Raw genomic sequence first — 115,343 nt, forward strand, 5'->3', positions numbered from 1 at the left:
GCGCTGGAAGTTGCGCTGCAGCAGGTACAAAGCGGCGCGCAGATTATCGATATCAATATGGACGAAGGGATGCTGGATGCGGAAGCGGCGATGGTGCGCTTCCTCAATCTGATCGCCGGCGAGCCGGATATTGCCCGCGTGCCGATCATGATCGACTCCTCAAAATGGGAGGTGATTGAAAAAGGCCTGCAGTGCATCCAGGGCAAGGGCATCGTTAACTCGATCTCGATGAAAGAGGGCGTCGACGCCTTTAAGCATCACGCCAGGCTGGTACGCCGTTACGGTGCCGCGATGGTGGTGATGGCCTTTGATGAAATCGGTCAGGCAGACACCCGTGAACGTAAAATCGAGATCTGCCGTCGGGCCTACAAAATCCTGACCGAAGAGGTCGGATTCCCGCCAGAAGACATCATTTTCGACCCAAATATCTTCGCGGTAGCGACCGGGATTGAAGAGCATAACAACTACGCGATGGACTTTATTGGCGCCTGTGAAGACATCAAACGCGAACTGCCGCACGCGATGATTTCCGGCGGCGTCTCGAACGTTTCCTTCTCCTTCCGCGGCAACGAACCGGTGCGTGAAGCCATCCACGCGGTGTTCCTGTATTACGCCATCCGTAACGGTATGGATATGGGCATCGTTAACGCCGGTCAGCTAGCGATATACGACGACCTGGACGAAGACCTGCGTCATGCGGTGGAAGATGTGGTGCTGAACCGCACCGATCAGGGAACCGAGCGTCTGCTGGAGATTGCCGAAAAATACCGTGGCACCAAATCCGACGAAGGCAGCACCAAACCGCAGGCCGAATGGCGCAACTGGGAGGTTGAAAAACGCCTTGAGTACTCGCTGGTTAAGGGCATCACCGAATTTATCGAAGAAGATACCGAAGCCGCCCGCCAGAATGCCAGCCGCCCGATCGAAGTGATTGAAGGGCCGTTAATGGCCGGGATGAACGTGGTCGGCGATCTGTTTGGCGAAGGCAAAATGTTCCTGCCGCAGGTGGTGAAATCGGCCCGCGTGATGAAGCAGGCGGTGGCCTATCTCGAACCCTATATTGAAGCCAGCAAAGAGAAGGGCAGCACCAACGGCAAGATCGTGCTGGCGACGGTGAAGGGCGATGTGCATGACATCGGCAAAAACATTGTCGGCGTGGTTTTGCAGTGTAATAACTATGAAATCATCGACCTGGGCGTAATGGTACCGAGCGATAAAATCCTTAAAACTGCCCGCGAACATAACGCCGACATCATTGGCCTGTCCGGTCTGATCACGCCATCGCTGGATGAAATGGTCAACGTGGCGAAAGAGATGGAGCGCCAGGGCTTTACGCTGCCGCTGCTGATCGGTGGGGCGACCACCTCGAAAGCGCATACCGCGGTGAAGATTGAACAGAATTACAGTGGTCCGGTTGTCTATGTACAAAATGCCTCGCGTACCGTTGGCGTGGTGTCGGCCCTGCTTTCCGCCGCCCAGCGCGATGACTTTGTTGCGCGCACGCGCAAAGAGTACGACACGGTGCGGATCCAGCATGGCCGTAAGAAGCCGCGCACGCCGCCGGTCAGCCTGCAGGTTGCCAGGGACAACGATCTGCCATTTGACTGGGCAACCTACACGCCACCCGTAGCCCACAGGCTGGGTGTAAGCGAAGTAAGTGCTAACATCGAAACCCTGCGACATTACATCGACTGGACGCCATTCTTTATGACCTGGTCGCTGGCGGGTAAATATCCGCGCATTCTGGAAGATGAAGTGGTCGGTGAAGAGGCCAGACGCCTGTTAGCGGATGCCAACGCGATGCTGGATGACCTGAGCGCCAATAAATCCTTAAATCCGCGTGGCGTGGTGGGGATTTTCCCGGCTAACCGCGTGGATGACGATATTGAAATCTATGAGGACGAGTCGCGCAGCCATGTTTTGCAAGTGAGTCATCACTTACGTCAGCAGACAGAAAAGACGGGCTTCCCGAACTATTGCCTCGCCGATTTTGTCGCGCCGAAGTCCAGCGGTAAGGCCGATTACCTGGGGGCCTTTGCCGTCACCGGCGGGTTGGAGGAAGATGCGCTGGCCGACGCGTTTGACGCGCAACATGATGACTACAACAAAATCATGGTGAAGGCGTTGTCAGACCGTCTGGCCGAAGGGTTTGCTGAATACCTGCATGAGCGGGTGCGTAAGGTGATTTGGGGCTTTGCCGCCACGGAAAACCTGAGTAATGAAGAGCTGATCCGCGAGAACTATCAGGGCATCCGTCCGGCGCCGGGTTATCCGGCCTGCCCGGAACACACCGAGAAAGAGACTATCTGGAAGCTACTGGACGTGGAGAAGCATACCGGAATGAAGCTGACCGAATCCTTCGCCATGTGGCCAGGCGCGGCGGTATCAGGCTGGTACTTCAGCCATCCGGACAGTAAGTACTTCGCGGTAGCACAGCTGCAGCGCGATCAGATTGAAGACTACGCCCGCCGCAAAGGCATGGCGGTCAGCGAGGTTGAACGCTGGCTGGCACCGAATTTGGGCTACGACGCAGACTAACCTTCCTCTTCAGGGCAAGCCGGCTGGCGGCTGGTTTGCTCTGCTTCTCTCACCTGCACATCAATATACAGCGCGTCATAGCGCCAGTATTCGTAGTCACAGTCGATGATGCGATCGTGCTGATCGCGGTTTACGCGGGTAATAAACAGCGCGGGACTGCCTGATGCCACTTTCAGCGCCGGTGCGGCAAAGGTTGGCAATGGTGCGGGTAACATGGTGAAACCCACGCGGCCGTAATTGATGCCGTACTCTTCCTGATACAGGTGGGTCAAGGAACGGGTGAGATCAAAGCTCAGCAGGTCCGGGAAATACTGGGGATTCAGGTAGTGCTCTACATACAGCACCGCGCGGCCATCAATCCGCCGCAGCCGCTGGATGCGATAGACGTCCTCGCCTTCGTTCATGCCCAGCTGTCGGGCCAGTCCGGCACTGGCCTGAACGCGTTGCGCATCCAGCACCTCCGTTTGGGCTTTTCGGCCCTGTTGCTCAGCCATCGCATGGAAGTGGCTGCGCAGCAGCGGATCGTAAGCTAACCGGGGAGGCGCGATAAACCAGCCGCGACGCAGTTCACGGTAAATCATCCCCTGAAACTCTAACTGGCCCAGCGCCTCGCGCAGGGTGATGCGTGTGGTGGAGAACTGCTCGCTCAGACTACGCTCCGACGGCAGGCGTCCGCTGGCCGCAAAATCACCGCTGGCGATCCGCGCGGCCAGCGTCTGGCAAATGACATCTACAGTTAACGCTTTCATCACATCAAAGCCTCAATTTGGTGCGAAGCTGCACATAAACAGAACAATCTTCGCGCAGATCCCACATTCCAATGCTATCAGAGATGTTGGACTAGTCCACAGCCCACAAGGCCCTGACATAAAACTGTCATATCGCCAGGCTAGATTGGCTCGGATCTTGCTGGACTAGTCCAGAAGGCCACTCAACTTATCATCTGGAGCAGCAGTTATGAAATCTTTGTTCGCATCTGTGTTAGCCAGCGCCATCTTCCTTGCCCTTCCGGCCGCCCACGCCGCCGAATCCGACCTTGCTGCACTGGAGAAAGCCGCGAAAGCGGAAGGTCAGGTCAACAGTGTCGGTATGCCTGACAGCTGGGCTAACTGGAAAGGCACCTGGGCCGATATCAGCAGCAAATACGGTATCAAGCACAGCGATACCGACATGTCCTCTGCTCAGGAACTGGCGAAATTTGCCGCTGAAAAGAGCAATGCCACCGCCGATATCGGTGACGTCGGCGCCGCGTTCGGCCCGGTTGCCGTGCAGAAAGGCCTGGCGCAACCCTACAAACCCAGCACCTGGGATCAGGTTCCTGCCTGGGCAAAAGACAAAGAGGGTAACTGGGCGCTGGCCTATACCGGCACCATCGCCTTTATCGTCAACAAAGATCAGGTTAAAGACATCCCGCACAGCTGGGCTGACCTGAAAAAAGGCAAATACGTTGTGACCATTGGTGACGTTGGCGTGGCGGCGCAGGCAGCGAACGGCGTGCTGGCAGCTGCCTATGCAATGGGCGGTAGCGAGAAAGATCTGAAGCCGGCGTTGAGCTTCTTCAGTGACCTGGCGAAAGAAGGCCGTCTGGGCGTAACCGATCCGGTGATTGCCAACATTGAGAAGGGTGAAATCCAGGTTGCCGTGGTCTGGGACTTTAATGGCCTGAACTACCGCGATCAGATTGATAAGAGCAAGTTCGAAGTGGTTATCCCGTCTGACGGCTCAATCACTTCTGGCTACACCACCATCATCAACAAATACGCCAAGCACCCGAACGCCGCCAAACTGACGCGCGAATATATCTTCTCCGATGCCGGTCAGATCAACCTGGCGCGTGGCTATGCCCGTCCAATCCGTGCAGAGCATCTGACGCTGCCAGCGGACGTGCAGGCGAAATTGCTGCCTAACGCGGAATACAAAAATGCGCACCCGATTGCCGATCCTGAAGCCTGGGATAAAGCATCAAAAATGCTGCCGCGTCTGTGGCAGGAAAACGTCATTGTTAACATGAAGCAATAAGGATTCGGGATGAAAACGATTCTGGTAGTGCTGGACGGCCTGAGTTATGAAGTGGCGCAACATGCCATGGGGTATCTGTTTGCGGAATGCGCGCAGGGGAACGGGCAGTTCTACCAGATGACCTGCGAGCTTCCGTCGCTTTCCCGTCCTTTGTACGAATGCATCCTCACCGGCGTGCCGCCGGTGAAAAGCGGCATTATTCACAACGGTGTCAGCCGTTTGAGCAAAGAGCGCAGTATTTTCCATTATGCGCGCGATGCCGGGCTGACCACGGCGGCCGCGGCCTATCACTGGGTAAGCGAACTCTACAATCGCTCCCCGTGGCAGGCCGCCCGCGATCGCCACACTGAAGAGGCCTCGTTGCCGATTCAGTACGGCCACTTTTACTCTGACGACGGCTATCCGGACTCGCACCTGTTCGAGGATGCGGAAAGCCTGCGCCTGCGCTTCAACCCTGACTTCCTGCTGATCCACCCGATGAACATCGACGATGCCGGACATAAGTTTGGCCTCTCCACGCCGCAATACCGCAACCGCGCCCGCATGGCCGATGGCTATCTGTCGCACTGGATGCCGGGCTGGCTGGAGGAAGGCTATCAGGTGGTGGTCACCGCCGATCACGGCATGAATGATGACCGCAGCCACGGCGGGATCCTGCCGGAAGAAACGCAGGTGCCGCTGTTTGTTTTCGGCAGCGCCTTCTCGTTACAGAAAGACGCCGCGCCGTTGCAGACCGAACTGTGCGGCACGCTGTGCGACATCCTGGGCATCGATCACGATAAGCCGGTATGCCCGGAGCTGCTGAACACCCAGGAGAACGCATGATGAAAGGCAAAGGAATAGCGCTGCTGTGCCTGCTGCCCTTCGCGCTGTTCTATATCGCTTTTCAGATCGCGCCTTTAGTGTGGATTGCGATTAACAGCTTCTACAGCGAGATGAATGAAGCCTGGGGCTGGGGAAATTACCGCGATATTTTCACCTCGACCTTTTATCAGCAGGCAATCCGCTTCTCGCTGGATATTTCGATCTGGTCGAGCGTGTATGGCTTGCTGATCGCGCTGGTGGGCGGCTATTCCCTGCATCAGTTGGGCAGCGGCAAGCTGCACCGCTTCTTTATGTCGTTTACCAATATGACCAGTAACTTTGCCGGGGTGCCGCTGGCGTTTGCCTTTGTGATCCTGCTGGGTCTGAACGGTTGTCTGACGCTGCTGATGCGCAAATATGGCCTGCTGGAGGGATTCAAACTCTACTCCACCGACGGCCTGATCGTGGTCTACACCTGGTTCCAGATCCCGCTTGGGCTGTTGCTGCTGTATCCCGCCTTTGACGGGCTGAAGAAGGACTGGGAAGAGTCCGCCGCGTTGCTCGGTGCCAGCCGCATGCGTTACTGGCTGCATATCGGATTGCCGATCCTGACGCCGGCGCTGCTCGGCACCTTTGTGATCCTGCTGGCGAATGCTCTCGGCGCTTACGCCACCATTTATGCCCTGACCACCGGAAACTTTAACGTGATCCCGGTGCGCATTGCAGCACTGGTTTCGGGCGATATCTCGCTCGATCCGAATATGGGCAGTGCGCTGGCGATGGTGCTGGTGGCGCTGATGTCGGTGATCACCGTGGTTCATCAGTGGCTGGTGCGTCGCAGCTACCAGAACGCGCGTTAACGGAGGCGATTCATGTCGAAAATGGAATATGTCTGGCACCGGATCGTTGTCTGGCTGGTGTTTCTGATCCTGGCGTTGCCGCTGGTGGCGACGCTGTTATATGCGCTGGCGACCAGCTGGGGCGCAACCATCCTGCCGGATGGCTTTACCTTCAAATGGATGATCCAGCTGTGGAGCGATCCGCGCTTCCTGGTGGCGCTGGGGCATTCGCTGCTGATCTGCTTCGGCGCGCTGATCTTCTCGCTGGTGCTGGTACTGCCGACGATGTTTGTGATCGCCTACTACTTCCCGAAACTCGATGCGGTGATGAACATTCTGATCCTGATGCCGTTTGCGGTGCCGCCGGTGGTCTCGTCGGTCGGTTTGCTGCAGCTCTATTCCGAACCGCCGCTGATGCTGACCGGCACGCCGTGGATCCTGATCGGCTGTTATTTCACTATCGCGCTGCCGTTTATCTACCGGGCGATTTCCAACAACATGCAGGCGATCAATATGCGCGAGCTGATTGATGCCGCCAATCTGCTGGGTGCCAGCACCTGGCAAGCGGCACTGCTGGTGGTTCTGCCGAACCTGCGTAAGGGCGCGCTGATTGCCGTGCTGCTCTCTTTTTCATTCTTAATCGGCGAATTCGTCTTTGCCAACATGCTGGTCGGCACTAGCTATGAAACGTTGCAGGTCTACCTCTACAACGTGCGCAATGCCAGCGGTCACTTCAGCAGTGCGCTGGTGATCTCCTATTTCTTTGTTGTGCTGCTGGTGACCTGGCTGGCGAATGCCCTGAACCGCGAGAGAGGCTGAAGATGTCTTATTTACACGTCACGCAACTGAACAAGAGCTACGGACCGACGACAATTTTTCAGGACATTGATTTCACCGCCAGCGAAGGGGAGTTCGTTACGCTGCTGGGCCCAAGCGGCTGCGGTAAATCGACGCTGCTGCGTTGTCTGGCCGGCCTGACCTCGGTCGACAGCGGGCAAATTCTGCTTCAGGGCCAGGACATCGTGCCGCTGACCCCACAAAAGCGCTCGATTGGCATGGTGTTCCAGAGCTATGCGTTGTTCCCGAATATGACCGTCGAACGCAACGTCGCCTTTGGCCTGAAAATGCAGAAATGCACCCCCGCCGATATTCAGCGCCGGGTCGGTGAAGTGCTGGAGCTGGTGGAGCTGAATGACTACGCTAAACGCTATCCGCATCAGCTTTCCGGTGGGCAGTGTCAGCGTGTCGCGCTGGCCCGTTCGTTAGTGACCCGGCCGCGCCTGTTGCTGCTGGATGAACCGCTGTCCGCGCTGGATGCGCGCATTCGTCGCCATCTGCGCGACCAGATCCGCCGCATCCAGAAAGAGCTCAATCTCACCACCCTGTTTGTCACCCACGATCAGGAAGAGGCGCTGACGCTTTCTGACCGCATCGTGCTGATGAACAAAGGCAAAATTGTGCAGAATGGCAACGCCGAATCGCTCTACACCCAGCCGGTAAATCTGTTTGCCGCCGGTTTTATTGGTAACTATAACCTGCTGAGTGCCGAACAGGCTTCGCGCCTGACCGGCGAGACCTACACCAGTCAGGTCGCGTTGCGCCCGGAATCGGTGGCCTTCTGCGCACCGGAGCAGGGGATCCCGGCTGAAATCCTCAGCCACAGCCTGCTGGGTAACGTCATCCGTTACCGCGTAAAAGCGCGTGAGGTTGAGCTTTTTGTCGATGTGCTCAACCGTTCGGTGGCGGATCTGCATGCGGCGGGCCATCAGGTTGGCCTGCATCTGGATAAGCTTACGCTGCGGGAAGTGGCCTGATTTTGCGGATATATCACGCTGATTAAACAGATTTTTTCAGTAACTCGACTAAACTTACTGCGGTAAGCTGGGCGGAGAAATCCGCTCTCAGTCCGTTTAGTTTGAGAAGTTGTGAGGTCGATATCGGTGTTAACCCTGCTTAATTTGCTTTCTGCTGTCGCGTTGCTGATCTGGGGAACGCACATTGTCCGTACCGGCATTATGCGTGTCTATGGCGCGGATTTACGCCGCGTGCTCAGCCGCAGCGTGTCAAAAAAACCAATGGCCTTTGTCGCCGGGATTGGCGTGACCGCGCTGGTCCAGAGCAGCAATGCCACCACGTTATTGGTCACGTCGTTTGTGGCACAGGAACTGGTCGGGCTGACGCCTGCGCTGGTGATAATCCTCGGTGCCGACGTCGGCACTGCGCTGATGGCGCGGATCCTGACCTTTGATCTCTCCTGGCTGTCGCCGCTGTTTATCTTCTTTGGCGTGGTCTTTTTCCTCGGACGCAAACAAACGCGCGCCGGGCAGCTTGGCCGCGCCAGTATTGGCCTTGGGCTGATCCTGCTGGCGCTGCAGCTGATTGTGGCCGCGGCGACGCCGATCACCCAGGCCTCTGGCGTTAAGGTGCTGTTCTCCTCGCTGACCGGCGACGTAATGCTGGATGCGCTGATTGGTGCCGTCTTCGCCATTATCAGTTACTCCAGCCTTGCGGCGGTGCTGATCACCGCCACGCTGACGGCGACCGGCGTTATCTCGTTCAAGGTGGCGCTGTGCCTGGTGATTGGTGCCAATCTGGGTAGCGGATTGCTGGCGATGCTCAATAACAGCGGCTCGAATGCCGCTGGAAAACGCGTGGCCCTCGGCAGTCTGATCTTCAAGTTTATCGGTTCGCTGCTGGTGCTGCCGTTTATCGATCTGCTGGCTGAGTGGCTGCAAAAATTGCCGGTGAACGACGAAGAACTGGTGATCTTCTTCCATGTTTTCTACAACCTGATCCGCTGCCTGATTATGGTGCCGTTTGCCGATGCCATGGCCCGGCTGTGTACCGCGTTGATCCGCGATGAGCCGGAAACCGATCTGCGCCTGAAACCGCGTCATCTGGACGCCAGCGCGCTGGATACGCCGGCGCTGGCACTGGCCAATGCCTCGCGCGAGACGCTGCGCATGGGCGATGTGCTGGAGCAGATGCTGGCCACCTTCAGCAAAGTGGTGCATGGCGAACTACGGGAAGAGCGTGAAATCCGCAAGCTGGATGATGATGTGGATGTGCTGTACACCGCGATCAAACTCTATCTGGCGCAGATGCCGAAAGAGGATCTGCCCGAGGAAGATTCGCGCCGCTGGGCTGAAATCATCGAGATGGCGTTAAATCTGGAGATGGCCGGCGACATTCTGGAAAGGATGAGTGGCGATGTGGCTGACAAATCGCTGACCGCGCGCCGCGCCTTCTCCGAAGAGGGGATGAAAGAGCTGGATGCGCTGATAGAACAGCTTTCCGGCAATCTGCGGCTGGGCCTGTCGGTGTTTTTATCGCAGGACGTGGCCAGCGCCAAGCGCCTGCGCCGCTCAAAGCACCGTTTCCGCATTACTAACCGCCGTTACTCCCATAAGCATGTGAATCGCCTGCATCAGCATAACGTGCAGAGCATCGAAACCAGCTCGCTGCATCTGGGATTGTTGGGGGATATGAAGCGGTTGAATTCGCTGTTCTGTGCCGTGGCGTATAACGTGCTTGAACAACCAGATGATGACAGGGACGACGACTGAGGAAACGTCCCCCGCCTGGCGGCGGGGGAAACAGGCTTATTTCTTTTTGATCGGCTTGCCGGACCAGTAACCGGCCAGCAGAGAACCAGACAGGTTGTGCCAGACCGAGAACAGCGCGCCCGGCAGTGCCGCCAGTGGCGAGAAGTACAGCTTGCCTAACGTGGCCGCCAGGCCCGAGTTCTGCATACCCACTTCCAGCGCCAGCGTACGGCAGGTGGATTCATCAAAGCCAAACAGCTTCCCGCCCCAGTAACCGCCTAACAAACCAATAGCGTTATGCAGGATCACCGCAGCAATCACCACCAGGCCCACCGAGCCGATAAAGCCCTGACTGCCGGCAACCACGGCACTGATAATCAGCAAAATACAGACCATCGAGAAGGCCGGCAGGTACGGCTCAACGCGCTTCACCAGACCGTTCATGGTGTGGTGAACAATCAGGCCAATGCCGATCGGCACCACCACAATCTTCACGATGCTCAGCAGCATGCCGATCACATCCACCTGAATATGGGTATCGACATACAGCTTGGTCAGCAGTGGCGTGGCGAACACGCCAACCAGCGCCGACACGGACGAGATGGTAACGGAAAGGGCCACATCGCCTTTCGCCAGATAAATCATCACGTTGGATGCCGTGCCGCTGGCCACGCTGCCCACCAGGATCATCCCGGCCGACAGGTCAGGCGGCATATGGAACAATTTTGCCAGGCCCCATGCCGCGAGCGGCATCACCAGATAATGCAGGAAGGTCCCGGCAATCACCGGTGCAGGGCGGGTCAGTACACGTTTAAAATCACCGATATTGAGCGTCACGCCCATGCCGAACATGATCAGCATCAGCAGATACGTCACCCACGGACCAATCGCGAGAAAGGTGGTCGGGGTGTAATAGGCGGCAACAGAGAGCAGGACTGCCCATAACGGGAACAGTCGGGTAACAAAGGCGAGCATAGCCAGACTTCCTTTTTTCCAATGGCGAAAAAAACCGGGCCAGGCCCGGTTTAGTAAAACTATTCAAACAAATTGTGATGAAGCGTCTGCACCACCTGCTCGGCGTCGCTGCCGGGCACCAGGAAGCACAGGTTATAGCTGCTGGCGCCATAACAGATCAGGCGAAGGTTGAACGGCTCAAGCACGCCAAACACTTCTTTGCCCACGCCACAGGCCTGCGACAGTTTGTTGCCGATGATCGCCACCAGTGCCAGATCCTCTTCGACTTCCACCCGGCAAAGGGAAGAGAGTTCGGTCAGCAACGCCTGGGTTAACAGGCTGTCCCCGGTCGAGGTTGAGCCGGTGGTGTCCAGCGTCAGCGCGATGCTCACTTCGGAGGTGGTGATCAGATCCACCGAAATATTGTGGCGCGCCAGGATGGTGAATACTTCCACCAGGAAGCCGCGTGAGTGCAGCATGTTCAGGCTATGCAGGGTCAGCAACGTCTGTTTACGCCGCAGCGCCAGCGCGCGGAACAGCGGTGGGTTCTGGGTTTCATTGCAGACGCGCGTGCCGCCGGCAGCAGGATCCTTGCTCGAGCCTACAAACACCGGGATATCGCTGCGGACTGCAGGCAGCAAGGTGGCCGGGTGCAGAACCTTGGCGCCGAAGGTGGCCATTTCGGCCGCTTCTTCGAAGGTGATCTCATCAATGCGTTTGGCGGTCGGCACCACGCGCGGATCGGTGGTGTAAATCCCCGGTACATCGGTCCAGATATCGATGCGGCTGGCATGCAGCGCCTCGCCTAACAGCGCCGCGGTGTAATCACTGCCGCCACGCCCTAAGGTCGTGGTGCGGCCTTTGGCTTCGCTGCCGATAAAACCTTGCGTCACGATCAGCGCTTCCGCCAGTTTCGGGGCGAGTTGCGTTTGCGTCAGCTCGGCCAGCAGGGCGACATCGGGCTCGGCACGGCCAAAGCGATCGTCAGTGCGCATCACCTTACGCACGTCAAACCACTGCGAGGCGACGTTACGCTGGCGCAGCACTTCAACGAATAACAGCGAGGAGAGCAGTTCACCGTGGCTGACCAGTTCATCGGTCAGCGCAGTTGAGGTCGCCAGGGAGGCAGCCTCAGACAGCATGGTGATGTTTTCCAGCACGCGGTCCACTTCGTCGCGGATCACTTCAGGCTGCGATAACTGGTCGACGATGGCGTACTGGATACGGCGGATCTCATCGAGCTGGTAAGCCCGCTGCTCCTGCTCCTGGCCTTCAGCCAGAGAAACCAGCAGGTTAGTCACACCCGCAGAGGCGGAAAGGACCACCAGGCGCGTGTTGGGATCGGCCAGCACCACATCGGCGCTGCGGTTCATGGCAGTAAAATCGGCAACGCTGGTGCCGCCAAATTTGGCCACGATCAGGGATTGGGACATAGTTGTTGACATACCTCGTGTCAGGATAAGTTTCCATCAGCTTGGTACAAGGGAGGAGCAGAAACGGGGCAGACGTAGAAAAGGGATGAACTACGAATCACCCAGAAGCGCCCCACCTTGTATACCTACCGGGTCTGACGTCGCCTGTAACTGCGCCAAAACGGTAAATATTGATCGCCCGGTTTACGAACGATGCTGGTGACAACCCAGAGGATTCAGCCCCTGCGGTCGATACGCTCCCTTCCGCGGGGAGAGTACCTCGGCGTCGCACCCCATGATGTGTTTTCTGCGGATTCGGTTCCTCCAACACACTGCCTGGGCGACGCGCCTCTTCTGGCTTGCGCATCAGATGCGCAACAAGCGGACTAGAAATATCGGTTTATGGCGCTGCTGTCAATCTCTGCCGTCTGAGGAATTTTCATTTTGCACCAGCGCAATCAGGGTACAGGGCAGCGCCGGCGTCTCTTCACCCTGCACTGGACTCAGAATGCCGGCCTCATTTTGCACAAACAACGGGATCACGCCCTGGTTTTTCTCAAGGTATTCCAGCCAGCCGAAATTCTCGTTCAGTCGGGTTGCTTTGATGATCGCGCCCTGTGACAGCAGGCTGCTCAGGCGGGCATAGGTCTGCTCATGACCGAACAGCACTTCATGACGGCGGAAGCGCGGGCTTTCACTGTCACGCTTCGCACGCAGCGCTGCACCGGAGCGGATCGCGGCGACCTTTTTCTCGCCAAACAGATGGCTGAAGTGGTACACCGCCAGCGCATTCTGGTGGCGGTTGGGCGACAGCGCCAGAACCTGCGAGGTTTCACTCAGATCGAGGAAGTTCTCCGCATGTTCCGACCAGGCATTACCATAGTAGGCCGGGATCCCCTCCATGCGGGCGAGGCGATAGTATTCCCAGCTGCTGTCGGTTACCAGCACCGGGATATCCAGTTTCTTCAGCGCCGCCGCCAGAGTTCTGGCCACGCTGTTGGCGCCGATAATAAGCACGCCGCGCGGTTCACGCTGCTGCACCTTAAGCATTCTCGCCAGCAGGGAGCTGGTCAGGCTTTGCAGCACCACGGTGCCGATAATCACCGCGAACACCACGGTGACCAGCTTGTCTGCGCCAGCGAAGCCGGTTTTTTCCAGCGTCAGTGCAAACAGCGAGCTGACCGCCGCCGCCACAATCCCGCGTGGCGAAATCCAGCTCAGCATCAGCCTGTCCCGCATCGGCAGTGACGATCCCCAGGTCGAGACGGCAATACAGAGCGGACGGGCAACAAACTGCACAATCAGCAGCACCGCCACTAACGGCCAGCCCATCGACAGCAGCGCCATCAAATCCAGTCGCGCCGCCAGAATGATAAACAGCCCGGAAATCAGCAGCGCGGATAACTCTTCCTTGAAGGCGATGATCTCGGTCAGATCGACGTCGCGCATATTGGCCAGCCAAATCCCCATCACCGTGACCGTCAGCAGCCCCGATTCATCCGCCAGCGCGTTCGACAGGCCAAACGCGGTCAGCATCACCGCCAGCACCGCGAAGTTCTGCAGATAGCCCGGCAGCCAGACCCGCTTCAGGGCCACGCCCAGCAGCCAGCCAAATACCACGCCGGCAATCAGGCCCACCGCAGCGGTCTGGCCTAAGGTCCAGAACAAGTGCGTTAACGATTCAGCTTTCTGACGCAGCACAATGAATTCAAACACCAGAAGCGTGAAGATAGCGCCGACCGGATCGATGACGATGCCTTCCCAGCGTAAAACCTGGTTAATGGCTTTATTTGGCCGAACTACGCGCATCAACGGCGCGATCACCGTTGGGCCGGTCACCACGGTGACGGAACCGACTAACGCCGCCAGCTCGGGCGGGAAATCCAGCAACGCCCAGCAGGCGACGCTGATCACCAGGAAGGTGATTAACATGCCGACGGTAACCAGATTGCGGACCACGTTGCCCAACCCGCGAATTTCATCGAAGCGAAGCGTTAACGCACCTTCGAACAAAATGATGGCGACAGAAAGTGAGACAAAGGGGAACAGCAGGGTGCCAAACAGCGCATCCGGCTGCAAAACATGGCACAACGGCCCCAGGACAATGCCGAAAACGAGCAGTGGCAAAATGGCGGGCAGCCGTAGCAACCAGGCCAGCCACTGGGCTACCAGCGAACTTAATCCAATGATAACCAACAGCAGTGGGGCGGATAACTCCATAAAATTTTTCCTTTCGACAGCAAGAATAGTCATACTGAAACGCTGAGCGGACAAGCTGACCGCCGACTGAATTATAAATAGCCCCGGACAAAAAGGTGGGAAAATCCTGCCTTTATGATAGTTGCAACCTGTTGCAGGAAGAGGGAAGCCGAAACGGCACCTCGGGTAACATGGCGTCCGGTCTGATTTACGGTTCTTAAATAAAAAGAGTGTGTTGTTATGAAAAATATCAATCCGACACAAACTGCTGCCTGGCAGGCGCTGCAGCAGCATTTTGAAGAGATGAAAGACGTTCAGATCTCAGAGTTGTTTGCGAAAGACAGCAATCGCTTTGCGACCTTCTCTGCCACCTTCGACGATCTGATGCTGGTGGACTACTCCAAAAACCGCATCACCAGTGACACCCTCGCAAAACTGCAGGCTCTTGCTAAAGAGACCGATCTGCAGGGCGCAATTAAGTCGATGTTCTCCGGCGAAAAAATCAACCGCACTGAAGATCGTGCCGTGCTGCATGTTGCGCTGCGCAACCGCAGCAACACGCCGATCGTGGTCGACGGTAAAGACGTGATGCCGGAAGTGAACGCGGTGCTGGAGAAGATGAAATCCTTCTCTGAACGCATCATCAGCGGCGACTGGAAAGGCTACACCGGCAAGCCCATCACCGACGTGGTGAACATCGGTATCGGCGGGTCTGACCTGGGGCCATTTATGGTCACCGAGGCGCTGCGCCCGTACAAGAATCACCTGAATATGCACTTTGTGTCCAACGTTGATGGCACGCATATCGCGGAAACCGTGAAGGATCTGGATCCTGAAACCACCCTGTTCCTGGTGGCGTCAAAAACCTTCACCACCCAGGAAACCATGACCAACGCCCACAGCGCGCGTGACTGGTTCCTGAAAACCGCTGGCGATGAGCAGCACGTTGCGAAGCACTTTGCTGCGCTCTCAACCAACGGTAAAGCGGTCGGTGAGTTCGGGATTGATACCGCCAACATGTTCGAATTCTGGGACTGGGTTGGCGGACGTTATTCACTGTGGTCGGCGATTGGCCTGTCGATCATTCTGTCGGTCGGTTTCGACAACTTTGAGAAGCTGCTCAGTGGCGCACACGCCATGGACAAACACTTCTCTACCACACCCGCAGAGCAGAACCTGCCGGTGATCCTGGCGCTGATCGGCATCTGGTATAACAACTTCTTCGGTGCTGAAACCGAAGCGATCCTGCCGTATGACCAGTATATGCACCGTTTCTCTGCCTATTTCCAGCAGGGCAACATGGAGTCGAACGGTAAGAACGTTGACCGTAACGGCGCACCGGTCTCTTATGAAACCGGCCCAATCATCTGGGGCGAACCGGGCACCAACGGTCAGCACGCGTTCTATCAGCTGATCCACCAGGGCACCAAGCTGGTTCCTTGCGACTTTATCGCCCCTGCCATCACCCACAACAAGCTGGGCGATCACCATGCCAAGCTGCTGTCGAACTTCTTTGCACAGACTGAAGCGCTGGCGTTTGGTAAGTCACGCGATGTGGTCGAGAAAGAGTTCACCGACGCAGGTAAAGATGCGCAGTCGGTCGAGCACATCGTGCCGTTCAAAGTGTTTGAAGGTAACCGCCCAACCAACTCCATCCTGCTGCGTGATATCACGCCGTTCAGCCTGGGTGCATTGATTGCGCTGTACGAACACAAAATCTTCACTCAGGGCGCGATCCTCAACATCTTCACCTTCGATCAGTGGGGCGTTGAGCTTGGCAAACAACTGGCGAACCGTATCCTGCCAGAACTGTCGGGTAGCGAGCAGGTCAGCAGCCACGACAGTTCAACTAACGGACTGATTAACCGTTATAAAAACTGGCGCGGCTAAGCGGCGTGTAGCCGTTAATCGTCCTGCATAAAGGGGCTGGTGCGAATGCGCCAGCCCTTTGTTTTTTCAGCTATCCCGTCCGGCATCAGGGCCGCCTTTAGCTACTTTTGGACCTGGTTGACATCACCCTGTTTTCTGCGCGATCCCAGCATGCCACCGCTTAGCGCGGAAATCAGGCGGCTGCTAGTGCTGAAATACCCCCAAAGATGAATAAAGTCAGCGTTATGAGGCTGAGGATATTCTTAAAATTACCCTTTATTGTCCGAATCCCGCCAAGATAAATCCTAAAGCCATAGCGCCCATTACGCTACTTAACTGCCCTTAACGCCTGTTAACTTATTGAAAATAAATCCTTTAGTTCATTAAAAGCTCCGTGACGCGCTTTTCCCAGTGAATTCGCCATGCTAAAGGCTATTGTCAGCGAATGGCACTAACAAGCAGGGTTAAATCAGTCATAAATTCCAATATATTGAATTAATTAGTCAAATGTTGCCTTGAGAAGCCGAAACGTGCTTATTTTAGACATCAGAAATCGCCCGCTGAATCGAAGGCGACCCCCCTCAATTCTGGTCATTTATTGCCTTATACTGAACGCGCCTGAAACCCTTCAGGTGAAGTATCCATTCATTTAATGAAGGGAAATGTTATGAAAAAAGTCTTATGTGCTGCTGCAGCCATAGTGTACTTAGCAAGTGCTTCAGCCGCGTTCGCTGCGCCTGAAGAAGCTGGCGCCGCGGCGGGTGCCTCAGCGGGAACCCTTTCCGCAGGAACCACCACTGCGGTGGGTATTGGTGCGCTTGGCGCACTGGTTGGTGTTGCTCTGGCAGCATCGAGTGGCGGAAACGGTTCTAATACCGGCACCACCACCACGACCACGACCAGTACCACGCGTTAAGTGCGGTAAATTACTCATAACCACACGCTCGTGTGGTTATTTTTTGACATTGTCAGACTTTGTTCAGGGACACACACAGGTGCGCTACCTACCACTGCTGCTTTTATGCCTGCTTCTCCAGGCCTGTACACAAACACAAAAAGGGCTGGGAGAGACGGTAAAACTCGCTCTGCTCGGGCCGGACGATGTTCAGGTCTCTGATGAGCAAATAGAAAGTCTGCCTTATGCCAGCATGTACCTGCGCGTGAATAACGGGCAGCAGATCTTCGTGGTGCTGGGCTTCGATGAAAACGGTCAACAAAAATGGATCACCCGCGACCAGTCGATGGTGGTGACTCAGCATGGCCGCGTGGTGAAAACCCTCGGGTTAAGCGACAACCTGCTGGAGGTGAACAACCTGCAACAGGATCCGCTGACCGCCCCGCTGTCGTTGACCGAAGGCGCAAGCTGGACCCGCACGCTGAGCTGGACGGAAGCCGGTAAATTCCGCTCGGCAACGGCGACCTCACGCTTCAGCCGCCTGAAAGATCAGGTGCTGACGCTTGGCGGTAACACCGTCGCCTGCCGCGTCTGGCAGGAAGAGGTTGAGCTGCCTGCCGAGGGAAAATCCTGGACTAACACCTTCTGGATTGATACCACTTCCGGCCAGGTTCGCCAGTCACAGCAAACGCTGGGGGGCGACTATTTCCCTCTCGAAACCACCATCCTGAAGCCTGCGAAATCATGAAAAAAATAACCCTCCTTCTCGCAGGAATTTCAGCCTGCGTTTCGCTCAACGTGTCTGCAGAAAGCCAGGTGACGGTCTATTCCCCTGGCCAGACGCAGACCTCGATTGTCAGCCATGCACAGAACCTGGCGCAGTTGGTCAGCAGCCCGGCATTGATGGATAAAACCTGGTGGCCGGGAACGGTGATTGCCGAAAAACTGGCCACCGCGGCGGCGATTCAGCAGCAGCAGCAGGTGCTGGCGCGGCTGAAAGCCTGGAGCAATCAACTTCACGCCGATGGCGATAGCGAACAGGCTGCAGTGGTCGATAACGTCTGGCAGCAGGTGTCGGCAGTGAAAGTCACTGGCCGTCAACTGGCCAATCTCGATCCGGACTGGGTGCGGATGCGTCCGGCACAGAATCGCCGTCTGGAAGGGGATTACAGCGTTTATACGCTGCTAAAACCGACCAGCATTACGCTGGCTGGCGTGCTGGCCAACAGCGGTAAAACCCCGTGGGCACCGGGCCGCAGCGTGGTGGATTATTTGCAGGATCATGACCGTTTGTCCGGGGGCGAACGTAACTTCGTGGTGCTGATTGCGCCGAATGGCGAAGTGAGTGACGTTCCTGTCGCCTACTGGAATCGCCGCCACGTGGAGCCCGAAGTGGGCAGCATTGTGTACCGTGGCTTTTCCTCATGGACGTTGCCTGGCGACGATGAAGACCTTAACCAGCAGATTGTTTCTGTTCTGACGCACCGGATCCCTGACTGATGAAAAAAGCCTATCTTCTCAGCCTGATAGCTGTTTCCGTTGCCTGTGCCTGCCAGGTTCAGGCGGCGACGTATCCCGATCCGGTAGGGCCTTCGCAGTCAGATTTTGGCGGCGTCGGTCTGTTACAGGTTCCCACTGCGCGTATGGCGAAAGACGGCGAATTCAGCCTGAACTACCGCTATAACGATCAGTACCGTTTCTATTCGTCCTCGGTGCAGCTGTTCCCGTGGCTGGAAGCGACCATCCGCTATACCGACGTGAAAACGCGCGAGTACAGTGCGGTTGAGAGCTTCAGTGGCACCCAGACCTACAAAGACAAAGCCTTCGATTTGAAAGCCCGTCTCTGGCAGGAAGGCTACTGGCTGCCCGAAGTCTCGGTCGGGGCGCGTGACCTTGGCGGTACCGGCCTGTTCGACAGTGAATACCTGGTCGGCACCAAGGCCTGGGGACCGTTTGATTTCACCCTCGGACTGGGCTTCGGCTACCTCGGCAACAGCGGCACGGTGAAGAACCCGTTCTGTGAAGCCGACAGCAGCTATTGCTATCGCTCTGGCAGCAACGGCACCGCCGGTTCAGTTAACGGCAAAGACATGTTCAAAGGCCCGGCCGCGTTCTTTGGTGGGGTGGAATACCAGACGCCATGGCAGCCGCTGCGCCTGAAAGCAGAATACGAAGGGAATGATTACCAGGACGACTTTGCCGGCAAGATTGAGCAGAAAAGCAAAGTTAACGTCGGCGCCATTTATCGTATTACCGACTGGGCGGATGTGAACGTCAGCTATGAGCGCGGCAATACCTTTATGGCCGGCTTTACGCTGCGTACTAACTTCAACGATCTGCATACCGCCTCGATCGATTCGGCGAAACCGGCCTATCAGCCGCGTCCGCAGGGCGAATTCCTTGAGCAGACCACCGTTGCTGGCCAGCTGACCGACCTGAAATACAATGCCGGTCTGGATGCGCCAAACATTCAGGTACAGGGCAATACCATGTATGCCACTGGCCAGCAGAGCAAGTACCGCAATACCCAGGAAGGCGTCGATCGTGCCAACGTGATCCTGATGAACAACCTGCCAGCCAACATTGATACGCTGAAAGTGACCGAAAACCGCAGCCGTATGCCGCAGGTGACCACGGAAACTAACGTCGCCAGCCTGCGTCAGCAGCTTGAAGGCTATCCGCTGGGCAAAGAGCAGCCGCTGGATCAGAAACGCGTGGAGCCGGTCGATCCGGGTCATACCGAGCAGGGTTATTACATCGATGCCGATGACTTTAACTACAGCCTGGCACCGGTACTGAATCAGTCTGTGGGTGGACCGGAAAGCTTCTACCTGTATCAGGTTGGCGTGATGGCGAACGCTAACTACTGGCTGACGAAGCACCTGTTGATTGATGGCAGCGTGTTTGGCAACCTGGCGAATAACTACGACAAGTTCAACTATAACGGTGCGCCGAGCGATTCCTCATTGCCGCGCGTGCGTACCCATATTCGCGACTATGTTGAAAACAACGTCTACGTTAACAACCTGCAAGCGAACTACATGCATGCGCTGGGCAATGGTTTCTACGGCCAGGTTTACGGCGGTTATCTGGAAACCATGTACGGCGGTGTGGGTGGCGAAGTGCTGTACCGTCCGCTGGATTCTGACTGGGCGTTTGGTGTTGATGCCAACTACGTGAAGCAGCGTGACTGGGACAACATGATGCAGTTTACCGACTACAACGCGAAGGTCGGTAACCTGACGGCTTACTGGCGTCCGTCGTTCTTCAACAACCAGGTGTTGGTGAAGGCGAGCGTAGGTCAGTATCTGGCAGAAGATAAAGGGGCGACGATTGATGTCTCCCGCCAGTTCGACAGCGGCGTGATCGTTGGCGCTTATGCCACCAAAACTAACGTGTCGGCCGAAGAGTATGGCGAAGGCGACTTCACCAAAGGCTTCTATATCTCAATTCCGATGGATCTGTTCACCGCCTCACCAACCCGTGGCCGTGCACAGGTTAACTGGACGCCGCTGACGCGTGATGGCGGTCAGATGCTGGGCCGTAAGTACCAGCTGTATGATATGACCACCGACCGCGATATCGATTTCCGCTAAAAATAGCCGCGACACCGCCTCCGCCTGTGGGCGGCGGTGTCGCCCGCTTATCTCTCCGGCATCAAGCAAAACTTGTGAACCCGCTCACACTAAAGCATATTGTCACTGTCAGGATTATCCTGACGGATAACAGTGACTTTTGAGGGTTTTTGCATGATTACCGCGACGCGTATTGCCTGGTTGTTACAGATGGTGCTGAATATAGGGCTGATCGTCCTGGCCGCTATTCTGGCGATCTTTCTTGGCAAGGAGACCTTCCATCTGGCCAACGTGTTGCTGAACACCGGCGAACAGACGTCTTCTTATCTGTTGATCGATGGCATAGTGATCTACTTCCTTTACTTCGAGTTTATTGCCTTAATAGTCAAATACTTCCAGTCGGGTTATCACTTCCCGCTGCGCTATTTTGTCTATATCGGTATCACGGCGATCATCCGGTTGATCATTGTCGATCACAAAAACCCGGTGGATACGCTGGCCTACTCCATTGCCATTCTGATCCTGGTGGTCACGCTGTGGCTGGCAAACAGTAACAGGCTGAAACGCGAATAACATGTCGGCGCGCCGCCCCAGGCGCGCCAACCTCTTACTTTACCGACCTGAAATCCGCACTATTTCCTCCAGCAATCTGTGTTCTCTCCCAGCCTCTGCGTTACACTGTGGCACCAAAATTTTTGCCCGGAGAAGCCGAATGGCTGATAACGCGCTGGTGCAATTGCGCGCCCTCGACTGGCTGCCAGCCTCATCACCCTTGCTTTCAGCCCCGCTGCTGGACTGGTTGATGGAAGAAGACTCCATGACCCAACGTTTTGAGCGCCACTGCCAGCAAGTGACGGTAAAAGTGGTGCAGGAAGGTTTTATTACCGCAGAAGAGGTCGGTGACGACGTGGCGTTGCTGCCGCATGAGTCCCGCTACTGGCTGCGTGAAATTCTGCTGTGCGGCGATGGCGAACCCTGGCTTGCCGGGCGGACCATCGTACCGGAATCCACCCTGAACGGGCCTGAGCAGATGTTGCAGCAGCTTGGCACGCGCCCGCTGGGCCGTTACCTGTTTGCCTCTTCCACGCTGACGCGGGATTTTATCGAGCCGGGCAAAAGTGGCGAGCTGTGGGGACGTCGCTCTTTGCTGCGCCTTTCCGGCAAGCCGTTATTGCTGACCGAGCTATTTTTACCGCCTGCGCCGCTGTATGCCTCGCTAACCGGTACCGGAGATGAGTAACGTGGAGAGAAGTCTGCCAATGAGTAAATTCCGGGCCTACAGCCGCCTGATGCGTATTGATAAGCCGATTGGTTCGCTGCTGCTGATGTGGCCGACCTTCTGGGCGCTGTGGCTGGCGGGAATGCAGATCCCGCCGCTGAATATCCTGATCGTCTTTGTGCTGGGGGTCTTTTTCATGCGTGCCGCGGGCTGCGTGGTCAACGACTTTGCCGACCGAAAGATCGATGGTCATGTAAAGCGCACCCAGTCACGGCCATTGCCGAGCGGCGCGGTGACCTCAAAAGAGGCCAAGCTGCTGTTTGCCGGACTGGTGCTGGTGTCGTTCTGTCTGGTTCTGACCATGAACGCGATGACCATCTGGCTGTCGTTTGGTGGGCTGGCGCTGGCGTGGGTCTATCCCTTTATGAAGCGCTACACCCATCTGCCGCAGGTGGTGCTGGGCGCGGCGTTTGGCTGGGCTATCCCGATGGGTTGGGCGGCGGTCAGTGAAACCGTGCCGCTGACCTGCTGGCTGCTGTTCGCCGCGAATATCTGCTGGACGGTGGCTTATGACACGCTGTATGCGATGGTCGATCGCGATGATGACCTGAAGATTGGCGTCAAATCCACCGCCATTCTGTTTGGTCGTTTCGATAAGCTGATCGTGGGTTTGTTGCAGCTGGCGACGCTGGTACTGATGGCGGTGATTGGCTGGCGGATGCAGCTGGGCGGCGCATTCTACTGGTCCATTCTGGTGGCTGGCGCGCTGTTTGTGCATCAGCAGAAGCTGATCTCAGCCCGCGAACGCGATCCCTGTTTCCAGGCTTTCCTGAACAACAACTACGTTGGTTTGGTGTTGTTCCTGGGGATTGCCCTCAGCACGGCGCCATTCTCTGGCTGGCTCTGAGTGATGCCAATAAAAAAGGGTCGATGATTGCTCATCGACCCTTTTTTTATGCCCTGACGCTTACTCGTGCGGTCCCGCACTTTCAATCGTCATTCGCACTTCCTGAGTGATCAGGTCAGCCAGCATCTGATAGACCCTGTGCGTCTGTTCTACCTGCGCATCGCCGGTATCACTGATATAGCCTTCATCACGCAGGGTCAGCACCAGTGAAGAGAACACCGCTTTGTCGAAGAACTCCGGCGAGTTGATACCGTGCAGTACCGACAGGCGCTGAGCCATGGTGCGGCTCTCTTTTTCCAGCGTACCGCGGTTGATCGACGGATTCGCGCTGAGGATAGAGAAGGTGATGGCATAACGCTGCAGCGTTTCACGCACACCCGCCGCCAGCAGTTGCAGCGTTGGGAAGCGTGCCGGGCTCAGACGCAGCGTCTGGTCATCGGCCGTCAGCAGACCCTGACGCGCCATCTCGCTCACCAGGGAATCCAGCACGGCAGGCAGATCTTCTTTATTCCAGTGCAGGAACAGCTCGCTCTTCAGCATCGGGTAAATCACGCTGATCTGACGCAGCAGCTCGGCCCGGCTCAGTTCGCGGTAATGCGACAGGATCACCGCAATCAGCGACGGCATCACCAGCATATGGTGAACGTTGTTGCGATAGTAGGTCATCAGCACGGCCTGCTCGCGCGGCAGTACGATGATTTCGCCGATATTATCCTGCTCAATATCGAACTTGTTCATGCTTAACGCATGGTTCAGCAGTGCTTCTGGCGTCATATCCGGCACGGTCGAGTCCGGCGAATACGGCACGTTACGCAGCAACTGAACGTAGCACGCCAACTGCTCGGTCAACTGTTCACGGGTCAGCGAGCGCTGGCGCGATGCGAGCAGGGCGGTAACGCACAGGTTCATGGCATTGGCCGCACCGGCGTTGTTGATACGCACCATCACGCGCTGCGCGATGTCATTCACCGCAGGCGTCAGCCAGGCTGGACGCTGGGCTTCAATGGGGTCGATGGCATCACGCCACTCCGGCACATGCTTGTTCAGGTAGGTCACCAGCGGCAGCGGCTCCCCGAAGTTCACATACCCCTGGCCGAGGTTACGCAGCTTGCGCAGTCCGCGCACCATCTGCATAAACCCTTCTTTCTCTTTCGTCGCACCACGTAACTCTTTGGCGTAGGTTCCCACTTCCATCACGTGCTCATAACCGATATAGATCGGCACCAGTGTGATAGGGCGGTTACCGCCGCGCAGCATCGCCTGAATAGTCATCGACAGCGTGCCGGTTTTCGGGTCAAGCAGACGACCGGTACGGGAACGACCGCCTTCGACAAAGTATTCTACCGAGTAACCACGGGTGAACAGCTCGCCAAGATATTCTCGGAATACCGTTGAGTAGAGCTTGTTACCCTTGAAGGTACGGCGGATAAAGAATGCGCCCAGACGGCGGAAAATCGGGCCCGCTGGCCAGAAGTTCAGGTTGATACCGGCGGCAATGTGCGGTGGCACCAGACCCTGGTGATACAGCACATAAGAGAGCAGCAGGTAGTCCATATGACTACGGTGGCAGGGCACGTAGACGATCTCGTGGCCGTCTTGCGCCAGCTGACGCACGCGCTCGCCGCCGTTGACGTTGATGCCCTGATACAGCTTGCTCCACGTCCAGCCCATGATGCGGTCCGTCAGACGGATGGCTTCATAAGAGAAGTCGGCGGCGATCTCTTCCATCAGCTCAACGGCGTTCTGCTGGGCTTTTTCATGGGAGATTTTCTTGCTGCGCGCTTCGTCTTCCACCGCTTTAGCGATGGCTTTGGACTGCAGCAGTTTATTGAACAGGTCCTGACGCACCGGCAAACGCGGGCCAATGGCCGCCAGGCGTTGACGGGCAAAGTGCATGCGTGCCACGCGCGCCAGCTTCTGCGCAATGATTTTGTCGGTGCCGTGTTCCGTTGCCATACGGCGCAGGGAAACCATCGGTGAGAAGCGGACAAAGCTGTCGCGGCCTAACCACAGCACGGCAAAGAATTTTTGAATGCCATTCAACACGCGCAGATGAGGCTGATCGTCGCCCTGCACTTCACGGCCTGGTGCACGGCCAAACATCACGGATACCGGCACCATCTGCACGTCCAGCAGCGGGTTGCTGCGGTGCAAATCGAGGTATTCGTGGAACAGTTTTACCGATTCAACGTTAGGCACGAAATAGGGGAATACGCGTGGGCCGTCATGGATAAACACATGACGTGGCAAAACCGTACCGTCGATTTCCAGCGGATCTAAAGGATCGGGCAGATCCTGTTTACGGCATTGCTCACGCAACGCCAGCAGATCGGCCTTTGAATCATAAGGCAGCACATACATAATAGGGCGCGATGTATCCAGCGCCAGCTCGGAAACCGGCTCGGCGGGAATCGCTTTACTTTTTACCAGGAATTTTACTGGTAAATTCAATAAGTTATAATATAAGTTACGCCAACCTGACATAGATACCATGAAGCCTCTTGTTAGCAAAGCGCCGCAAGCATACCAGAAAGCGCCAGTGAGATCTGTGGTGTTGCAAAATGTGCGCCACCCAGACATTGACGTTAAACATCTCAAAGGGTTCCCTGATTATGGCAAATAACGTCACCGGATTGACTCGTATCATTAATGCCGCCGGTTATTCCTGGAAAGGAATACGCGCCGCCTGGCAAAACGAAGCGGCTTTTCGCCAGGAAGCGGTGGCCGGCATTGTCGCGGTGATTGTGGCGTGCTGGCTGGATGTGGACGCCGTCACGCGGGTGTTGCTGATAGGGTCCGTGATGTTGGTGATCATTGTTGAAATCCTTAACAGCGCGCTGGAAGCGGTGGTCGACCGCATTGGCAGCGAGATGCATCCTTTATCGGGTCGCGCCAAAGATATGGGCTCCGCTGCCGTGTTGCTGACGATACTACTCGCTGTTTTCGTCTGGGTAATGCTGCTAATTCCCTGATTGCGGCGCGCTTTCCATAATCTGACAAACTGCTGTTTTTTCCACATCTTTAGGTTTTCAACGCACAAATACCTGTATATACTCACAGCTGACTGTATAAACAACCAGGGGGCGGGATGAAAGCACTAACTGCAAGGCAGCAGCAGGTTTATGACCTGATACGCGACCACATTAACCAGACCGGCATGCCACCGACGCGGGCAGAAATCGCTGCACAGCTCGGTTTCCGTTCCCCGAATGCGGCTGAAGAGCATCTCAAAGCGCTGGCACGTAAAGGCGTGATCGAGATTGTTTCCGGCGCGTCTCGCGGTATCCGTCTGATGATGGAAGAAGAGGAAGGGTTGCCGCTGATTGGCCGTGTCGCCGCAGGTGAACCTTTGCTGGCGGAAGAGCACATTGAAGGCCACTACAAGGTGGATCCTGAACTGTTCAAGCCGGGCGCCGACTTCCTGCTGCGTGTTAGCGGCATGTCGATGAAAGATATCGGGATTATGGACGGCGATCTGTTGGCTGTGCATAAGACTCAGGATGTGCGTAACGGCCAGGTCGTGGTTGCGCGCATTGACGACGAGGTGACGGTAAAGCGCCTCAAGAAGCAGGGCAATATCGTGCATCTGCTGCCTGAAAACGGCGAATTCCAACCGATCGTGGTCGATCTGCGCTTGCAGACCCTGTCGATTGAAGGTCTGGCCGTCGGCGTAATCCGCAACGGCAACTGGCTGTAAACGCCTGACCTTAACGCGCTGCTTTTGCGGCGCGTTTCTCTTTTGGTAAGCTGTATGCCTTATTGACTGGCATATACAGCTTCCGTGATGCTTTTAAGCCAGTCGCACAGTGGATGACCATGCGATTATTTTCTCCCTCAGATAACCAACTCTGGCGGCTGGCGCTGCCAATGATCCTGTCGAATATCTCCGTGCCCTTACTGGGCCTGGTGGATACCGCGGTCATTGGTCACCTTGACAGTCCTTCCTACCTCGGCGGCGTTGCCGTGGGCACTACCGCGACCAGCTTCCTGTTTATGCTGCTGCTGTTCCTGCGGATGAGCACCACCGGATTAACCGCGCAGGCCTTTGGTGCGGGTGATAAACCGGCGCTGGCCCGCGCACTGATGCAGCCGCTACTGATTGCCCTGGCGGCTGGCCTGCTGTTTATTCTGCTGAAATCCCCGCTTAACCACCTGGCGCTCTCTGTCGTGGGTGGCGATCCTGCCGTGCTGCATCAGGCCGCCCTGTTTATGAATATCCGCTGGTTAAGTGCACCTGCGACGCTGGCCAACCTGGTATTACTGGGCTGGCTGCTGGGCGTACAGTATGCCCGTGCGCCGGTGATCCTGCTGGTTGTCGGAAACCTGGTCAACATCGTGCTGGATCTGTGGTTCGTGATGGGGCTGGGCTGGGGCGTGCAGGGTGCGGCGGCGGCCACGGCGATTGCAGAATACGTCACGCTGGCGATTGGGCTGGTTATGGTCTGGCGGGTGCTGAAGCTGCGGGGCATTTCGCTGCCGATGCTGAAAACCGCCTGGCAGGGCAATTTCGGCCGGCTGCTGCGGCTGAATCGGGACATTATGTTGCGATCTTTACTGCTGCAACTGTGCTTTGTTTCCTTGACGATATTGGGTGCGCGGCTGGGCAGTGAGGTCGTCGCCGTCAACGCCGTATTGTTGATGTTCCTGACCTTTACCGCTTACGCGCTGGACGGCTTTGCCTATGCGGTAGAAGCCTGCTCCGGCGAAGCTTATGGGGCAAAGGACGCAAAAAGGTTGCTGCTGATTTGGCACGCGGCCTGTCGCCAGGCAGGACTGGTGGCACTGGCCTTTTCAATTCTCTATGGCCTTGCCGGCACGCATATTGTTGCCTTACTGACCTCAATCCCCGAACTGCAGCAGCAGGCTGACACCTATCTGTTCTGGCAGATTGTCCTGCCGGTCTGCGGTGTCTGGTGTTATCTGCTGGATGGCATGTTTATTGGTGCCACGCGCGCCAGTGAAATGCGCAACGGCATGCTGATTGCGGCACTGGGCTACGGCGCGACGCTGTTCACCGTGCCGTCGTTAGGCAACCATGGTCTGTGGCTGGCCGTTACCGTGTTCCTGCTGCTGCGTGGGTTGACGTTGTGGCTCATCTGGCGCAGGCACTGGCGCAACAACAGCTGGTTTGCGGGCTGAAATAATTCGTTACACCCACCTGCCGCTTCGTTATCTGCTGATCTCCCTGCCTTTTTTCACTTTTCGTTGTCACTTTTAGCTAAAAATGTGGCTTTATCTTTCGCCATTACGGGCAAACTCGCCATCATCTACTACAATTATCTGTACGTTAAGCAGTTAAGCAGCGTTTTATGTTGCTGCTGTGTGGTCTGCAAAGACGAAATCCCTAAAGCTGTGAACCTAAGGTTGAGGAGTTATAAGATGAACAAAGACGAAGCCAGCGGTAACTGGAAACAGTTGAAAGGTAAATTTAAAGAAAAATGGGGCAAGCTGACTGATGACGATCTGACCGTCGTCGAAGGTAAACGCGATCAGCTTGTAGGCAAGATTCAGGAACGCTACGGATATGGCAAAGAGCAAGCAGAGAAGGAACTCGGTGAGTGGGAAACCCACAATAACCACCGTTTCTGATTTGCAGCAAAATCTCTGACAAGATTTAGTTTCAGGACGATGCTCCTACCCCGGCACAAGGACAGTGCCACTTAATCCCCCAGCACTATCCCTTCTTTAACCTAAGAAATTACCCTGCGATGACGCTCTACTTGCCACGCTTCTTGCTGGCGACAGTATGATCGTGCTGGCATGCATCCTGATGCGTGCAGGCTTCCACTTCGACACAACCCCGGCACAACCCATGAGCTTCGATAACACTATTAGCCAGTGCGAATCCCGAGGTCAGGGCCAGCATTTTCAAAATGTTTTCCACCCCTTCAGCCTGTTGCTCTGCAACTGACCCGCAGCGATCGCAAATCAGCATCGCAGAAGTGTGAGAAGGCTGTTCAAAATGATGGCAGACCACGTAGCTGTTGGTGGACTCAACGCGGTGCACAAATCCCTGTTCAAGCAGAAAATCCAGCGCGCGATAAACCGTTGGCGGCTTCGCCTGAGGCTCGCTTGCCCGCAGCAGATCCAGCAGGTCATAGGCGCTGATCGCCCCATGGTGCTGGCTCATCAGCCGCAATACTTCCATACGCTGAGGCGTCAGTCTGACGTTGCGTTGCTGGCACAAGGCTTCAGCCTGCGACAGGATTTTTTCAGGACTGCTTACGTTCATAACTTTCCCCTCAGGTCAGATCAGTTTGTTATGTTATCACGTCCACCGAAAATCGCCGAATCCCGCCTTAACGCGTCAATCCGCCGGCTGTTACCGTTTAACAGACTGAAAAAACTCTTAAAATGACTGGTATTTCCCTCAAGAGAAAACAGTTAGCGATACTGATTGGTTTAAGAGTTTCAAACCGTGCCATAAAATTTCTATAAAACTCTATTAATGTAATTTGCAGGCTGTAATGTTACTGACTACCTTTTTACTGGGTGTTACAGCGATCCTGGCCTTAAATGACGGGATCAAAATGCTTATTGATTAGCCTGATAACAGATAAACAAACAGCCAATGAGCAGATAAGCCCCACCATTGTTACTTACTTCACAGCAATGAAATGTTGCCTTTGTGTCCATTATTCAGGCAGCAGAAATCTTCACGCCTGAACGGGCGTTTTTCCTCTTTTGTCACGGTGGGTTCTAGGTAAAATGGCGAAATTAATCCGTAAGTTGAACAGTTTTTCCCGTCCTGCAGTTTTTCCCATAGTGTTTCTGGCCCCCCTTAGCGCGTTAGCCGCTGGCAACTATTACGATGCCCGTAATGACGCCATGGGTGGGACGGGTGTGGCGTCCTCTACTTACGGCACGGCGGTGCTGGCTAACCCCGCGTTGATGACCAAAGCAAAACCGGATGACACGGTCAGCGTGATCCTTCCGGCTGCCGGTTTGCAGGTGACGGATAAAAACAATCTGGTGGATAAAGTTGATGACCTGACTGACAGCGTCGATCGCTATCAGGACATTGCCAACAACATCACCAGCTTTGCCGATTACCCAAAAGTGCAGGCGGCGGCCGGAGACCTGGCCAGTCAACTGCGGGGGATCAAGGGGAATCAGGCCCACGGCACGGCGGGCGCGGCGTTTGCGGTAACCATTCCCAATGAAACGCTGCCATTTGCTTTCGTAACCAAGGCCTACGGTACCGCGCACGTTACGGCTGATGTCACCCAAAGCGATATTGATTATCTTCAGGGCGTCGCCGATGGCACCGTGTTCCCACTGCCAGGCGATCAGAGCAAGCTGACGTCGGCTGGCCTCGGGCGTGGTGCGATTGTTTATGATTACGGTGTGGCGGTTGCGCACGAGTTCAATATCGCAGGCCATCCGGTTTCCTTTGGCGTCACGCCAAAGCTGCAGAAAACCTACCTGTATAACTACAGCGCCTCGGTTTATAACTACGACAAATCAGATTTCACCAACGGTCGTTACAAAAACACCAACAGCGGCTTCAACCTTGATGCCGGCGCCGCCACCGATATTGGCGACAACTGGACGTTGGGTCTGAGCGCGCAGAACCTTATTTCGCGCGATATCGATACCAAAGAAGTGAACGGCTACAAAGATACCTACCAGATCAGCCCAATCGTCACGCCTGGCGTGTCTTTCCATACTGAGCGACTGACCGCAGCGCTGGACGTTGACGTAACGCCAACCAAAGGCTTCAAAACGCAGGAAGAAAGCCAGTATGCGGGCGTGGGTGCCGAGTACCGTCTGCTGAGCTGGTTACAGCTGCGTGCCGGTTACCGTGCCGATATGAAGTCCAACGACACCAACGTTTACACCGCCGGTTTTGGCCTGTCACCGTTTGGCAAGGTGCATCTGGATCTGGCCGGTATGAAAGGCGACGACAGAACCTGGGGTGCGGTTGCCCAGCTGAACTTCACCTTCTGATCCCTCGGGCTGCATCAGCCATAAGGGTTAACAACAGGGCGGGATCCTCTTCCGCCCTGTATTCCGTCTCCCCGTCGCAGCGATTAACTGCGGCAATGCCCGCGATAATGCGTGGGCCCGCGTGCTGAAGGTGTGTCTCCGCCGGCAGGCGTGTTATCATTGCGCACATTATCGTCATTTGTTAATCACACCGAGTTTGCGCGCTTTATGACCCAGATTTTACCTGCACACCGTTTTTCCGTTGCCCCGATGCTTGACTGGACCGACCGTCATTGCCGTTATTTCCTGCGTCAGTTAACGCGTCATTCCCTGCTGTACACCGAGATGGTTACCACCGGTGCCATTGTGCACGGCAAAGGCGATTATCTGGCGTGGAATCAGGCAGAACAGCCTGTTGCCCTGCAGCTGGGCGGCTATGACGCTGCGGCGCTGGCCGAATGCGCAAAGCAGGCGGAAGCGCGAGGCTACAACGAAATCAATCTGAACGTCGGCTGTCCGTCGGATCGTGTGCAGAACGGCCGCTTCGGTGCCTGCCTGATGGGCGAACCGGCGCTGGTCGCCGATGGCATTAAAGCGATGCGCGACCAGGTGTCGATCCCGGTGACGGTGAAAACCCGCATCGGCATCGACGAGCAGGACAGCTATGAATTCCTCTGTGAGTTTATCCGTCAGGTGTCCGAGCAGGGCGGTTGCGACAGCTTTATCATTCATGCCCGCAAGGCCTGGCTGTCGGGGCTGAGCCCGAAAGAGAACCGCGAAATCCCGCCACTGGATTACGAACGCGTCTATCAGCTGAAGCGTGATTTCCCGCATCTGACGATGTCGATCAATGGCGGCATCAAGTCGCTGGCAGAAGCCAAAGTGCATTTGCAGCACGTCGATGGCGTGATGATGGGTCGTGAGGCGTATCAGAATCCTGGGCTGCTGGCGCAGGTCGATCGCGAACTGTTTGGCAGCGAGTTACCTGCCCCGGATCCGGTGGCCGTTGTGCGGGCAATGTATCCGTACATTGAGGCTGAACTGGCGAACGGCACCTATCTTGGCCACATCACGCGCCATATGTTGGGCCTGTTCCAGGGCATTCCGGGCGCGCGCCAGTGGCGACGTCACCTGAGCGAGAATGCCCATAAGCCGGGAGCCAATATCGAAACGGTTGAGCAGGCGTTGGCGCTGGTGGCGGATAAAATCCCGGCCGCTGTTTAAGCGTCAGAACCAGGATGAACGCACAGGTCAAGCCGCGACGGTTTGAACTGTGCGATTATCGTCACCGCTTCACCAATTAGTCATCAATTTCACCAGGTGCACTTCACCGCTGTTTATTCCATCTCAGTCAATTCAATCACTTAATCCAACGCCAACCCTGGCACGCTTCTTGTAATAGTCTCTGAGGAATCTTTTCTCTGGAGCGAACCTGATGGAAATCTTATTTGTGCTTGGCTTCTTTGTCATGCTGCTGCTGACCGGCATCTCCGTGCTCGGCATTATCGCCGCGCTGGTCGTCGCTACCGTGGTGATGTTCTTTGGCGGCATGCTGGCGATTGTTATAAAATTGTTGCCTTGGCTGGCGTTGGCGGTGGTGGCGGTATGGATTTATCGCGCGTATAAAAAACCGAACTCGAAACTGGACCGTTGGTTATCCCGTTAATATCAACGTGTTAGTCGGTAAATTACCGTAAAGAATGCGCACTGGATCACAAGATGGCATATTGCATAGACGAATCAGCAATTAAACATATTATTTACTTATGAATTCTGCCAGGATGTTTTCACTGAATTGACACGAATTCATCGCTCTGACCCTACAACCAGCGCGAACTAAAAAAAAGAAAAAGGGGCTTCCTACGGGAAGCCCTGTTTGCATCTGGCGATCGGGAAAATTACCGCAACCGACGATCAGGGGATCAGCAGGCTTGAGCCTTGCGTAGCCCGACTCTCCAGCGTTTTGTGCGCCTGCTGCGCATCCTTCAGGGCAAACTTCTGCTGCTCCGGCACATCGACATTAATCGCTCCGCTGCCAATCAGCGAAAACAGCTCATTGCTGGCGCTGGTTAACGCATCGCGGTTGGTGACGTAGCCATTCAGGGAAGGGCGGGTGACGTATAACGAGCCTTTCTGGTTGAGGATTGCCAGATTCACGCCGCTGACCGGGCCGGACGAGTTACCAAAGCTGACCATCAATCCACGCCGTTGCAGACAGTCCAGCGACGCTTCCCAGGTATCTTTGCCGACCGAATCGTAAACCACCCGCACCTTCTTGCCGTCGGTTAACTCGCTGACGCGTTTGGCGATGTCTTCTTCGCGGTAGTTAATGGTCGCCCAGGCGCCGGCCGCTTTCGCACGCTGCGCTTTCTCAGCCGAACCCACCGTGCCGATCAGATGTGCGCCCAAGGCTTTCGCCCACTGGCAGGCAATCAGACCGACGCCGCCCGCCGCGGCCTGGAACAGGAAAATCTCGCCCGGTTGTACCACATAGGTCTGGCGCAGCAGATAGTGAACCGTCAGCCCTTTCAGGAACGAGGCGGCGGCCTGCTCAAAGGAGATGTTGTCCGGAATTAACGCCAGCTTATCGACATGCACCGCATGGAACTCGCTGTAGGCACCCAACGCCGACTGCGCATACACCACGCGATCGCCCGGCTTAACCGCCGTCACGCCGTCACCCACGCTCTTGACCACGCCAGCCGCTTCCGTGCCCAGGCCAGAAGGCAATGCCGCCGGATACAGGCCGGTCCGCATATAGGTATCGATGTAGTTAATGCCGATCGCTTTATTCTCTACCACCACTTCCCCGGCCGCTGGCTCAGGGATCGCGACATCAATCAGTTGCATCACTTCCGGTCCGCCATGCTGGCTGATTTGTATACGTTTTGCCATGCTCACTCCTGTTGATTCCGCTGTATTGAGGGAGGACGACAGCATCCCAAACGGGTATACTTGCCCGTCCCCACACTCTTCGGTATTGCATCACTATGGCAGGAAATAAACCCACCAACAAATCCAACGAAAACCGTGAACCGCGCGACCGGCAGATGGAAGGCCTGAAGTTGCCGCCGCATTCTCTGGAAGCGGAACAGTCCGTGTTGGGCGGGTTAATGCTGGATAACGAACGCTGGGATAACGTCTCCGAACGCGTGGTCGCGCTGGACTTCTTCAGCCGCCCGCACCGGATGATCTTCAGCGAAATGCAGCGCCTGCTGGAACTGGGCAAACCCATCGATTTGATCACCCTGTCTGAATCGCTGGAAACCAAAAACGAGCTGAATCTGGTTGGCGGATTCGCCTATCTGGCCGAACTGTCGAAAAACACCCCAAGTGCGGCGAACATCGGTGCCTATGCGGATATCGTGCGCGAACGTGCGGTGGTGCGTGAGATGATCTCGGTGGCGAATGAAATTGCCGATGCGGGTTACGATCCGCAGGGACGCACCAGCGAAGATCTGCTCGATCTGGCGGAATCCCGCGTGTTCCAGATCGCCGAAAGCCGGGCCAATAAAGATACCGGCCCGAAGAGTGTCGATCAGATCCTTGAGGCGACGATCGCCAGGATCGAATCGCTGTATCAGACGCCGCACGATGGTGTAACCGGCGTGGATACCGGCTATCAGGATCTGAACAAGAAGACCGCCGGTCTGCAGCGTTCGGATCTGATTATCGTCGCGGCGCGTCCGGCGATGGGTAAAACCACCTTCGCCATGAACCTGTGTGAAAACGCCGCGATGCTGCAGGACAAACCGGTGCTGATTTTCAGTCTGGAGATGCCCGGCGAACAGATCATGATGCGTATGCTGGCGTCACTTTCCCGCGTCGATCAAACCCGTATCCGTACCGGCCAGCTCGATGATGAGGATTGGGCGCGTATCTCCAGCACCATGGGCATTCTGCTGGAGAAAAAGAACATGTTTATCGATGACTCCTCGGGCCTGACGCCGACGGAAGTCCGCTCCCGTGCCCGCCGCATCTTCCGCGAACACGGCGGCCTGAGCATGATCATGATCGATTACCTTCAGCTGATGCGCGTGCCGTCGCTTTCTGACAACCGTACGTTAGAAATTGCCGAAATCTCCCGTTCCCTTAAGGCGCTGGCGAAAGAGCTTCAGGTGCCGGTGGTGGCGCTGTCGCAGCTTAACCGCTCGCTGGAGCAGCGTGCCGATAAGCGCCCGGTCAACTCCGACCTGCGTGAATCAGGCTCCATCGAGCAGGATGCCGACTTAATCATGTTTATCTACCGTGATGAGGTCTACCACGAAAACAGCGATCAGAAAGGCATTGCGGAAATCATTCTGGGTAAACAGCGTAACGGCCCGATCGGCACGGTGCGCCTGACCTTCAACGGTCAGTGGTCGCGTTTTGATAACTACGCTGGCCCGCAATACGACGACGAATAACCCGTCATGCACGAAATGTGCATCGCCTGGCCTATCCATCAGAAAATAGTGTTGGACAACCAGGCGAAGAATGCGGTTATCTGTCTGGGTAGCGTCCCTGATTAGCCGCCCGGATCGATAATGACCCAGATAGATGATTTCGACCTTAAGATACTGACTTTACTTGAAACTAATGGTCGTCTGACCAATCAGGAACTGAGCGATCTGGTGGGGCTTTCTGCCTCACAGTGCTCACGCCGCCGCATCAACCTTGAGCAGGCGGGCTTGATTCTGGGATACCACGCGCGGCTGTCGCCGGATGCCGTCGGTTTAGGCATGATCGGGCTGATTGAAGTGCGCCTGATTAACCATACTTCAGACTACGTTGACAGCTTCCACAGCATGGTTGCCGAGCAGTCAGCGATTGTTGATGCCTATAAAACCACTGGCGATGCCGACTATTTACTGAAGGTGGCGGTGAAGGATTTGGCCGGGCTCAGTGCCTTAATCAGCCAGCTGGTTGCCGGTCACCAAAGCGTATCTCATGTCAAAACGTCCGTAGTGTTAACCCGTTTGAAAGAGAACGGCGTGATGACTCCCGCCTGAGGGCTGAGCGCACCAAAACAGTGCGTGAGTGGATCGTGTTAGTGCATGAAACGCGGTGTTGATGCGTGAAGCGTGTAGTAAAAAGAATTCGAGTGCGTGATCTGACGGAGTAGCCCGTCTTTCATGCACGAAAATAAGTAGTAAAGCGCCTTGTATTCAATGGGATAATTCGCTGGCACCATCCGGCAGTCGTCTTTACTGCCGGATTGGTGCGATTTTTGCTATACCCAGAGACTATTTCTCTGAGAATCAGCACCATGGATAATGTCGTTTCCCCCACAAAAGTTCCCCACACCCTGGTTGAAGATGCGCTGGCGATCCTGTTTGGTACGCTGCTGGTCTCCTTTGGCATTACGCTGCTGAAAACGGCTGGTGCGTTAACCGGCAGCACTGCGGGCATCGCCTTCCTGATCAGTTACCTGACGCACACCTCTTTCGGCGTGGCCTTCTTTGTGATCAATCTGCCGTTCTACTGGCTGGCGGCAAGCCGCATGGGCTGGGCATTCACCCTGAAAACCTTCTGCGCGGTCGGGCTGGTTTCGCTGTTCACCCATTTACATCCGCTTTTCATCCACTTTTCCGCGTTGGATCCCTTTTACGCCACACTGTTCGGTAACGTGATAATGGGAATTGGGTTTATAGTGTTGTTTCGCCATAAAGCCAGCCTCGGCGGCATCAATATTCTGGCGTTATGGCTGCAGGATCGGTACGGTATTCGTGCCGGGAAGCTGCAAATGGGCGTCGATACCTGCGTGGTACTGGCGTCGTTATTTGTGGTTTCCATGCCGATGCTGGCCGCTTCAATCGTTGGCGCGCTGATCCTCAATCTGATCATTGCCATGAACCATCGCCCTGGCCGCTATTACGTCTGATAAGTTGTTAACCTACAGCACCACACCAATTAATGGAGATCTGCACCGTGTTTCAAAACGTTGATGCCTACGCTGGCGATCCAATTCTCTCCCTGATGGAGACGTTCAAGCAGGATACCCGACCGCAAAAGGTGAACCTGAGCATCGGCCTGTATTATGACGGCCACGGTGTGATCCCACAGCTGAAAGCCGTGGCGGAGGCGGAAGCGCGTCTGACGGCCCAGGCACAGAATGCCTCGGTGTACCTGCCGATGGATGGCCTGCCACCTTACCGTAGCGCGGTGGCTCCGTTACTGTTTGGGCAGGATCACCCGGCGCTGAAAGCCGGCCGCATCGCCACCATCCAGACGGTGGGCGGCTCTGGCGCGCTGAAAGTCGGTGCAGATTTTCTGAAAACCTACTTCCCTGGCTCGTCTGTGTGCGTCAGCGATCCGACCTGGGATAACCATGTGGCGATCTTCAGCGGTGCCGGATTCGAAGTCAGCACCTATCCGTGGTACGACGAAGCGACCAACGGCGTGAAGTTTGACCAGTTCATGGCCAAGCTGAACACCTTGCCCGCACAGACCATCGTGCTGCTGCACCCGTGCTGCCACAACCCGACCGGTGCCGACCTGACAAACGCCCAGTGGGACAGCGTGACCGAAGTGCTGAAAACCCGCGATCTTATCCCGTTCCTCGACATCGCCTATCAGGGCTTTGGTGCCGGAATGGAAGAAGATGCCTACGCCATCCGCGTTATTGCCGCCGCAGGCTTGCCGGCGCTGGTCAGCAACTCCTTCTCTAAAATCTTCTCGCTGTACGGTGAGCGCGTTGGCGGTCTGTCAGTGGTCTGTGATGATGCGGAAGAAGCCTCTCGCGTGTTGGGCCAGCTGAAAGCGACCGTACGTCGCAACTACTCCAGCCCACCCAACTTCGGTGCCCAGGTGGTGTCCTGCGTGCTGAATGATGCTGAACTGAAAGCCAGCTGGCTGGCCGAAGTAGAAGAGATGCGCGTGCGTATCTCCTCTATGCGTCAGGCGCTGGTCGACGCGTTGACCCAGGCGATGCCGGGTAAAAGCTTCGACTACCTGCTGAAGCAGCGTGGCATGTTCAGCTACACCGGCCTGAGCGCAGCACAGGTTGATCGCCTGCGTGAAGAGTTCGGCGTTTACCTGATCGCCAGCGGCCGCATGTGTGTCGCCGGGCTGAACAGCCAAAACGTTCACCAGGTGGCCGAAGCCATGGCTGCAGTAATGTAACTGCACGCCAGCACTCATTGAGTTAAAGGAACAAGACAATGTGGTATCAGCAGACGATTACCTTAAGCCCCAAATCTCGTGGATTTCATCTGGTTACCGAAGAGATCGTCGACGAGCTGCGGCGCTTAAGCGACGTGCAGGTTGGGCTGCTTCATCTGCTGCTACAACACACCTCCGCGTCTTTGACCCTGAATGAGAATTGCGACCCAACGGTGCGCAGCGATATGGAACAGCATTTCCTGCGCGCCGTGCCGGAAAACGCGCCTTACAAACACGATTATGAGGGGGCAGATGACATGCCCGCGCATATCAAGTCGTCGCTGTTAGGCACGTCGCTGCTATTGCCCATCAGTCGTGGCCGTTTGATGCTTGGCACGTGGCAGGGGATCTGGCTCGGTGAGCACCGCGTGCAGGGCGGATCGCGGCAGATTGTTGCCACGCTGCAAGGCGAATAAGTCGTCAGATACGCCAGATCGCCTATACTCACCTACCAACGCCGGGCAAAAAACCGACAACATTGCCAGGCTGCAAGGAGAATGTAAAAGATGAACGTATCGGATCTTCTGTCTTACTGTATGGATAAGCCAGGCGCGGAGCAAAGCGTGCACAGCGACTGGAAAGCGACGCAAATTAAAGTGGATGATGTGCTGTTTGCGCTGGTGCATGAGGTGGATGGCCGACCGGCCGTGGCGTTGAAAGCCACACCGGCGCTGGCCGATTTACTGCGTGAAGCGCATACCGACGTCCGTCCCAGCGACCATCTGAATAAGTCGCACTGGAGTACCGTCCTGTTGGACGGCACCTTAAAGGATTCGCAGATCTATTATCTGGTCGATGCCTCGCTGCAAAAAGCGCTGGATACCCGCGGCGCCCATTAATACTCAGCCGTTTCCCAGTCAACTATCAGCTGGCCATACAGCCTTTCCGCTTCGGCAAGGCGGCCCAGCAGGCAATACTCATCGGTCTGATGTGCCATGGTCGGCTCTCCTGGCCCCAAAATAATGCACGGCGGATTGCCCATTGCCGGCAACAGCAACGATGCATCGGTAAAGTAGGGGACGATTTTCGCCTCAATCGGCTGGTCGTGCAGCGGCTGACAACGCCGATACACGCCGGCAATCCAGCGGTTATCCTCTTCACTCAGCACCGCAGGCAGATCGACCAGCGTGGACACCATCACCTTTTCGCCCAGCGTGGTGGTGAGGTTCTGACGGATGGTGGCGTGCTGCAGATTGGGTGCGGTACGAATATCCACATCAAACTGCGTGCGATCCGGCACCGAATTAATATTCAGCCCGCCCTGGATGCGGCCAACGTTAATCGTCGGCTTCTTCATCAGTGGATGAGGCGCGCCAGGCGTAAAACTCTGGATCTTGCCTAATGCTTCCGCCGCCAGATAAATGGCGTTGATCCCCAGCTCCGGCATCGCGCCGTGCGCCGTTTTGCCCTGCGTTTCGCACCGTAACCACAACGCGCCTTTATGCCCAATCACCGGGTAGTTTGCCGTGGGTTCACCGACGATCAATGCGCCCACCGCCGGCAGATCGCCAGCCGAAATCAGCGCTTTCGCGCCGTCACAGCCGGTTTCTTCTCCGCCGGTGATCAGCAGTACCACGCCTGAACCCTGGCGGATCGCCGCCAGATTGTCCACGCAGGCCACGGCAAAAGCCGCCACGGCCGCTTTCATATCACTGGCGCCACGACCGTACAGACGATCCCCGTCGATCGACGATCCAAAAGGATCGTGCTGCCAGCGTTGATTGCCCAACGGCACGGTATCGAGATGGCCGGTGAAGCCCAGCGGATCGCCGGCGGTTTCGCCGACGATCCGCGCGATCAGGTTCACGCGATCCTCACCGAACCCGCTGAGCGTCACCTCAAAGCCATTGTCCTCCAGCCAGCCGGCAAAAAAGGCCATGCAGGCCGCTTCGTTGCCGGGCGGATTAATGGTATCGAAGCCCAGCAGGCGCTGGGCAAGCTGAAGCGTTCGATCGGTCATGCGCCGGACTCCTCAGGTGGGGACAGCAGGTTAGCCACGGCCATTATGCCTTCTCCGTCAGCCAGTCCAGACAGTTGACCCACAGCTGGCGATAGCCCGGCCAGGCGGCAAACTCCGTCGGCAGCCAGTGCGCAGACATATCGCTGGTCCAGACTAACGAGCGCCCTTGTTGATATTCGCGCACCGCGACCAGAGGATGCTCAGTGCCCGCGATGGTCGCCAGCAGCGTGCCTTCCGGATGCATCTCCACTTCGTTGTAGCCCAGCAGCCACGGCCAGTCGCCCGAAATATCGTTGAACACCGCGTGTGACTCTTTGATCTCCGGATAAATGCCTTCCGGCGATTCAATCCGGTCATCCCAGGCCAGGCAGCGAACCGGCAGTACCTTTTCCACCGCGGTGTTGCGATAGCGCGCGCCACCGTTGATCCCCTGGAAACTGTAATAGCCGCCAATCATCATCAGGCTGCCGCCGCCGGCAACATAATCGTGGATCAACGCCAGACGATTCGGCGTGCGCTGGCTTTTCAGCCAGGTATCGGGATGCAGCAACAGCGTATTGGCACCGATATCGGAAAGGATAATCGCATCCCACTCCTGTAAGCCTGCCAGCGTCAGCGGAAAACTCACCGGCGCTTCATGGGCCGGCATATGCGTGATGGCGTAATCGCTGTCCGCCAGCGCGGTAAGAAAATCGGTGGCACCGTTGTGCCAGGTTGCCGTGGCGAACTGGTCGAAGCCCTTAACGTGTGTCGAGGTGCTGGTCCAGGATTCACCGACCAGCAGAATTTTCTTTGGCATTATTCTCTCCCTTTACCCGCCAAATACGCGCTGCGGGTTAGCAATCATTAATGTTTCAAGCTGCTCACCACTGACGCCATGGCGGCGCAGACGGGGAACGAAATGTTTAAGGATGTAGCCGTAACCGTGGCCGCCGTAGCGGGTCAGCATGGTTTTGAGAAAAACATCCTGCGACAGCAGAATTTGCTGAATAAAGCCGTCATCGATCAGCTCGCGGATCGCCCGCGCATTCTCTTCATCAGAAGGCGACTGCGCAGACTCATCGGCGTAGTAGTAGCTCATGCCGATCATGTCGTATTCCAGAAAGGCACCGCGCTGCGCCAGTTCACGCTGATAACGTTTGTCAGCAAAACTGGGGTTCATATGGCACAGCACGGTATGACGCAGATCGGCGCCTTCCTGTTCCAGAATATCCAGCACCTTATGGCCCAGTCGTTCCCAACCCGGCAGGTGCACCTCAATCGGCACGCCGGTTGCCGCGCTGGCCCGGCCGGCGGCCCGCAACGACTTCTCTTCATCGGCGGTGAAGCGGCTGGAAACGCCGATTTCGCCAATCAGACCGGCAATCACCTCCGGCTTTTCGTCCGCGCCGCCGACATCGTAAATCAGCTTTTCGGTCAGCTGTTCGACGGAGATAGTCTTCACCCATTCGGGATGCGAAGGCTCCAGATACAGGCCGGTGCCCATCACGATATTCAGCCCGGTCAGCCGGGAAATGCGTTGCAACGCTTTGGGATCGCGGCCGATGCCAATGTTGGTCGGGTCGATCACCGTCTGGCCGCCCAGCGCGCGGTACTTCATCAGCTCCTCGATGGCGACATCGACATCAAACAGCTGGCAGTTATCGCGGCTCATCAACGGGTTAAGCGACAGCTCGCCCAGATTTTCAATTTTGACCGGCATCTCGGCCACATGACGATCGCTACAGCAGCAGGGCGCCACCCACTTGCCGGACGCATCCAGCAGAATGTGTTCGTGCATCAGCGTCACGCCCATCTCACTCAGCGGCATCGGCCCCAATACGGTCATCACATGGCCACTGCTCACCCCAACGGGCAGGGGATCGGCATGGCGAAAAATAGACCCTTTCATCAGCTATCCTTTCGAGGGCGCGCGCGCCGGGTTAAGAATGCGGGTGTTCAGCCAAATCGCCAGCAGGATGATGGTGCCGGTGGCAATCTGGGTATAAAACGGCGAGATATGCGACAGGATCAAACCGTTCTGAATGATGGCAATCGACAGAGCACCCAGCAGCGTGCCGATAATGGTGCCAAAGCCACCAAACAGGCTGGTACTGCCCAGCACCACCGCGGCAATCACCTGCAATTCAAAGCCTTCGCCCTGGTTTGAGGAACCGCTGCCCAGACGCGCGGTGATAATCATCCCGGCCAGTGCCGCCGCCATGCCGCTGATCATATAGACGCGCATCGTTACCGCTTTGGTGTTGATCCCGCTGCGGCGTGCGCCTTCGGTGTTGGCACCAATGGCGGTGACGTAACGGCCAAAGCGCATATGATTCAGCACGATATGACCGACAATCAGCACCACGATGCCAATCAGCGCCGGCATCGGAATGCCGACAACCCACGCGCGGCCCATCAAGGTAAACGGGCTGTCAGCCGGAATTGGAATCGAATAGCCCTGGGTGATCAGCAGCGCCACCCCGCGCACCACCGCCAGCGTGGCGAGGGTGACGATAAAGGCGGGAATGCCTTCGTAAGCAATAAAGAAGCCGTTGATCGCCCCAACCAGCGCGCCGAGCATCAGGCCGCCAATCAGCACCACCGGCCAGGGCAGTCCCCAGCTCTTCAGGGCAATGGCCGACAGCGCGCCAACCAGCGCCAGCGTGGAGCCGACCGACAGATCGATACCGCCGGTGGTGATCACCAGCGTCATCGCGGTGGCGACAATCAGCAGCGGGGCGCTCTGACGGATGATATTCAGCCAGTTGGTGCTGCTGAGAAAGTTGCTGGTGATAAACGAGAACACCACGCAACAGAAGATGAAAAACAGCGCGATACTGACCACGCCAGAATGGCTGTGCAGCAGGCGGCGCGGCAGTGAATGCCGGATCATGCGTGTACCGCTTAAATTGATCATACTCATCCCGTTTACCTCAGTGCGCGGCGGCTGAATGTGCGGTGAATTTCTCGCCGACAATCAGGTTAACGATATCGCTGAGGCTGGTATCAGCCACCTGACGATCCGCCACGTTGGTGCCTTCGTACATCACCATGATGCGGTCACAGACCAGGAACAGATCCTGCAAGCGGTGGGTGACCAGAATAACGCTGACGCCACGCGCGCTGACGCGCCGGATCAGTTCAAGTACCGCTTCCACCTCGGCCACCGCCAGCGCGGCGGTCGGTTCGTCCATGATCAGCACCTTTGGCTCGAAGGCGGCCGCGCGAGCAATGGCAATCGCCTGGCGCTGACCGCCGGAGAGATTGCGCACCAGCAGGCGGGTATCCGGAATCGAAATGCCCAATCCTTTCAGCATTTCCCGCGCATCGGCATGCATTTTTGCCTGGTCGAGAAACGGGATGCCCAGCAGATGCTTCAGCGGTTCGCGGCCCATAAACAGATTGCCGGCCACGTCAACGGTGTCGCACAGCGACAGATCCTGATAAACCATTTCGATATGACACCGGCGGGCGTCCGCCGGATTGGTAAAGTGCATCTCTTCACCATCAATGCGGATCGCGCCGCTGGTGGGCACCACCGCGCCGGAAAGCACTTTGGTCAGCGTGGATTTCCCCGCGCCGTTATCACCCACCAGGCCCAACACTTCACCCGGCGCCAGCTTGAGGTTCACCCCGCGCAGCGAGCGGATCGCGCCGTAGGTCTTGGTGATATTGACCATTTCTACCCGCGCTCTGGCAGGCTGTGGCTGTTGCATCGTTGACTCCCATCGCAGTTCGTTTATGAGGGAAAACCCTCTCGCCAGACATCGATTACCCGGGACGGTGATGGCCGAAAAGGGTTCCGCTGGTCGCGGTCTACTTCTTGTAAACCGGTTTACCTGAACAGCGGAACTGTCTCCAGTGCACATCGGGACAAAACGCTAACTATTTGTTCGCCACTGATGACTAAGCAGCTTCCATGCCAGGCTTGTGAGGAGGGCGGAGAGAGGATTTCTAATTGGCTGTAATCTAATAGGATAATTTTAAATGTATCGGTAAACCGGTTTACCCGATGGCTCATCGCCTGAAAGGGTTGAACAGTTTTTGCGCCAAAGTTGTGCGATTACTGCGCCATTTTGGACCGGGCTAACGTGATTGAATGGAATCGCGTCCAATCCAGGTGACCGGCAGGCGGGTTTCGGCAGGGACATTTTCCTCGCCTTTTAGCAGCCGCAGCATCAGGCTGACCGCGGTTCTGCCCAGTTCCCGTGCGGGTTGGCGAATGGTGGAAATGCGCGGTTGGGTGAAATCGGCGTAGCTGGCGTCATCGAAGCCAACCAGCGATAAATCCTCTGGTGCACGCAGGCCCAGTTCCCGCAAACCATCTAACAAACCGAGCACCAGAAAATCACTGGCGGCAAAGATCGCCGTCGGGCGGATCGCCTTGCTGAACAGCGTGTGCAGCGCCTGCTGACCGAACTCGCGCTGATATTCGCCGTACATCACCCACTCTGGCGGACAGTGTAAACCGGCCTGCGCCAGCGCGGTGCAAAAACCCTGGTAACGTTCGCGCACGCTCATCAGCTCATCGGGCCCGCCGATAAAGGCGATCTGCTGGTGGCCAGCGGCAATCAGCTGCTGGGTGGCGATAAAGCCACCCTGAACGTTGTCGGCAAACACCTTTGGTACCTTGCTGCCGGGGATATCTTCATCCAGCAGGACAATGCGCTGATGGCGCTGGATCTCACGACATAACAGGCCGTTATCCGGGCGGTTAGTGGTAAACAGCAGGCCATCAACCTGGCAGGTATCCAGCCAGCGAATAAACTGCGTCTCTTTTTCGGGATTGTTCCGGGTGATGCACAGCACCAGGCTGTAACCGTGTTCGAAAGCGGCTTCTTCTGCCGCATCGGCCAGTTCGGCAAAGAAGGGGTTGGTAATATCCGGCAGCACCAGGCCGAGCGTTTCGCTACCGCCTTTACTCAGCCGGCGGGCGAGGCTGTTTCCGCGATAATCCAGCTCGGCAATCGCGGATTCAATGCGCGCAATGGTCTCTTGTGGCAGCACAATACTGTTGTTCAGATAGCGGGAAACCGTCGCTTTCGACAGTCCCGCATGGGATGCCACATCGGAGAGCAAAACGCGTTTTTTAATCATCATGCCGGCCACATCAGAAAAAGAAGGGTATCTGTAACATAGTTAAGCGCCGCTGTTATACCCTTTTCGCTGCAATTCGCGCTGGCAAAAATAGCGCTTGACAAAAAAACGGCCAGAGAGAATTGTAATAGGCAGTTTACCTGCATGACCCGGGAAGAGATTCCCACCCGTTTAAGAGACATTTTATCCCTGCACCGAAATGGACCGGCTGCCTAAATGTTTTTTTCACGGTTTCACCTTAACGCCCCCATTTCTACCGGGTGTTTACGCCATCACGCTACTATTTGCCCTGCCATCCATAATTCCGCCCGGTGTATTTTACGCCGAGGTAGAGATTTAATCCCATTGAGGATCATGATGATGGTTTTTAACACCGGAAAATTGCGAATTGTAGCCCTGGCAACCGTTTTACTGGCTTCTGGCAGTTATATGACCTCGGCGCTGGCAGCAGCACCGACTTATGCATTAGTGCAGATTAATCAGCAGGCGTTGTTTTTCAACCTGATGAATAAAGGTGCGCAAGACGCGGCGAAAGCCAGCGGCAAAGATCTGGTGATCTTTAACGCCACGGATAATCCCGTTGCCCAGAATGATGCCATCGAAAACTATATTCAGCAGGGTGTGAAGGGCATATTAGTCGATGCGATTGATGTGAACGGCATTATGCCGGCAATTAAAGAAGCCGCAGCGGCGAAAATCCCGGTCATCGCCATTGATGCCGTGCTGCCAGACGGTCCTCAGGCCGCGCAGGTGGGCGTGGACAACATCGAAGGCGGCAAAATTCTCGGCCGATACTTCGTTGATTACGTTAAAAAAGACATGGGTGGCAAGGCACGCGTCGGCATCGTCGGTGCGCTGAACTCGGCTATCCAGAATGACCGTCAGAAAGGCTTTGAAGAGACGATTAAAAGCAATAAACAGATTACCGTTGCGGACGTGGTCGATGGCCAGAATATTCAAGACAACGCGATGACCGCGGCGGAAAACCTGATCACCGGTAACCCGGATATCACCGCAATTTATGCCACAGGTGAACCGGCGCTGCTTGGCGCGATTGCGGCGGTAGAAAACCAGGGTCGCCAGAAAGATATCAAAGTCTTTGGCTGGGATCTGACCGCGAAAGCCATCAGCGGCATTGATGGTGGCTACGTCACCGCGGTATTGCAGCAGGATCCGCAGAAGATGGGCGAAGAAGCGTTAAAAGCCCTGAATGAGATTACCGCCGGTAAAACGGTACCGAAGCGTATTTTGGTGCCGGCAACCGTGGTCACCAAAGACAATGTCGGTCCCTATCGCACGCTGTTTAAATAAGGCTGAAGGCCCACATGAAACTGTGGGCCCTGCAGTTTAGTTTTGCAGTAAGGCGGTCAGTTCGCTGATGCTGGGGAACGCGCTGTAGGTTCCGGCACGGCTAACGGTAATGGCAGCCGCCTGACTGGCATGAGTGAGTGCTAACTTATCAATCTCTGTATGACGCAGCAACGCAGAGGCCAGCATCACTGCCAGAAAGGTATCGCCAGCGCCGGTACTGTCGACAGCCGTCACCGCGATTGCGCGACAAAACGCTTCGTTATCAGGGGCTTTGAGCAACGCGCCCTGTGAACCGTGAGTGACCACTAACGTTTTGACCCCTTCTGGCTTCAGCAGCGCCGCTTCATGCTGATTGAGGACGGCAATATCGACCAGAGACCAGAGCTCAGCGAAGGCGGCTTTGACCGGTGAAGGGTTAAACACGGTGATCATGCCACGGGCCTTGGCGAACGCGAACAGGCCACGGGTTTTCTCAACGGAGAAATTACCCTGTTGCAGCAAAACGTCACCGGGCTGGGCGGCAGAAAGCGCCTGCGTAATCCCGGTGAGCGATAATGAATCCGCCGCGGTGGTGGTGGTGATAATGGCATTATCACCGTCGGCGCTATTGAAAATAATTGAGGTATCACTGTGACAAGGGAATAACGTGTCAGGCAACAGTTGCAGGGATTCAGCGAGCATCTGCTCTTTGATCCACTTGCCATTATTGTCATTTCCGATCGCGGCAACTAACGTTGTTTCTATGCCGCAGCGGGAAAGTAATATTGCCTGATTGGCGCCCTTGCCACCGATATCTTGTGACGTTTTATTGCCATGAATGGATGAGCCTTTTGTGGGAATATCGGGAATTGACCAGATTTCATCGACGGCTATATTCCCGGTGACATAAACACGCATAGTGTTTCCTTGAACAGGATGAAGAAGATGGTTTCTATATCAGCAGGAAAAAAAGACGCAATACAAGCTATTTTTTCACGTAAGAAAGTGGTCATTGGTGTTATTCATTGTGACCCTTTTCCCGGCACGCCGAAATACAGAGGGAAAACAATCGGCGATATTATTGAGCGTGCGTTACGCGATGCGGATAATTATGTTTCCGGCGGCGTTCATGGCCTGATAATTGAAAACCACGGCGATATTCCTTTTTCTAAACCGGAAGATATCGGCCCGGAAACGGCGGCGCTGATGGCAGTGATCACCGAAAAGGTGCGCACCCGTTTTAACGTGCCGTTAGGCATCAACGTGCTGGCAAATGCGGCGATCCCTGCGCTGGCTACCGCGCTTGCCGGCGGCGCCGACTTTATCCGCGTCAATCAATGGGCCAACGCCTACATCGCCAACGAAGGCTTTATCGAAGGTGCGGCGGCCAAAGCGCTGCGCTATCGCAGCCAGCTGCGCGCTGAACACATCAAGGTCTTTGCCGACAGCCACGTTAAGCATGGCAGCCATGCCATCGTCGCCGACCGCTCAATTCAGGAACTGACCCGTGACGTCGACTTCTTTGAAGCCGATGCGGTGATCGCCACCGGTCAGCGCACTGGCGACAGCGCCACGCTGAGCGAAATTGATGAGATCCGCGGGGCCACCGAATTGCCGCTGCTGGTGGGATCGGGCGTTACGCCGGATAACGTTGGCCAGATCCTGTCGCGTACCCAGGGCGTGATCGTCGCCAGCGCGCTGAAGGTGGATGGCGTCTGGTGGAATGAGGTTGAGCTGGCGCGGGTGAAGCATTTTATGGCTGCGGCGGCGTCCGTGTTGGAGGGCGAATAGATGGAAACCTTCAGCGATCGTTTGCTGCGGGAGCATCAGGGAGCCTGGCATGAGATGCAGCAGCATCGCTTTGTCTGCGAGATTGAGCAGGACGTTTTGTCTGCCGACGTTTTCAATCGCTACCTGGTGTTTGAAGGTAACTTTGTCGCCACCGCCATCGCCATCTTCGCGCTGGGCGTCAGTAAAGCGCCCGATATTCGTCAGCAGCGCTGGTTGATCGGCGTGCTGAATGCGCTGGTCGATACGCAGATTGCCTGGTTTGACACGGTGCTGGCCAAACGGCAGGTCAATCCGGCCGGTTATCCGGACGATCTGCCTGGCGTCAGACGATTTCGCGACGGCATGCTGAACGTAGCCCAGCGCGGCAGCTATGAAGAGATCATCACCTTGATGTTCGGCGCGGAGTGGATGTATTACCACTGGTGCAAGCGCGTCAGCCTGAAAACGCAATCCGATGAAGATGTGCGACGGTGGATTGAGCTGCACGCGGAAGAGGAATTTTTCCTGCAGGCCAGCTGGTTAAAAACGGAGTTGGATCGCTGTGCGGCACAACTGAGCGCCGAGCAGAAATTCGCGCTGTCTGACCTGTATGGCAAGGTACTGAAGTGGGAAATTGATTTCCATAGCGCCGCCTATGCGTAAGCAAGCTGACGGGCGAGGGAGTGTCCGGCGGTTCAGACGCAAAAAAGGGCGGAAACCCTTCCGCCCTTTCTTTATTATCCGGCCACTACAATCTGAGGCCGGTTGTGCCCATCGGCCTTACTGGTTGCGTAAGGTATCGATGTCGATCACAAAGCGGTATTTCACATCGCTTTTCAGCATACGTTCGTAGGCGTCGTTCACTTCATCCATCTTGATCATTTCGATATCAGAGGTGATGTTGTGCTTACCGCAGAAATCCAGCATCTCCTGCGTTTCTTTAATGCCACCGATCAGAGAACCGGCCACGCTGCGACGTTTGAACACCAGGTTAACCACCTGGGGTGCCGGGTGGTCATGTTCTGGCACGCCGACCAGGGTCATGGTGCCATCGCGACGCAGCAGGGTGATGAACTGGTTCAGATCGTGCTGAGCGGCAACGGTGTTCAGAATAAAGTCGAAGCTGTTGGTGTGCGCCGCCATCTGCTCAGGATCTTTGGAAATGACCACTTCATCTGCGCCCAGGCGCTTGCCGTCTTCGATTTTAGAGGGAGAAGTGGTAAACAGCACCACATGTGCGCCCATCGCATGAGCAATTTTCACGCCCATGTGACCCAGACCGCCGAGACCAACGATACCGACTTTCTTACCCGGACCGACTTTCCAGTGGTGCAGAGGCGAGAAGGTGGTGATGCCCGCACACAGCAGTGGCGCTGCGCCAGCCGGATCCAGGTTCTCAGGAATACGCAGCACGAAGTCTTCGTTAACGATTACCTGAGTGGAGTAGCCGCCGTAGGTGATGTCGCCGGAAATGCGGTCTTCGCCGTTATACGTGCCGGTGAAACCGTTTTCACAGTACTGCTCCAGGTCTTCTTTACAGCTGTCGCACTCGCGACAGGAATCAACCAGACAGCCAACGCCAACTAAATCGCCCACTTTATATTTATGGGTATGTCCGCCAACAGCGGTAACACGGCCGACGATTTCATGGCCAGGGACGACAGGAAAAATGGTGTTTTTCCACTCGTTACGGGCCTGATGCAGATCCGAGTGGCAGACGCCACAGAACATAACTTCAATCTGGACATCGTGTTCACGCAGTTCGCGCGGCTGGAACTCAAACGGAGCCAGCTTTGATTTGGCGTCCTGTGCGGCATAAGCATGCGTAATATTCATGGTGTCTCCAGTCATTGAAAGTGTTTAGAACTTATTGCTTAGAGGATGTTCTGACAGACCGTGCTGGCAGAATCGGTGTAGGGAGTCGAGCCCATTAAGGATAGTTAGCTATTGGCAAAGGGGGTATGCCGGAACCTGTCTAAATCTTGCCTGATCCTGCAGGATTTGCTCTGAAGCGGCAAAACGAAGGGGAAAAGAGCGCTAATTTGTTGCTGAGTGTGGAGTTTATTTCTTCATGTAAATCAAATAAAACTGTCATCCGCCCGGCGGACGGCGGCGAAAAAAACAAGGGGCGATGAAATCCGCCCCTTGCTCACACTTTGCCCGAACTGTCCTGAATCTCCCGCTTATCCTTGCGATAAACGTCAGGTAGCTTAATCCAGATTCAACAGCGGTTTCAGGAAGCGTGCGGTGTGCGACTCTTTGCACATTGCGACCGTTTCCGGCGTGCCGGAGGCGAGGATCATCCCGCCGCCGCTGCCGCCTTCCGGACCCAGATCGACAATCCAGTCCGCGGTTTTGATCACATCAAGGTTGTGTTCAATCACCACGATGGTGTTGCCCTGGTCACGCAGCTGATGCAGCACTTCCAGCAACTGCTGAATATCCGCGAAGTGCAAGCCGGTGGTCGGCTCATCAAGGATATACAGCGTCTGGCCGGTACCGCGCTTGGAGAGTTCTCTCGCCAGCTTCACGCGCTGCGCTTCACCGCCCGAAAGGGTGGTTGCCGACTGGCCCAGTCGGATATAAGACAGGCCGACGTCCATCAGCGTTTGCAGCTTACGCGCCAGTGCAGGCACGGCATCAAAGAACTCGCGGGCTTCTTCAATGGTCATTTCCAGCACTTCGTGAATGTTCTTGCCTTTGTACTTCACTTCCAGCGTTTCACGGTTATAGCGCTTGCCTTTGCACTGGTCGCACGGCACATAAATGTCCGGTAAAAAGTGCATCTCTACCTTGATCACGCCGTCGCCCTGACAGGCTTCGCAGCGGCCGCCACGGACGTTAAAGCTGAAACGTCCAGGCGTGTACCCGCGCGTACGGGATTCCGGCACGCCGGCAAACAGTTCACGCACCGGGGTGAAAATACCGGTGTAGGTAGCCGGGTTCGAGCGCGGCGTACGGCCAATCGGGCTCTGGTCGATATCGATAACCTTATCGAAGTTTTCCATGCCGGTGATATCGCGATACGGTGCCGCTTCGGCGATGGTCGCCCCGTTCAGCTGACGCTGGGCGATCGGGAACAGCGTATCGTTGATCAGGGTGGATTTACCGGAACCAGAGACGCCAGTAATGCAGCTGAATAACCCGACCGGCAGCGACAGCGTCACATCCTTCAGGTTGTTGCCCTTTGCGCCGGTCAGCTTCAGCACTTTACTCGGATCGGCCTTCACGCGTTCTTTCGGGATGGCGATACCGCGCTTGCCGCTAAGGTACTGACCGGTCAGAGATTCCTCCACCGCCATAATGTCATCAACGGTGCCTTCCGCCACCACCTGGCCGCCATGCACACCGGCACCGGGCCCGATATCAATCACGTGGTCTGCGGCGCGGATCGCATCTTCATCATGCTCAACCACAATCACCGTATTACCGAGATCGCGCAGATGCACCAGCGTTTCCAGCAGGCGTTCGTTATCGCGCTGATGCAGACCGATTGAGGGCTCATCCAGCACGTACATTACGCCGACCAGGCCCGCACCAATCTGGCTTGCCAGACGGATACGCTGCGCTTCACCACCGGACAGCGTGTCGGCGGAGCGTGACATCGAAAGGTAGTTCAGACCGACGTTGACCAGGAACTTCAGGCGGTCGCCAATCTCTTTCAGCACTTTTTCGGCAATCTGCGCACGCTGGCCGCTCAGCTTCATGTTCTGGAAGAACTCCATCGCATGACCGATGCTCATATCGGAAATGGTCGGCAGCGTGGTGTTTTCAACAAACACGTGGCGCGCTTCGCGCTTCAAACGGGTGCCGTGGCAGCTGGTGCAGGAGCGGTTGCTGATAAATTTCGCCAGATCTTCGCGCACGGCGGAAGATTCAGTCTCTTTATAGCGGCGCTCCATATTGTGCAGCACGCCTTCAAACGGATGGCGACGCACCGAGGTGTCGCCGCGATCGTTGATGTACTTAAACTCGATGGTCTCTTTACCGGAGCCGAACAGGATCACCTGACGGGCATGATCTTCCAGCGACTCAAACGGCGATTCGATATCAAATTTCAGGTGCTCCGCCAGCGAGCGTAGCATCTGGAAGTAATAGAAGTTACGGCGATCCCAACCTCGGATTGCGCCGCCCGCCAGCGACAGCTCAGGATTCTGTACCACCCGGTCAGGATCGAAATACTGCTGCACGCCCAGGCCATCACAGGTTGGGCAGGCACCGGCCGGGTTGTTAAAGGAGAACAGGCGCGGTTCCAGTTCGGTCATGCTGTAGCCACAGACCGGGCAGGCGAAGTTCGCGGAGAACACCAGCTCTTCCGCTTTTTCATCGTCCATATCCGCCACCACGGCGGTGCCACCGGAGAGCTCCAGCGCCGTTTCGAACGACTCTGCCAGCCGCTGCTGCAGATCTTCACGCACCTTAAAGCGATCGACGACCACTTCAATGGTGTGTTTCTTTTGCAGTTCCAGCTTCGGCGGATCGGAAAGATCGCACACTTCCCCATCGATACGGGCGCGGATATAGCCCTGCGAGGCCAGATTTTCCAGCGTTTTAGTGTGTTCGCCCTTACGCTCTTTCACGATCGGCGCCAGCAGCATCAGCCGGCGGCCTTCTGGCAGCGCCAGCACGTTATCCACCATCTGGCTGACGGTCTGTGCCGCCAGCGGAATGTCATGATCCGGGCAGCGCGGCTCGCCGACGCGGGCAAACAGCAGGCGCAGGTAGTCATGAATTTCAGTGATGGTGCCCACGGTGGAACGCGGGTTGTGTGAGGTGGATTTCTGTTCGATCGAAATGGCTGGCGACAAACCTTCGATATGATCGACATCCGGTTTCTCCATCAGCGAGAGAAACTGGCGCGCATAGGCCGACAGGGATTCTACATAGCGGCGTTGCCCCTCGGCGTACAGCGTATCAAACGCCAGCGAGGACTTACCGGAACCTGACAAGCCGGTGACAACGATCAGTTTGTCGCGCGGGATGGTCAGGTTGATATTTTTCAAATTATGGGTGCGTGCACCCCGTACTTCGATCTTATCCATTCACAATTCCCGGATTAACACAGATCTCACCATGCCGGTCCGGCATGGCCAGAATTAAGCCTGTAATTATGGCACAAAATAACCTGATTGGATATCCAGTGTTTTGCCGAAAGCACTCAGCAGGATCCTGATGCAGGCTGCGACCTGGCCGTAAAAAATCTCGATCCTGCTCAGGCCGCAATCTGCAACGGCGCAAGCGTGATAAAGGCCTTTGAGATCCGGATCTGAAAGTAGGATCTCAGGGAGTGGCATGTTAGAATTTCCGGCTTAGACTTAAAGCAGAACAATTATCGGAGACTCGAACATGGCCAGCAGAGGCGTAAACAAAGTGATCCTGGTGGGCAACCTGGGTCAAGATCCGGAAGTCCGCTACATGCCTAATGGCGGCGCCGTTGCCAACATCACGCTGGCCACGTCCGAAAGCTGGCGTGACAAGCAAACCGGCGAAACCAAAGAAAAAACCGAATGGCACCGCGTTGTGCTGTTTGGCAAACTGGCGGAAGTCGCGGCAGAGTACCTGCGTAAAGGTTCTCAGGTGTATATCGAAGGCGCACTGCAGACCCGCAAATGGACTGACCAGGCTGGCGTTGAGAAGTACACCACCGAAGTGGTCGTCAACGTTGGCGGCACCATGCAGATGCTGGGTGGACGTCAGGGCGGCGGTGCAGGCGCACCGGCTGGCGGCGGCGGCCAGGGCAGCAACAACGGCTGGGGTCAGCCACAGCAGCCACAGAGTGGCGGCAACCAGTTCAGCGGCGGCCAGCAGGCACGTCCGCAGGCTCAGCCACAGCAGAACAGCGCGCCGGCTAACAACGAGCCACCAATGGACTTCGACGACGATATCCCATTCTGATTTCAGAACGTTGTTGAACCTCCCATAAAAACCCCGCTCCGGCGGGTTTTTTTTATGCCTGCGCGACCAGCTTTCTCCCCGTATCCCTCTGCTTTCCCTCGCCTTACATTCTGTTACGTAATCGCAGTGAACCTTTGCAAGATTCCTTGAAGCCAAATGATTACTATTCACATTCTCATTTCGTGCGCATCGCGCCTGATGTGAGTTCAGCCGGATAACAGTGGCAAGCTGCACCGGCGTAGAAAGACAAAAAAGAAGCCTCAGCTTCCAATAATAAAATTCTATGGGATACGGTTATGTCTTCATTTGGCAGGGAAAAAGGGCCGCAATCACGCGCGCCTGAGAATAAAACACGCGTCAATTTTTCACTTTCGGCACTGGCGATGCTGGTGCTGGTAAACCCTGCGCTGGTGCAGGCCGCCGACAGTAATAGCGCTGCTCCGGCAGCAAACGCCGCCGCAACCCCGGCCAAAACCTCTTCTGCTCCATCCTCCACTCAGCAGGATATGGTGGTCGGTGCAACGGTCGACGATTCTGCCGAGGAGCAGCAGGATTACAGCGTAAAAACCACCACCGCCGGCACCAAAATGCTGCTGACGCCACGCGATGTGCCCCAGTCGCTCAGCGTGGTGACCAAACAGCGTATGCAGGACCAGAACCTGCAGTCGGTCGGCGATGTGTTAAATAACACCACCGGTATTTCGACGGAAGTGATCGACAGCGAGCGCGCGTCTTACTTCTCCCGCGGATTTATGATCAGCAGCTACACCTACGATGATATTCCCAGCTCGGTTAGCGATACCTGGAACTTTGGCGATGCCGCAGAAGACACGGCGATTTATGACCGCATCGAAGTGGTCCGTGGTGCTACCGGCCTGATGACCGGCGCCGGAAACCCGGCGGCATCCGTCAATATGGTGCGTAAGCAGGCGGACAGCCGTGAGTTTACCGGCAACGTCAGCGCCAGCTACGGCAGCTGGAACAAGCAGCGTTATGTGGCGGATGTCTCCGGTCCCTTAAACGAGGCGGGCACCGTGCGCGGCCGTGTGGTGGCGGGCTATCAGGATCAGGACGGGCAGCTGGATCGCTACCATAAAACCAAGAAATTCCTCTATGGCGTGGTCGATGCCGATCTGACAGAAAACACCACGCTGTCGCTGGGCTACGACTATCAGCAAACCAACACCAGCGACCCGACCTGGGGCGGCTTGCCAACCTGGTACAGCAACGGGGTGAAAACCCATTACACCCGCAATACCAGCACCTCGACCGACTGGACGCATTACGACATCAACTCGCGCAAGGTCTTCGCCAATATTCGCCATGATTTTGATAACGGCTGGAGCTTCCGGGTCAATGGCACCCATGCCGAAGAGACCTTTAACGATGCCTTGCTGTATATAGAAGGTTTCCCGGATGCCACGACGGGCGAAGGCACCACCGGCTTTGGCAGTAAGGATCGAGGAACGCGTAAGCTTGAATCCGTTGACGCCTATGCCAGCGGGCCGTTCGACCTGTTTGGCCGCCAGCATGAGCTGATCACCGGGGTGAGTTACAGCCGTCAGCGCAATACCACCTACAGCGCGGATGGTCCAATAGACAGCGAACAAATGGGCAGCTTTGGCAGTAACTGGGACGGCAACGTCGCCGAACCGGAGTGGGGCGACTGGTATCAGAACCTGGACGACACCGTTCGTCAGAAAGCGGGCTATATCGCCGCGCGTTTTTCACTGGCCGATCCGCTGTCGCTGATTTTAGGCAGCCGTTACACCCAGTGGAGCACCATCGGCTCCAGCGGCGACGTGCATAAAAACAACCTCACGCCGTATGCGGGCCTGGTGTATGACATCAACGACTCTCTGTCCGCCTACGCCAGCTACACCTCGATCTTCCAGCCGCAGACCTATCGCGATCGCAACGGCACTTACCTCTCGCCGGTGACCGGAAAGAACTACGAAACCGGCCTGAAATCTGACTGGATGAACGGGCGTCTGACGGCCACCTTCGCCATCTTCCGCATCGAGCAGGAGAACGTGGGCCAGGCCGATGGCTCAAACTTCGTCAATGACAGCAGCGAGCAGGCCTATTATGCCGCGCAGGGCACGGTAAGTAGGGGTGCTGAGTTCGAAATCAATGGTGCGGTGACCGACAATCTGCAGCTGACCTTCGGCGCGACGCGCTATGTGGCCAGGGACGATACCGGCGCACGCTTAAACAGCAATATGCCGCAAACGCAGCTCAAACTGTTCAGCCGTTATCAGCTGCCGATGCTGCCCGATTTGACCATCGGTGGCGGCGTAAACTGGCAGAACAAGACCTTCCAGGACGCCACCGGGCCGGATGGCGAAACAACGCGCGTCTATCAAAGCAGCTATCCGCTGGTTGATCTGTTTGCCCGTTACCAGCTGACCAAACAGCTGGCGGTGCAGGCCAACGTCAACAATGTCTTCGATCGCACCTATTACTCCTGGCTGAGCGATTACGCGGTGTATGGCGATGAACGCAACTACTCCGTCAATCTCTCCTATGCCTTCTGATGGTGTAGCGCCGGGCACGTCAGCCAGCATCGACAGACCGCGTCGCCGCCTGGTCACCGCGTTGATGCTGTCGCCGCTGCTGGTGGGCTTTTCGCTACGGGCGGCTGAGCCTGCCCGGCGCATTATTGCGCTGGAATGGCTGCCGCTGGAAATGCTCTTTGCCCTCGGGATCACCCCGATGGCGGCGGCCGATACCCGCGATTATCAGCTGTGGGTGCGCGAACCGGCGATACCGGCCAGCGTGACTGATGTCGGCACGCGTTCCGAACCCAATCTTGAGTACATCGCTGAACTGAAGCCAGACCTGATCCTCTATTCGCAGGGCTATGGCCCGCGCGAGGCGCAGTTACGCGCTATCTCACCGGCACAGGCGGTGGCGTTCACCGATGAGCACGGCCAGCCGTTGCAGACGGTGCGGGCAGGGCTGGTGACGCTTGCGCAGCGGTTGAATTGCCAGGCGGCTGCGCAACATCATCTGGCATGGTTCGACCGCCAGCTGGCTGACGCGCGCGAACAGCTGGCGGCTTACCGCCATCAGCCGTTACTGGTTTTCTCACTTATTGATGAAAGACATGCGGTGATCCTCGGTGAAACCAGCCTGTTTGGTAACGTGATGCAGCAACTGGGGATTAAAAATGCCTGGCAGGGAGAGAACGGCTTTTGGGGAACGGCAACGGTGGGGATTGAACGTTTAGCCAGCCTGCCGGCCTGCCGGGCGATTTGTCTGGATCATGGCGATGAAGCCGCCAGGACGCGCATTCGCGCCACGCCGGTCTGGCAGGCGATTCCCTTTGTACGACAAAACAGCGTGCGTACCGTGCCCGCCATCTGGATTTTTGGCGCAACCCTCACCGCGATGCAATTTTGCCGCATGCTGCAGGGACTGGAGAAACAATGGTGACGTTGAACGCACGGCGGGCAGGCAAACCGCACCGCACACCCTTTGCGCTGATCCTGCTGACGCTGGCGGTTGCCGCCACGCTGATACTGAGCCTCAGCAACGCGCAGCAGCTGCTTCCCCACCATCTGTGGGCGGCGACGATCCTCCATCCTGATAAAACCGATATCCAACAGGTTCTGTTTTATTACAGTTTCCTGCCTCGCGTGGCGATCTCGCTGCTGGTTGGCGCGGGGCTGGCGCTGGCCGGCGTTTTATTCCAGCAGGTGTTACGCAATCCGCTGGCCGAACCCGCCACCCTTGGCGTCGCCAGCGGCGCGCAAATGGGCGTCACCCTGGCCAGCCTGGGCATGTTGCCCGCCGGTATTGTCGGTCAGCAAGGTGCCGCGATGCTGGGCGCGCTGGTGATTGCCGTGGTGGTGTTTGGCACCGCCTGGGGTAAAAAGCTTTCTCCCGTCACCCTGATCCTCGCGGGGCTGGTGCTGAGCCTGTATTGCAGTGCCCTTAACAGCCTGCTGGCGATCTTCCATTTTCAGGAACTTCAGAGCCTGTTTTTATGGAGCAGCGGGGCGCTCAATCAGCAGGACTGGTCAGCGGTACAGTCTCTTCTGCCAAGGCTGATCCCGTGCCTGCTGCTGGCGCTGATGCTGGTCAGGCCGCTGACCTTACTGGGTGTGGATGATGATGTGGCCCAACAGTTAGGGCTGGGGCTGTCGTCTGCCCGCTTTGTCGCGCTGGCGCTGGCGGTGGTGTTGAGCGCCTTTATGGTGAATGCCGTCGGCGTGGTCGGCTTTATCGGCCTGTTTGCGCCATTGCTGGCCAAATTACTCGGTGCCCGACGCCTGTTGCACCGGCTACTGCTTGCGCCGGTGTTAGGGGCCTTGCTGCTGTGCCTGTCCGATCAGGCGATGGTGATGCTGGCGCGCGTCTGGCAAGAGGTGCCGACGGGCGCGGCAACGGCGTTGATCGGCGCACCCGTTCTGCTTTGGCTGTTACCCCGCCTGCGACACGCCAGCCAGCCTGCAGTCTCCGGCCAGTATGGCGAGTTACCGACTGAGCGCCAGCGGCCAGCAGGATGGATTGCCGGTGGCGGCGTTCTGCTGCTGGCGACATTAGTGGTGGTGCTGATGGTAGGACGCGACAGCCAGGGCATTCATTGGGCGGGTGACGACCTCTGGCGCGTCTGGCCCTGGCGCTGGCCGCGCACCCTGGCGGCATTGAGTGCCGGTGTGATGCTCGCCGCAGCGGGCACCTTGATACAAAAACTCACCGCCAATGTGATGGGCAGTCCGGAAGTGTTAGGCATCAGCGCCGGCGCGGCGTCAGGGGTGGTGCTCACTCTGTTCCTGCTGCCCGCCGGCGGATTCGCAGCGATGTTAGTGGCGGGGAGCGGCGGCGCGGCAATCACCCTGGCGGCCATTTTGCTGGTGGCGGGCAGGCGCCATTTCTCCACCCAGCGCCTGTTACTGGCGGGCATTGCCTTAGGCACGCTGTTTTCTGCCATCATTTCACTGTTACTGGCCAGCGGCGATCCGCGCCTCGGTAACCTGCTGAGCTGGATTTCCGGTTCGACTTACGGCGTCGAGCCGCCGCAGGCCATCGCCAGCGCGGGGCTCGCACTGGTGCTGATGCTGTTAATGCCGTTGTGCCGTCGCTGGCTGAACGTTATGCCGTTGGGCGGCGATACCGTCAGAGCGCTGGGCGTACCGCTGATGCGCTCCCGGCTGATCGTTCTGTTGCTGGCCTCGATACTGACGGCGGGCGCAACCTTAACGGTCGGCCCGTTGAGTTTTATCGGGCTGATGTCACCGCATATGGCGCGCATTCTCGGTTTCCGCCGCGCGATGCCGCAACTGGCGATGGCCGCGATCGTCGGTGCACTGCTGATGCTGCTGGCCGACTGGTGTGGCCGGATGGTGTTATTCCCCAACCAAATCCCGGCCGGACTGCTCACCACCTTTATCGGCGCGCCGTACTTTATTTTCCTGCTCAGATCGCAGGGAAAAGGGTGATGTAGGTTGGCGGTGAGTGGAGCCTGTTAGTGGTGGGTAAAATGATAGTATTTTATTGAAAAACACCCAATAACGATAAAATATTATCGTTTTTAGATCGCTCACTTAACGCGCAATAGATGGAAAGTATTTTTAAAAGTGATAATATTATGACGTTTTGATCCTTAAAAAGCGGAAATAGTATCGTTATGGCACAAAAAACAGCTCCTTTATTACCCCATACCCAAAAGCTGCTGGCAGGGTTGGGCGAGCGTCTGAAAATGGCCCGCTTACGAAGGAAACTGACCGCCAAACAGGTTGCAGAGCGTGCGGGCATGACAGCGGTAACCCTTCGCTCATTGGAGTCTGGCAGCGCGGGAGTGACAATAGGTGCCTGGCTTTCAGTTATGCAGGTCCTTGGGCTGGAAAACGATCTGGCAAAGCTGATTGCCGATGATGAGCTTGGTCGACAGCTTCAGGACGCCCGTCTGATGGGGGATAAAACTGTGAGAGCCAGGAAACCAATTAAGACCGATAAGATTGAGCGACGCAATCGGACCAAAGCCGCCACGGTTAAATCAGACGAGCTGATTGCCACATTCGATAACTCCTCCGCAAAAGAGCCGGCCAGCCCTGAATATAAGTCAGTGCAGAACAAGGGATTGAGAGAACCCGCAGCAGTAGGTAAAACGGCAACCGAATTGGTTGCCCTACTGAAACCAGTCAACAAAAAGGATGAGGACTGACAATGACCATGATCGGTGTCTATGCAGATTGGGAAGGACTGCCTGCTGCGAAACGAATTGGATTTCTGCATGTCCGTAAGACACGTGCGCGGGAATTATTTGAGTTCCAGTATGATCCCCTCGCATTAGCCGATCCCAGCCTGGGGTATCTGCAACTTGACCCTGATATTCATTTGTATCCGGGACCCCAATACCCTTCTCAGCATCGCGAGAGTTTCGGGGTCATTGGTGATTCCAGTCCTGACAGATGGGGGCGAGTCCTGATGGATCGACGTCTTGAAAGGGATATCAGAGCCGGCACTGAGCCCGGGGGAACACGGCTTTATGAGTCGGATTATCTGCTGGGTGTACACGATCTTTATAGAGTCGGTGCGCTTCGTTATCGCCGTGAAGATCGTGGGGAGTTTCTTGACGACAGAGCAGGGATCGCCGCGCCACCCTTTACGGAAATTCATGCTCTGGAAAGGGCCAGCATCGCGTTGGAGCAGGATCCTGATAACCGTGATCCTCAGGGGCAGGAGTGGTTGCGAATGCTTATTGCACCGGGCGGATCCCTGGGGGGAGCAAGACCTAAAGCCAGTGTGGCTGACGATCAGGGCAGGCTGTGTATCGCAAAATTTCCCAGCGCACGAGACGACTACGATGTCGGTGGCTGGGAAATGGTAGTGAATGTGTTGGCGAAAGGATGTGGACTGAATGTGGCCGCTGCTGAGGCCAGAAAATTTGCGAGCGACTATCACTGTTTTATGGTCAGACGTTTTGATCGCACAGAACACGGGCGGCGCCTGCATTTTGCCTCGGCGATGACAATGACCCGACACCTTGATGGCGATGATGCCTCCAACGGCGTTAGCTATCTTGAACTTGCTGATGTCCTTATCAGACAGGGTTCTCAGACCAACAAAGATCTTCGCGAGTTGTGGTCAAGAATTGTATTCAACATTCTGGTGTCCAATACGGACGATCACTTGCGTAATCATGGTTTTATTTTGGTTCCCGGTGCCGGGTGGCGGCTTTCAGAAGCCTATGACATGAATCCTGTCCCCTTCGCGGATGGTCTCAAATTGAATATCACTGAGGCTGATAATGCGCTTGATCTTGAACTGGCACGGGAAGTTGCAGGCTACTTTCGTGTTCGCTCGGATGATGCCAACGAAATCATCGAAAATTTCAGTGATGTTGTGGCTCAATGGCGAGTGATCGCGAATGGATTGGGGCTGCCAAACCGCGAGCAGGATCGCATGGCCCCAGCGTTCCGAAGTTAACCTTTCCCGGCAAATATCCCAATGCTGATCGCCCGCCTTCATCATCATTCCCTCTCCGCGCTTGTCCTACGGAGAGGGACGGATCGACTATTCAGCGTGTTCCTTTACCCATCGCACGATATCGGCATGGGTGGCAAACCAGGCACCATGCGAGCGACCGAGCTTGATGATCTCTTCCAGGATCCACACCCGCGAACGGGCAGAAATAATATGCGGATGCATGGTGAGCTGGAACAAGCCGCCATCCTGATGGGCATATTCCAGCTCGCGGCGGAAAATATCGTACACCGCTTCCGGTGGCGTATAAGGGCGTAAGGCCTGAAAACGGTTCATCATAAAATAGACCGCATCATCGCGGATCCACTCCACGGGAAGCTCGACCACGCCGGTCTGTTCACCGTCCAGCAGCAGCTCGTAGCAGTTCTCGTCCGCCATTAATGAAGAGTCGTACAGCAACCCCATCTCTTTGGCGATCCGCAGCGTGTGCGGGCTGAAATCCCACGAGGGCGTGCGCATCCCCACAGGCCGGTTGCCGGTTACCTTTTCCAGCGTCTCGGACGCTTTCAGCATCAGGCTGCGTTCATCCTCATACGACAGCACCGAGTTCAGCTCATGGATCCAGCCATGCAGCGCGATTTCGTGTCCTTGTGCGGTCAGTCTGATTTGCTCTTCAGGGTAAAGCAGGGCGCACACCGCCGGGACGTAAAAACTGGCCGGCACATCCGCCTTGCTCAGCAGCGCTTCGATACGGGGAATGCCCACGCGGGTACCAAACTGGCCCCAGCTCATGCGGCCAAAGGATTTTCCGCCTTCCCGCAGCTCATTGGTTTCATGGTCGCTGTCAAAAGAGAGCGCGATAGCGAAGGGCGCGTTATTCGGCCAGTGCGTAGGCTTCAGGGTTTTCCCCGCTCTGACGTGATTAACCTTCTGCTGCCAGATTTCGTCCGGCCACTGCCAGGGTTCCTGCTGTGATTCTGTCGGGTGCATGGGCTTAACTACCTCCATCAACTGAGATGATTTGTCCGTTAATAAATGAAGACAGATCGGACGCAAGCCACACGGCGGCATTCGAAATATCGCGGGCGGTGCCCAGACGGCGAAGCGCAATACTGTTCAGCAGCTGCTGTTGGCGTTCCTCGCCAAAGTTATCCCACTGTTTTTTCGTGGCTTCATTGGTGAAGACAAAGCCTGGCGCGATGGCGTTAACCCGAATACCAAACGGCCCGAGTTCATGGGCCAGCTGGCGGGTCAGGCCGAGTACCGCGTGTTTGGAGGCGCAATAGGCCTGCACGCCAGTCAGCGAAGCTTTTAACGCCGCACCGGAGCTGATATTGATAATGTTTCCCTGCCCGGCCTGCTTCATTAATGGCGCGGCGGCCCGGCACAGGGCAAAAGTGGCACCCAGATTGATGTCGACCACGCTGTCCCAGTCGGCATCGCTCACCTCTTCAATCGCTTTTCCCTGCTGGCCCGCCACGCCACCGGCATTGTTGACCAGAATATGCACCGGCCGGCTGCCATTCTGGCTCAGCTCCGCAATCCAGCTGGCGGCGGCCTCGCGGTCACACAAATCCACCTGCCAGTTGATAATGCCTTCCTGCTCCAGCCCGGCCAGCGCACGGATATCGCATACGTGCACTTCTGCGCCAAGCGAGGCGAAATGCAGCGCCATCTCGCGGCCGAAACCAATGGCACCGCCACTGATTGCGATGCGTTTACCACTGAATGAAAGGGTCATATAAGCAGCTCATTAAGATTGTTTTCGGCCAGCGGACGTTCGCCGCGTTCGATTTGATGGATCTGGGCGATCAGCGCGTTGAGTGCAGGCGTTGGAATGCCGTGATCGCCGGCGATGCGGACAACGATGCCCAGCTGACCGTCCACTTCCGTCGGGCGCTTGCGGATCGCCAGATCGCGCCATATTCCCGAATGGGTTTTGGTATTAGGCCGGTTAAATTCGACCATGTTATGAAAGGTGCTGTTAATGGCTTCAACGCTGGCACCCGCGCGGAAAGCCTGCGGATCGAAGCCATTAAAGCCCTTCAACGCAATGCCTTCGGCATCAGCAACCTGCACAATCTCCCGCGCCAGCGCCAACAGAACCGGGCGGATATCCTCGCGCGCCAGACAATCGGCAATGCCTTTTGCACCCACTGCCTGCGCAAACAGCAGCGAGGCATAGCCCAGTTTTCCCCATAGCCAGCCCGACAGTGCTTCAGACTGGATAATGCCCGGTTCAAAGTGGCTTAAATCGGTGTGCAGCGTGGCCAGACGCGGTGTCAGCCTGCCATCCAGCTCGCCAATCACCGCAGCACCCCGATTGGAATAGTTGATTTCGCCAGGCGCGGTCCAGTCGGCATAGAAATTAATAAAGGCGCCGACGGTGCGATCTTCACCGACGATCTGGCTGATGGTGCTTTCGCACAGGCCATTTTGCAGTGATAACACATAGCCGTCGGCGTCGAGGAAAGGCGCCAGCTGGCGCGTGGCGTCCGCAGTGTGATGCGCCTTCACCGCCAGAAAAATGCGCTGCCACTTACCGCTCAGTTCCGAAGGGTGAAACGCCTTAGCCTGAACGGTGAAGCTATCGACCTCGCCGGTAATCTTCAATCCGCGGTGCGGATCGCGAATGCACTCCACATGCTGGCTATCGACGTCAACAAAGGTAACGTCATAGCCTGCCCGCAGCAGCCAGGCCCCGACGGTTCCGCCGATCGCGCCTGCACCCCAAATCAAAATATCTTTGCTCATGGTTGTTCTCCGGTTAGCGCAGGGCTTCAGTGGCCGTTTCACGCAGGCGCATAATCACCAGCCCCGATGCCAGGCCTGCCAGCATCAGATAGAAGGTCGGCGATACCGGTGAACCGGTAAATTCGATCAGCCCGGTGGCAATAAACGGCGCAAAGCCGCCAAAAATCGCCGTGGACAAGCTGTAGCCAATCGACAGCAGCATGGTGCGCGAAGCCGTAGGGAAGATTTCGCACAGCGCAGCCGGTGCCGCACCGGAAAAGGCCGCAATAAACAGGTTGAAGACGATCTGCACCGCCAGCACCACGTAGAAGGACTTATACGCCAGCACCAGCGAGAACAACGGGTAGGGAAGGATCACGAAAGCCGCGCAGCACATCAGCAGCAGAGGTTTGCGGCCAATACGGTCGGAAAGGGCACCAAAAAACGGAATGGTCAGCACCATCACCGCCAGCGCAATGGCGTTGGAGGTCAGCGCCTGGGTCTGGGTGAAGCCGACCTGCTTATTCAGGAAGGTGGGCATATAAGAGAGCATCACATAATAGGAAACCGTCCAGATGATGGCGAAACCAAAAGTCTGCGCCATCATGCGTATCGCCGGTCCCATCGGGGTTTTGGTCACCGCTTTCGGCTTGCCCTGGGCTTCAATAAAAGCCGGGGTCTCTTCCAGATTCCGTCGCATATACACCCCGACCGGCAGCAGCAGCACACCCAGCAGGAACGGAATGCGCCAGGCCCAGTCCACCATCTGTTGCTCGCTGAAAATCAGGGTGATCCCCGCCACCACCAGGCTGGTGATCAGCTGCGAAGAAGCGATGGCCGCCTGGCCCAGCGCACCAAAGAAACCACGGCGGTCCGATGGGGCCGATTCGACAACAAAGGCGGTGGCGGTGCCCCATTCCCCGCCGGCAGACAGGCCCTGGATCAGGCGAATGGTGACCAGCAATATGGGTGCGAGCATGCCAATGGTTTCGTAGGTCGGCAGTAAGCCAATGCCGACGGTGCCGAGCGCCATCCCGTAGATGGTGATACGCAGCGCCACGCGGCGGCCATATTTATCGGCAATGCGGCCAATCACGGCACCGCCTAATGGTCTTGCGAGGAAGCCAACGCCAAAGGTGGCAAAGCTGGCCAGCAGACCGGTGGCACCATCGCCCTGATAAAAATTACGGGCGATCAGCGTGGCCATATAGGCGAAGATAATGAAGTCATAGTATTCAAGAACATTGCCGATCATCGCGGCAAACAACTGCCGCCGCTTGTGCCGCGTCAGGCTGTCGGCAGGATAGAGATTCATTTCCTGGGTGAACTGGTCTTGGCTCATAGTCAGGCTCTCAGTCAGAACTGCATGAAAAATGAATGTTCATATATATGAACTTAAATTCTCATATATGAATTCATCCTGACACACAGCTGAAAGCAGATCCAGCCTGCCGGCAACATCGGCACAGGGCAAAAAATCGTCAATTTAGCGCGGCGGTGTGATCGAATTTATGCGGGTTTGTAGTATTAAAGAGTGGTGATGATGAGAAAGGTGAAATTACTCACCTTCCGTTGGTTTATATGCAGCGTTAAACACTGTGGTGAACATCAGCCAGCAGGCCAGATAAAAAAGTGAGAAATAAGAAGTTCGTATCATTCTGCGCATTTTCGCAGAACCCGATCAGCCCTTCTCCGCAGCCTGGAACAGCGCCGTTAAACGCTGTCCCTGTTCCAACACCGTGCGGATAATGGCGGATTTTTTATCGCTAAAGCGGGCCGAAACCGATGAGACGTTCAGCGCAGCAATTGGCTCGCCGTTGCTGTCGCAAATCGCCGTACAGACGCCGGTGCCGCCAACGTCGACCTCATCTGCGGAAATGGCGTAATTTCTCGCACCGGCCTGGTTGATCAACGCTTCCAGTTCAAGCGGATCGGTCACGGTGTATTTTGTCCAGGGTGACAACGGGCTGCGGGCCAGCAACGCCTGGCGTTGCGCCGGGTTTTTGAATGACAAAAACATCCTGCCCATCGCGGTGCAGTGGATTGGCAGCAGCATGGTTGGCGACATCTCATAACGGATAGCCTGTGAGGAGAGAGCCTGATGCACCAGACGGATCTTGCCTTCAGAGGTCATCACGCCGAGGCTGACGGTTTCTTCCAGCTCACTGGCCATCTGCTCCATGATCGGTTTGGCCAGCGACAGCACCTGAGTCAGCTTCGCGCCGCCCCAGCTGAAGCCATGCAGACGAAACATCTCGTTAAGCCGGTAGATGCCGCGATCGTTCTTAACCAGGTAGCCGCGCACGCACAGGGTACGCAGTAACCCCAGGGCACTGCTTTTCGGCAGGCTGAAGGTCTCGGAGATAGCGGCAAGGCTGGCTTCCCTTTCGTCCTCACTGAAATACTCCAGCAAATCCAGAACCCGGGCGGCCGAGCGAACGACATCATTCATAACCATTCCATATGTGTACGGTTGTGCGTATATATGAACACTATACCTTTATCACGCCGGCAATGCATCCGCTGAGCCAATCGCCATCACCAGCGTCGCCTGCTATCCTGCGGGCAGGCAAAAAACAAAGGAAAAACAAGATGGCGGGACTGGTTTTACTGCCGGGCGTAATGTGTGACGCCGGATTATGGCAGGCAATGACCGACGAGCTGGCGGCGTTTGGTCCATTGGTATTTGGCGATCTGTCGCAGGATAGCTCGCTGGAGGCGATGGCGGCGCGGGTACTGCAACAGGCACCCGAACGCTTCACGCTGGTCGGCTTTTCGATGGGCGGATTTGTGGCGCGCGAAATGATCCGTCAGGCGCCAGAAAGGGTGGAAAAATTGATACTGATTGCCACCTCCAGCCAGCAGGACAGTGAACAGGCTCAGGCCTTTAAGGCGGCGACGGCGAAAACGCTGCAGTCTGCACGCGGCGCGTTTCGCGGTCTTGGCCATAAGGCCATTGCGCTGTCGCTCAGTGAAAAGCATGCCGGCGATGAAGGATTACAGCAGCAGGTGCTCGCCATGAGCCAGCGGATGGGAAGGGAAGCGTACTGTCGTCAGCTGCTGATGGCCCGCAACAGCGACACGGCACTTTTACCGCAGATAACCTGCCCAACCCTGGTGATTGCTGCAGCTGAAGACCGGATGCGGACGTTACACGAATCCGAAGTGCTGCGCGATAACATTGCCGGTGCAACGCTTACCGTGATTGAGGATTCCGGCCATATGCTGCCGCTGGAACAGCCGCAAGCGCTGGCCACGGTGATGACGCGCTGGCTGACGGCGCATCCGCTATAAACATTTACCAAAAATAACGCAGATAATCGCTCAAATACTGTCGCGAAAGGGTAAATTAGCGGGGCATTTTGGCATTCCCGGGTAGAGATGGCATTAGATGAAAAGATGGTTACTGGCACCGGTTATCGTGCTGATGGCTTGGCAGGTTGCGGCGGCAGAACACCGCAGCGATCCTGAAGCGGTCAGCCAGAGTTTTTACAGTTGGTATCTGACAGCGTTAAGCAAAGATGAGAGTCCCATCGATGAGCACGATCCGCTGCTCAACACCTATGTGACGCCTGAGCTGCTGAGCAAAATCAATGTGCTGATCAAAAGTCCGGATGGCATGGACGATGATTTCTTCCTGCAGGATCAGGATTACAGCGATTCCTGGGTCGATCATGTCAGCGTCGGGCGCTTTACCCTGAACGGGCTTACCGCCACGGGCGACGTCACTCTGGGTAACGATCCCAACGATCAACAGCTGCTGGTGGTGACACTGCAAAAAAAAGGCGCGATCTGGAAGATCGATGACGTGGAAAAAGAAGAGAATAAGCAGCCCTGACATCTGCACAGGGCTGGACCTTCCTGATATCAGGCGATGACCTGACTGAATTGCTCACGCAGCGTATCCAACAGATCGTACCGTTTACGGTACTCCGAACGCTTTTTACTGGCGATCTCTTCCAGCGGCTTCCTTGGGAAGCTCAGCGGCAACGAGTAGAGCTTGTTGCCTGACGGCTGGGCATTCAGCGTTTCCCAAAACTCGTTATAGCTAGCATGGAACAGGCTGCGTTTCTTCAGACGATAGCGCAGGCTGCGGAAGATGTGGCCCTGATCGCTGACCGCCTCAATTTTCGTCACGCCCGTCTCGGCACAAATAAGCGACAGGGTTTCCATTAACAGCCGTTTTGGAAACAGGCCATAGCACGCCTTGGTCGCTTCGCGGATCAGCTCATGCGGCGTATCGCGATGAGCACCCTGAATACCGCCAATCATCGCCACCTTCTCACCGTCGACCGTTGTCACTGCAAAGGTCAGCATCGCCAGCTGCACGCCATCCCGGCGGAACAGCAGGTTCACTTCACCTTCACGTTCGCACCGGCCGGTACAGGCCAGGGTGACGGTAAAGGTTTCGCCATTTTTACCGGCAAAATTCACCAGCTCCACGCCCTGTTGGGTCAGCATTGCCTGGCGTAAGCGCAGGGAAGACAGCTGCTTCACATACTGGTAATGGCTGATGATGGCGTGGGTGCGCGCGGCCATCGGCATGCCATTATAAAGGTAAGGGCGGTGGATCTTGCTCGGCAGCGTGTGTTGGATCGGCAGAACCTCGCGCATCACCGGCTCTTCGGTGATCGCCGTCAGCATCTTGTGGGTGGCGACAGGCCAGGCCAGCGAGCGGAACAGATACTTGATGCGATACTCCGGGTCATACCACAACTTGCCCGGCTTAACTTTTCCGGAGATCAGTGACAGAAAAAAGGTCAGGCTGTTTTCCTGATGGGGAACGAGTGTGGTATCGGTCATGGTCGGCATTCCAAGGATGAAAATGACAGTCAACCATGATCACGCTCAACGTTTGGTAAACATCCTGGCCGCAAATGGCCCTGTTCGCAGTCGGTTGAAGCGGCGTTTAATTTGCTGACGACTTAAGGCAAATCAAGGTGATAAACGGCCCGCTAATGAGGCTATTGGACTCAAGCCCGGTTCACGGGTGCGCTTGTTCAGGCTGCCTGCGGGCTATAGCCTGCCTGCTTCTTTGCTCACTCTCCCACCAATCCCGCGGGTAAAGCTTCTTTCTCGGCTGGCCGCAAATGCGCGGTTTATTATGTCAAATCTGTGAAGCGCACCGTGTTTTTAGGACAATACCGCAGGCCGAATAGCGGTTACACCGCACGCTTTTACCAGGCACAGTCTCTAATTGTTCCGCTATAAGAATAATCGTTAATGATAATCACCCGCTTTTTGGACAGTGTACGGGCGCTTCTTAATGGTAAAGGCGCGCTTTTTGAGACGGTTTTTATATTCTCAAACCAGCCTTAACTCAAATTTCCAGTTCATCTAAAGGTTAATATCGGCGAAAGGTAAGGGCGAACACATTAGAAAATCCGTGATTATGATTCCTTTGGCGAACGCTTCAGAGGCCTAAAGGGTGTAAATCTTAAGTGTTACTTTATGGTTTCTTACAGTATGACTGGCTCTGATCGTGACGGATGCACCATCAGGCGGGGTTTTAAGCCAAATTGGTGAGTAGCATATGAAATGCACTTTTGCCCAAAAGATGAAAACCATGAACCATTGATTAAAAGAGAATGTTAACGGAATTTGAAGGTGGGCGGGTGTTTTTTGACCTTCCGGTTAGCGAGGTTAATGTCAGGAAAGGCGCATTTATCTTTGGGTTCAAAGATAAATGCGCTCAGAAGGGATTGAAACAGATGGGTTTTTAGCTGGTGGTTAGTAAATATACAGCCTAACAGGGGACAATCCAGACAATTAACTCATCAAGAAAAAGCGTCTCCAGAAAATCGAACCGTACTTTTCAATTAGCATTGGGAATATTTTATTTTGGTCCTGCGTCTAATATAGAAACGTGCTGTGGATCTCAATTAATGGTTTTCAATGTTGTACGGGTAATGATACACGCTACGGCTAATATCCAGCAGGCGGCAACTGCGGCGAGTCCCGATATCAAAGGTATCCTGAAGGTAATTAACGGCCTGGCGCTTGTCATTGGTAGTAAAGAAGTTTTTAAGCACGCTTTGCAGCATCTCTTTGTCGGAGTTAAGGGTCTGCAGCTCGCGCTCCATGTTATGCACTTTCTCCTCCAGGTCTTTGATTTTACGGCCTTCTTCAGAAGATAAACCGGCAAATTTCTTCTTCCAGCTATAGAAGGTCGCTTCAGAGATACCCAGTTCGTCGCAGATCTCTTTCACCTTTACACCGCATTCTGATGCTTTAATGGCACTGGTGATTTGCTCTTCTGTATATCGTGACTTTCTCATAAATGCTCTTCCCTTTCTTAACAATAATGTGATGAGAACGACTGCAATAATTAGTGGATCTGATTATTCCAAAAATCACAGCAGTGTCGTTAAGTGCGCGATTTGAATGGCAGGGATTAAGTTAAGTGATTATGAAGAAATATCATCATGGGATTTCTCCTATTTTATTTCCAAACCCCTTAGTTAGCTTTCGATATGCAGGTTTTTGATATAAATTCGTCTCATGAAATCTTCAATGCCAACATGTGATTCAGAATACTCCCGCATGTGCAGCCTGAAATTTGTGCCATGATAATTAGCGCCAAAAAGTGACTTGTGAAAAGGTTTACATGAATTTAAGCGCGTAATTACCCTGGCTATTTTTCAGCGGTGAAGCGCTCAGACAAAAAAACGCATTTGATTGCGAGCGGATTAGGAATTGTCCGTATTATAAATTTTAGGTCCATTTTTATCGCCAGGTATATTGAGCGTTAATCTTTTCCGTTTTCGACATGGACGTGCCGAGTTATTGCAATAAGTGATTAGTTTTACAAAGGATGCTTCGATGAAACACAGCGCAATGTCAAACGCCATCTGGATGATGTCGGAAAAGGTCGTTTCCGTATTTGGAGTGATATTTGTCACATCCTATGTCGCAAAATCCTTTGGCCCCTCAATATTCGGGCAAATAGCATTTTCTGCATCACTTTTTTCAATTGTTCAGACTATCGCTATTTTCGGTACTGAAACCATTCTGTTTAAAAGTATCAGCAAAAGTGCGCCAAAAGGAATACGGCTGATGGCGGTGGCCAAACAGCTGAGAATGGTTTTGTTGTTAGTCTTATCTTTGCCGGTATTAATTTACGTCTGGCTGGAGATGCGGGAAAACTTTTTGGTTTTTGCGGTCGCGTCATTCTTGTCGGCAATGTTTGTTACGCAGGATATCTTCAGCGTTTACAACAATGCCCGGTTAGAGTCCCGGATGAACACGGTGGCGAATGCCACGGGAATGATCATCAGTTTTGGCATCAGCTTTCTGGTGGCCTGGTTCAAACTGAGTCCTTTGCTGCTGTCGTTTTCAATCGTGGCGGTCACGCTGGTGCCGTACATGATCAAGCGCAGCCGGTTCCTTCAGGCGAACACCATCAGCTCGCCGCCTAAGCGCAAGCACAGAAGCTATTTGCGCTACCTGTTACATGCGGGACTCCCGCTGGCCATCTCCAGCGTGTTCATCTCAATACAGGTTAAGCTGGCACAATTTTTCCTGGTAGGCGTGGGCTCAGCGCATGAGCTGGGGCTGTTTACCGCCGCCAACACTATCTCTGCTTCGTGGATTTTTATCCCGGTAGCGATCATTACATCCTGCTTTTCTGAGATCTTCAGGGAGCGTGCGGATGTGGCAGTAAAACTGGCCGCAAGGCTGAATGGCTATGTAATGGCAGTTTCCTTTTTGATGCTTCTTGTCGTCGCGCTGTTTGGCGAAAAGATCATCACTACCCTTTATGGGCATGACTACACACAATCAGGAAATCTCGTTACGTTATTGTCGTTAGCAACCTGCTTTTCGGCAATGGGAACAGTAGCTTACCGCTACATGGTGAAGGAAGGTGGTTTTAATTACCTGCTGGTCAAGATCGTGGTGCTGGTCGTAATTAGCGTGGCAACCAACTGGTTCTTCATCCGTTTCTGGGGATTAACAGGCGCAGCCTGGAGCGTTCTGGTCACCGAACTGCTCTCCCTGACCGTAATGAATTATTTCTTTAAGAATGCCGTCATTCTTAAAATACAGCTTTCCTCACTTAACTACAAAACATACAAATGAGGTAAAAAATGTTAAAACTCAAAGCAGAATTGAGAAAAGGCGTCTTATACCTGCTCAAGAAAATGCCATGGTCTTATCAGGACCGAGTTTACTATTTTCACACTTTTAAGCGGTTACCTAACATTCGCCAGCCGAAACTGTTTAATGAGAAAATTCTGTACCGCAAATTCGTCACTGGCGACTATGTTCGTTATGGGAATCTTTCGGATAAAGTTTTAGTGCGCGATTACATAGCAAAAACAATTGGTGAAGAGTATTTAATTCCTTTGCTGCATGAAACGGCCGATCCGATTTCATTGCTGGGGCTTAAATCCTTAAAAAACACCGTTATTAAACCGAACCACGGTTCTGGTATGGTAGAAATCTTTCTTGAAGAACCAGACTGTATTCAAAAACAGTTGCTGGTGCGCCGCTGTGAAGAGTGGTTGCGCTGTGATTTCTCGCATCAGTCGCGGGAAATTCATTATCGCTACATTAAGCCGCGCATTCTGGTGGAAGAGTATGTTGGTGATGGCAAGTTTGCCGCCATCGATTACAAATTCCACATGTTCAACAAGAAAGACGGCAACTTTGAGTACGTGCTGCAGATCATCTACAACCGCTGTGGCAACTCACCGCTGTCGATGAACTTCTACGTCAACAACCTGGAGCAGTGCTTCTACAAGATCCGCGATACCGGACTGGATATCAGCGGGGATATGGAAACGTTGAAGAAGGCGCTGGAGCTGAGCAAAAAGCTGGCCAGTGACTTCGACTATGTTCGCGTTGACTGGTACATCAGCGAAGGGCAAATCTTCTTTGGTGAGCTGACCTTTACGCCGGGTGCAGGCATGGTGACCGGGCTGGATATGGGCCTGGATAAGATGATGGGTGATATGTGGTTGCAGGAACACAAAGCAGCCGTATTGCCAGCAACGTCAGGAAGCGTTACGCCGCTGCCGGTGGCCTTTAAGAAGTTTTGATTGAGCCGAATACAATAACGAGCCGCTGACTCTCTGAGTCAGCGGCTCGTTTGTTTTCAGGGCATAGGATAATCAGTTGGGGTGTGGCTCATCACGTCGATAAACACATCTTTGGTGATGTGCCAGAAGTTATGCAGGTTATCCATACTCAGAGTGATACCTAACAGCCCGGTAACGAACCAGCATGACATGCCGATACCCACGCCGGTGAAGACAAAGGCAATGCCTTTGTGGCTGGCCTGACGGCACTTCACGTTAAAGGTGCTGGCAATAAACATCATTACTGCACTAACCAGTTCCCATCTCATCAATACCAGGCTAGCGGTTAAGGTACCCATATCGTTCAAACTCCGAGATTTACTGCCCTGACAAGAGGCGGTGTCATCACCGATCCAGACGAAAAGTTGCCAGGTTGCTTTTCACTTGAACGGACATAACAGGTCACAGAAGTGTGATGACGGTCACATTATATCACTCGATTTTAAAATTTGAACAAAATTTAGACCTGGTATGGTAGTTTTTTGTCAGTGGAACATTAAGCCTTTTATTAACTGAGGTTTACCGATTTAATTCCAAAGTATGGGGAATAATCCGTATAGGGAAAGAATGAAAACCGTCTTACAGGCTATATTACTGCGCATAATTCCTTATATTTTGGAAAATAATTACTCTCCGATATCAATTTTATTTTTAATTTAAGGCAGTTAGCTTTATTTTGAGACGACAAATGACAATTAAACTCATTATAAATGATTAGCCCGATCGTCCGGTTCCACCTCTTATTTTCAACGGCACTGATGGAAACTCAGCAAAAACAGGTGCTTGATATTGCTAGCAATTAGCGGGGTTGTTCCATACTTAAACCTTACTTAGCTTTTATTTGACGTGACTTAAGTCAAATTACCTCTTTGAGATGAATCCGACCTCTTAAAAGTTGTACAACCCGCCAATGGGTTGTAGGATTTTTCATGGTAAAAATCCTTATAACTCATTCCCTTCCATTTCCACAGGGCGGGATCTCTACACCTCAAATACAGCTCCCGTCATATTCGCTAAAGCGAAATGCGGTAACGGAGCAATAAAAACAATAAAGGAGGCTTTGTGTTTTCGACTGACGCAAAACAGCGCCCGCTGACGCCTGATGACGTGGCGACCCTGAGTAGCCACTACGTGTTACGGGTCCAGCACAACCAACAGGGCCACATTACCTCTGTGGAAGCACTCCGTGCACAAGGCTAATTCAACGGCTAAAAAACCGCTGCTGACCTTACGCAAAAGTCTGCAACGCATTCATCTGGTGATCATCGTGGTGTCGCTGTTGTTCAGCGGCATCTCGTTGTCGGTGCTGTCGATGTTTGCCCTGCGCAGCTATGCGGAAAACAATCTCCAGCTGGTGGCCACCACCCTCGGCTACAGCGTGCAGCCGGCGGTGCTGGCGGGCGATGCGGATGCGGCTAACGACATCGTGCGGCAAATCGGGGCGAAGGCGGAGTTTGGCCACGTCAGAATTGTCGATGCCAGTAATCGCCTGCTGGTGAACTGGCCTCCATCCGGGGCGCAACATCATCAGGGCGCCGGGGAGCTGGTCACCCACTGGATTTTCCCGCAGCCTGCCAACGTGCCAATCGTGCACAACGGCAAGGTGATTGGACAGGTGTGGTTGAGCGGTGATGCCAGCCGGGTGCTGCATTATCTTAGCCAGGCGTTGAAGTGGCTGAGCGGCAGCCTGCTGGTGACCGCGCTGCTGGCCTCGTGCCTGTCCAACCGCATGCACGCGGGGATCCTCAGCGGGCTGCAAAATATTGCCTCAGTGGCGCACGACGTACGCCGACGGCGCGCCTTCTCGCTGCGGGTGCCGTCATCGTCGATTGCCGAGCTGAACAAGCTGAGCGGGGATTTCAACAGCCTGCTGGATGAGCTGTCAGACTGGCAGACCCATCTGCAGCGCGAAAACGACTCGCTGGCCCATCAGGCACGGCATGATGCGCTGACCGGTTTGCCTAACCGGACAGCGTTTGAGCAGGCGTTGCACACGCTGATGAACAACCCGCAAACCGCCGATCGGGTTGCGGTGCTGTTTATCGATGTTGACCGCTTTAAAGAGGTGAACGATACCTATGGTCACGCTGCCGGGGACAACGTGCTGACGGAAACGGCACATCGCCTGCGTGGCAGGTTGAGGAAAGATGATTTAGTGGCGCGTCTGGGCGGTGATGAGTTTGCGGTGCTGTTGGCGGGCATCGAAAACGGCGAGCAGGCGGCCAGAATGGCTGAAAACGTCATCGAAGCGATGCTCGAGCCGATCAGGCTGACCGACGGCAAGACGGTGGCGCAATCGCTGAGTATTGGCGTGGCGCTGGCCAAAAATCACCGCACCGGCGAGGCGATGATTGCCCAGGCCGATGCGGCGATGTACCACATCAAGGAACTGGGCGGCGGCTGGTACTTCTCCCCGTCATTCTGGGGACAGGATCCGCAGGCCGCGCCAAAGATGCGTAACCGGGCCTAGTTGCAGGCCGGGCTGTTGCTGTCCTGCTGCACTTTGCCGTAAGCGGAGCTGGCAAAGTCGCTGCAGTCGAAGCTGTAGCTCACCTGGCGGGTCAGCGACTGACGGCGCATGGTGTGACGGTAGGCAGTCGGCGTCTGCGAGAACTGGCGGCGGAACACGCGGGAGAAGGTCTGCTGCGAGTCGTAACCGTACTGCATGGCAATATCAAAAACCGGGCGCTGGGTCTGACTCAGCGCTTCGGCCGCCAGCGTCAGCCGACGCTCACGAATATAGCCGCCCAACGTCTGTTTGGTGACGGTGCGGAACATCCGCTGCAAATGCCACTTCGAATAGCCCGATTTCGCGGCCACTTCATCAATCGACAGGGTTTTATCCAGGTTGGTTTCAATCCAGTCGGTAAGGGTGTGGATGATGTCGTCATGCATGCTGCTCTTCTCCCTGGCGAAATAATTTCTGGTCGTCTTCTCAATGGCTGCTGAGTATAATTCCTCAAGTTAACTTGAGGTAAAGAGCTAAATGAAAAAAAGTCGCAACTGCCCCAACAAGCGAGAACTGACCCCAGGCGACGTAGCGCAACGCTGCGGCGTGGCGGTCTCTGCGCTGCACTTCTATGAAAGCAAAGGGTTAATCACCAGCTTCCGCAATGCCGGTAACCAGCGGCGCTATCACCGCGACGTGCTGCGCCGGGTAGCGATCGTGAAAATTGCGCAGCGCATCGGTATTCCGTTGGCCACCATTGGTGACCATCTGATGCAGCTGCCGGCGGGAAACCGCATGTCGCCGAAAGAGTGGAAGGTGCTGACCGAGAAATGGCGCGAGGAGTTGGATCGGCGCATCGAAACCTTAACCCGGCTGCGTGACGATCTGGACGGTTGCATTGGCTGCGGCTGTTTGTCGATGCAGGATTGCCCGCTGCGCAACCCGGACGACAGGCTGAGCGAGCGCGGCACCGGCGCAATCCTGCTGGAGTCTTAGCGGAAGTGAGCGGCATCAGGCTGTGGCGGAGGGTCTATACTGATAACTCTTCGTATAACACAAGGTTAGAGCATGATCACCGTTCACCATCTGAATAACTCCCGATCGCAGCGTGTGCTCTGGATGCTGGAAGAGCTGGAAGTGCCTTACCAGATCAAACGCTATCAGCGTGAGAGCACCATGCTGGCCCCGGACGCGCTGAAAAAAGTGCATCCGCTGGGTAAATCCCCGGTCATCACCGACGAAAATCGCGTGATTGCCGAATCCGGCGCGATCCTTGAATACCTCGCCGAGCGTTATGACGCAGAAAATCGCCTGAAACTAAATGATGAGGACGAGCGCCTGCAGTCTCGTTACTGGCTGCATTATGCCGAAGGGTCGTTAATGCCGCTGCTGGTGATGAAGCTGATCTTCAGCCGGATGGGCAAGCCGCCGGTGCCGTGGCTGCTGCGTCCCATTGGCAATGCCTTTGGTAAGGGCGTGCAGAAAGGCTATCTGGATAAACAGCTGGCGACCCATCGCGAATTTATCGAACAGCATCTGGCCAGCCACGCGTGGTTTGCCGGCGAGCAGTTCAGCATTGCCGACGTGCAGATGAGCTTCCCGATCCAGGCGCTGACCGCGCGAGGCGGTGCCGCCAACTCCCCGGCCATCCAGGCCTGGCTTGCGAAAGTGCAAAACCGTGCCGCCTGGCAGCGTGCGCTGCAACAGGGCGGTGAAGTGAAGCTCGACTGAATGGATTTCTGCCTGAAATGCCCCTGCGTTTCAGGTTGCTGCAAATATAGGTGCGATCAGGAGTTGATAATGCACTGATAAAGGCTGGATAATCGTTTGCCTTTAAAATAGTGCGGCTTAATGCGTGACGTAGTAAACGTTTGCCTTTTTTCCGAACGTTGCCCGGCTAACGGGTTTTCGCGGTCTGTGAACAGTGCGTCCTGGGATGGTGAAACGTTGAATCAGTCAGCTTCATGCGTCACGCATCAATAACTCATAAGAAATCTCAGGGGATTTTTCACTATGTCGACTCCTTCTCATCAGCCCGGCGGTTCGCTGGACAGCTGGTTTAACATTTCTGCGCGCGGCAGTTCGGTCCGTCAGGAAATTCTGGCGGGCCTGACCACCTTCCTTGCCATGGTTTATTCGGTGATCGTGGTGCCGTCTATGCTCGGCAAAGCCGGTTTTCCGCCGACGGCGGTCTTCGTCTCCACCTGTCTGGTAGCGGGCTTCGGATCGCTGATCATGGGCCTGTGGGCCAATCTACCGATGGCGATTGGTTGTGCAATCTCACTGACCGCCTTTACCGCCTTCAGCCTGGTATTGGGACAGCATATCAGCGTGCCGGTGGCGCTGGGTGCGGTGTTCCTGATGGGGATCCTGTTCACCATCATCTCCGCTACCGGCATCCGTTCGTGGATCCTGCGTAATCTGCCGATGGGCGTGGCGCACGGCACGGGCGTTGGGATTGGCCTGTTCCTGCTGCTGATCGCCGCGGACGGCGTTGGCCTGGTGGTCAAAAACCCTGCGCCGGGCTTGCCTGTGGCGCTCGGTGATTTCGCCTCGTTCCCGGTGATGATGTCGATGGTTGGCCTGGCGGCAATTTTCGGTCTGGAAAAGCTGCGCGTGCCGGGCGGCATTCTGCTGACCATTATCGCCATTTCCATTCTCGGGCTGATTTTTGATCCGGCGGTGAAGTACCAGGGGCTGTTTGCCATGCCAAGCCTGAATGATGCCAATGGTCATTCGCTGGTGTTCAGTCTGGACATTCTGGGTGCGCTGAAGCCTGCGGTACTGCCAAGCGTGCTGGCGCTGGTGATGACTGCGGTGTTTGACGCCACCGGCACCATCCGTGCCGTTGCCGGGCAGGCTAACCTGCTGGACAAAGACAATCAGATCATCAACGGCGGCAAGGCACTGACCACCGACTCGGTCAGCAGCATCTTCGCCGGTCTGGTGGGCGCATCGCCTGCGGCGGTGTATATCGAATCGGCGGCCGGTACGGCGGCGGGCGGCAAAACCGGCCTGACGGCAATCGTCGTCGGCCTGCTGTTCCTGGTGATCCTGTTCCTGTCGCCGCTGGCCTATCTGGTGCCGGGTTATGCCACGGCACCGGCGCTGATGTATGTCGGCCTGCTGATGTTGAGCAACGTATCAAAAATCAATTTTGACGATTTTGTTGATGCGATGTCCGGCCTGCTGGCCGCGGTGTTTATCGTGCTGACCTGTAATATCGTGACCGGCATCATGCTGGGCTTCGGTTCACTGGTGATTGGCCGTATTTTTGCGGGCGAATGGCGCAAGCTGAACGCCGGCACGGTGATTATCGCGGTGGCGCTGGTGGCATTCTATGCCGGCGGCTGGGCGATCTAAACCGTCAGGGGCCGCCCGTCGGCCCCTGATTTTAGCCTTTAAATGCATTAATCCCTCGATAGCGCACTTCCTGTTTTTAAACCCACCGCATTTTTGTTTTACTATTCTCTCAGGTCGATCGTTCCGACTGGCATTTGTGTATTTCGCAGGAAGACAGATAAGGACAACATGGAAATCTTCTTTACCATCCTCATTTTGACGCTGATGGTGTCGCTCTCAGGCGTCGCTGCCCGCATCATTCCGTTTCAAATCCCACTGCCGCTGGTGCAGATCGCCATGGGTGCCTTGCTCGCCTGGCCGACGTTTGGTTTGCACGTCGACTTCGATCCCGAGCTGTTCCTGGTGCTGTTTATCCCGCCGCTGCTGTTTGCCGATGGCTGGAAAACCCCGACCAGTGAGTTTCTGAACCACGGCCGCGAAATTATCGGGCTGGCGCTGGTGCTGGTGTTGATCACCGTGGTCGGGATTGGCTATCTGATTTACTGGCTGGTGCCGGGCATTCCTTTGCTGGCGGCCTTTGCGCTGGCAGCGGTGCTGTCACCGACCGATGCCGTGGCGTTGTCCGGCATTGTCGGGGAAGGGCGCATCCCGAAGAAAATCATGGCGATTTTGCAGGGCGAGGCGTTGATGAACGATGCCTCTGGCCTGGTGTCGCTGAAGTTTGCCGTCGCGGTAGCGATGGGCACCATGGTGTTTACCGTCTCCGGGGCCACCATCGAGTTCCTGAAGGTCGCGATTGGCGGGCTGTTAGCCGGTATCGCCATCTGCTGGCTGTACGGTAAATCGCTGCGTCTGCTCAGCCGCTGGAGCGGTGATGACCCGGCGACACAAACCGTGCTGCTGTTGCTGTTGCCGTTTGCCTCTTACCTGATTGCCGAACATATCGGCGTGTCCGGGATCCTCGCGGCGGTGGCGGCGGGGATGACCATTTCCCGTTCCGGCATTATCCGTCAGGCACCGCTGGCGATGCGTCTGCGTGCTAACAGCGTCTGGCAGATGCTGGAATTCGTGTTTAACGGCATGGTGTTCCTGATGTTGGGCCTGCAGCTGCCGGACATCCTCACCAACTCGATGAATCTGGCCGAAGCCGATCCTAACGTCGATTTCTGGATGCTGGCGCTGTCAGTGGTGCTGATTTACGCCGCGCTGATGATCGTGCGTTTTAGCTGGTTGTGGGCGATGCAGCAGATCAGCAAGCGCCTGCTTAAGAAGAAGCCGATGGAGTTCACCAGTTACTCAACGCGTGAGCTGCTGATTGCTTCGTTTGCCGGCGTGCGCGGAGCGATCACTCTGGCCGGTGTACTGTCGATTCCGCTGTTCCTGACCAATGGCGACGCCTTCCCGGCACGTTACGAGCTGGTGTTCCTGGCGACGGGCGTGATCCTGTTCTCGCTGTTGGTGGGTGTGATCCTGTTACCGTTATTGCTGCGTGGCATTGAAGGGATGGATAAAACCGCCCATCGTCATGAAGTGCAGATGGCGCGGGCAGTGATGGCCGGCACGGCGATTGAAAGTCTGCACAAGATGGAAGAGCGTCTGGCCGCCGATACCGAAGAGAACATCGATCCGGAGCTGGTAAAAGAGGTCAGTTCGCGCGTGACCGGCAACCTGCGCCGCCGCGTCGACGGCAAAGAGGATTTGGAGCGCGCGCTGTACGCCGAGAATCTGGAGCGCCGCTTCCGCCTGACGGCCCTGCGGGCTGAGCGAGGCGAGCTGTATCACCTGCGCGCCACGCAGAAAATCAGCAACGAAACCATGCAGAAATTACTGCACGATCTCGACCTGCTGGAAACGCTGCTGATCGAGAAAGAAGAGTAAATAGCGCAGGTCGTCTGGATGTGCTGGTGGCAGGGTGAGTGTGGGTTTTTGCTGTTAGCGCGGAGGTCGTCTGGGTGTGCTGGTGATTTGCTCAGGGAGAGAGGGGTGAACGCAAAGTCGCCGTAAACCCATCCCTGGGGGCTCAGCGGCGACATCCCTGTCGCCGATGCTTTGCTTATCACCCCTCTCACCCTTCCCCTCAAGCTTCAGCGTTGAATGGTCGATTGTGGACACACACGTCAAACCCATTTTTTTTGACCTGTGTGTCCACCGGCCCAATCCAAAACGTCAGTGTTAGTGGGTGGCGGCATAGAGCACGTTAGCCGGGTGTCTGCGGCAGGGATGCCGCAGCCAAGCCTCCAGGGATGGATTTACGGCGTCCCGGAAAATGTGCTCTATGCTGACGCCTTACCCCCGAAGCTGGTTTTGCCCTTCACTCTTTCAATCTCCCAACCGACAGCGTCGGGGCCTGGCCCGGCCAGAACTCGCGACAACAGGCAATCCATGCCTGCGCGCTTTTCGACAGATAGCTGCCTTCCCGCCAGATTAACCCCAGCTTCCACACCAAATCCGACTCTAACGGTAGCCACAACAGATGCTTCTTATCCAGACGCTGGCAAATCGGCTCGGGCAGGATCGCCACGCCCATGCCCGCCTGCACCATCGCCGCGAGGAAATCCCACTGGCCGCTGCGCACCGCGATCTGTGGCGCAAAACCGCTGTTTTGAAACGCCTTCATTAACTGCCGGTTTAACGAAAACTCCTCGTTATAAATCAGGATCGGATGCCCGGCTAACTCCGCAATCGGAATATGCGTGCGCCGCAACCATTCACTGGTGCGCGGCACCAATACGCATAACGGATGACTCATCAACGGCAGCGAATTGAGCGGCAAATCATCGGCCACCGGCAATGCGGTCAACGCGATATCCAACGTGCCGGACAACACCGCCTGCTGCACGGTGAGGCCGCCAAATTCGGAAATCTTCAGCTCCACGCCGGGATAACGGTGACGGAAGGCCGAAATCGAACCGGCAATCTGCATCCCGACCATCGGCGGGATCCCCAGCCTCAGCTCGCCGGTTTTTAAATCATTGATATCGGTGATTTCCGCTTCCAGCTGCTTAAACTCCTGCAGGATGGTCAGCCCGCGCTGATAAACCGCCTGCCCGGTATCGGTCAGATGCAGCTTGCGGCCTTCGCGGATCAGCAGCGTGCAGCCCAACTCATCTTCCAGCTGGCGCAGCATCTTGCTGATGGTCGGTTGGGTGACAAACAGCTGCTCCGCCGCCCGGGTAAAGCTTTGCTGGCGGACCACTTCGACAAAATAACGCAGGGCTCGGACGTCCATAAACATTCCTGAATGGCATAGTTTGAATAATATTAAGTCATTTTTTTCACTCTTTGTTACCGATTTATACTACCCACTCGCAATCTCGGGGAGAGGTCATTATGGCGTTAGCATTACATCCGCAAAGAACGGGCTGGCTGCAACGTGTTCAGGTGCCATTACAGGTGGCGCTGTACGTCGGATTCTTTTTAGTGGCTGAGCAACTGGTGGACTGGCTCCACCTGCCGCTGCCGGCCAATATCGTCGGCATGCTGCTGTTGCTGGCGCTGATTATGCTGCGCGTGCTGCCGCTGGACTGGGTTAAAGCCGGATCCCGCTGGCTGCTGGCGGAAATGCTGCTGTTCTTTGTGCCGGCGGTGGTGGCGGTGGTCAACTACTCGCAACTGCTGCGCGTCGAAGGCTGGCGCATCATGCTGGTGATCGGCATCAGTACGCTGCTGGTGCTGGCAACCACCGCGCTGGTGGTCGATCGCGTTTATCGCTTCGAAATCTGGCTGGCGGAACGCAAACAGGCGCGCAACCATGAATGATCTGCGGGTCAGCGTACTCTGTCTGATCGCCACGCTGGCGATCTACTTCCTTAACAAACGACTCTATCGCCGCTGGCATAAACTGCTGATGATGCCGCTGGTGATGACGCCGATGGTGCTGGTGGCGTTGCTGGTGATCACCCATATCTCCTGGCAGAACTATATCGGCGAAAGCCACTGGCTGCTGTGGCTGCTCGGCCCGGCAACGCTGGCCTTTGCCGTGCCGGTGTATGAAAACCTGGCGATAATCCGCCGCCACTGGATGTCGCTGAGCGCCGGGGTGATCACCGCCACCTCGGTTGCCGTGTTCAGCTCGGTGTGGCTGGCGCGCATGTTAACGCTGCCGGAAGCCATCCAGCGCAGCCTGGCGGTGCGCTCGATCACCACGCCTTTTGCGCTGGCCGCCGCGAAACAGCTCGGTGGACAGCCGGACCTGGTGGCGCTGTTTGTGGTGATCACCGGGGTGTTTGGTATGGCAGTGGGCGACGTGCTGTTTATCCGTCTGGCGGTGAAACAGGGCATGGCGAAAGGGGCCGGATTTGGCGCGGCGTCGCACGGTGCCGGCACCGCCCGCGCCTATGAAATCGGCCAGGAAGAGGGCGTGGTATCAAGCCTGGTGATGATGCTGTCTGGCGTAGTGACGGTGATTATCGCCCCGGCGATTGGCCATTTACTGTGGGCCACGGTCTGACAGACACATCCTGTTACTGCTGTTTTGTAATGTTAACTAAATTCTGCGTTCTGTCAGTGATGTCTCATAGGAATACGCTGGCAGTTGGTTTACTCTGCGAGGCCGCCCGTACAGGGTGTGAGTAAATTCATCAGGAGAATAAAAAATGAAAGCAGTGGCAACTACCGCAGGCGCACTGGCGCTTCTGGCGCTGGCAGGATCCGCGCAGGCAATCGATGGCGGCGTTGACGTCGGTCGTGATTACACCAACCTGCACCTGGGTCTGGGCACCGATTCCCCAGGATTTGCGCTTTCAGGTGACTGGCTGCGTAGCGATCATGATGGCAACGTTGAGAGCCTGGGTCTGGGTTATAACGTCGCGATTGGCGATGTGTTCCTGTCGCCTGGCGCGAAAGTGATGTCGACCAACCCAACTGACAGCAAAGATGGCTATGCCGTTGCCGTCGGTGCTGGCGTGAAGGTGCCGGTCACCCATATGTTCAACGTATTTGGTGAGTACTACTACTCGCCGGACGCGTTCTCCAGCCATATCGACAACTACCAGGAAGCCTCTGGCGGCGTGAGCTTCCAGCCAATCTCGCTGGTTGACGTGCGCGTGGGCTATAAGTACATGACCATGAACGGCAAAGACGGTCGTAAAGACAACGTCATTGCTGATGGTCCTTATGTCGGTGCGTCAGTTCACTTCTGATGCGCAAGGGCGGATCGTTCGATCCGCCCCTCAACGCCCGTTTAGTGTGATTTCCCGCCTTCAATCCCGACACCCGTCTGTGAACGTACAAACTGTGCCTGGAAGCGCTTACGCTCCTCTGCGCCCGATGCCGAACTGTCGGTGATCGAGAACAGCCAGGTGCCGATAAAGGCCGCTAACATCGAGAACAGCGCCGGATACTCATACGGGAAGATCGCTTTGGCATTGCCCAGCACCTGAACCCAGATTGTCGGGCCCAGCACCATCAGCATCACCGCCGTAATCAGCCCCAGCCAGCCGCCAATCATCGCGCCGCGCGTGGTCAGTTTCGACCAGTACATCGACAGCAGGATAATCGGGAAGTTACAGCTCGCCGCGATAGAGAACGCCAGCCCGACCATAAAGGCGATGTTCTGCTTCTCGAACATAATCCCCAGCGCGATGGCGACAAAGCCCAGCAGCACCACGGTAATTTTCGATACCCGCAGCTCCTGCAGCTCGGTGGCCTGGCCTTTGCGGAACACGCTGGCATACAGGTCATGAGAGACCGCCGAAGCGCCCGCCAGGGTCAGACCGGCGACCACCGCCAGAATGGTGGCAAAGGCCACGGCAGAGATAAAGCCGAGGAACAGGCTGCCGCCAACCGCATCCGCCAGATGCACCGCCGCCATATTGTTGCCGCCGATCAGCACGCCGCTGGCATCCTTAAACGCCGGATTCGCGCCGACCAGCAGGATCGCACCAAAGCCGATAATAAATGTCAGGAAGTAGAAATAGCCCATAAAGCCGGTGGCGTAGAACACGCTTTTGCGCGCTTCACGGGCATCGCTGACGGTGAAGAAACGCATCAAAATATGTGGCAGGCCAGCGGTACCAAACATCAGTCCCAGCCCCAACGACAGCGCGGAGATGGGGTCGTGAACCAGCCCGCCAGGACGCATAATTTCAACGCCTTTCGGGTGCACCGCCATCGCCTGGGTAAACAGGTTATTGAAGCTGAAGCCGACGGTTTTCATCACCATAAACGCCATAAACGACGCGCCGAACAGCAGCAGCACGGCTTTGATGATCTGCACCCAGGTGGTGGCCAGCATGCCGCCGAACAACACATACATCACCATCAAAATCCCGACCAGCACCACCGCAACATGATAATCCAGGCCGAACAGCAGCTGGATCAGCTTGCCTGCGCCCACCATCTGCGCAATCAGATACAGCGCCACCACCACCAGTGAACCACAGGCGGACAGCGTGCGGATCGGCATCTGTTTCAGACGATAGGACGCCACGTCCGCGAAGGTATAGCGCCCCAGGTTACGCAGACGCTCGGCAATCAGGAACAGGATGATCGGCCAGCCGACAAGGAATCCCAGCGAATAGATCAGCCCGTCATACCCGGAGGTATAAACCAGCGCGGAAATACCCAAAAATGACGCGGCGGACATAAAGTCACCGGCCATCGCCAGCCCGTTCTGGAAGCCGGTAATATTGCCGCCGGCGGTATAATAATCGCTGCGCGAGCGGGTACGTTTCGACGCCCAGTAGGTAATCCCCAGCGTAAAGGCGACAAAAATCAGGAACATCACGATCGCTTCGTAATTGGTGGGCTGCTTTTGCACCGCACCGGTGATCGCGTCCGCCGCCAGGGCAGAGAACGGCAGCAGCGCCGCCAGACAGAGCAATAAACGAGGGCGCTTCATCCTTTCACCTCTTTCAGCAGTTCACGGGTTAAGCGGTCGAATTCACCGTTGGCGCGCCAGACGTAGACGCCGGTCAGCAGGAAAGAGATCACGATCAGGCCAATACCAATGGGAATACCACGGGTCACGTTGGTACCGGCATGCAGAGGCGCGCCCAGCCAGCCAGGCGCAAAGGCAATTAACAGAATAAAACCTACGTACAGGATGAGCATGATGACGGAGAGCAGAGTGGCAAAGGCCTGGCGTTTTCTCACCAGTTCTTTAAAGCGTGCACTCTTTTCTATCCGTTGATAAATAAGTTCATTCATCACAGAGTCTCCAGAGGTATAAGTACAGGGTTTATTTTTTTAAAAAGGGTAATGGTCAGTAGAAGGAATAATGGGCAGCGTTATTAACGACTTTTTATTACGCTGCCCATCAATAAAGGAAATCTATTAACCGGACTTAAGGCATCTTAATAGACTGTTTCTCTTCAAGTAGTTTTTCTACCACGCCAGGATCGGCCAGGGTTGAGGTATCGCCAAGATTGCTGGTATCGCCGGAGGCAATTTTGCGCAGGATACGGCGCATAATTTTCCCCGAGCGGGTTTTTGGCAGTGAATCCGTCCAGTGCAAGACGTCCGGCGTGGCAATCGGGCCAATCTCTTTACGCACCCAGTTACGCACTTCGGCATACAGCTCTGCTGACGGTTCTTCACCGCTGTTCAGGGTGATATAGGCATAAATCGCCTGGCCTTTAATGCTGTGCTGAATACCGACCACTGCCGCTTCGGCAATTTTCGGATGCGACACCAGCGCCGACTCAATCTCTGCCGTGCCCAGGCGGTGGCCTGAGACGTTCAGCACGTCATCCACGCGGCCGGTGATCCAGTAGTAGCCATCTTCATCGCGACGGGCACCGTCTCCGCTGAAGTACATGTTCTTAAAGGTGGAGAAGTAGGTCTGTTCAAAGCGATCGTGATCGCCGTACAGCGTGCGCGCCTGGCCCGGCCAGGAGTCGACAATCACCAGATTGCCTTCGCCCGCGCCTTCCTGCGGATTGCCTTCGTTGTCCACCAGTGCCGGCTGCACGCCGAAGAACGGCTTGGTGGCCGAACCGGCTTTCAGCTCGGTGGCACCCGGCAGCGGGGTGATCATAAAGCCGCCGGTTTCGGTCTGCCACCAGGTATCGACGATCGGGCAACGGCCGTCGCCAATCTTGTTGTAATACCATTCCCAGGCTTCCGGGTTAATCGGCTCGCCGACCGAACCCATAATGCGCAGGCTGCTGCGATCGGTGCCTGCAATCGCCTTGTCGCCTTCGGCCATCAGGGCGCGAATGGCGGTCGGCGCGGTGTACAGCAGGGTGACCTTATGCTTATCGACCACTTCGGCCATGCGGCTGGGTTTCGGCCAGTTTGGCACCCCTTCAAACATCAGCGTGGTGGCGCCACAGGCTAGCGGGCCATACAACAGATAGCTGTGCCCGGTGATCCAGCCAACGTCAGCGGTACACCAGTAAACGTCATCCGGATGATAATCAAAGACATATTTGAAGGTGGTCGCCGCATACACCAGATAGCCACCGGTGGTGTGCAGCACGCCTTTCGGCTTGCCGGTGGAGCCGGAGGTATAAAGGATAAACAGCGGATCTTCCGCGTTCATCTCTTCGGGCTGATGGTGGGCGCTGGCTTTGTTGACCAGCTCGTGCCACCAGAGATCGCGACCATTTTCCCAGGCCACCTCTTTGCCGGTGCGGCGAAACACCACCACGTTGGCGATCGATGTCACCCCAGGATTGGCCAGCGCATCGTCGACGTTTTTCTTTAGCGGGATTGAACGGCCGGCGCGCACGCCTTCATCGGCGGTGACCACCAGCCGGGCGTTGGAGTCGATAATACGGCCGGCAACGGCTTCCGGTGAAAAGCCGCCAAAAATAACCGAATGCACCGCGCCAATGCGGGCGCAGGCGAGCATGGCAACGGCCGCTTCAGGCACCATTGGCATATAAATAGCCACCACATCGCCGCGCTTCACGCCGAGTTCCAGCAGCACGTTGGCAAAGCGACAGACTTCCCGGTGTAACTCGCGGAAGGTCAGGGTTTTGCTTTCACTGGCATCATCGCCTTCCCAGATAATTGCCGGATGGTCACCGCGGCTGTGCAGATGGCGATCGAGACAGTTGGCCGCCAGGTTCAGCGTGCCGTCTTCAAACCAGCGGATAGTGATATTGCCCGGCGCGAACGAGGTGTTCTTCACCGCGGTATAGGGTTTGATCCAGTCGAGAATTTTACCTTCCTGGCCCCAAAAGGCATCGGGGTCCTGCACGGACTGCTGGTACATGGACTCATACTGCTGGGCATTAATCAGGGTGTTTTCCGCAATATTGGCGGGAACAGGATGTCGGTGTTGTTGGCTCATGGCTATTCTCCTTGAAGATGTTAATGATATGTCAATCAAAGGTTAATTGAAGCGAGCCGGGGAGTTTTGTTTGCTTTTTGCGCCACAGATCACGTCATAACAACAGGTAATGAAAAGCGCGAAAACGGCCGCCGGAGACGCGAAATTTGCCTTTATTTCCGTCGGTCAAAACGCCGACGCGGGCCGCTGGGCTGAGTGAAAAGTAGACAACCGAACCGCGGGGCTATTTCAGGTCACAGCACGATAATGCATAGATATGCTTTATCAGTAACAAATATTGCCAAGTATAACAATGGCTTAGTTTGTGTGGGGCTGTTTCAGAGCTTTATCCTGTCCGCAGGCCATAAAGTAGCCACATCTCGCCGAGGGTTGCAATTTACCCAGTGAAAATGGTACTTATCACGCGCCTGAAATTCAGGTTTCAACCATCCATCATCCGCGAATTAGCCGACTTCGGCCTACTCCCCTTGAGAGTGATTCATTCCGCCAACTGCGCGCGGAGACCGGGTTTTGTTAAGGAAAAAGACAAGTTATGAAAGTAAAATTCAGCCTTGCCTGGCAAATAGTGACGGCGTTAGTACTGGGGATCATCGTCGGCGCTATATTGCATAATCAGCCATCCGAACGTGAATGGTTAATCACCAACATTCTCAGCCCGGCCGGTGACATCTTTATTCACCTGATCAAAATGATCGTCGTGCCGATCGTCATCTCTACGCTGATTGTCGGTATTGCCGGCGTCGGTGATGCAAAAAAACTCGGACGCATTGGCGTGAAAACCATCGTCTATTTCGAAGTGATTACCACCATTGCCATCGTGGTAGGGATTACCCTGGCGAATGTGTTTAAACCTGGCTACGGCATTGATATGTCGACGCTGGCAACGGTGGACATCTCTAAATATGAAGCGACCACGGCACAGGTGCAGAGCGGGGCGCACAGCCTGGTCAACACAATCCTGTCGTTGATCCCGCAGAATATTTTTGCCGCGATCGCCAAGGGCGACATGCTGCCGATCATCTTCTTCTCGGTGCTGTTCGGGCTGGGGCTCTCCTCGCTGCCGTCTGAACACCGCGACCCGCTGTTGAAGGTGTTCCGCTCGACCTCGGAAGCGATGTTCAAGGTCACGCACATGATCATGCGTTATGCGCCGATTGGCGTGTTTGCGCTGATCTCGGTGACCATCGCCAACTTTGGTTTCGCCTCCCTGTGGCCGCTGGCGAAGCTGGTGATCCTGGTGTACGCCGCCATCCTGTTCTTCGCCTTTGTGGTGCTGGGCGCGGTGGCCCGCATCTGCGGCCTGCGGATTACCACGCTGATGCGAATCCTGAAAGATGAGCTGATCCTGGCATACTCCACTTCCAGTTCCGAAACCGTGCTGCCGCGCATCATGGAGAAGATGGAAGCCTACGGTGCGCCGAAATCCATCACCAGTTTTGTGGTGCCGACCGGCTACTCGTTTAACCTCGATGGCTCGACGTTGTACCAGAGCATTGCGGCGATCTTTATCGCCCAGCTGTACGGTATTGACCTGTCGATTGGGCAGGAAATCGTGCTGGTCCTGACGCTGATGGTGACCTCAAAGGGCATTGCTGGCGTACCGGGCGTCTCTTTTGTGGTGCTGTTGGCCACGCTGGGTAGCGTCGGTATCCCACTGGAAGGACTGGCCTTTATCGCCGGTGTAGACCGTATCATGGATATGGCGCGTACCGCGCTGAACGTGGTCGGTAATGCGCTGGCGGTGCTGGTTATTGCCAAGTGGGAGAACCAGTTTGATGCTAAACAGGCGGTTGCCTACGAGACTAAAATGAAGACCTTAGCCTCGACGTCTTGATTTAACGCTGGTGCTGGTGGCAGGTTTTCCTGCTGCCAGCTCGGCCCTCTCTCATGGGCGGCCTACCGCTAATAAAGGCTGGGGAAACTCAGCCCGTTATTCCCCCTCACTGAAGATACATCCGCAATACACTAAAACCCGCCTTAATAATAATGGCTTAGCAATTCAAGGGGCATTGCCTGCCCTGGAACCGGTTCAAAGTGCACTAATCACGCAGCGGAAGGGCTTTGTCTGCTTTTTGGCCTGGATCGCAAAAGTTAGGTTAAGTCGCTAAAGTTCACTGATTTCCCGCCGAAACTATAAAAAAAGATAACTCTTCTGCCTAACCCCAATCCTGGCGACAGCCTCAAGGATGTTGATTCATGCGTACAAATTTGCCCGTAACACAGCAGGAATATGTGTTTGACGATAATGCCACTCTGATGACCACCACCGACATCAGCAGCCACATCACCTATGCCAACGATGCATTTATTGAGGCCAGCGGATTTTCGCCGGAAGAGATCAGCGGCCAGCCGCACAATATGGTGCGCCATCCGGATATGCCGCCTGAAGCCTTTGCCGATATGTGGGCGACCCTCAAGCAGGGCGAACCCTGGACCGGGCTGGTGAAAAATCGCCGTAAAAATGGCGATCATTACTGGGTGCGTGCCAACGCCATTCCGGTGGTCCGGGACGGCAAGGTGCAGGGATTTATGTCGGTTCGCACCAAACCCGGCAAGCAGGAAGTGCGTGAAACCGAAAAGCTTTACCGCGAGTTCCGCGAAGGGAAACGTAAAGGCTGGCGCTTCCATAAAGGGCTGCTGGTGCGAACCGGCTTGCTGAGCTGGACCACGCTGTTTAAAACCCTGTCTCTGCGCTGGCGCATCCGCAGCGCGATGATCGCTTTGCTGCCGTTGGCGCTGCTGGGCGTCTGGCTGCTGGGCTTGCCGGGCCGGTCGCTGGCGATCTTTGCCGCCGTCATGGCGGTGCTGTTAATGCTGGCGTCGGCCTGGCTGGAGCAGCAGATTTCCCGCCCGATAGAGCGGATGTGCCAGCAGGCGCTGAAGGTGGCGACCGGGGCCAGCCACAAGGTGGATGAAACCGATCGGGTTGATGACGTCGGCATGACGCTGCGGGCGGTGGGTCAGCTGGGGCTGATGTTCCGCTGGCTGGTGGATGACGTCAGCGGCCAGGCGATTAACGTGCTGAGTGCCAGCGATGCCATCGCCCACGGCAACAACGAACTGAGCCGCCGCACCGAACAAGCGGCCGCCAACGTGCAGCAAACCGCCGCCACCATGAATGAAATGACCGCGACGGTGCAGAGCAATACCGAAACCGCCCGTCAGGTGAACACGCTGTCGAAAAGCACCAGCGATGTGGCCACCAAAGGCGGCAAGGCGATGAACGAGATGGTGACGATGATGGCCGAAATCGACGAAAGTTCGAAGAAAATCGCCAGCATTACCAGCGTGATCGACGGCATTGCTTTCCAGACCAATATCCTGGCGCTGAACGCCGCAGTGGAAGCCGCACGCGCCGGTGAGCAGGGTAAAGGCTTTGCGGTGGTGGCTGGCGAAGTCCGCAGCCTGGCGCAACGCAGCGCGGTCGCCGCCAGTGAGATCAAGAATCTGGTGGAAAACAGCGCCACCAAGGTGCGTTTAGGCAGCGATCACGTCAACGATGCCGGTAAAACTATGGAAAACATCGTCAGCCAGGTCCAGAACGTTACCTCACTGATTGCGCAGATCAGCGCGGCGACCTCCGAGCAGGCGACCGCGCTCAGCGAAGTCAGCCTGGCGGTGGAAGACCTGGACAACATCACCCATCAAAACGCCGCGCGGGTGGAAGAGGGCGCTCAGGCCTCCGGCCGCATGACGCGTCAGGCTACGCGGCTGGTGGAAGCGATCAGCGTCTTCCGCTAACCCCGGTCCCGGTTGCGGCACGCGAATGCGCGGCAACCGGCTCGCATTGGCTAGTCCGGTTGCCGCATCATATTGCACTGCAACCGGCTCGCATTGGCCAGTCCGGTTGCCGCATAATATTGCACTGCAACCGGCTCGCATTTCTCACCGGTGGCGTGATACGTTTCTGTCACCACCTGCCGCCGGTAACCGTCATGTCGACCACCTTTATCCCCGAATTTTCCACCCGTCCACTGATCCCTTTTGCCCATGATTATCAGCATGGCGACCGCGAACAGATGCATCACCACGACTGCGCGCAGCTGATCCACAGCCTGACCGGCGTGGTCAGGGTTGAAACCGCCGCCGGACACTGGATTGTGCCGCCGGGGCGCGGCGTCTGGATGCCCGCTGGCGTGCGGCATGCGTTGCAGATCACCGGCCAGGTGGCGGCGAGGACGCTGTTTATCGACCCGCTCGCCCGCGCGGATTTGCCGGTCAGCTGTCAGGTGGTGCAGGTTTCGCCGTTGCTGAGAGAGTTGATCGTCAGCTCGCTGTCGCTGCCGCCGTCTTATTCGGCCAACACCCGCACCGAGCGGATTTACGAGCTGATGCTGGATGAAATCCGGGTGATGGCGGCGTTGCCGTTTTGCCTGCCGGAGCCACAGACGCCGCCGCTGGTGGCCCTGTGCCAACGCATCCGCACACAGCCCGCCGAACGCTGGACGCTGGAGAATAGCGCCAGCCAGCTGAGCGTCAGCAGCAGGACGCTGGCCCGACGTTTTTATCAGGAAACCGGCTTGCAGTTCAGTGACTGGGTGCGCCGCGCCAGGCTGATGGAAGCCCTGACGCGGCTGGCGGCGGGTGAGTCGGTGCTGCGCGTGGCGCTGGATATGGGTTACGAAAGCCACAGTGCCTTCAGCGCCATGTTTCGGCGGATTATGGGCGTGGCGCCCAGCGACTATTTCCCGGCCAAAGACGTCCAGTGAGCGAAGGCGTTGAGCAGCGCCTGCAGAGAGGCTCTGGCCACGTCGCCATCGATGCCGACGCCCCAGCTGCTCTGGCCGTCCGGCAGGATGCAGCGCAGATAGGTCACCGAGCGGCTGTCACTGTGTTGCCCCAGCGTATGCTCGTGGTAATCCTGGATCGACAGCGTGACGTTATAGGTCTTGCTCAATGCCGCCACGGCCGCCGACAGCAGGCCCTTTCCCCGTCCTTCCAGTTTCTGGCGTTTTTCGCCCTGCCACAGTTCGCCCTGTAACAGCAGTTCGCCGCCTTCGCTCTGACTGCGGTAATCATGCAGTTGCAGCGCGGGCGAGTTTAAGCCATACAGGCGGCAGAACAGTTGCCAGATGGCGGCCTGGGTCATTTCCCCGCCTTCGCTGTCGGCCTGCTGCTGGACGTGATGGCTGAAATGCTGTTGCAGCGCGCGAGGCAGGGACAGCCCGTGGTTTTGCTCGATCATCCAGGCGGCACCGCTTTTCCCCGACTGGCTGTTGACGCGGATCACCGCTTCATAGCTGCAGCCGATATCCGCCGGATCGATGGGCAGATACGGCACTTCCCACTGCGCGTCCGGCGTCTGCCGGCGGGCGCTGAAGCCTTTTTTAATCGCATCCTGATGCGATCCGGAAAAGGCGGTAAACACCAGTTCACCGGCATACGGATGGCGGGGATGCACCGGCAGCTGGTTGCACTGCTCGACGGTATCCACCACCTGTTTAATCTGGCTGAAATCGAGACCCGGCGGGATGCCCTGGGTATAGAGGTTCAGCGCCAGCGTCACCAGATCGACATTGCCGGTGCGCTCGCCGTTACCAAACAGGCAGCCTTCAACGCGGTCGGCCCCGGCCAGCATTGCCAGTTCGGCACAGGCAATGCCGGTGCCACGGTCGTTATGCGGATGTACGCTGATACACACCTGCGATCGCGCCGAAAAATGGCGGCAGAAGTGCTCAATCTGATCGGCATAAACGTTCGGGGTGTTCACTTCCACCGTGGCCGGTAAGTTGATGATCATCGGGCGTTCGGCACAGGGTTGCCAGACGGCGGCGACGGCTTCACAAATCTCCAGCGCAAAATCACTTTCGGTAAAGCAGAAGGTTTCCGGCGAGTATTCAAAGGTCCACCGGGTGGCCGGGTTCTCTTCGCAGCGCTGGCGAATTTGTCGGGTGGCGTTGACTGCCAGCGCGACGATCTCTTCCCGGCTTTGGCGGAACACCAGCTTACGGAACACCGGTGCGGTGGCGTTATACAGATGCAAAGTGGCGCGGTGTGCGCCTTCAAGGGCGGCAAAAGTGCGGTCGATTAAGTCACTGCGGGCCTGGGTCAGCACCTGAATGGTGACGTTTTCGGGGATATGATCCCCTTCGATCAGCTCACGGACAAAGGCAAAGTCCGTCTGTGACGCCGACGGAAACGCCACTTCAATTTCGGTGAAACCGCACTGCAGCAGCAGGTTCCAGAACAGCATTTTGCGCTGGCTGTCCATCGGCTCGGCCAGCGCCTGATTGCCGTCGCGGAGATCGGTGGATAACCAGCGTGGTGCCTGGGTTAAGGTCCTGCCCGGCCACTGACGGTCGGGGAGTGCCAGCACCGGGGACGTGGGGTATTTTTCTGCGGGGGATAACAGCATGATGAGTCTCCTGAAAAGGGAGAACCATCATGACCGCAGGTCGCGGCAGAGACTGGCGGAAAGCTGACAATCAGTGTGGCAAAAGTGACAAATGAAAAAAAAGCAGACCTTGCGGTCTGCCTTCTGAACGCCCTGGAATTGGCGTGTTGAACCAAAGAGATTTGCTGTCAGCGGTATTAATTGTTGGTTGTATAAAAATCCGCTGGCTTATTTTTTATAGGAAAACGATCTTTGCCACAAGCTGTTCCTGGAAATCCGCCATATTTTTAAGCCATTTCTCGGAAAATTGCAGCAAGCTTTACGGTGAAATGTGACAAAAACAACACTCTCCTGACCTTTTTCAGAATGTGGAACATGTCGTCCGGATAATGAGTAATCATAAAACTGATCTATATCAATCGGTTGTAATTAACGTTGAAAAAAATTCACTGATTGTAACGGCATGTATCAGGTTTTTTAAAACGTCAGCAGGACATTATTCTGCTGTGGCCTTTATATTAAGGATGAATAATTAGCGGAGTCAGTAATCGCTATTTTAGTATTGCCGCCAGATTTTCTGGAAATGCGCTTCTATTACTGCATCGCGTTACTGACTCTTTTTGCCCAATCACGAAAAATAATTCAGCTACAGTTAGACACTTAGCTCGTTTTCCCCTTCATCATTCACATCATCAGAGAGAGAAGCGTCATGAGTCAGTTTTTTATGAATCAGAAGAGCGGCCTGGTCAATGAAGCCATCGAAGGTGCCCTGATTAGCAGTGGTTATCACAATATCAGTCAGCTGGACGTGGGGCCGGATATCCGGGTGGTGGTGCGCAATGACTGGGATAAGTCGCGCGTGGCGTTGATTTCCGGCGGTGGTTCCGGTCATGAGCCGGCTCACGTTGGTTTTGTCGGCAAAGGGATGCTGACCGCAGCCGTTTGCGGCGATATTTTTGCCTCACCCAGCGTTGACGCGGTATTAAGCGCCATTGTTAACGTAACCGGTAAGAAAGGCTGTTTGCTAATCGTCAAAAACTACACCGGCGATCGGCTCAATTTTGGTCTGGCGGCGGAGAAGGCGAAGAAGCTGGGCTTCAAGGTCGATTTGGTGATGGTGACCGATGATATCGCCTTGCCGGATAACCCGCAGCCGCGCGGCATTGCGGGAACGGCGTTGGTGCATAAGGTGGCCGGTTATGCGGCAGAGCAGGGCAAATCCTTAAAAGACGTGACGGCGTTGGCGAATAAAGCGATTGCGGCCACCGCGAGTATTGGTTTGGCATTTTCCACCTGTCATGTGCCTGGTGAGAAGCGCGACGATCGGGTGAAGGAAGGGCAGAGCGAGTTGGGCATGGGCATTCACGGCGAACCGGGTGCATCGACGCTGAAGACGCAGAACAGCGAGGAGATCGTCAGCGTGTTGGTGGAGAAGCTGGCGAAGCACAATCCGGATGGCAAGAAGGTGGCGTTGTTAGTGAACAATCTTGGCGGTTTTTCGGCGCTGGAGATGGCGGTGCTAACCCGCGAGGTGTTGAAAACGGATTTAGGTAAAACCGTTAAGCAGTTGGTGGGTCCGGCAACCCTGGTGAGTGCGTTGGACATGAAGGGCTTTTCGCTTTCGACGCTGGTATTGACGCCCTCGTTAGAGGAAGCATTGCTGGCGCCGGTCGAGGCCAGCGGGTGGCAGTCGGCGGTGAAGGTGAAGGCCCCGAAGGTGATCAAAGGTAAGAAAGTGGCCTCCCAGCAGAAGGTGAAACCATCGGAGAATGCCAGGGTTGCTGCGGTGGTGAAGGCCATTTGCAGCACGTTAGTGGGATTAGAGAGTGAGTTGAATCAGCTGGATGCGAAGGTCGGTGACGGTGACACCGGTTCAACCTTTGCGGCCGGCGCGGGCAAGGTGTTGAAGGACTTAAAGGCGAAGGCATTGCCATTAGACGATCTGTCCAGTCTGCTGACCTATGTCGGTGAGCAGTTAGCGGTGGTGATGGGCGGTTCCAGCGGGGTATTGATGTCGATTATGTTTACCGCGGCGGGGCAGAAGCTGGAAGAGGGCGAGCCGTTGGCGAAGGCGTTGAGTTGGGGGCTGGACAGAATGCAGCATTACGGTGGCGCGCAGCCGGGTCATCGCACGATGATCGATGCGTTGCATCCGGCCTTTGAAGCCTTGGTCGCCGGTAAGGATTTGAAGAAGGTGGCGACCGCGGCGAAGAAGGGGGCGGACAGCACCGCGAAGATGCGTTCAGCCAAAGCCGGACGTTCATCGTATCTGAACAAGGACAGTCTGAACGGGGTGAAAGACCCAGGCGCTTATGCCGTGGAGCAGGTGTTTGCTGAGTTGGCTAAGGGCGGTAAGGCTTAAGGGGTTTAGGGGTAGGTCAAGGGCGGCTCGGTGGAATTGGGGTCGCACAGGTCAAAACCAGCTTGGGTGTCTCGGCGTCGGCAGAGTGCGCGTGATCCGAGACGCCGTGAACCCATCCTTGGGGGCTTGGCTGCCGCATCCCTGCGGCAGACACTCGGCTAACGCGCACTCTGCCGCCACCATTAAGCTTCTGATTTGTTTGGTGATTTTGGGGATGCACAGGTCAAGGGCGGCCTCGGTGGAATAGGGGGCGCACTGGTCAAGGGCGGCTCGGGTAGTATCAGGGTCGCACAGGCCAAAACCAGCTTGGGTGTCTCGGCGTCGGCAGAGTGCGCGTGATCCGAGACGCCGTGAACCCATCCCTGGGGGCTTGGCTGCCGCATCCCTGCGGCAGACACTCGGCTAACGCGCACTCTGCCGCCACCCTTAATCTTCTGAGTTGTTGGTGGGATTTGGGGATGCACAGGTTAAGGGCGGTCTCGGTTGTATTAGGGGGGCACGGTCAGATCGTCTTTCTCAATTTGGGGCTTACTGATCGGGTCTGTCAGGCAGTATTTTGACCACGATATAGACGACCAGAATAGATACTCCGATGGCAATCAGGCGCTCATGCCAGGTTTCATAATGAAAAAACCAGTAGCAGCAGACAAGAACAAGCAATCCACCTAAAATCGAAACGCTCGTTTCAAGAAAAGTATGAAAAAGCCGTTTCCACACGCTCAAATTATTTGCCTCATCTTTTCGCCTTGATCTCATTTTCTATCTTATCCAGAATTTTCTCAAATGCTGATAAACCGTGTAACCTTTTGATGTTAAGTGCTTCGATAAAAGGGTGTAACGCAGGTTCAACCAGGAAGTAAAGTAGGTCATAATTTCTAGGTTTCAGAGCGTTATAAACTTCAGGATTGTTTCGTTGAAGTCGCTCTGAAGTATAGATGCATCTTTCCATCATCCCACCAATCAATAACGTGTTGCCAACAATACCACCACGTAACTTTACTAACAAAGAGCTCCGTTGAGCAATTGAGGAAGCAAGTTTTCCAGCTACCACAGCGTTTGTCACGACTCGTCCAGCAATTGAGGCGATAGTTTTAGCGTAAATGGCATCTTGCTTTTTTTCAGATATGTTTTTATTGAAAAGGGTGAGCACTGTTTCAATCGTGCTTGCAAAGTGATGATTTTCAAGGATACCGTGGCGAATAGCTTTAAGCATCCTTATTTTTTCGGTTTCACGGTAATAGCGGCCATCTGTATGCATATATCCATAGGCCAGGTAGCCAATGTCAGTGGGCACGGACAGGATGCCATGGGTGAAGCCTATGGCAGACTCCGGAGAAAGTATTATTTTAGCAATTCGTCTGGCAATATCATCGTAGCTACGCATGTTTGATTCCTTTCAGTTAACAATGAACGTTATCCTTAACTTCTCCTTTGGAAATTAAAATCGTGTGACTGTGTTTTACTTTTGATATGTTAAGGATTCCTCATGGATGTAAATAATATGTATCTCTACTTTTAAATAATTAATTTGCGCATTATGAATTTCAATGTGTAATGATTTTTCATCCTGCCGTTCATAACTATAACGTCGTGAAGAGGATATTAACTTTTTATAAAAAATATATGAAAATTTATTCCTGTTTCTGTGCTCTCTCGCACATTTATATTGCCGTAAAGATAAAATATAAAAAAGCCCGATATATCGGGCTTTTTTTACAAGGGCTTTCTGCCCGCAGGTTCTGCTGTTGCGGGATTACTCGACGGTGACGTCCTGTGGGTCGGGCAGATTATCCAGCGTGCGCTCGAAGCTGCGCAGACGTTTGTAGATCGATAACAGCTCCACCAATGTGGTCCAGGAGTTAATCAGATACTGGAAGGAGCCGCGAACCTGATCGAAAACGTTGGTGATCTGCGTCAGCAACCCGAGGGTGATGGCGCCGGTGATGATCGACGGGAACAGTACAAACAGACTGAATACCGCATCAAGCTGCAGATACAGAATGCGTGCAATGTTGAAGTACAGATAGTGGAAATACAGGCGGAAATAGTTGCGGCGCACGTTGGAGAACAGCTCGCGCACGGTCGGTGGACGGGCGCGGTGCGGATCGTCTTCGCCGTAGACCAGCTCTTTACGGTACGCGGCTTCAACCCGCTGATTCCTGAACTCCAGACCCGGCAGCTTAATCCCGATAACCGCCAGCAGGCCGGTTCCCAGCAAGGACCACAGCAGCGCGGCAATCACCAGCGAATAGGGAATGCTGCCCAAAATCGGAATGGTTTTGACGTGGACCGACAGCGCGACCAGCACCGGTAAAAAGGCAATCAGCAGCATGATCGAATTGATAAAGCTGGTGCCCATATCTTCCAGCGTCGAAGAGAAACGCATGGTGTCTTCCTGCACACGCTGAGCCGCACCTTCAATGCCCCGCAGTTCCGGCCAATGATCCATATAGTAATTGTTCATCGCCGTGCGCCAGCGGAATATGTAGTGGCTGACAAAGAACATATTCAGCACGCCGACCACCACCGCAATCATCGCGATACTCAAAAATCCCTGAAGCTGCAGGTAAAATGCTTCGATCTTGATGGTATTAGGGTGCGACATCGCCTTTTGAATTAAATCATAGAAAGGCTCGTACCAGGCATTCACCGCCACGCTGACCTGCACCGAAAACCAGGTGGCGAAGATAATCAGCGCTGAACCCAGAATCGACCAACGCTGCCACGGATGCGGGCTGACGATGGCCCAGAAGGCATAAAATATCGCTACCACCAGCAGATAGTAGAGATAAAAAGCCAGCGCGCTAGGGGCGATAAAGCGCAGTGCGTTATTCGGTAACGGTTCCTGCGTGTTGCCTGCTAAGGCCGAAAAGTGAGTCATCCAGGTACTGGCTCCCGCAAACCACAACAGAATGGCCAGGGCACTCCAGAGCACGACACTTCCAAAAAACAGCCCCGGTCGGGGAAAAAATGATTTGAACATAATGACTCCAAATAATGTGCTCTTTTTTTATAACGCTTTTTGCTGTGAACAATCTTATCGCGGTTGTTTCCGAAAGTGTCAGCCCTAAATAAACGCTGAATGTTTTTTAAACAATGCCGATAAACAGAAAAGAACCTCTGACATTCATCGGAAATCGCTTGAATTGACAGCGCTTTTCAGTTTATAGCTATTAAGAATATTCTTAGAAAAAACAGACAGCCTGCTGATAAAAGGCAGCGTTGAGCCCATTGGCGTCAAGCCCTGACGCACTTGAAAGCCAGGGGTCTGAACAGGCAAATACCCGTCCAGACCTTCAGCAACCAGGCGAAAAGACCATGACAGAAAATAGCGATGTGATGTACCGCTTATTGGTACAGAGCGTAGTGGATTACGCAATTTATATGCTCAAGCCGGATGGCACCGTCGCCAACTGGAATGCCGGCGCACAGCGCGCCAAAGGCTATCTGCCGGACGAAATTGTCGGGAAAAACTTCTCGCTGTTTTACAGCGAACAGGATCGCGCTAAAGGCCTGCCGCAGCATGGGCTGGAAACCGCCAGCCGCACCGGGCGCTATGAAGTGGAAGGCTGGCGCTACCGCAAAGACGGCAGCGCCTTCTGGGCGCATGTGATTATTGATGCCGTGCGCGCGGAAGACGGCACGCTGATTGGCTTTGCCAAAATTACCCGCGACTGCACCGAACAAAAGGCCGCCCAGGCCGGGCAGCGCGCGCATGAAGAAAAATTTCGCCTGCTGGTGGATGGCGTCAAAGATTACGCCATCTACATGCTGGATGCCGAAGGCAACGTGGTGAACTGGAACGCCGGTGCCACCCGGTCGAAAGGCTATACCGCCGATGAGATCGTCGGCAAACACTTCTCGGTGTTCTACAGCACCCAGGATCGGCTGGCGAAAGTGCCGGAAGCCAACCTGCGGACCGCGCACCGCACCGGACGTTTTGAAGAACAGGGCTATCGCTACCGCAAAGACGGCAGCGCTTTCTTTGCCCACGTGGTGATTGATGCGGTCCACGACGACGACGGCAAGCTGATCGGCTACGCCAAAATCACCCGCGACTGTACCGAACAACAGCGTCTGCTGGTCGAGCAGCGTGAGAGGGAGCAGGTGTTCCGCCTGCTGGTGGAAGGCGTTACCGATTACGCCATCTACATGCTGGATCCGAATGGCCTGGTGGTGAACTGGAACGCCGGTGCGCGGCGGGCCAAAGGCTACAGCGCCGACGAAATTGTCGGAAAGCACTTCTCCTGTTTCTACAGCGCGCAGGATCGCCTGGCGCGGCTGCCTGAAACCAATCTGAAACTGGCTGAAACCAGCGGTCGCTTTGACGACGAGGGCTGGCGCTACCGCAAAGATGGCAGCGCGTTCTGGGCCCATGTGGTGATCGACGCCATCCATAACGACAGTGGTCAGCTGATTGGCTACGCCAAAATCACCCGCGACTGCACCGAAGTGCGGGAATATGAGCAGCAGATTTTACGGGCGAAGGATCTGGCCGAGCAGAACAGCGCCAGGACGGCGTCGCTGTCAAAATTCCTCGACACCATCATCGCCAATATTCCCTCTTCGGTGATTGTGGAAGATGTGGTTTCGCGCGAAATCCTGCTGATGAATAACAAGGCCGAACAGCTGCTGGGGCTGACTCAGCAACAGATGAGCGGCAAAAAGCTGGCAGCCTGCCTGACCTCAGAGATGGGCGACTATTTCACCCAGCTTTCCACCGCCGCGCAACGCTTCGAAGGGCTGCATAAAAACGAGCAGCTGTTAAATACCCGTGGCGGCGAGCGGATTATCTCCGCCACGGCGTCGATTATTCGCGGCAACGATGCGCGCACTAACTACGTGCTGCTGATTGCTGATGATGTCACCGATCAGCGTGCGGCGGATGCGCGCATTCACCATATGGCGCATCACGATAACCTCACCAGCCTGCCGAACCGCGTGCTGTTCAGCCAGCGGCTGAATGAGGCGCTGCGTGCCGATCGCGAGGCCGGGAAACTGACCGCCACGCTGGGGCTGGATCTCGATAACTTTAAAAACGTCAACGATGCGCTTGGCCATCAGGTTGGCGACGATCTGCTGCGCGCCGTAGCCAGCCGGTTGCGCGGGGTACTGCGCGATGTCGATACGCTGGCGCGGAATGGCGGCGACGAATTCTCGATTGTGCTGCCCGGCCTGACCCATCAGCAGGAAGCCGACGCGATTGCTCACCGGCTGATTGAAGTGACCAAATTGCCGTTTAACGTCGATGGCCATAACCTCTCGGTCGGGCTGAGTATCGGCATCGCGATTGGCGGTCGCGAGCTGGCGACGCCGGAGCAGCTGTTGCGCTGTGCCGATATGGCGCTGTATGAAGCCAAGCGCAACGGCCGTAACCGCTTCGAACACTTCTCGGTGCAAATGGGCGAAGCCGCCAATCTGCGTCGGATGATTGAAAACGACCTGCGCGATGCGATTACCCACAAGCATCTGCGGCTCTACTATCAGCCGATTACCAACAATCACGGTCGCGAAATCATCGGCTACGAAGCGCTGATGCGGTGGCATCACCCGGAAAAAGGGCTCATCATGCCGATGGACTTTATCCCCATTGCCGAAGAAACCGGGTTAATCCACAGCCTGGGCGCTTATGCCCTGTATGAAGCCTGCCGCGAGGCCGCCAACTGGCCGGCGCATCAGAGCGTGGCGGTTAACCTGTCGCCGCTGCAATTTAAAAACAGCTCGCTGGTGTCGGTGGTGGAAGCCGCGCTGAAAGAGTCCGGGCTGGAGCCGGGCAGGCTGGAAGTGGAGATCACCGAGTCGGTGCTGCTCGACAACACGCTGGTGAATATCCGCACCTTGCAGAAGCTGAAGGCGCTGGGCGTGCGCATTGCGTTGGATGATTTCGGCACCGGCTATTCGTCGCTCAGCTATCTGCGATCCTTCCCGTTCGACAAAATTAAAATCGATAAGTCATTTATCAACGATATGAAGGACAGCCGGGAAGCGCTGGCGATTATTCGCGCCATTACCGGCATGAGCCGCAGTCTGGATATTCAAATTACCGCAGAAGGGGTGGAGAGCAATGAGCAGTTTGAACAGCTGAAAAGTGAAGGCTGTACGCTGTTCCAGGGCTATTTCTTCGGGCGTCCGCAGCCGCCAGAAACCCGGCTCAAGGTGTTTAATCCGCCGGAAAGATTTGCTGAAACGGCATCGGAGATCCGTATCAGATTGCCGGAAGCACCGCCGGATGCAGTCATGTCGGTTAACACACTGCCAGACCGGCATCCCGAACCCAGGTTCCCGGCAGAAAAGTAAGCCTGCCGCCGGTATTGCCTGCGCATGCAGGCAATACAATACCAGGCGGGGTTTTAGATCCGTTCCGGGTCTAGCCCGCGCGTCTTCGGACCGAAAATCCCAATCACCAGCATCACAATCACCATACTCACCACGATAAAGGCAATCACGCCCTGCGCACCGGCCACCTGTAAAATCATGCCGATAATAATGCTGCTGAACACCGTGGAAAGACGGCTGAATGAGTAGCAGAACCCGACGGCGCGCGCGCGAATAAAGGTCGGGAACACCTCGGTTTGATAGGCGTGATAGCTGTAGGTCAGCCAGGCGTTGGAGTAGGTGATGCAGAAGCCGCAGACGATCAGCAAAATCGGACTGGTTTGCAGCGCAAACAGCGTGCCGAAGACCACCGTCATCAACGAGGCGAGCACGATCTGCCATTTGTTCTCAATCTTGTCGGCATAGCGGCTGCAAATCAGCGAGCCCAGCGGATAGGCGAGGGTAATGAAAAAGGCATACAGCAGGCTGTGGGTGATGCTCGCGCCTTTGCCGGACAGCAACGCGGGCAGCCAGTTGCCGAAGCCGAAGAAACCGATCGCCTGGAAGATATTCATCACCACCAGCATCAGCGTGCGCTGACGGTATTCAGGACGCCAGATATCGCGGAAGCGACCTTTCTTTTCAATGATGCCGCCGGTTTCGATCGTCTCTGCCGCCGGTTCGGTGCTGGCTTTACCACAGCGGATCTCCATCGCCGTCACGCCTTTATGCGCCTCCAGATGGCGGCCCTGCTGCGCCAGCCAGCGCGGCGATTCCGGCAGATTTTTTCGGATAAACCAGATCACCAGCGAGCATAACGCCCCGGCAATCACCACCCAGCGCCAGCCGGTCAGGCCGAGGATCGTTTGCGGCACCAGCCACCACGACATCAGCGCAACCGCCGGCACCGACAGAAACTGCACAAAGAAGGCGAAGGCAAACGCCTTGCTGCGCAGGTAGCTCGGCACCGATTCGGTCAGATAGGTATCGATGGTCACCAGTTCGATGCCCAGCCCGACGCCGACCAGGAAACGAAAGAAAATGATCCCTTCGGCGTGATTCTGGAAGGCCATGATCAGCGAAAAACAGCCGTACCAGGCCAGCGCGCACATAAAGGTGATGCGACGGCCAAAGCGGTCGGCATAGGGAGCCAGCAGGCTGGCACCGAGGAATAAACCCAGGAAGGTGGAAGAGGCAAAGGCGGCCTGATCGGAGATGCCAAACACGCCCTGGCTGCCGACATGGAAGATATTTTCCGCCACCAGACCGGCGCTGATATAGCCGGTCTGAAACAGGTCGTACAGCTCGAAAAACCCACCCAGTGAGAGCAGGGCGATAAAGCGCCATAGCCCGGCTGAGGCCGGCAGTGCATCGATACGTTCGGAAAGCTTATTGTTATTGAATGCAGGTTCAGACGGCATCGTCCCTGGCGAACAGACTTCACTCATTGCTTTTTAATCCTCGTTCTTGCGGTACGCAGATCCTCCATCCTAAGGGTTTATGTCAGGTTTTGTATATCCAGATGCAAATCTTGTTAATGAATTTGTGCCATTTTGTTTCCCTGCGCTAAATCTTTGCTAAAAGACCTGTTAAACTCCATGGCATTGTTACCGGTAACATTGATTCGGTAACCGCGTTATGTGCCCGATTAAAAAAAATACTGCAAGCAACCGTGAATCCTAAGCCGAAGCACCAGGCGCAAGTTATTAAGGCAATGTCATGTCGAAAGAAACCACAGGAAGCTCCCGCCGGGACTTCCTGCTGAAAACCATCACCCTGGCTCCGGCCATGGCGATCGGCAGTACCGGAATTGGCGCGCTGACCGCCGCTGCTCCGGCCGCCGCGAAAGAATCCGCGCCATCCGGTCCACAAAAAGCCCGTGATTACCAACCGACCTGGTTCACCCCCGAAGAGTATGCCTTTGTGCAGGCCGCCTGCGCGCGCCTGATCCCGGCCGACGATCGTGGACCTGGCGCGCTGGAAGCGGGCGTGGCGGAATATATCGATCGCCAGATGAATACGCCGTATGCCATTGGTTCCAACTGGTATATGCAGGGACCTTTCCACCCTGATGCCGACAAGGAACTGGGCTATCAGTACCCGCTGGTGCCGCGCCAGATTTACCGTTTAGGGCTGGAAGATGCCGATGCGGTCGCGAAAGCGCAGCATGGCAAGGTCTTCGCCAAACTGAGCGCGGACCAGCAGGACACGCTGCTGCAGGCGTTCGAAGCGGGCAGCGTTGCGTTCAAACAGGTTCCGGCCAAAGTCTTCTTCTCTTTCCTGCTGCAGAACACCCGTGAAGGGTTCTTCAGCGATCCGATCCACGGCGGCAATCAGGGCATGGTCGGCTGGACGCTGATTAACTTCCCGGGCGCGCGTGCGGACTTTATGGACTGGGTTGAACGTGGCGAGCGTTATCCGTTCCCACCGGTATCGATTCGTGGGGAAAGAGCATAACCATGGCAAACGAAATGAAGAAAGTAGATGCGGTGATCGTCGGCTTCGGCTGGGCAGGATCGATCATGGCCAAAGAGCTGACCGAAGCCGGTCTGAACGTGGTGGCACTGGAACGCGGCCCGCATCGTGATACCTATCCGGACGGCGCCTATCCGCAGGTAATTGATGAGCTGACCTATAACATCCGTAAAAAGCTGTTCCAGGATCTGTCGAAAAGCACCGTCACCATCCGCCACAATTCGGCGCAAACCGCACAGCCTTATCGTCAGCTGGCGGCGTTTTTGCCGGGCACCGGCACCGGCGGCGCGGGCCTGCACTGGTCAGGCGTGCACTTCCGCGTCGACCCGATGGAACTGCGTATGCGCAGCCATTACGAAGAGCGTTACGGCAAGAACTTCATTCCTGAAGGCATGACCATTCAGGATTACGGCGTCACCTACGACGAGCTGGAACCGTTCTTCGACAAAGCGGAGAAAGTGTTCGGCACCTCAGGCTCTGAATGGAGCGTAAAAGGCAAGGTGATTGGTCAGGGCAAGGGCAACCCGTTTGCGCCAGACCGCTCCGATAAATTCCCGCTGCCGGCCCAGAAGCGCACCTTCTCGGCGCAGATGTTTGCCCAAGCCGCAGAATCCATCGGCTATCACCCGTACGATCTGCCGTCGGCCAACACCTCCGGCCCGTATACCAATACCTATGGCGCGCAGATGGGACCGTGCAACTTCTGCGGTTATTGCAGCGGCTATGCCTGCTACATGTATTCCAAGGCCTCGCCAAACGTCAACATCCTGCCGGCGCTGCGTCAGGAAGCGAAGTTCGAACTGCGTGAGAACGCCAACGTGCTGCGCGTTAACCTGACCGCCGATAAAAAGCGCGCCACCGGCGTGACCTATGTCGATGCATTAGGCCGTCAGATTGAGCAGCCTGCCGATCTGGTGATCCTCTCTGCCTTCCAGTTCCACAACGTGCACCTGATGCTGCTGTCCGGCATTGGCAAGCCTTACGATCCGGTGACCAATGAAGGGACCGTGGGCCGTAACTTTGCTTACCAGAACATCTCCACCATCAAGGCGTTCTTCGATAAGGACGTGTTCACCAATAACTTTATTGGTGCGGGCGGCGCGGGCGTGGGTCTGGATGATTTCAATGCCGATAACTTTGACCACGCCAAATACGGCTTTGTTGGCGGCTCGCCAATGTGGGTTAACCAGGCGGGCGTGAAGCCTATCTCCGGTCTGCCAACGCCTCCGGGCACGCCAAACTGGGGCAGCAAGTGGAAAGCCGCGGTGGCCGATCACTACACCCATCACGTGTCGATGGATGCACACGGGGCTCACCAGTCCTATCGCAACAACTATCTGGACCTGGATCCGAACTACAAGGATGCCTTTGGCCAGCCGCTGCTGCGTATGACCTTCGACTGGCAGGACAACGACATCAAGATGTCGCAGTTCATGCACGGCAAAATGCACAAAATTGCTGAAGCGATGAACCCGAAACTGATCAGCGGTTCACCGAAAGCGGCCGGCACGCACTTCGACACCACCGTCTATCAGACCACCCATATGAACGGCGGCGCGATTATGGGTGAAGATCCAAAAACCAGTGCGGTGAACCGTTATCTGCAGAGCTGGGATGTCCCGAACGTGTTTGTCCCCGGCGCTTCTGCCTTCCCACAAGGTTTGGGCTACAACCCAACCGGCATGGTGGCAGCCCTGACCTACTGGTCAGCTAAAGCGATTCGTGAACAGTACCTGAAAAATCCAGGTCCGTTGGTGCAGGCATAAGGACAACCCGATGAAGATGATGATCCCGGCCCTGTTACTGGGCATGGCAAGCTTTGCCGCGCTGGCGGACGACTCCGGTGCGGCGCAGATCCAACGCGGTGAATACCTGGCGCGCGCCGGTGACTGCGTGGCCTGTCACACCAAAGCGGGCGGCCAGCCGTTCGCCGGTGGCCTGTCGATGGCGACGCCAATCGGCAATATTTACTCCACCAACATCACGCCGGATAAGCAAACCGGTATTGGTGATTACAGCTACGACGATTTCCAGAAAGCGGTGCGTCATGGCGTGGCGAAGAACGGCGATACGCTCTATCCGGCGATGCCGTATCCGTCTTACGCCGTGGTCAGCGATGAGGATATGCAGGCACTGTATGCCTACTTTATGCATGGCGTGCAGCCGGTTTCGCAGGCCAATCAGGACAGCGACATTCCGTGGCCGCTGTCGATGCGCTGGCCGCTGGCGATCTGGCGCGGCATGTTTGCGCCGGACGTGAAGGCCTTCCAGCCAATCAAAGGTCAGGATGCGGTGCTGGCACGCGGTCAGTATCTGGTTGAAGGCCTCGGCCACTGCGGTGCCTGCCATACGCCGCGCAGCCTGACCATGCAGGAAAAAGCCCTCAACGACAGCGAAGGCAGTGACTATCTGTCCGGCAGCAGCGCGCCGATTGATGGCTGGACCGCCAGCAACCTGCGTGGCGATAACCGTGACGGCCTGGGCCGCTGGAGTGAAGACGATCTGGTGCAGTTCCTGCGTACCGGCCGTAACGATCAGACCGCCGTATTCGGTGGTATGACCGATGTGGTCGAGCACAGCCTGCAGCACCTCAGCCCGGAAGATGCCACGGCGATTGCCCGTTATCTGAAGTCGCTGGGCGCGCGCGATCCGAATCAGGTCGGCTTCAAGTCTGATGACGCGGTGGCGAAAGCCCTGTGGAAAGGCGATGACAGCAAGCCGGGCGCCTCGGTGTACGTCGACAGCTGTGCTGCCTGCCATAAAACCGACGGTAGCGGCTATAAGCGCTTCTTCCCGGAACTGCGCGGTAACGCGGTGGTGCAGGCAGAAGACCCAACCTCGCTGATCCATATCGTGCTCAGCGGTGCCACGCTGCCTGGCGTGAAGGGTGCGCCTTCCAGCATCACCATGCCGGCCTTCGGCTGGCGTCTGAACGACCAGCAGGTCGCTGACGTGGTGAACTTTATCCGCAGCAGCTGGGGTAACAGCGCGAAGCAGCAGGTCAGCGCCAGCGATGTGGCGAAAGTGCGCAAGACGGTGCCTGAGCATCAGGGCAATGCCGACGTTGAAAAGTTGATGGAAGAGAAGTAAGCGACTTTACGATCGAAAACGGCCAGCAAACTGGCCGTTTTTTTTTGCTTTATTTTTAGTTATCTCGTTATTTTTAGCATGTTGATGTCCATTCGTTGAAGCAATTTGAAGAATATTGTATCGCTCATAATCTGGGAAACTCTTTCCTTCCCGGCGACTGTTCCCGCGCCGCGATACGGTATTCATTAACCGCTTATCCTCTGTCTTCTTTGCATATGTTATTAACCAGTAACATGTCATTAAGCGCCGGATTTGAGTCGCCTGCTACACTTTCTTCGAGCTTGTTCTTAAGCACATACCTCAAACGAAGGAGATGTTATGCAACTTTCGCCTTATTTATATTTTTCGGGAAACTGTGAAGAGGCTATCGCTTTTTATCAGCAGGCTACGGGAGCCGAACTGACGGTTAAAATGAACTGGGGTGACGTGCCTGCGGAGAAAAAACAGCAGCCACAGAAACAGAACAGCCCAGGCGCTAAACAGCCAGCGGATGATAAAATCATGCACGCGCTGCTGCATATTGGCGACGGCGAGCTGCAAATGAGCGACAGCGCGGAAGCGGTAAGCTACAACGGTTTTGCCGTTAGCCTGTCGAGCAACGATCCTGCCGAAGGCAAACGTTGGTATGATAATCTATCCGCTGGCGGTAAGGTCACGCTGGAATGGGAAGAAACCTTCTGGGCGGCCGGTTTCGGTACGCTGATCGATAAGTTCGGCGTGCCGTGGCGCATTAACGTAAACAAACCCGCTACTGACTGATTTTCAGCCGATCCAGCGTGGCAAGCAGCGCGTCGACCTTCGGCAGCAGCTGCTTTCTGCGCGGCCAGACGATAAACAGCGGCAGACCTTCTACCGCCAGCTCTGGCAGGATCCGCACCAGCGCACCGCTGGCTAACTCTTTTTCCATCAGCCAGGTCGCCATCTGCGCCACGCCGAGTCCGGCTACCACGGCGGCGACCTGAGCTTCGCCATCCCCCAACGCCATCCGATAAGGCAGGGTTCGGGTTATCGTTCGTCCATCTGGCGAGCGGATATGCCACGGACTGGTGCTGCCATCTACCCGATCGTAAACAATGGCTCGCCTTTCGGTCAGCGCCTGCAAAGAATCAGGCACGCCGTGCTGCGCCAGATAGTCCGGCGAAGCGCAAAAGATCAGCCTTTCATTACCCAAAAAGCGGTAGCCCAGCGAGGGCGGAAAATCTGGCGAGCCGCCAATACGTATCGCGATATCCACGCCTTCCTCAAACAGATCGACAAAGCGATCGGAAAAAGAGAGGGCAATCTGCATCTCCGGGTTCTGCTGGCAAAATTCGTTGATTAGCGGCATCACCTGCATCCGGCCAAAGGTGTTGGGTACGGCAATCCGCAGTCGTCCGACCGGAATGGCGCGCTGGGCGGCCAGTACGGATTCCGCTTCCGCCAGCTCGCTCAGCACACGCGTACAGGTTTCATAAAAGGCCTGACCGGCATCGGTCAGCGCCAGCCGGCGGGTGGTGCGTTCAAACAGCCGCGAGCCGAGCCGCGCTTCAAGCCGTGCCACGCTTTTACTGATCGCCGAGCTGGTCAGATGCAGCGAGTCGGCGGCGGCAGTAAAGCTACCGTGCTCCACGCTGGCGACAAAGGGGGTGATATCTTTAAGACGATCCCGGCTGGCCATGATTTATGACTCACATTCTCAAATAGTATGAATTTATACCTGTAATAAGATTTAAATTCTCTATTAAGCTTATCGCAATAGTAATCAAGAGGAAAAATTATGCAACAACGTGCACTTATTGTCGGCGTCAGTGGCGTCATTGGAACCGCGCTGGCGGAACAACTCACCGGTGACGGCTGGCAGGTTTACGGCCTGTCCCGTGGACGCACCGCGGTGCCAGCGGGTTGCACCGCGCTGACTGCCGATCTCACCGACAAAGCCTCGGTAGAAAAGGCGCTGCAAGGCGTCACCGTGGATAAGGTCTTTTTCAGCGTCTGGGCGCGTCAGGCCAACGAGAAAGAGAACATCCGCGTCAACAGCGCCATGGTTCGCAACGTGATTGACGCGCTGGGCGACAGCCTGAAAGGCGGCCACGTCGGGCTGGTCACCGGCCTTAAGCATTACCTCGGCCCGTTTGATGCCTACGGTAAAGGCGCAGTGCCGATGACGCCGTTCCGTGAAGAGCAGGGCCGTCAGCCGGTAGATAATTTCTATTACGCGCAGGAAGACGAAGTGTTCGCTGGTGCGGAAAAATATGGCTACAGCTGGAGCGTGCATCGCCCGCACACCATCATCGGCTTCGCGCTGGGCAATGCGATGAATATGGGCCAGACGCTGGCCGTCTACGCCAGCCTGTGCAAGCAGACCGGCCAGCCGTTTGTCTTCCCAGGATCCAAAGCGCAGTGGGAAGGCGTCACCGATATGACCGACGCGCATATTCTCGCCCAGCAGCTCGAATGGGCCGCCACCACGCCGTCGGCGCAGGATCAGGACTATAACGTGGTGAATGGCGACGTGTTCCGCTGGAAGTGGATGTGGGGCGAAATCGCCCACTACTTCGACATTGAGGCCGCGCCGTTCCCGGACGACGTGCAGCCGCTGGATGGCCGTATGGACGCGGCTCCCGCCGAGTGGCAGGCGCTGGCGAAGCAGTTCAACCTGAAGGAAGCGGATATCAGCAAGCTGGTGTCCTGGTGGCATACCGATGCCGATCTGGGCCGTCCGATGGAAGTGTTTACCGACATCAGCAAGAGCCGTAAAGCGGGCTTCACCGGCTATCAGTCCACGCGTGACGCCTTTTTCGCGCTGTTCGACAAGCTGAAAGCGGAAAAGCTGATCCCTTCCTGATTTCGGTTTTCAGCAACGACTGTTTCCTGTGGAAAACAATGCAGTGTTAAAGTGTTTTATTGTTGCCTGAATGGCGGTTTGACGTCAGGATGGTTGCAACAGGCCAGTGCAGGGTTAGCCAGCCGTGCTACCTTGAAATACTGACCGACACACTTTAACCCTCTACGTTATACAGGTGCGACCATGAGCAATAAGACTATCCATTGGAACGGCGGCTTACAGCCAGAAGCAGTTAAGGTTTTGTCTGCTGACGGCGGCATGATCGTCTGCCCGACCAAAGTGGGCTACATCATCATGACCTCCGATGCCAAAGGGCTGGAGCGTAAATTTGATGCCAAGCAGCGCAACCGCAACAAACCGGGCGTGGTGCTGTGTGGTTCTCTGGAGCAGTTGAAAGAGCTGGCGCAGCTGAACCCGGAAATTGAATCGCTGTATCAGCAGCACTGGGATCAGGACGTGCTGTTGGGCTGCATCCTGCCGTGGAAAGAAGACGCAGTTGCACGCATTCCGGAAGACGGTTCCAAAGACCTGATGATGGATCGTCGTCAGACCAGCTGCTTCGTGATCAAATTCGGAACCCCTGGCGAAAACCTGGCGAAAGAGCTGTGGGAAAACCACGGTAAATTCTCCTTCGCCAGCTCCGCTAACCCGTCAGGCAAAGGCAACCGTGGCCTGGTTGAAGGGATCGGCGAGCGTATCGAATCGCAGGCTGACCTAATTATTGAAGCCAACGACTACGTGAAATCTATCCAGCCGAACGAGTCTGAGAAAACCCGTTACGAGCAGGGTGTGATGGTGGCGATGGTGGATGAGCAGGGCAAACTGGTGCCAGAGCAGAAAGGCGAGCGCAACATCACGCCATGCCCAATCCTGATCCGTAAAGGTCTGGATGTGGATAAAATTATGTCGATGCTGTCTGACACCTTTACCACCTGGGATTACCGTCACGGTAATTACTACTAAGCATGCTGAGGGCGGACGCTGTTCCGCCCTTTATTTTATCCGTAACGCCTGCTGCAAATCCTCGATAAATACCCTGACCCGCGGTGAAATCAAACTGTCGGCTTTGGTCAGGATCCACGACTGATAGACGTCCATTTCCCATTCCGCTAACACCCGACTGAGCTTGCCCTCTTTCACCGCTTCCTGCGCGACGTATTCCGGCAAATAGGCAATGCCGCTGTTGGCGATGGCGGAATTCAGCAGCGCGGTGCTGTTATTAGCGCGAAAACGGCTACGCACTTCGATATCCAGCTTTTGCTTCTCTTTACGGAACGGCAGCGAGATGGTGTGGGCCGGCCCACGAAACAGGATAAAGTCATGGCGCGGTAAATCGTCTGGCTGGGTGATGGGCGGGAAGCGTTGCAGATAGTCCGGCGCGGCAAACAGGCCCCAGCCGATGTCCATCAACGGCGTGCAGTGGGCATGCTCCGGCGGCTCGCGGCGGATGACTATCGCCAGATCGACATTGTCATCGACCAGGTTAACCGGGCGATCGGTCAGATCCAGATCGACGCTGACATGCAGGTTATTGGCGACAAACTGATTGAGCACCGGCACGATGCACTGACAGCCAAAGGTGACGGGCGCCACCACGCGCAGGCTGCCGGTCGGCTCTTCGTGATACTGGCGGATAAAGAGCCCGGCACTTTTAACTTCGCTGAGGATGCGCGCGCAGTAGTGATACCAGGTCATGCCGACATCGGTCACCACGATTTTACGGGTGGTGCGTTGCAGCAGTTTGGTGCCCAGCCGGACTTCCAGCGCGGAGATCTCTTTGCTCACCGAGGATTTGGATAATCCCAGCAGTTTGGCCGCTTCGGTATAGCTCAGCGTCTCCACCACTTTGGCGAAGATCACCATCCCCTGCAGGTTTTCTACGTCGCTCATCGCCGGTCCGGCTCCTGAAAATTCTCAGCCTGGAAAGGGTCGCAGGCGGGGAATAAAGGGGTGTGATAATCAGGGGCGCTAGCTTAATGGTTGGGCAGGGGGAAGTAAATCGTCACGGCAGGAGAGCAGCAGGGGCGGAGCCTGAGCTCCGCCCGCCGGTTAGCGAACTTTCTTCACCAGCACCGGGATTTTACGCAGGTTGTTAGCCAGAAACAGGCCGCCGATCAGCATCACCGCCACAAAGGCGGAAACGCCCATCCAGCCCCAGTTGTGCCAGAACACGCCACCGAGCGTACCGGCGACGCTGGAGCCGAGGTAATAGAAGAACAGGTACAGCGACGACGCCTGTCCTCTGGCGCGGCGCGCGCGGTGTCCTACCCAGCTGCTGGCCACCGAATGCGCGGCAAAAAAGCCGGCGGCAAACAGCATCAGTCCCGGCAATACCAGCAACAGCGTGGTGAACTGGGTGGCTAACAAGCCGACCAGCATCAGGCTGAGTGAACCCATCAGCACCACGCCACGGCCATATTTCACCGTCATCATTCCCGCACGCGGCGAGCTGTAGGTGCCGGTCAGATACACTACCGACAGCAGTCCGACCACCGTCTGGCTTAACGAGAACGGCGCGGCCATAAAGCGATAGCTGACGTAGTTAAACAGCGTGACAAAGCTGCCCATCAGGATAAACCCGACGATAAACAGCATCGGCAGCCCCATGTCGCGCCACTGGAACATAAAGTTGACCAGCAGCTTATGCGGCCGCAGCGAGCAGGCGCGGAAATGCTGCGAGGGCGGCAACAGGCGGAAGAACAGGCCGGCCGCCGCCAGCGCAAAGAGCCCGACCACAAACAGCGATACGTTCCACGAGAAGTGATCCGCCAGCATCCCGGTCGACAGTCGGCCGACCAGCCCGCCAATCGAGTTGCCGCTGATATACAGCCCCATCGAGAAGGAGAGGAACACCGGGTGCAGCTCCTCGCTCAGCCAGGTCATCGCCACCGCCGCCACGCCGCTGAGGGCCAGGCCGGTCAGCGCACGCATCGCCAGTACGCCTTCCCAGCTGCTCATGGTGGCGCAGATAAGCGTGAAGAACGCCGCCAGCAGCAGCGAAATCGACATCACCGATTTGCGCCCGATGGCATCCGACAACGGCCCGGTGACCAGCAATCCCAATGCCATCATCGCCGTGGTGACGGAAAGTGACAGGCTGCTCTGTGCCGGCGTCAGATGAAAACTCTGCGAGAACACCGGCAGAATGGGCTGAACGCAATACAACACCGCAAACGTCGAAAGCCCGGCACAAAATAGCGCCAGCGTGGCGTGGGTAAAACGCCGGGTTCCACGGGTAATATAGGTTTTATTTATGGGAGCGGATGTATCAAGGGGGGAAACTAAACTGTCATCCTCATCAGAGAGGCTTTCCGAGTGCAACGCTGCGGATTTATTTACTACCGGTGCCACGAGAGTTCCTTAATTAATCATTTAAAGGTCTGGTTTGCTATCAGATAAACTTATTTTTACCAGGCGTGGCAAGGGCTGCGCGACGATCTGGTGCGCACAGTATTCGGCGGTTTAAATATAATGTAAATGGTAAAACCAATTATTTTTTATAAATGTAAATTTTCAGTTAATTTAATTTCAAAACTGGATAAATAAACATCATTTTAACGGTTTGGCTTAAGTGCAGGGCTGGCGGGCTTGCGAACAACGGCGATATGGAATGCTCGCTTTTCAATTACTGTAAATTAATATGCAGAATAATCTTAAGTAACCGCGTACGGTTATTTTTTGAAATATCTTCTCATCGTCGGTAATAAGTTCAATGGGTTGCGTTGTGAGACTGGGGTACTATACTGAGGGCTTGTTTCTGAAATTCAGCGCAATCATTGTCGATATCAATTGGCACAGGAGGTTTCTATCACTTTTAACCAAAATGACCTAATCATTGACAATAATCAGACTGACTACGAAG

99 protein-coding genes and 1 riboswitch (2 of these 100 running past the window's edge) are annotated in these 115,343 nt (G+C 55.8%); of the genes, 62 read left to right on the forward strand and 37 right to left on the reverse strand.

The genetic code is table 11. From position 1 onward, the window contains the following. A protein-coding gene (gene metH, locus EBC_RS02960; protein WP_013200326.1) for a methionine synthase crosses the window boundary here: on the forward strand, nt 1–2,538 show its 3' portion. 1,146 nt of this gene lie to the left of the window's left edge; only the last 2,538 of its 3,684 coding nucleotides appear in the window; its start codon lies off the left edge, out of view; it ends in the stop codon at nt 2,536–2,538. On the opposite strand, the gene EBC_RS02965 is transcribed toward metH, so the two are convergent. Next, nucleotides 2,535–3,287: a UTRA domain-containing protein gene (locus EBC_RS02965; RefSeq protein ID WP_013200327.1), complete on the reverse strand. Its 753-nt coding sequence runs from the start codon at nt 3,285–3,287 to the stop codon at nt 2,535–2,537. The genes metH and EBC_RS02965 overlap by 4 nt on opposite strands. A 208-nt stretch (nt 3,288–3,495) precedes the next feature. On the opposite strand from EBC_RS02965, the gene EBC_RS02970 reads away from it, so the two are divergent. From EBC_RS02970 to EBC_RS02995, 6 genes are all read left to right on the forward strand, one after another. Continuing rightward, the gene (locus EBC_RS02970) at nt 3,496–4,557 is read left to right on the forward strand and encodes an ABC transporter substrate-binding protein (RefSeq protein ID WP_013200328.1); all 1,062 of its coding nucleotides are present in this window, start codon (nt 3,496–3,498) and stop codon (nt 4,555–4,557) included. Between the two features lie 9 nt (nt 4,558–4,566). After that, nucleotides 4,567–5,382 carry an alkaline phosphatase family protein gene (locus EBC_RS02975; RefSeq protein ID WP_013200329.1) on the forward strand — a complete coding sequence of 272 codons (816 nt, stop codon included), beginning with the start codon at nt 4,567–4,569 and terminating at the stop codon, nt 5,380–5,382. Beyond that, entirely contained in the window at nt 5,382–6,221 is an 840-nt protein-coding gene (locus EBC_RS02980; RefSeq protein WP_013200330.1) for an ABC transporter permease, read from the forward strand. Before EBC_RS02975 ends, EBC_RS02980 begins: the two co-directional genes overlap by 1 nt. Nucleotides 6,222–6,233: 12 nt before the next feature. After that, nucleotides 6,234–7,019: an ABC transporter permease gene (locus EBC_RS02985; protein ID WP_013200331.1), complete on the forward strand. Its 786-nt coding sequence runs from the start codon at nt 6,234–6,236 to the stop codon at nt 7,017–7,019. A 2-nt stretch (nt 7,020–7,021) separates the two neighbouring features. After that, the gene (locus tag EBC_RS02990; RefSeq protein WP_013200332.1) at nt 7,022–8,014 is read left to right on the forward strand and encodes an ABC transporter ATP-binding protein; all 993 of its coding nucleotides are present in this window, start codon (nt 7,022–7,024) and stop codon (nt 8,012–8,014) included. A 126-nt stretch (nt 8,015–8,140) separates the two neighbouring features. Beyond that, nucleotides 8,141–9,766, forward strand: coding sequence for a Na/Pi cotransporter family protein (locus tag EBC_RS02995; RefSeq protein ID WP_013200333.1), 1,626 nt, complete (start codon nt 8,141–8,143; stop codon nt 9,764–9,766). A 36-nt stretch (nt 9,767–9,802) separates the two neighbouring features. On the opposite strand, the gene panS is transcribed toward EBC_RS02995, so the two are convergent. From panS to EBC_RS03010, 3 genes are all read right to left on the reverse strand, one after another. After that, nucleotides 9,803–10,720 (reverse strand): ketopantoate/pantoate/pantothenate transporter PanS, encoded by a 918-nt coding sequence (panS, locus tag EBC_RS03000; protein WP_013200334.1) that lies wholly within the window; start codon nt 10,718–10,720, stop codon nt 9,803–9,805. A gap of 59 nt (nt 10,721–10,779) precedes the next feature. Beyond that, complete coding sequence (gene lysC / locus EBC_RS03005) at nt 10,780–12,132, reverse strand: lysine-sensitive aspartokinase 3 (RefSeq protein ID WP_013200335.1); 1,353 nt, start codon at nt 12,130–12,132, stop codon at nt 10,780–10,782. Between the two features lie 97 nt (nt 12,133–12,229). After that, nucleotides 12,230–12,473: riboswitch (Lysine riboswitch) on the reverse strand. A 52-nt stretch (nt 12,474–12,525) separates the two neighbouring features. After that, nucleotides 12,526–14,331 (reverse strand): cation:proton antiporter, encoded by a 1,806-nt coding sequence (locus tag EBC_RS03010; protein ID WP_013200336.1) that lies wholly within the window; start codon nt 14,329–14,331, stop codon nt 12,526–12,528. A gap of 219 nt (nt 14,332–14,550) precedes the next feature. On the opposite strand from EBC_RS03010, the gene pgi reads away from it, so the two are divergent. The 8 genes from pgi to ubiA all read left to right on the forward strand — a co-directional run bounded on the left by pgi (nt 14,551) and on the right by ubiA (nt 22,775). Then, nucleotides 14,551–16,200 (forward strand): glucose-6-phosphate isomerase, encoded by a 1,650-nt coding sequence (gene pgi, locus EBC_RS03015; protein WP_013200337.1) that lies wholly within the window; start codon nt 14,551–14,553, stop codon nt 16,198–16,200. A 646-nt stretch (nt 16,201–16,846) separates the two neighbouring features. Beyond that, nucleotides 16,847–17,095, forward strand: a complete 249-nt coding sequence (yjbE, locus tag EBC_RS03020; protein ID WP_041691859.1) for an exopolysaccharide production protein YjbE — start codon at nt 16,847–16,849, stop codon at nt 17,093–17,095. Nucleotides 17,096–17,174: 79 nt separating this feature from the next. Continuing rightward, entirely contained in the window at nt 17,175–17,822 is a 648-nt protein-coding gene (locus EBC_RS03025; protein ID WP_013200338.1) for a YjbF family lipoprotein, read from the forward strand. Beyond that, nucleotides 17,819–18,574 (forward strand): capsule biosynthesis GfcC D2 domain-containing protein, encoded by a 756-nt coding sequence (locus EBC_RS03030; protein ID WP_013200339.1) that lies wholly within the window; start codon nt 17,819–17,821, stop codon nt 18,572–18,574. Before EBC_RS03025 ends, EBC_RS03030 begins: the two co-directional genes overlap by 4 nt. Next, nucleotides 18,574–20,670 carry a YjbH domain-containing protein gene (locus tag EBC_RS03035; RefSeq protein WP_013200340.1) on the forward strand — a complete coding sequence of 699 codons (2,097 nt, stop codon included), beginning with the start codon at nt 18,574–18,576 and terminating at the stop codon, nt 20,668–20,670. The genes EBC_RS03030 and EBC_RS03035 overlap by 1 nt, the downstream gene beginning before the upstream one ends. 153 nt (nt 20,671–20,823) lie before the next feature. Continuing rightward, nucleotides 20,824–21,222 (forward strand): phosphate-starvation-inducible protein PsiE, encoded by a 399-nt coding sequence (gene psiE / locus EBC_RS03040; protein ID WP_013200341.1) that lies wholly within the window; start codon nt 20,824–20,826, stop codon nt 21,220–21,222. A gap of 139 nt (nt 21,223–21,361) precedes the next feature. Beyond that, entirely contained in the window at nt 21,362–21,889 is a 528-nt protein-coding gene (gene ubiC, locus EBC_RS03045; RefSeq protein ID WP_013200342.1) for a chorismate lyase, read from the forward strand. A gap of 1 nt (nt 21,890) precedes the next feature. Beyond that, nucleotides 21,891–22,775: a 4-hydroxybenzoate octaprenyltransferase gene (gene ubiA / locus EBC_RS03050; RefSeq protein WP_041692188.1), complete on the forward strand. Its 885-nt coding sequence runs from the start codon at nt 21,891–21,893 to the stop codon at nt 22,773–22,775. A gap of 60 nt (nt 22,776–22,835) precedes the next feature. Here the strand turns inward: ubiA and plsB are convergent, their stop codons facing one another. Next, nucleotides 22,836–25,259: a glycerol-3-phosphate 1-O-acyltransferase PlsB gene (gene plsB / locus EBC_RS03055; protein ID WP_013200344.1), complete on the reverse strand. Its 2,424-nt coding sequence runs from the start codon at nt 25,257–25,259 to the stop codon at nt 22,836–22,838. Between the two features lie 128 nt (nt 25,260–25,387). Here plsB and EBC_RS03060 point away from each other — a divergent pair, with 128 nt between their 5' ends. From EBC_RS03060 to EBC_RS03075, 4 genes are all read left to right on the forward strand, one after another. After that, nucleotides 25,388–25,747, forward strand: a complete 360-nt coding sequence (locus tag EBC_RS03060; RefSeq protein ID WP_013200345.1) for a diacylglycerol kinase — start codon at nt 25,388–25,390, stop codon at nt 25,745–25,747. Nucleotides 25,748–25,863: 116 nt separating this feature from the next. Beyond that, nucleotides 25,864–26,472, forward strand: a complete 609-nt coding sequence (gene lexA / locus EBC_RS03065) for a transcriptional repressor LexA (RefSeq protein WP_013200346.1) — start codon at nt 25,864–25,866, stop codon at nt 26,470–26,472. Nucleotides 26,473–26,591: 119 nt separating this feature from the next. Then, entirely contained in the window at nt 26,592–27,914 is a 1,323-nt protein-coding gene (gene dinF / locus EBC_RS03070) for an MATE family efflux transporter DinF (RefSeq protein ID WP_013200347.1), read from the forward strand. Between the two features lie 240 nt (nt 27,915–28,154). Next, a complete protein-coding gene (locus tag EBC_RS03075) occupies nt 28,155–28,364 on the forward strand; it encodes a CsbD family protein (protein ID WP_013200348.1) in 210 nt (69 codons plus the stop codon). Nucleotides 28,365–28,491: 127 nt separating this feature from the next. Here the strand turns inward: EBC_RS03075 and zur are convergent, their stop codons facing one another. Next, complete coding sequence (gene zur / locus EBC_RS03080; protein ID WP_013200349.1) at nt 28,492–29,007, reverse strand: zinc uptake transcriptional repressor Zur; 516 nt, start codon at nt 29,005–29,007, stop codon at nt 28,492–28,494. Nucleotides 29,008–29,483: 476 nt separating this feature from the next. Between zur and EBC_RS03085 the strand changes: the two genes are divergently transcribed. The 3 genes from EBC_RS03085 (at nt 29,484) to pspG (ending at nt 32,370) form a co-directional block, all read left to right on the forward strand. Beyond that, nucleotides 29,484–30,725 carry a conjugal transfer protein TraF gene (locus tag EBC_RS03085; protein WP_013200350.1) on the forward strand — a complete coding sequence of 414 codons (1,242 nt, stop codon included), beginning with the start codon at nt 29,484–29,486 and terminating at the stop codon, nt 30,723–30,725. Nucleotides 30,726–30,932: 207 nt separating this feature from the next. Next, entirely contained in the window at nt 30,933–31,928 is a 996-nt protein-coding gene (dusA, locus tag EBC_RS03090) for a tRNA dihydrouridine(20/20a) synthase DusA (RefSeq protein ID WP_013200351.1), read from the forward strand. A gap of 211 nt (nt 31,929–32,139) precedes the next feature. Further along, on the forward strand, nt 32,140–32,370 hold the full coding sequence (pspG, locus tag EBC_RS03095) for an envelope stress response protein PspG (RefSeq protein WP_013200352.1): 231 nt from the start codon (nt 32,140–32,142) through the stop codon (nt 32,368–32,370). Nucleotides 32,371–32,618: 248 nt separating this feature from the next. On the opposite strand, the gene EBC_RS03100 is transcribed toward pspG, so the two are convergent. Next, on the reverse strand, nt 32,619–33,599 hold the full coding sequence (locus EBC_RS03100) for a quinone oxidoreductase (protein WP_013200353.1): 981 nt from the start codon (nt 33,597–33,599) through the stop codon (nt 32,619–32,621). Nucleotides 33,600–33,694: 95 nt separating this feature from the next. Between EBC_RS03100 and dnaB the strand changes: the two genes are divergently transcribed. From dnaB to EBC_RS03130, 6 genes are all read left to right on the forward strand, one after another. Next, nucleotides 33,695–35,110: a replicative DNA helicase gene (dnaB, locus tag EBC_RS03105; RefSeq protein WP_013200354.1), complete on the forward strand. Its 1,416-nt coding sequence runs from the start codon at nt 33,695–33,697 to the stop codon at nt 35,108–35,110. 120 nt (nt 35,111–35,230) lie between these two features. Further along, on the forward strand, nt 35,231–35,695 hold the full coding sequence (locus EBC_RS03110) for an Lrp/AsnC family transcriptional regulator (protein WP_013200355.1): 465 nt from the start codon (nt 35,231–35,233) through the stop codon (nt 35,693–35,695). A 257-nt stretch (nt 35,696–35,952) separates the two neighbouring features. Further along, a complete protein-coding gene (locus EBC_RS03115) occupies nt 35,953–36,567 on the forward strand; it encodes a YitT family protein (RefSeq protein ID WP_013200356.1) in 615 nt (204 codons plus the stop codon). A 47-nt stretch (nt 36,568–36,614) separates the two neighbouring features. Beyond that, nucleotides 36,615–37,808, forward strand: a complete 1,194-nt coding sequence (locus EBC_RS03120; protein WP_013200357.1) for an amino acid aminotransferase — start codon at nt 36,615–36,617, stop codon at nt 37,806–37,808. Between the two features lie 38 nt (nt 37,809–37,846). After that, nucleotides 37,847–38,263 carry a secondary thiamine-phosphate synthase enzyme YjbQ gene (locus EBC_RS03125; protein ID WP_013200358.1) on the forward strand — a complete coding sequence of 139 codons (417 nt, stop codon included), beginning with the start codon at nt 37,847–37,849 and terminating at the stop codon, nt 38,261–38,263. A gap of 90 nt (nt 38,264–38,353) precedes the next feature. Beyond that, on the forward strand, nt 38,354–38,686 hold the full coding sequence (locus EBC_RS03130; protein WP_013200359.1) for an MmcQ/YjbR family DNA-binding protein: 333 nt from the start codon (nt 38,354–38,356) through the stop codon (nt 38,684–38,686). Here the strand turns inward: EBC_RS03130 and EBC_RS03135 are convergent. From EBC_RS03135 to EBC_RS03160, 6 genes are all read right to left on the reverse strand, one after another. Further along, entirely contained in the window at nt 38,683–39,807 is a 1,125-nt protein-coding gene (locus EBC_RS03135; protein ID WP_013200360.1) for a M20 family metallopeptidase, read from the reverse strand. The two genes, EBC_RS03130 and EBC_RS03135, sit on opposite strands and share 4 nt — an antisense overlap. Before the next feature lie 43 nt (nt 39,808–39,850). Next, on the reverse strand, nt 39,851–40,606 hold the full coding sequence (locus EBC_RS03140; protein WP_013200361.1) for a glutamine amidotransferase: 756 nt from the start codon (nt 40,604–40,606) through the stop codon (nt 39,851–39,853). A gap of 12 nt (nt 40,607–40,618) precedes the next feature. Beyond that, nucleotides 40,619–41,698 (reverse strand): phosphotriesterase family protein, encoded by a 1,080-nt coding sequence (locus tag EBC_RS03145; protein ID WP_013200362.1) that lies wholly within the window; start codon nt 41,696–41,698, stop codon nt 40,619–40,621. A gap of 3 nt (nt 41,699–41,701) precedes the next feature. Then, nucleotides 41,702–42,703 (reverse strand): ABC transporter permease, encoded by a 1,002-nt coding sequence (locus EBC_RS03150; RefSeq protein ID WP_162096477.1) that lies wholly within the window; start codon nt 42,701–42,703, stop codon nt 41,702–41,704. A gap of 19 nt (nt 42,704–42,722) precedes the next feature. Then, on the reverse strand, nt 42,723–43,469 hold the full coding sequence (locus EBC_RS03155; protein WP_162096478.1) for an ATP-binding cassette domain-containing protein: 747 nt from the start codon (nt 43,467–43,469) through the stop codon (nt 42,723–42,725). A 406-nt stretch (nt 43,470–43,875) separates the two neighbouring features. Beyond that, the gene (locus tag EBC_RS03160) at nt 43,876–44,889 is read right to left on the reverse strand and encodes a LacI family DNA-binding transcriptional regulator (RefSeq protein ID WP_162096471.1); all 1,014 of its coding nucleotides are present in this window, start codon (nt 44,887–44,889) and stop codon (nt 43,876–43,878) included. Between the two features lie 354 nt (nt 44,890–45,243). On the opposite strand from EBC_RS03160, the gene EBC_RS03170 reads away from it, so the two are divergent. Next, entirely contained in the window at nt 45,244–46,197 is a 954-nt protein-coding gene (locus tag EBC_RS03170) for an ABC transporter substrate-binding protein (RefSeq protein ID WP_013200366.1), read from the forward strand. Nucleotides 46,198–46,233: 36 nt separating this feature from the next. Here the strand turns inward: EBC_RS03170 and EBC_RS03175 are convergent, their stop codons facing one another. After that, on the reverse strand, nt 46,234–47,094 hold the full coding sequence (locus EBC_RS03175; protein ID WP_013200367.1) for a PfkB family carbohydrate kinase: 861 nt from the start codon (nt 47,092–47,094) through the stop codon (nt 46,234–46,236). Between the two features lie 27 nt (nt 47,095–47,121). Between EBC_RS03175 and EBC_RS03180 the strand changes: the two genes are divergently transcribed. Both EBC_RS03180 and EBC_RS03185 read left to right on the forward strand, forming a co-directional pair. Then, nucleotides 47,122–47,967 (forward strand): BtpA/SgcQ family protein, encoded by an 846-nt coding sequence (locus EBC_RS03180; RefSeq protein ID WP_013200368.1) that lies wholly within the window; start codon nt 47,122–47,124, stop codon nt 47,965–47,967. Then, nucleotides 47,968–48,609: a TenA family protein gene (locus EBC_RS03185; RefSeq protein ID WP_013200369.1), complete on the forward strand. Its 642-nt coding sequence runs from the start codon at nt 47,968–47,970 to the stop codon at nt 48,607–48,609. Nucleotides 48,610–48,726: 117 nt separating this feature from the next. Here EBC_RS03185 and EBC_RS03190 read toward each other — a convergent pair whose 3' ends face one another. Continuing rightward, on the reverse strand, nt 48,727–49,782 hold the full coding sequence (locus EBC_RS03190) for an NAD(P)-dependent alcohol dehydrogenase (protein ID WP_013200370.1): 1,056 nt from the start codon (nt 49,780–49,782) through the stop codon (nt 48,727–48,729). A gap of 374 nt (nt 49,783–50,156) precedes the next feature. Beyond that, on the reverse strand, nt 50,157–52,988 hold the full coding sequence (uvrA, locus tag EBC_RS03195) for an excinuclease ABC subunit UvrA (RefSeq protein WP_013200371.1): 2,832 nt from the start codon (nt 52,986–52,988) through the stop codon (nt 50,157–50,159). Nucleotides 52,989–53,292: 304 nt separating this feature from the next. Between uvrA and ssb1 the strand changes: the two genes are divergently transcribed. The 6 genes from ssb1 to EBC_RS03225 all read left to right on the forward strand — a co-directional run bounded on the left by ssb1 (nt 53,293) and on the right by EBC_RS03225 (nt 61,278). After that, nucleotides 53,293–53,841, forward strand: coding sequence for a single-stranded DNA-binding protein SSB1 (gene ssb1, locus EBC_RS03200; RefSeq protein ID WP_013200372.1), 549 nt, complete (start codon nt 53,293–53,295; stop codon nt 53,839–53,841). Nucleotides 53,842–54,137: 296 nt separating this feature from the next. Then, on the forward strand, nt 54,138–56,378 hold the full coding sequence (gene fhuE / locus EBC_RS03205) for a ferric-rhodotorulic acid/ferric-coprogen receptor FhuE (RefSeq protein WP_013200373.1): 2,241 nt from the start codon (nt 54,138–54,140) through the stop codon (nt 56,376–56,378). Beyond that, entirely contained in the window at nt 56,368–57,279 is a 912-nt protein-coding gene (gene fhuD, locus EBC_RS03210) for a Fe(3+)-hydroxamate ABC transporter substrate-binding protein FhuD (protein WP_013200374.1), read from the forward strand. The genes fhuE and fhuD overlap by 11 nt, the downstream gene beginning before the upstream one ends. Continuing rightward, nucleotides 57,273–59,288 carry a Fe(3+)-hydroxamate ABC transporter permease FhuB gene (gene fhuB / locus EBC_RS03215; protein ID WP_013200375.1) on the forward strand — a complete coding sequence of 672 codons (2,016 nt, stop codon included), beginning with the start codon at nt 57,273–57,275 and terminating at the stop codon, nt 59,286–59,288. Before fhuD ends, fhuB begins: the two co-directional genes overlap by 7 nt. A 188-nt stretch (nt 59,289–59,476) precedes the next feature. Then, on the forward strand, nt 59,477–60,013 hold the full coding sequence (locus EBC_RS03220; protein WP_013200376.1) for a helix-turn-helix domain-containing protein: 537 nt from the start codon (nt 59,477–59,479) through the stop codon (nt 60,011–60,013). 2 nt (nt 60,014–60,015) lie between these two features. Then, nucleotides 60,016–61,278, forward strand: a complete 1,263-nt coding sequence (locus tag EBC_RS03225; RefSeq protein ID WP_013200377.1) for a type II toxin-antitoxin system HipA family toxin — start codon at nt 60,016–60,018, stop codon at nt 61,276–61,278. Nucleotides 61,279–61,365: 87 nt separating this feature from the next. On the opposite strand, the gene EBC_RS03230 is transcribed toward EBC_RS03225, so the two are convergent. From EBC_RS03230 to EBC_RS03250, 5 genes are all read right to left on the reverse strand, one after another. Continuing rightward, nucleotides 61,366–62,265, reverse strand: a complete 900-nt coding sequence (locus EBC_RS03230) for a polysaccharide deacetylase family protein (protein ID WP_013200378.1) — start codon at nt 62,263–62,265, stop codon at nt 61,366–61,368. Between the two features lie 4 nt (nt 62,266–62,269). Next, nucleotides 62,270–63,016 (reverse strand): SDR family NAD(P)-dependent oxidoreductase, encoded by a 747-nt coding sequence (locus EBC_RS03235; RefSeq protein WP_013200379.1) that lies wholly within the window; start codon nt 63,014–63,016, stop codon nt 62,270–62,272. Next, entirely contained in the window at nt 63,013–64,029 is a 1,017-nt protein-coding gene (locus tag EBC_RS03240; protein ID WP_013200380.1) for a ketopantoate reductase family protein, read from the reverse strand. Before EBC_RS03240 ends, EBC_RS03235 begins: the two co-directional genes overlap by 4 nt. A gap of 13 nt (nt 64,030–64,042) precedes the next feature. Continuing rightward, nucleotides 64,043–65,350: an MFS transporter gene (locus tag EBC_RS03245; protein WP_013200381.1), complete on the reverse strand. Its 1,308-nt coding sequence runs from the start codon at nt 65,348–65,350 to the stop codon at nt 64,043–64,045. 339 nt (nt 65,351–65,689) lie between these two features. Then, entirely contained in the window at nt 65,690–66,460 is a 771-nt protein-coding gene (locus tag EBC_RS03250; RefSeq protein ID WP_013200382.1) for an IclR family transcriptional regulator, read from the reverse strand. 140 nt (nt 66,461–66,600) lie between these two features. Between EBC_RS03250 and EBC_RS03255 the strand changes: the two genes are divergently transcribed. After that, nucleotides 66,601–67,302 carry an alpha/beta fold hydrolase gene (locus tag EBC_RS03255; protein ID WP_013200383.1) on the forward strand — a complete coding sequence of 234 codons (702 nt, stop codon included), beginning with the start codon at nt 66,601–66,603 and terminating at the stop codon, nt 67,300–67,302. Nucleotides 67,303–67,399: 97 nt separating this feature from the next. Beyond that, nucleotides 67,400–67,846: a DUF3828 domain-containing protein gene (locus EBC_RS03260; RefSeq protein ID WP_013200384.1), complete on the forward strand. Its 447-nt coding sequence runs from the start codon at nt 67,400–67,402 to the stop codon at nt 67,844–67,846. 29 nt (nt 67,847–67,875) lie between these two features. On the opposite strand, the gene EBC_RS03265 is transcribed toward EBC_RS03260, so the two are convergent. Then, nucleotides 67,876–68,811 (reverse strand): VirK/YbjX family protein, encoded by a 936-nt coding sequence (locus EBC_RS03265; RefSeq protein ID WP_013200385.1) that lies wholly within the window; start codon nt 68,809–68,811, stop codon nt 67,876–67,878. Between the two features lie 1,079 nt (nt 68,812–69,890). After that, nucleotides 69,891–70,286, reverse strand: coding sequence for a transposase (locus tag EBC_RS03270; RefSeq protein ID WP_041691865.1), 396 nt, complete (start codon nt 70,284–70,286; stop codon nt 69,891–69,893). 544 nt (nt 70,287–70,830) lie between these two features. Here EBC_RS03270 and EBC_RS03275 point away from each other — a divergent pair. Next, the gene (locus EBC_RS03275; RefSeq protein ID WP_013200387.1) at nt 70,831–72,087 is read left to right on the forward strand and encodes an MATE family efflux transporter; all 1,257 of its coding nucleotides are present in this window, start codon (nt 70,831–70,833) and stop codon (nt 72,085–72,087) included. Nucleotides 72,088–72,095: 8 nt separating this feature from the next. Continuing rightward, the gene (locus EBC_RS03280; RefSeq protein WP_013200388.1) at nt 72,096–73,049 is read left to right on the forward strand and encodes an ATP-grasp fold amidoligase family protein; all 954 of its coding nucleotides are present in this window, start codon (nt 72,096–72,098) and stop codon (nt 73,047–73,049) included. 56 nt (nt 73,050–73,105) lie between these two features. On the opposite strand, the gene EBC_RS03285 is transcribed toward EBC_RS03280, so the two are convergent. Then, on the reverse strand, nt 73,106–73,387 hold the full coding sequence (locus tag EBC_RS03285) for a YjcB family protein (RefSeq protein ID WP_013200389.1): 282 nt from the start codon (nt 73,385–73,387) through the stop codon (nt 73,106–73,108). Nucleotides 73,388–74,150: 763 nt separating this feature from the next. Here EBC_RS03285 and EBC_RS25675 point away from each other — a divergent pair. Both EBC_RS25675 and EBC_RS03290 read left to right on the forward strand, forming a co-directional pair. Next, nucleotides 74,151–74,288 carry a hypothetical protein gene (locus EBC_RS25675; protein WP_157868001.1) on the forward strand — a complete coding sequence of 46 codons (138 nt, stop codon included), beginning with the start codon at nt 74,151–74,153 and terminating at the stop codon, nt 74,286–74,288. Further along, nucleotides 74,275–75,558: a diguanylate cyclase domain-containing protein gene (locus tag EBC_RS03290; protein ID WP_013200390.1), complete on the forward strand. Its 1,284-nt coding sequence runs from the start codon at nt 74,275–74,277 to the stop codon at nt 75,556–75,558. The genes EBC_RS25675 and EBC_RS03290 overlap by 14 nt, the downstream gene beginning before the upstream one ends. On the opposite strand, the gene soxS is transcribed toward EBC_RS03290, so the two are convergent. Further along, nucleotides 75,555–75,983, reverse strand: a complete 429-nt coding sequence (soxS, locus tag EBC_RS03295) for a superoxide response transcriptional regulator SoxS (protein WP_013200391.1) — start codon at nt 75,981–75,983, stop codon at nt 75,555–75,557. The genes EBC_RS03290 and soxS overlap by 4 nt on opposite strands. A gap of 91 nt (nt 75,984–76,074) precedes the next feature. Between soxS and soxR the strand changes: the two genes are divergently transcribed. The 4 genes from soxR (at nt 76,075) to EBC_RS03315 (ending at nt 80,718) form a co-directional block, all read left to right on the forward strand. Next, complete coding sequence (soxR, locus tag EBC_RS03300; RefSeq protein ID WP_013200392.1) at nt 76,075–76,533, forward strand: redox-sensitive transcriptional activator SoxR; 459 nt, start codon at nt 76,075–76,077, stop codon at nt 76,531–76,533. Nucleotides 76,534–76,605: 72 nt separating this feature from the next. Then, nucleotides 76,606–77,268 (forward strand): glutathione S-transferase family protein, encoded by a 663-nt coding sequence (locus EBC_RS03305; protein ID WP_013200393.1) that lies wholly within the window; start codon nt 76,606–76,608, stop codon nt 77,266–77,268. Nucleotides 77,269–77,550: 282 nt separating this feature from the next. After that, nucleotides 77,551–78,900, forward strand: coding sequence for an NCS2 family permease (locus EBC_RS03310; protein ID WP_013200394.1), 1,350 nt, complete (start codon nt 77,551–77,553; stop codon nt 78,898–78,900). A 168-nt stretch (nt 78,901–79,068) separates the two neighbouring features. Further along, nucleotides 79,069–80,718, forward strand: coding sequence for a Na+/H+ antiporter (locus EBC_RS03315; protein WP_013200395.1), 1,650 nt, complete (start codon nt 79,069–79,071; stop codon nt 80,716–80,718). 433 nt (nt 80,719–81,151) lie between these two features. Here the strand turns inward: EBC_RS03315 and EBC_RS03320 are convergent, their stop codons facing one another. Then, nucleotides 81,152–82,069, reverse strand: coding sequence for a LysR family transcriptional regulator (locus tag EBC_RS03320; RefSeq protein WP_013200396.1), 918 nt, complete (start codon nt 82,067–82,069; stop codon nt 81,152–81,154). A gap of 101 nt (nt 82,070–82,170) precedes the next feature. On the opposite strand from EBC_RS03320, the gene EBC_RS03325 reads away from it, so the two are divergent. The 3 genes from EBC_RS03325 to EBC_RS03335 all read left to right on the forward strand — a co-directional run bounded on the left by EBC_RS03325 (nt 82,171) and on the right by EBC_RS03335 (nt 83,981). Further along, a complete protein-coding gene (locus tag EBC_RS03325; protein WP_013200397.1) occupies nt 82,171–82,599 on the forward strand; it encodes a CidA/LrgA family protein in 429 nt (142 codons plus the stop codon). Then, entirely contained in the window at nt 82,592–83,290 is a 699-nt protein-coding gene (locus EBC_RS03330) for an LrgB family protein (protein ID WP_013200398.1), read from the forward strand. Before EBC_RS03325 ends, EBC_RS03330 begins: the two co-directional genes overlap by 8 nt. Nucleotides 83,291–83,435: 145 nt before the next feature. Beyond that, complete coding sequence (locus EBC_RS03335; protein WP_013200399.1) at nt 83,436–83,981, forward strand: YfaZ family outer membrane protein; 546 nt, start codon at nt 83,436–83,438, stop codon at nt 83,979–83,981. 41 nt (nt 83,982–84,022) lie between these two features. On the opposite strand, the gene EBC_RS03340 is transcribed toward EBC_RS03335, so the two are convergent. From EBC_RS03340 to acs, 3 genes are all read right to left on the reverse strand, one after another. Next, on the reverse strand, nt 84,023–85,681 hold the full coding sequence (locus EBC_RS03340; RefSeq protein ID WP_013200400.1) for a cation acetate symporter: 1,659 nt from the start codon (nt 85,679–85,681) through the stop codon (nt 84,023–84,025). Then, entirely contained in the window at nt 85,678–85,989 is a 312-nt protein-coding gene (locus EBC_RS03345; protein ID WP_013200401.1) for a DUF485 domain-containing protein, read from the reverse strand. The genes EBC_RS03340 and EBC_RS03345 overlap by 4 nt, the downstream gene beginning before the upstream one ends. A gap of 136 nt (nt 85,990–86,125) precedes the next feature. Beyond that, nucleotides 86,126–88,081, reverse strand: a complete 1,956-nt coding sequence (acs, locus tag EBC_RS03350) for an acetate--CoA ligase (RefSeq protein WP_013200402.1) — start codon at nt 88,079–88,081, stop codon at nt 86,126–86,128. Nucleotides 88,082–88,613: 532 nt separating this feature from the next. Between acs and gltP the strand changes: the two genes are divergently transcribed. From gltP to EBC_RS03365, 3 genes are all read left to right on the forward strand, one after another. After that, the gene (gene gltP / locus EBC_RS03355) at nt 88,614–89,915 is read left to right on the forward strand and encodes a glutamate/aspartate:proton symporter GltP (protein ID WP_013200403.1); all 1,302 of its coding nucleotides are present in this window, start codon (nt 88,614–88,616) and stop codon (nt 89,913–89,915) included. A gap of 362 nt (nt 89,916–90,277) precedes the next feature. Beyond that, the gene (locus tag EBC_RS03360; RefSeq protein ID WP_013200404.1) at nt 90,278–91,822 is read left to right on the forward strand and encodes a methyl-accepting chemotaxis protein; all 1,545 of its coding nucleotides are present in this window, start codon (nt 90,278–90,280) and stop codon (nt 91,820–91,822) included. A 194-nt stretch (nt 91,823–92,016) separates the two neighbouring features. Next, nucleotides 92,017–92,790, forward strand: a complete 774-nt coding sequence (locus EBC_RS03365; protein WP_013200405.1) for an AraC family transcriptional regulator — start codon at nt 92,017–92,019, stop codon at nt 92,788–92,790. Here the strand turns inward: EBC_RS03365 and leuA are convergent. Next, nucleotides 92,763–94,436: a 2-isopropylmalate synthase gene (gene leuA / locus EBC_RS03370; RefSeq protein WP_013200406.1), complete on the reverse strand. Its 1,674-nt coding sequence runs from the start codon at nt 94,434–94,436 to the stop codon at nt 92,763–92,765. The genes EBC_RS03365 and leuA overlap by 28 nt on opposite strands. A gap of 688 nt (nt 94,437–95,124) precedes the next feature. Between leuA and EBC_RS03375 the strand changes: the two genes are divergently transcribed. Further along, nucleotides 95,125–96,777, forward strand: coding sequence for a dihydroxyacetone kinase subunit DhaK (locus EBC_RS03375; RefSeq protein ID WP_013200407.1), 1,653 nt, complete (start codon nt 95,125–95,127; stop codon nt 96,775–96,777). Nucleotides 96,778–97,510: 733 nt separating this feature from the next. Here the strand turns inward: EBC_RS03375 and EBC_RS03380 are convergent. Together EBC_RS03380 and sbmA are read right to left on the reverse strand one after the other, a co-directional pair. Further along, a complete protein-coding gene (locus EBC_RS03380; protein ID WP_013200408.1) occupies nt 97,511–98,161 on the reverse strand; it encodes a hypothetical protein in 651 nt (216 codons plus the stop codon). A gap of 369 nt (nt 98,162–98,530) precedes the next feature. Then, entirely contained in the window at nt 98,531–99,760 is a 1,230-nt protein-coding gene (gene sbmA, locus EBC_RS03385) for a peptide antibiotic transporter SbmA (RefSeq protein ID WP_013200409.1), read from the reverse strand. Between the two features lie 335 nt (nt 99,761–100,095). Between sbmA and EBC_RS03390 the strand changes: the two genes are divergently transcribed. Further along, nucleotides 100,096–103,074, forward strand: coding sequence for a bifunctional diguanylate cyclase/phosphodiesterase (locus EBC_RS03390; RefSeq protein ID WP_013200410.1), 2,979 nt, complete (start codon nt 100,096–100,098; stop codon nt 103,072–103,074). Nucleotides 103,075–103,127: 53 nt separating this feature from the next. Here EBC_RS03390 and EBC_RS03395 read toward each other — a convergent pair whose 3' ends face one another. Next, nucleotides 103,128–104,540 carry an MFS transporter gene (locus tag EBC_RS03395; protein WP_013200411.1) on the reverse strand — a complete coding sequence of 471 codons (1,413 nt, stop codon included), beginning with the start codon at nt 104,538–104,540 and terminating at the stop codon, nt 103,128–103,130. A gap of 271 nt (nt 104,541–104,811) precedes the next feature. Between EBC_RS03395 and EBC_RS03400 the strand changes: the two genes are divergently transcribed. From EBC_RS03400 to EBC_RS03410, 3 genes are read left to right on the forward strand one after another with little or no spacing between them, the layout of a single operon-like run. Then, a complete protein-coding gene (locus EBC_RS03400) occupies nt 104,812–105,549 on the forward strand; it encodes a gluconate 2-dehydrogenase subunit 3 family protein (protein WP_013200412.1) in 738 nt (245 codons plus the stop codon). Nucleotides 105,550–105,551: 2 nt separating this feature from the next. Further along, nucleotides 105,552–107,333, forward strand: a complete 1,782-nt coding sequence (locus EBC_RS03405; protein WP_013200413.1) for a GMC family oxidoreductase — start codon at nt 105,552–105,554, stop codon at nt 107,331–107,333. Nucleotides 107,334–107,343: 10 nt separating this feature from the next. Then, nucleotides 107,344–108,657, forward strand: a complete 1,314-nt coding sequence (locus EBC_RS03410; RefSeq protein ID WP_041691866.1) for a c-type cytochrome — start codon at nt 107,344–107,346, stop codon at nt 108,655–108,657. A 6-nt stretch (nt 108,658–108,663) separates the two neighbouring features. On the opposite strand, the gene EBC_RS25680 is transcribed toward EBC_RS03410, so the two are convergent. Continuing rightward, the gene (locus EBC_RS25680; RefSeq protein ID WP_157868002.1) at nt 108,664–108,843 is read right to left on the reverse strand and encodes a hypothetical protein; all 180 of its coding nucleotides are present in this window, start codon (nt 108,841–108,843) and stop codon (nt 108,664–108,666) included. A gap of 132 nt (nt 108,844–108,975) precedes the next feature. On the opposite strand from EBC_RS25680, the gene yjdN reads away from it, so the two are divergent. After that, entirely contained in the window at nt 108,976–109,416 is a 441-nt protein-coding gene (gene yjdN, locus EBC_RS03415; RefSeq protein ID WP_013200415.1) for a VOC family metalloprotein YjdN, read from the forward strand. Here the strand turns inward: yjdN and EBC_RS03420 are convergent. Then, a complete protein-coding gene (locus tag EBC_RS03420) occupies nt 109,406–110,317 on the reverse strand; it encodes a LysR family transcriptional regulator (RefSeq protein ID WP_157868048.1) in 912 nt (303 codons plus the stop codon). The genes yjdN and EBC_RS03420 overlap by 11 nt on opposite strands. Nucleotides 110,318–110,413: 96 nt before the next feature. On the opposite strand from EBC_RS03420, the gene EBC_RS03425 reads away from it, so the two are divergent. Both EBC_RS03425 and EBC_RS03430 read left to right on the forward strand, forming a co-directional pair. Further along, on the forward strand, nt 110,414–111,481 hold the full coding sequence (locus EBC_RS03425; protein WP_013200417.1) for an SDR family oxidoreductase: 1,068 nt from the start codon (nt 110,414–110,416) through the stop codon (nt 111,479–111,481). A 183-nt stretch (nt 111,482–111,664) separates the two neighbouring features. Then, on the forward strand, nt 111,665–112,444 hold the full coding sequence (locus tag EBC_RS03430) for an L-threonylcarbamoyladenylate synthase (protein WP_013200418.1): 780 nt from the start codon (nt 111,665–111,667) through the stop codon (nt 112,442–112,444). Between the two features lie 30 nt (nt 112,445–112,474). On the opposite strand, the gene EBC_RS03435 is transcribed toward EBC_RS03430, so the two are convergent. Together EBC_RS03435 and EBC_RS03440 are read right to left on the reverse strand one after the other, a co-directional pair. Next, the gene (locus EBC_RS03435) at nt 112,475–113,371 is read right to left on the reverse strand and encodes a LysR family transcriptional regulator (RefSeq protein WP_013200419.1); all 897 of its coding nucleotides are present in this window, start codon (nt 113,369–113,371) and stop codon (nt 112,475–112,477) included. A gap of 159 nt (nt 113,372–113,530) precedes the next feature. After that, nucleotides 113,531–114,832: an MFS transporter gene (locus EBC_RS03440; RefSeq protein ID WP_013200420.1), complete on the reverse strand. Its 1,302-nt coding sequence runs from the start codon at nt 114,830–114,832 to the stop codon at nt 113,531–113,533. Between the two features lie 456 nt (nt 114,833–115,288). Here EBC_RS03440 and EBC_RS03445 point away from each other — a divergent pair, with 456 nt between their 5' ends. Beyond that, on the forward strand, nt 115,289–115,343 hold the start of the coding sequence (locus tag EBC_RS03445; RefSeq protein ID WP_041692193.1) for an alpha,alpha-trehalase. 1,592 nt of this gene lie beyond the right edge of the window; the window shows 55 of its 1,647 coding nt (coding positions 1–55); the start codon lies at nt 115,289–115,291; the stop codon falls past the right edge of the window.

Source organism: Erwinia billingiae Eb661 (assembly GCF_000196615.1).
Taxonomy (GTDB): domain Bacteria; phylum Pseudomonadota; class Gammaproteobacteria; order Enterobacterales; family Enterobacteriaceae; genus Erwinia; species Erwinia billingiae.

Excerpts from the sequence above, each read along its gene's own strand:
- EBC_RS03335 (WP_013200399.1), top strand. The coding sequence starts at position 83,436 with ATGAAAGCAGTGGCAACTACCGCAGGCGCACTGGCGCTTCTGGCGCTG.
- dnaB (WP_013200354.1), top strand. The coding sequence starts at position 33,695 with ATGGCAGGAAATAAACCCACCAACAAATCCAACGAAAACCGTGAACCG.
- EBC_RS03435 (WP_013200419.1), bottom strand. The coding sequence starts at position 113,371 with ATGAGCGACGTAGAAAACCTGCAGGGGATGGTGATCTTCGCCAAAGTG.
- psiE (WP_013200341.1), top strand. The coding sequence starts at position 20,824 with ATGATTACCGCGACGCGTATTGCCTGGTTGTTACAGATGGTGCTGAAT.
- EBC_RS03250 (WP_013200382.1), bottom strand. The coding sequence starts at position 66,460 with ATGAATGATGTCGTTCGCTCGGCCGCCCGGGTTCTGGATTTGCTGGAG.
- EBC_RS03260 (WP_013200384.1), top strand. The coding sequence starts at position 67,400 with ATGAAAAGATGGTTACTGGCACCGGTTATCGTGCTGATGGCTTGGCAG.
- soxS (WP_013200391.1), bottom strand. The coding sequence starts at position 75,983 with ATGCATGACGACATCATCCACACCCTTACCGACTGGATTGAAACCAAC.
- panS (WP_013200334.1), bottom strand. The coding sequence starts at position 10,720 with ATGCTCGCCTTTGTTACCCGACTGTTCCCGTTATGGGCAGTCCTGCTC.
- EBC_RS03400 (WP_013200412.1), top strand. The coding sequence starts at position 104,812 with ATGTCGAAAGAAACCACAGGAAGCTCCCGCCGGGACTTCCTGCTGAAA.
- EBC_RS03410 (WP_041691866.1), top strand. The coding sequence starts at position 107,344 with ATGAAGATGATGATCCCGGCCCTGTTACTGGGCATGGCAAGCTTTGCC.
- dusA (WP_013200351.1), top strand. The coding sequence starts at position 30,933 with ATGACCCAGATTTTACCTGCACACCGTTTTTCCGTTGCCCCGATGCTT.
- EBC_RS03365 (WP_013200405.1), top strand. The coding sequence starts at position 92,017 with ATGTCGACCACCTTTATCCCCGAATTTTCCACCCGTCCACTGATCCCT.
- EBC_RS03110 (WP_013200355.1), top strand. The coding sequence starts at position 35,231 with ATGACCCAGATAGATGATTTCGACCTTAAGATACTGACTTTACTTGAA.
- zur (WP_013200349.1), bottom strand. The coding sequence starts at position 29,007 with ATGAACGTAAGCAGTCCTGAAAAAATCCTGTCGCAGGCTGAAGCCTTG.
- EBC_RS03310 (WP_013200394.1), top strand. The coding sequence starts at position 77,551 with ATGTCGACTCCTTCTCATCAGCCCGGCGGTTCGCTGGACAGCTGGTTT.
- pspG (WP_013200352.1), top strand. The coding sequence starts at position 32,140 with ATGGAAATCTTATTTGTGCTTGGCTTCTTTGTCATGCTGCTGCTGACC.
- EBC_RS03270 (WP_041691865.1), bottom strand. The coding sequence starts at position 70,286 with ATGAGAAAGTCACGATATACAGAAGAGCAAATCACCAGTGCCATTAAA.
- soxR (WP_013200392.1), top strand. The coding sequence starts at position 76,075 with ATGAAAAAAAGTCGCAACTGCCCCAACAAGCGAGAACTGACCCCAGGC.
- EBC_RS03085 (WP_013200350.1), top strand. The coding sequence starts at position 29,484 with ATGGCGAAATTAATCCGTAAGTTGAACAGTTTTTCCCGTCCTGCAGTT.
- fhuE (WP_013200373.1), top strand. The coding sequence starts at position 54,138 with ATGTCTTCATTTGGCAGGGAAAAAGGGCCGCAATCACGCGCGCCTGAG.
- pgi (WP_013200337.1), top strand. The coding sequence starts at position 14,551 with ATGAAAAATATCAATCCGACACAAACTGCTGCCTGGCAGGCGCTGCAG.
- EBC_RS03145 (WP_013200362.1), bottom strand. The coding sequence starts at position 41,698 with ATGAAAGGGTCTATTTTTCGCCATGCCGATCCCCTGCCCGTTGGGGTG.
- EBC_RS03285 (WP_013200389.1), bottom strand. The coding sequence starts at position 73,387 with ATGGGTACCTTAACCGCTAGCCTGGTATTGATGAGATGGGAACTGGTT.
- EBC_RS03315 (WP_013200395.1), top strand. The coding sequence starts at position 79,069 with ATGGAAATCTTCTTTACCATCCTCATTTTGACGCTGATGGTGTCGCTC.
- EBC_RS03160 (WP_162096471.1), bottom strand. The coding sequence starts at position 44,889 with ATGATGATTAAAAAACGCGTTTTGCTCTCCGATGTGGCATCCCATGCG.
- EBC_RS03175 (WP_013200367.1), bottom strand. The coding sequence starts at position 47,094 with ATGCGTGTTTATGTCACCGGGAATATAGCCGTCGATGAAATCTGGTCA.
- EBC_RS03220 (WP_013200376.1), top strand. The coding sequence starts at position 59,477 with ATGGCACAAAAAACAGCTCCTTTATTACCCCATACCCAAAAGCTGCTG.
- EBC_RS03405 (WP_013200413.1), top strand. The coding sequence starts at position 105,552 with ATGGCAAACGAAATGAAGAAAGTAGATGCGGTGATCGTCGGCTTCGGC.
- leuA (WP_013200406.1), bottom strand. The coding sequence starts at position 94,436 with ATGCTGTTATCCCCCGCAGAAAAATACCCCACGTCCCCGGTGCTGGCA.
- EBC_RS03235 (WP_013200379.1), bottom strand. The coding sequence starts at position 63,016 with ATGACCCTTTCATTCAGTGGTAAACGCATCGCAATCAGTGGCGGTGCC.
- EBC_RS03060 (WP_013200345.1), top strand. The coding sequence starts at position 25,388 with ATGGCAAATAACGTCACCGGATTGACTCGTATCATTAATGCCGCCGGT.
- EBC_RS03155 (WP_162096478.1), bottom strand. The coding sequence starts at position 43,469 with ATGGTCAATATCACCAAGACCTACGGCGCGATCCGCTCGCTGCGCGGG.
- gltP (WP_013200403.1), top strand. The coding sequence starts at position 88,614 with ATGAAAGTAAAATTCAGCCTTGCCTGGCAAATAGTGACGGCGTTAGTA.
- EBC_RS03325 (WP_013200397.1), top strand. The coding sequence starts at position 82,171 with ATGGCGTTAGCATTACATCCGCAAAGAACGGGCTGGCTGCAACGTGTT.
- EBC_RS03135 (WP_013200360.1), bottom strand. The coding sequence starts at position 39,807 with ATGACCGATCGAACGCTTCAGCTTGCCCAGCGCCTGCTGGGCTTCGAT.
- yjdN (WP_013200415.1), top strand. The coding sequence starts at position 108,976 with ATGCAACTTTCGCCTTATTTATATTTTTCGGGAAACTGTGAAGAGGCT.
- EBC_RS03255 (WP_013200383.1), top strand. The coding sequence starts at position 66,601 with ATGGCGGGACTGGTTTTACTGCCGGGCGTAATGTGTGACGCCGGATTA.
- EBC_RS03075 (WP_013200348.1), top strand. The coding sequence starts at position 28,155 with ATGAACAAAGACGAAGCCAGCGGTAACTGGAAACAGTTGAAAGGTAAA.
- EBC_RS03360 (WP_013200404.1), top strand. The coding sequence starts at position 90,278 with ATGCGTACAAATTTGCCCGTAACACAGCAGGAATATGTGTTTGACGAT.
- EBC_RS03140 (WP_013200361.1), bottom strand. The coding sequence starts at position 40,606 with ATGCCAAAGAAAATTCTGCTGGTCGGTGAATCCTGGACCAGCACCTCG.
- lexA (WP_013200346.1), top strand. The coding sequence starts at position 25,864 with ATGAAAGCACTAACTGCAAGGCAGCAGCAGGTTTATGACCTGATACGC.
- sbmA (WP_013200409.1), bottom strand. The coding sequence starts at position 99,760 with ATGTTCAAATCATTTTTTCCCCGACCGGGGCTGTTTTTTGGAAGTGTC.
- EBC_RS03430 (WP_013200418.1), top strand. The coding sequence starts at position 111,665 with ATGAGCAATAAGACTATCCATTGGAACGGCGGCTTACAGCCAGAAGCA.
- EBC_RS03035 (WP_013200340.1), top strand. The coding sequence starts at position 18,574 with ATGAAAAAAGCCTATCTTCTCAGCCTGATAGCTGTTTCCGTTGCCTGT.
- uvrA (WP_013200371.1), bottom strand. The coding sequence starts at position 52,988 with ATGGATAAGATCGAAGTACGGGGTGCACGCACCCATAATTTGAAAAAT.
- EBC_RS03240 (WP_013200380.1), bottom strand. The coding sequence starts at position 64,029 with ATGAGCAAAGATATTTTGATTTGGGGTGCAGGCGCGATCGGCGGAACC.
- yjbE (WP_041691859.1), top strand. The coding sequence starts at position 16,847 with ATGAAAAAAGTCTTATGTGCTGCTGCAGCCATAGTGTACTTAGCAAGT.
- EBC_RS03425 (WP_013200417.1), top strand. The coding sequence starts at position 110,414 with ATGCAACAACGTGCACTTATTGTCGGCGTCAGTGGCGTCATTGGAACC.
- acs (WP_013200402.1), bottom strand. The coding sequence starts at position 88,081 with ATGAGCCAACAACACCGACATCCTGTTCCCGCCAATATTGCGGAAAAC.
- EBC_RS03125 (WP_013200358.1), top strand. The coding sequence starts at position 37,847 with ATGTGGTATCAGCAGACGATTACCTTAAGCCCCAAATCTCGTGGATTT.
- EBC_RS02975 (WP_013200329.1), top strand. The coding sequence starts at position 4,567 with ATGAAAACGATTCTGGTAGTGCTGGACGGCCTGAGTTATGAAGTGGCG.
- fhuB (WP_013200375.1), top strand. The coding sequence starts at position 57,273 with ATGGTGACGTTGAACGCACGGCGGGCAGGCAAACCGCACCGCACACCC.
- ssb1 (WP_013200372.1), top strand. The coding sequence starts at position 53,293 with ATGGCCAGCAGAGGCGTAAACAAAGTGATCCTGGTGGGCAACCTGGGT.
- EBC_RS03275 (WP_013200387.1), top strand. The coding sequence starts at position 70,831 with ATGAAACACAGCGCAATGTCAAACGCCATCTGGATGATGTCGGAAAAG.
- EBC_RS03305 (WP_013200393.1), top strand. The coding sequence starts at position 76,606 with ATGATCACCGTTCACCATCTGAATAACTCCCGATCGCAGCGTGTGCTC.
- EBC_RS03390 (WP_013200410.1), top strand. The coding sequence starts at position 100,096 with ATGACAGAAAATAGCGATGTGATGTACCGCTTATTGGTACAGAGCGTA.
- EBC_RS03115 (WP_013200356.1), top strand. The coding sequence starts at position 35,953 with ATGGATAATGTCGTTTCCCCCACAAAAGTTCCCCACACCCTGGTTGAA.
- EBC_RS03320 (WP_013200396.1), bottom strand. The coding sequence starts at position 82,069 with ATGGACGTCCGAGCCCTGCGTTATTTTGTCGAAGTGGTCCGCCAGCAA.
- EBC_RS03280 (WP_013200388.1), top strand. The coding sequence starts at position 72,096 with ATGTTAAAACTCAAAGCAGAATTGAGAAAAGGCGTCTTATACCTGCTC.
- EBC_RS03010 (WP_013200336.1), bottom strand. The coding sequence starts at position 14,331 with ATGGAGTTATCCGCCCCACTGCTGTTGGTTATCATTGGATTAAGTTCG.
- EBC_RS03100 (WP_013200353.1), bottom strand. The coding sequence starts at position 33,599 with ATGGCAAAACGTATACAAATCAGCCAGCATGGCGGACCGGAAGTGATG.
- EBC_RS02980 (WP_013200330.1), top strand. The coding sequence starts at position 5,382 with ATGAAAGGCAAAGGAATAGCGCTGCTGTGCCTGCTGCCCTTCGCGCTG.
- dinF (WP_013200347.1), top strand. The coding sequence starts at position 26,592 with ATGCGATTATTTTCTCCCTCAGATAACCAACTCTGGCGGCTGGCGCTG.
- EBC_RS03380 (WP_013200408.1), bottom strand. The coding sequence starts at position 98,161 with ATGCGTAGCTACGATGATATTGCCAGACGAATTGCTAAAATAATACTT.
- lysC (WP_013200335.1), bottom strand. The coding sequence starts at position 12,132 with ATGTCCCAATCCCTGATCGTGGCCAAATTTGGCGGCACCAGCGTTGCC.
- EBC_RS03395 (WP_013200411.1), bottom strand. The coding sequence starts at position 104,540 with ATGAGTGAAGTCTGTTCGCCAGGGACGATGCCGTCTGAACCTGCATTC.
- EBC_RS03225 (WP_013200377.1), top strand. The coding sequence starts at position 60,016 with ATGACCATGATCGGTGTCTATGCAGATTGGGAAGGACTGCCTGCTGCG.
- EBC_RS03330 (WP_013200398.1), top strand. The coding sequence starts at position 82,592 with ATGAATGATCTGCGGGTCAGCGTACTCTGTCTGATCGCCACGCTGGCG.
- EBC_RS03185 (WP_013200369.1), top strand. The coding sequence starts at position 47,968 with ATGGAAACCTTCAGCGATCGTTTGCTGCGGGAGCATCAGGGAGCCTGG.
- EBC_RS03230 (WP_013200378.1), bottom strand. The coding sequence starts at position 62,265 with ATGCACCCGACAGAATCACAGCAGGAACCCTGGCAGTGGCCGGACGAA.
- EBC_RS03375 (WP_013200407.1), top strand. The coding sequence starts at position 95,125 with ATGAGTCAGTTTTTTATGAATCAGAAGAGCGGCCTGGTCAATGAAGCC.
- EBC_RS03180 (WP_013200368.1), top strand. The coding sequence starts at position 47,122 with ATGGTTTCTATATCAGCAGGAAAAAAAGACGCAATACAAGCTATTTTT.
- EBC_RS02965 (WP_013200327.1), bottom strand. The coding sequence starts at position 3,287 with ATGAAAGCGTTAACTGTAGATGTCATTTGCCAGACGCTGGCCGCGCGG.
- EBC_RS03130 (WP_013200359.1), top strand. The coding sequence starts at position 38,354 with ATGAACGTATCGGATCTTCTGTCTTACTGTATGGATAAGCCAGGCGCG.
- EBC_RS02990 (WP_013200332.1), top strand. The coding sequence starts at position 7,022 with ATGTCTTATTTACACGTCACGCAACTGAACAAGAGCTACGGACCGACG.
- EBC_RS02970 (WP_013200328.1), top strand. The coding sequence starts at position 3,496 with ATGAAATCTTTGTTCGCATCTGTGTTAGCCAGCGCCATCTTCCTTGCC.
- ubiC (WP_013200342.1), top strand. The coding sequence starts at position 21,362 with ATGGCTGATAACGCGCTGGTGCAATTGCGCGCCCTCGACTGGCTGCCA.
- EBC_RS03030 (WP_013200339.1), top strand. The coding sequence starts at position 17,819 with ATGAAAAAAATAACCCTCCTTCTCGCAGGAATTTCAGCCTGCGTTTCG.
- EBC_RS03345 (WP_013200401.1), bottom strand. The coding sequence starts at position 85,989 with ATGAATGAACTTATTTATCAACGGATAGAAAAGAGTGCACGCTTTAAA.
- EBC_RS03340 (WP_013200400.1), bottom strand. The coding sequence starts at position 85,681 with ATGAAGCGCCCTCGTTTATTGCTCTGTCTGGCGGCGCTGCTGCCGTTC.
- EBC_RS25680 (WP_157868002.1), bottom strand. The coding sequence starts at position 108,843 with ATGAATACCGTATCGCGGCGCGGGAACAGTCGCCGGGAAGGAAAGAGT.
- EBC_RS02985 (WP_013200331.1), top strand. The coding sequence starts at position 6,234 with ATGTCGAAAATGGAATATGTCTGGCACCGGATCGTTGTCTGGCTGGTG.
- fhuD (WP_013200374.1), top strand. The coding sequence starts at position 56,368 with ATGCCTTCTGATGGTGTAGCGCCGGGCACGTCAGCCAGCATCGACAGA.
- plsB (WP_013200344.1), bottom strand. The coding sequence starts at position 25,259 with ATGTCAGGTTGGCGTAACTTATATTATAACTTATTGAATTTACCAGTA.
- EBC_RS03265 (WP_013200385.1), bottom strand. The coding sequence starts at position 68,811 with ATGACCGATACCACACTCGTTCCCCATCAGGAAAACAGCCTGACCTTT.
- EBC_RS03170 (WP_013200366.1), top strand. The coding sequence starts at position 45,244 with ATGATGGTTTTTAACACCGGAAAATTGCGAATTGTAGCCCTGGCAACC.
- EBC_RS03245 (WP_013200381.1), bottom strand. The coding sequence starts at position 65,350 with ATGAGCCAAGACCAGTTCACCCAGGAAATGAATCTCTATCCTGCCGAC.
- EBC_RS03190 (WP_013200370.1), bottom strand. The coding sequence starts at position 49,782 with ATGAATATTACGCATGCTTATGCCGCACAGGACGCCAAATCAAAGCTG.